Origin of the sequence: Aeromonas sp. 600276, assembly GCF_049175815.1 — a bacterium.
Classification (GTDB): domain Bacteria; phylum Pseudomonadota; class Gammaproteobacteria; order Enterobacterales; family Aeromonadaceae; genus Aeromonas; species Aeromonas dhakensis.
The window spans coordinates 54,777-170,119 of sequence record NZ_JAAKVU010000006.1 but is presented as its reverse complement, the minus strand read 5'-3'; the positions used below and the strand labels follow the sequence as shown (position 1 = coordinate 170,119).

Annotated in this window: 97 protein-coding genes and 1 other RNA gene (2 of these 98 cut by a window edge); 54 read left to right on the top strand and 44 right to left on the bottom strand. The window is 60.5% G+C overall.

The window, feature by feature from the left end:
* The 10 genes from G5134_RS08245 to G5134_RS08200 all read right to left on the bottom strand — a co-directional run.
* A protein-coding gene (locus G5134_RS08245; protein WP_421231957.1) for a DUF6270 domain-containing protein crosses the window boundary here: on the bottom strand, positions 1 to 254 show its 5' portion. The gene continues 541 nt to the left of window position 1, outside the view; 254 of the gene's 795 nt are visible here — the first part of the coding sequence; it begins with the start codon at positions 252 to 254; the stop codon falls past the left edge of the window.
* Positions 211 to 1,266, bottom strand: a complete 1,056-nt coding sequence (locus G5134_RS08240; protein ID WP_335819781.1) for a hypothetical protein — start codon at positions 1,264 to 1,266, stop codon at positions 211 to 213. Before G5134_RS08240 ends, G5134_RS08245 begins: the two co-directional genes overlap by 44 nt.
* The gene (locus tag G5134_RS08235; protein ID WP_421231956.1) at positions 1,266 to 3,884 is read right to left on the bottom strand and encodes a CgeB family protein; all 2,619 of its coding nucleotides are present in this window, start codon (positions 3,882 to 3,884) and stop codon (positions 1,266 to 1,268) included. The genes G5134_RS08240 and G5134_RS08235 overlap by 1 nt, the downstream gene beginning before the upstream one ends.
* An 83-nt stretch (positions 3,885 to 3,967) precedes the next feature.
* Positions 3,968 to 5,224: a UDP-N-acetyl-D-mannosamine dehydrogenase gene (gene wecC / locus G5134_RS08230; protein WP_421231955.1), complete on the bottom strand. Its 1,257-nt coding sequence runs from the start codon at positions 5,222 to 5,224 to the stop codon at positions 3,968 to 3,970.
* Between the two features lie 67 nt (positions 5,225 to 5,291).
* Positions 5,292 to 6,467, bottom strand: coding sequence for a non-hydrolyzing UDP-N-acetylglucosamine 2-epimerase (gene wecB / locus G5134_RS08225; RefSeq protein WP_017765956.1), 1,176 nt, complete (start codon positions 6,465 to 6,467; stop codon positions 5,292 to 5,294).
* 45 nt (positions 6,468 to 6,512) lie between these two features.
* Positions 6,513 to 7,505 carry a CgeB family protein gene (locus G5134_RS08220; protein WP_421231954.1) on the bottom strand — a complete coding sequence of 331 codons (993 nt, stop codon included), beginning with the start codon at positions 7,503 to 7,505 and terminating at the stop codon, positions 6,513 to 6,515.
* A gap of 55 nt (positions 7,506 to 7,560) precedes the next feature.
* Positions 7,561 to 9,189, bottom strand: coding sequence for a polysaccharide biosynthesis/export family protein (locus G5134_RS08215; RefSeq protein ID WP_042008107.1), 1,629 nt, complete (start codon positions 9,187 to 9,189; stop codon positions 7,561 to 7,563).
* A gap of 32 nt (positions 9,190 to 9,221) precedes the next feature.
* Positions 9,222 to 10,415, bottom strand: coding sequence for a capsule transporter KpsE (locus G5134_RS08210; protein ID WP_010634347.1), 1,194 nt, complete (start codon positions 10,413 to 10,415; stop codon positions 9,222 to 9,224).
* A 32-nt stretch (positions 10,416 to 10,447) separates the two neighbouring features.
* Positions 10,448 to 11,098: an ABC transporter ATP-binding protein gene (locus G5134_RS08205; RefSeq protein WP_010634346.1), complete on the bottom strand. Its 651-nt coding sequence runs from the start codon at positions 11,096 to 11,098 to the stop codon at positions 10,448 to 10,450.
* Positions 11,099 to 11,102: 4 nt separating this feature from the next.
* Positions 11,103 to 11,903: an ABC transporter permease gene (locus G5134_RS08200; RefSeq protein ID WP_010634345.1), complete on the bottom strand. Its 801-nt coding sequence runs from the start codon at positions 11,901 to 11,903 to the stop codon at positions 11,103 to 11,105.
* An 825-nt stretch (positions 11,904 to 12,728) separates the two neighbouring features.
* Between G5134_RS08200 and G5134_RS08195 the strand changes: the two genes are divergently transcribed.
* Positions 12,729 to 13,253, top strand: coding sequence for an acyloxyacyl hydrolase (locus G5134_RS08195; RefSeq protein ID WP_042008261.1), 525 nt, complete (start codon positions 12,729 to 12,731; stop codon positions 13,251 to 13,253).
* Positions 13,254 to 13,333: 80 nt separating this feature from the next.
* Here the strand turns inward: G5134_RS08195 and G5134_RS08190 are convergent, their stop codons facing one another.
* From G5134_RS08190 to G5134_RS08180, 3 genes are all read right to left on the bottom strand, one after another.
* Positions 13,334 to 13,975 carry an energy-coupling factor ABC transporter permease gene (locus G5134_RS08190; protein ID WP_117404108.1) on the bottom strand — a complete coding sequence of 214 codons (642 nt, stop codon included), beginning with the start codon at positions 13,973 to 13,975 and terminating at the stop codon, positions 13,334 to 13,336.
* 86 nt (positions 13,976 to 14,061) lie between these two features.
* Positions 14,062 to 14,880, bottom strand: coding sequence for a pyruvate formate lyase 1-activating protein (gene pflA / locus G5134_RS08185; RefSeq protein ID WP_017765948.1), 819 nt, complete (start codon positions 14,878 to 14,880; stop codon positions 14,062 to 14,064).
* Between the two features lie 65 nt (positions 14,881 to 14,945).
* Entirely contained in the window at positions 14,946 to 17,885 is a 2,940-nt protein-coding gene (locus G5134_RS08180; protein ID WP_421231953.1) for an EAL domain-containing protein, read from the bottom strand.
* Positions 17,886 to 18,019: 134 nt separating this feature from the next.
* On the opposite strand from G5134_RS08180, the gene G5134_RS08175 reads away from it, so the two are divergent.
* From G5134_RS08175 to pbpC, 3 genes are all read left to right on the top strand, one after another.
* Positions 18,020 to 19,708 carry an FAD-dependent oxidoreductase gene (locus G5134_RS08175; RefSeq protein ID WP_421231952.1) on the top strand — a complete coding sequence of 563 codons (1,689 nt, stop codon included), beginning with the start codon at positions 18,020 to 18,022 and terminating at the stop codon, positions 19,706 to 19,708.
* Positions 19,709 to 19,872: 164 nt separating this feature from the next.
* Positions 19,873 to 24,762, top strand: coding sequence for an alpha-2-macroglobulin family protein (locus G5134_RS08170; protein WP_421231951.1), 4,890 nt, complete (start codon positions 19,873 to 19,875; stop codon positions 24,760 to 24,762).
* A gap of 1 nt (position 24,763) precedes the next feature.
* The gene (pbpC, locus tag G5134_RS08165; RefSeq protein WP_421231967.1) at positions 24,764 to 27,136 is read left to right on the top strand and encodes a penicillin-binding protein 1C; all 2,373 of its coding nucleotides are present in this window, start codon (positions 24,764 to 24,766) and stop codon (positions 27,134 to 27,136) included.
* Between the two features lie 103 nt (positions 27,137 to 27,239).
* On the opposite strand, the gene G5134_RS08160 is transcribed toward pbpC, so the two are convergent.
* The gene (locus G5134_RS08160) at positions 27,240 to 28,199 is read right to left on the bottom strand and encodes a hypothetical protein (RefSeq protein WP_025201852.1); all 960 of its coding nucleotides are present in this window, start codon (positions 28,197 to 28,199) and stop codon (positions 27,240 to 27,242) included.
* Between the two features lie 178 nt (positions 28,200 to 28,377).
* Here G5134_RS08160 and thiI point away from each other — a divergent pair, with 178 nt between their 5' ends.
* Complete coding sequence (gene thiI / locus G5134_RS08155; protein ID WP_025201851.1) at positions 28,378 to 29,826, top strand: tRNA uracil 4-sulfurtransferase ThiI; 1,449 nt, start codon at positions 28,378 to 28,380, stop codon at positions 29,824 to 29,826.
* A gap of 76 nt (positions 29,827 to 29,902) precedes the next feature.
* Here thiI and G5134_RS08150 read toward each other — a convergent pair whose 3' ends face one another.
* Both G5134_RS08150 and G5134_RS08145 read right to left on the bottom strand, forming a co-directional pair.
* Positions 29,903 to 30,259 carry a hypothetical protein gene (locus G5134_RS08150; RefSeq protein ID WP_010634335.1) on the bottom strand — a complete coding sequence of 119 codons (357 nt, stop codon included), beginning with the start codon at positions 30,257 to 30,259 and terminating at the stop codon, positions 29,903 to 29,905.
* 136 nt (positions 30,260 to 30,395) lie between these two features.
* Positions 30,396 to 31,028 (bottom strand): trimeric intracellular cation channel family protein, encoded by a 633-nt coding sequence (locus tag G5134_RS08145; RefSeq protein ID WP_065018583.1) that lies wholly within the window; start codon positions 31,026 to 31,028, stop codon positions 30,396 to 30,398.
* A 415-nt stretch (positions 31,029 to 31,443) separates the two neighbouring features.
* Here G5134_RS08145 and flaA point away from each other — a divergent pair, with 415 nt between their 5' ends.
* The 7 genes from flaA (at position 31,444) to G5134_RS08110 (ending at position 38,598) form a co-directional block, all read left to right on the top strand.
* Positions 31,444 to 32,355: a flagellin A gene (gene flaA / locus G5134_RS08140; RefSeq protein ID WP_010634334.1), complete on the top strand. Its 912-nt coding sequence runs from the start codon at positions 31,444 to 31,446 to the stop codon at positions 32,353 to 32,355.
* Between the two features lie 579 nt (positions 32,356 to 32,934).
* A complete protein-coding gene (flaB, locus tag G5134_RS08135; protein ID WP_005299664.1) occupies positions 32,935 to 33,840 on the top strand; it encodes a flagellin B in 906 nt (301 codons plus the stop codon).
* 38 nt (positions 33,841 to 33,878) lie between these two features.
* Entirely contained in the window at positions 33,879 to 34,322 is a 444-nt protein-coding gene (locus tag G5134_RS08130; RefSeq protein ID WP_017786670.1) for a flagellar protein FlaG, read from the top strand.
* A gap of 27 nt (positions 34,323 to 34,349) precedes the next feature.
* A complete protein-coding gene (fliD, locus tag G5134_RS08125) occupies positions 34,350 to 35,759 on the top strand; it encodes a flagellar filament capping protein FliD (protein WP_017765940.1) in 1,410 nt (469 codons plus the stop codon).
* Positions 35,760 to 35,784: 25 nt separating this feature from the next.
* Positions 35,785 to 36,207 carry a flagellar export chaperone FliS gene (fliS, locus tag G5134_RS08120; RefSeq protein ID WP_010634331.1) on the top strand — a complete coding sequence of 141 codons (423 nt, stop codon included), beginning with the start codon at positions 35,785 to 35,787 and terminating at the stop codon, positions 36,205 to 36,207.
* Positions 36,204 to 36,503 carry a hypothetical protein gene (locus G5134_RS08115; protein WP_010634330.1) on the top strand — a complete coding sequence of 100 codons (300 nt, stop codon included), beginning with the start codon at positions 36,204 to 36,206 and terminating at the stop codon, positions 36,501 to 36,503. Before fliS ends, G5134_RS08115 begins: the two co-directional genes overlap by 4 nt.
* Before the next feature lie 7 nt (positions 36,504 to 36,510).
* The gene (locus G5134_RS08110; protein ID WP_337076226.1) at positions 36,511 to 38,598 is read left to right on the top strand and encodes a 6-hydroxymethylpterin diphosphokinase MptE-like protein; all 2,088 of its coding nucleotides are present in this window, start codon (positions 36,511 to 36,513) and stop codon (positions 38,596 to 38,598) included.
* Positions 38,599 to 38,697: 99 nt separating this feature from the next.
* On the opposite strand, the gene G5134_RS08105 is transcribed toward G5134_RS08110, so the two are convergent.
* The 5 genes from G5134_RS08105 to G5134_RS08085 all read right to left on the bottom strand — a co-directional run bounded on the left by G5134_RS08105 (position 38,698) and on the right by G5134_RS08085 (position 43,032).
* Positions 38,698 to 39,507 carry a cobalamin-binding protein gene (locus G5134_RS08105; RefSeq protein WP_099358407.1) on the bottom strand — a complete coding sequence of 270 codons (810 nt, stop codon included), beginning with the start codon at positions 39,505 to 39,507 and terminating at the stop codon, positions 38,698 to 38,700.
* Positions 39,500 to 40,450, bottom strand: coding sequence for a cobalamin biosynthesis protein (locus tag G5134_RS08100; RefSeq protein ID WP_214453933.1), 951 nt, complete (start codon positions 40,448 to 40,450; stop codon positions 39,500 to 39,502). The genes G5134_RS08105 and G5134_RS08100 overlap by 8 nt, the downstream gene beginning before the upstream one ends.
* Positions 40,447 to 41,139 carry a 5'-methylthioadenosine/S-adenosylhomocysteine nucleosidase gene (gene mtnN, locus G5134_RS08095; protein ID WP_421231950.1) on the bottom strand — a complete coding sequence of 231 codons (693 nt, stop codon included), beginning with the start codon at positions 41,137 to 41,139 and terminating at the stop codon, positions 40,447 to 40,449. Before mtnN ends, G5134_RS08100 begins: the two co-directional genes overlap by 4 nt.
* A 107-nt stretch (positions 41,140 to 41,246) precedes the next feature.
* Positions 41,247 to 42,005, bottom strand: coding sequence for a substrate-binding periplasmic protein (locus tag G5134_RS08090; protein WP_421231949.1), 759 nt, complete (start codon positions 42,003 to 42,005; stop codon positions 41,247 to 41,249).
* Positions 42,006 to 42,099: 94 nt separating this feature from the next.
* Positions 42,100 to 43,032 (bottom strand): ZIP family metal transporter, encoded by a 933-nt coding sequence (locus G5134_RS08085; protein WP_421231948.1) that lies wholly within the window; start codon positions 43,030 to 43,032, stop codon positions 42,100 to 42,102.
* Between the two features lie 377 nt (positions 43,033 to 43,409).
* On the opposite strand from G5134_RS08085, the gene G5134_RS08080 reads away from it, so the two are divergent.
* The gene (locus G5134_RS08080) at positions 43,410 to 45,041 is read left to right on the top strand and encodes a methyl-accepting chemotaxis protein (protein WP_421231947.1); all 1,632 of its coding nucleotides are present in this window, start codon (positions 43,410 to 43,412) and stop codon (positions 45,039 to 45,041) included.
* A gap of 355 nt (positions 45,042 to 45,396) precedes the next feature.
* Here G5134_RS08080 and suhB read toward each other — a convergent pair whose 3' ends face one another.
* Complete coding sequence (gene suhB, locus G5134_RS08075; RefSeq protein ID WP_042008117.1) at positions 45,397 to 46,200, bottom strand: inositol-1-monophosphatase; 804 nt, start codon at positions 46,198 to 46,200, stop codon at positions 45,397 to 45,399.
* A 202-nt stretch (positions 46,201 to 46,402) separates the two neighbouring features.
* Between suhB and G5134_RS08070 the strand changes: the two genes are divergently transcribed.
* From G5134_RS08070 to emrD, 3 genes are all read left to right on the top strand, one after another.
* A complete protein-coding gene (locus G5134_RS08070; protein WP_017765933.1) occupies positions 46,403 to 46,858 on the top strand; it encodes a hypothetical protein in 456 nt (151 codons plus the stop codon).
* Between the two features lie 186 nt (positions 46,859 to 47,044).
* Positions 47,045 to 47,707 (top strand): glutathione S-transferase family protein, encoded by a 663-nt coding sequence (locus G5134_RS08065; protein WP_274182730.1) that lies wholly within the window; start codon positions 47,045 to 47,047, stop codon positions 47,705 to 47,707.
* A 249-nt stretch (positions 47,708 to 47,956) separates the two neighbouring features.
* Positions 47,957 to 49,156 (top strand): multidrug efflux MFS transporter EmrD, encoded by a 1,200-nt coding sequence (gene emrD / locus G5134_RS08060; protein ID WP_005299692.1) that lies wholly within the window; start codon positions 47,957 to 47,959, stop codon positions 49,154 to 49,156.
* 149 nt (positions 49,157 to 49,305) lie between these two features.
* Here the strand turns inward: emrD and ssrS are convergent.
* Together ssrS and zapA are read right to left on the bottom strand one after the other, a co-directional pair.
* Positions 49,306 to 49,488, bottom strand: a non-coding RNA gene (gene ssrS, locus G5134_RS08055) — 6S RNA.
* 16 nt (positions 49,489 to 49,504) lie between these two features.
* Positions 49,505 to 49,837, bottom strand: coding sequence for a cell division protein ZapA (gene zapA / locus G5134_RS08050; RefSeq protein WP_005299694.1), 333 nt, complete (start codon positions 49,835 to 49,837; stop codon positions 49,505 to 49,507).
* A gap of 173 nt (positions 49,838 to 50,010) precedes the next feature.
* Here zapA and G5134_RS08045 point away from each other — a divergent pair, with 173 nt between their 5' ends.
* From G5134_RS08045 to gcvP, 6 genes are all read left to right on the top strand, one after another.
* Complete coding sequence (locus G5134_RS08045; RefSeq protein ID WP_421231946.1) at positions 50,011 to 50,580, top strand: UPF0149 family protein; 570 nt, start codon at positions 50,011 to 50,013, stop codon at positions 50,578 to 50,580.
* A 183-nt stretch (positions 50,581 to 50,763) separates the two neighbouring features.
* Positions 50,764 to 51,981, top strand: a complete 1,218-nt coding sequence (gene ubiH / locus G5134_RS08040) for a 2-octaprenyl-6-methoxyphenyl hydroxylase (protein WP_421231945.1) — start codon at positions 50,764 to 50,766, stop codon at positions 51,979 to 51,981.
* An 89-nt stretch (positions 51,982 to 52,070) separates the two neighbouring features.
* Complete coding sequence (locus G5134_RS08035; RefSeq protein WP_065018576.1) at positions 52,071 to 53,303, top strand: FAD-dependent 2-octaprenylphenol hydroxylase; 1,233 nt, start codon at positions 52,071 to 52,073, stop codon at positions 53,301 to 53,303.
* A 409-nt stretch (positions 53,304 to 53,712) separates the two neighbouring features.
* Positions 53,713 to 54,810, top strand: coding sequence for a glycine cleavage system aminomethyltransferase GcvT (gcvT, locus tag G5134_RS08030; protein WP_017780058.1), 1,098 nt, complete (start codon positions 53,713 to 53,715; stop codon positions 54,808 to 54,810).
* Positions 54,811 to 54,917: 107 nt separating this feature from the next.
* Positions 54,918 to 55,307, top strand: coding sequence for a glycine cleavage system protein GcvH (gcvH, locus tag G5134_RS08025; protein WP_019840407.1), 390 nt, complete (start codon positions 54,918 to 54,920; stop codon positions 55,305 to 55,307).
* Between the two features lie 253 nt (positions 55,308 to 55,560).
* The gene (gcvP, locus tag G5134_RS08020; protein WP_206219853.1) at positions 55,561 to 58,437 is read left to right on the top strand and encodes an aminomethyl-transferring glycine dehydrogenase; all 2,877 of its coding nucleotides are present in this window, start codon (positions 55,561 to 55,563) and stop codon (positions 58,435 to 58,437) included.
* Between the two features lie 269 nt (positions 58,438 to 58,706).
* Here gcvP and G5134_RS08015 read toward each other — a convergent pair whose 3' ends face one another.
* Complete coding sequence (locus G5134_RS08015; protein ID WP_421231944.1) at positions 58,707 to 60,005, bottom strand: anaerobic sulfatase maturase; 1,299 nt, start codon at positions 60,003 to 60,005, stop codon at positions 58,707 to 58,709.
* Positions 60,006 to 60,117: 112 nt separating this feature from the next.
* A complete protein-coding gene (locus G5134_RS08010; protein ID WP_082970192.1) occupies positions 60,118 to 61,659 on the bottom strand; it encodes an arylsulfatase in 1,542 nt (513 codons plus the stop codon).
* A gap of 459 nt (positions 61,660 to 62,118) precedes the next feature.
* Here G5134_RS08010 and G5134_RS08005 point away from each other — a divergent pair, with 459 nt between their 5' ends.
* Positions 62,119 to 62,868 carry a class I SAM-dependent methyltransferase gene (locus G5134_RS08005; RefSeq protein WP_065018572.1) on the top strand — a complete coding sequence of 250 codons (750 nt, stop codon included), beginning with the start codon at positions 62,119 to 62,121 and terminating at the stop codon, positions 62,866 to 62,868.
* Between the two features lie 91 nt (positions 62,869 to 62,959).
* Here the strand turns inward: G5134_RS08005 and G5134_RS08000 are convergent, their stop codons facing one another.
* Together G5134_RS08000 and G5134_RS07995 are read right to left on the bottom strand one after the other, a co-directional pair.
* Entirely contained in the window at positions 62,960 to 63,205 is a 246-nt protein-coding gene (locus tag G5134_RS08000; protein ID WP_005299713.1) for a hypothetical protein, read from the bottom strand.
* Between the two features lie 109 nt (positions 63,206 to 63,314).
* On the bottom strand, positions 63,315 to 64,646 hold the full coding sequence (locus G5134_RS07995; protein ID WP_054545107.1) for a GAF domain-containing sensor histidine kinase: 1,332 nt from the start codon (positions 64,644 to 64,646) through the stop codon (positions 63,315 to 63,317).
* Between the two features lie 171 nt (positions 64,647 to 64,817).
* On the opposite strand from G5134_RS07995, the gene G5134_RS07990 reads away from it, so the two are divergent.
* The gene (locus G5134_RS07990) at positions 64,818 to 66,110 is read left to right on the top strand and encodes an MFS transporter (protein WP_017786690.1); all 1,293 of its coding nucleotides are present in this window, start codon (positions 64,818 to 64,820) and stop codon (positions 66,108 to 66,110) included.
* A gap of 62 nt (positions 66,111 to 66,172) precedes the next feature.
* Here the strand turns inward: G5134_RS07990 and ahpF are convergent, their stop codons facing one another.
* From ahpF to G5134_RS07975, 3 genes are all read right to left on the bottom strand, one after another.
* Positions 66,173 to 67,759 (bottom strand): alkyl hydroperoxide reductase subunit F, encoded by a 1,587-nt coding sequence (ahpF, locus tag G5134_RS07985; protein WP_421231943.1) that lies wholly within the window; start codon positions 67,757 to 67,759, stop codon positions 66,173 to 66,175.
* A gap of 94 nt (positions 67,760 to 67,853) precedes the next feature.
* Positions 67,854 to 68,420 carry an alkyl hydroperoxide reductase subunit C gene (ahpC, locus tag G5134_RS07980; protein WP_421231942.1) on the bottom strand — a complete coding sequence of 189 codons (567 nt, stop codon included), beginning with the start codon at positions 68,418 to 68,420 and terminating at the stop codon, positions 67,854 to 67,856.
* Positions 68,421 to 69,081: 661 nt separating this feature from the next.
* The gene (locus G5134_RS07975) at positions 69,082 to 69,528 is read right to left on the bottom strand and encodes a CBS domain-containing protein (protein ID WP_017765922.1); all 447 of its coding nucleotides are present in this window, start codon (positions 69,526 to 69,528) and stop codon (positions 69,082 to 69,084) included.
* A 211-nt stretch (positions 69,529 to 69,739) separates the two neighbouring features.
* On the opposite strand from G5134_RS07975, the gene queA reads away from it, so the two are divergent.
* From queA to nlpI, 7 genes are all read left to right on the top strand, one after another.
* Positions 69,740 to 70,807 carry a tRNA preQ1(34) S-adenosylmethionine ribosyltransferase-isomerase QueA gene (queA, locus tag G5134_RS07970; protein WP_010634307.1) on the top strand — a complete coding sequence of 356 codons (1,068 nt, stop codon included), beginning with the start codon at positions 69,740 to 69,742 and terminating at the stop codon, positions 70,805 to 70,807.
* A 121-nt stretch (positions 70,808 to 70,928) separates the two neighbouring features.
* Entirely contained in the window at positions 70,929 to 72,065 is a 1,137-nt protein-coding gene (gene tgt / locus G5134_RS07965; RefSeq protein ID WP_065018569.1) for a tRNA guanosine(34) transglycosylase Tgt, read from the top strand.
* A 50-nt stretch (positions 72,066 to 72,115) separates the two neighbouring features.
* Entirely contained in the window at positions 72,116 to 72,451 is a 336-nt protein-coding gene (gene yajC / locus G5134_RS07960; protein WP_005299732.1) for a preprotein translocase subunit YajC, read from the top strand.
* 18 nt (positions 72,452 to 72,469) lie between these two features.
* Entirely contained in the window at positions 72,470 to 74,323 is a 1,854-nt protein-coding gene (gene secD / locus G5134_RS07955; protein WP_005299734.1) for a protein translocase subunit SecD, read from the top strand.
* Positions 74,324 to 74,332: 9 nt separating this feature from the next.
* On the top strand, positions 74,333 to 75,280 hold the full coding sequence (secF, locus tag G5134_RS07950) for a protein translocase subunit SecF (RefSeq protein ID WP_005299746.1): 948 nt from the start codon (positions 74,333 to 74,335) through the stop codon (positions 75,278 to 75,280).
* A gap of 99 nt (positions 75,281 to 75,379) precedes the next feature.
* Positions 75,380 to 75,748: a rhodanese-like domain-containing protein gene (locus G5134_RS07945; RefSeq protein WP_010634304.1), complete on the top strand. Its 369-nt coding sequence runs from the start codon at positions 75,380 to 75,382 to the stop codon at positions 75,746 to 75,748.
* A gap of 90 nt (positions 75,749 to 75,838) precedes the next feature.
* Positions 75,839 to 76,786 (top strand): lipoprotein NlpI, encoded by a 948-nt coding sequence (gene nlpI / locus G5134_RS07940; protein ID WP_005299750.1) that lies wholly within the window; start codon positions 75,839 to 75,841, stop codon positions 76,784 to 76,786.
* Positions 76,787 to 76,924: 138 nt separating this feature from the next.
* Here nlpI and G5134_RS07935 read toward each other — a convergent pair whose 3' ends face one another.
* Both G5134_RS07935 and ubiU read right to left on the bottom strand, forming a co-directional pair.
* Positions 76,925 to 77,797, bottom strand: a complete 873-nt coding sequence (locus G5134_RS07935) for a U32 family peptidase (protein ID WP_065018568.1) — start codon at positions 77,795 to 77,797, stop codon at positions 76,925 to 76,927.
* 12 nt (positions 77,798 to 77,809) lie between these two features.
* Complete coding sequence (ubiU, locus tag G5134_RS07930) at positions 77,810 to 78,805, bottom strand: ubiquinone anaerobic biosynthesis protein UbiU (protein ID WP_005299752.1); 996 nt, start codon at positions 78,803 to 78,805, stop codon at positions 77,810 to 77,812.
* 190 nt (positions 78,806 to 78,995) lie between these two features.
* Between ubiU and ubiT the strand changes: the two genes are divergently transcribed.
* On the top strand, positions 78,996 to 79,535 hold the full coding sequence (gene ubiT, locus G5134_RS07925) for a ubiquinone anaerobic biosynthesis accessory factor UbiT (RefSeq protein ID WP_025201837.1): 540 nt from the start codon (positions 78,996 to 78,998) through the stop codon (positions 79,533 to 79,535).
* Here the strand turns inward: ubiT and G5134_RS07920 are convergent.
* Complete coding sequence (locus tag G5134_RS07920; RefSeq protein ID WP_010634300.1) at positions 79,482 to 79,898, bottom strand: hypothetical protein; 417 nt, start codon at positions 79,896 to 79,898, stop codon at positions 79,482 to 79,484. The genes ubiT and G5134_RS07920 overlap by 54 nt on opposite strands.
* 180 nt (positions 79,899 to 80,078) lie before the next feature.
* Between G5134_RS07920 and trmJ the strand changes: the two genes are divergently transcribed.
* The 21 genes from trmJ (at position 80,079) to G5134_RS07815 (ending at position 99,329) form a co-directional block, all read left to right on the top strand.
* Positions 80,079 to 80,807, top strand: coding sequence for a tRNA (cytosine(32)/uridine(32)-2'-O)-methyltransferase TrmJ (gene trmJ, locus G5134_RS07915; RefSeq protein ID WP_065018567.1), 729 nt, complete (start codon positions 80,079 to 80,081; stop codon positions 80,805 to 80,807).
* 93 nt (positions 80,808 to 80,900) lie between these two features.
* Positions 80,901 to 81,404, top strand: a complete 504-nt coding sequence (gene iscR / locus G5134_RS07910; protein WP_011705634.1) for a Fe-S cluster assembly transcriptional regulator IscR — start codon at positions 80,901 to 80,903, stop codon at positions 81,402 to 81,404.
* Positions 81,405 to 81,461: 57 nt separating this feature from the next.
* Complete coding sequence (locus G5134_RS07905) at positions 81,462 to 82,676, top strand: IscS subfamily cysteine desulfurase (protein WP_017781684.1); 1,215 nt, start codon at positions 81,462 to 81,464, stop codon at positions 82,674 to 82,676.
* 54 nt (positions 82,677 to 82,730) lie between these two features.
* Positions 82,731 to 83,114 carry a Fe-S cluster assembly scaffold IscU gene (gene iscU / locus G5134_RS07900; RefSeq protein ID WP_005299770.1) on the top strand — a complete coding sequence of 128 codons (384 nt, stop codon included), beginning with the start codon at positions 82,731 to 82,733 and terminating at the stop codon, positions 83,112 to 83,114.
* A gap of 15 nt (positions 83,115 to 83,129) precedes the next feature.
* Entirely contained in the window at positions 83,130 to 83,453 is a 324-nt protein-coding gene (iscA, locus tag G5134_RS07895) for an iron-sulfur cluster assembly protein IscA (RefSeq protein ID WP_005299772.1), read from the top strand.
* 121 nt (positions 83,454 to 83,574) lie between these two features.
* Positions 83,575 to 84,093 (top strand): co-chaperone HscB, encoded by a 519-nt coding sequence (gene hscB / locus G5134_RS07890; RefSeq protein ID WP_042050888.1) that lies wholly within the window; start codon positions 83,575 to 83,577, stop codon positions 84,091 to 84,093.
* A gap of 28 nt (positions 84,094 to 84,121) precedes the next feature.
* Entirely contained in the window at positions 84,122 to 85,969 is a 1,848-nt protein-coding gene (gene hscA, locus G5134_RS07885; RefSeq protein WP_065018565.1) for a Fe-S protein assembly chaperone HscA, read from the top strand.
* 1 nt (position 85,970) lies between these two features.
* Positions 85,971 to 86,309 carry an ISC system 2Fe-2S type ferredoxin gene (gene fdx, locus G5134_RS07880; protein ID WP_005299781.1) on the top strand — a complete coding sequence of 113 codons (339 nt, stop codon included), beginning with the start codon at positions 85,971 to 85,973 and terminating at the stop codon, positions 86,307 to 86,309.
* Between the two features lie 157 nt (positions 86,310 to 86,466).
* A complete protein-coding gene (pepB, locus tag G5134_RS07875; protein ID WP_065018564.1) occupies positions 86,467 to 87,771 on the top strand; it encodes an aminopeptidase PepB in 1,305 nt (434 codons plus the stop codon).
* The gene (gene pepB / locus G5134_RS07870) at positions 87,768 to 89,051 is read left to right on the top strand and encodes an aminopeptidase PepB (protein ID WP_421231941.1); all 1,284 of its coding nucleotides are present in this window, start codon (positions 87,768 to 87,770) and stop codon (positions 89,049 to 89,051) included. Before pepB (G5134_RS07875) ends, pepB (G5134_RS07870) begins: the two co-directional genes overlap by 4 nt.
* 272 nt (positions 89,052 to 89,323) lie before the next feature.
* Positions 89,324 to 89,752, top strand: a complete 429-nt coding sequence (ndk, locus tag G5134_RS07865) for a nucleoside-diphosphate kinase (RefSeq protein ID WP_005299787.1) — start codon at positions 89,324 to 89,326, stop codon at positions 89,750 to 89,752.
* Positions 89,753 to 89,920: 168 nt separating this feature from the next.
* Complete coding sequence (locus G5134_RS07860; protein ID WP_005299790.1) at positions 89,921 to 91,024, top strand: bifunctional tRNA (adenosine(37)-C2)-methyltransferase TrmG/ribosomal RNA large subunit methyltransferase RlmN; 1,104 nt, start codon at positions 89,921 to 89,923, stop codon at positions 91,022 to 91,024.
* 12 nt (positions 91,025 to 91,036) lie between these two features.
* A complete protein-coding gene (tapF, locus tag G5134_RS07855; RefSeq protein WP_017765910.1) occupies positions 91,037 to 91,828 on the top strand; it encodes a PilW family type IVa pilus biogenesis/stability lipoprotein TapF in 792 nt (263 codons plus the stop codon).
* The gene (gene rodZ / locus G5134_RS07850) at positions 91,818 to 92,762 is read left to right on the top strand and encodes a cytoskeleton protein RodZ (RefSeq protein WP_065018562.1); all 945 of its coding nucleotides are present in this window, start codon (positions 91,818 to 91,820) and stop codon (positions 92,760 to 92,762) included. The genes tapF and rodZ overlap by 11 nt, the downstream gene beginning before the upstream one ends.
* Before the next feature lie 10 nt (positions 92,763 to 92,772).
* The gene (gene ispG, locus G5134_RS07845; protein WP_010634291.1) at positions 92,773 to 93,888 is read left to right on the top strand and encodes a flavodoxin-dependent (E)-4-hydroxy-3-methylbut-2-enyl-diphosphate synthase; all 1,116 of its coding nucleotides are present in this window, start codon (positions 92,773 to 92,775) and stop codon (positions 93,886 to 93,888) included.
* Positions 93,889 to 94,026: 138 nt separating this feature from the next.
* Complete coding sequence (gene hisS / locus G5134_RS07840) at positions 94,027 to 95,304, top strand: histidine--tRNA ligase (RefSeq protein WP_017765907.1); 1,278 nt, start codon at positions 94,027 to 94,029, stop codon at positions 95,302 to 95,304.
* A gap of 3 nt (positions 95,305 to 95,307) precedes the next feature.
* Entirely contained in the window at positions 95,308 to 95,958 is a 651-nt protein-coding gene (locus G5134_RS07835; RefSeq protein WP_010634289.1) for a YfgM family protein, read from the top strand.
* Complete coding sequence (gene bamB / locus G5134_RS07830; protein ID WP_010634288.1) at positions 95,951 to 97,135, top strand: outer membrane protein assembly factor BamB; 1,185 nt, start codon at positions 95,951 to 95,953, stop codon at positions 97,133 to 97,135. The genes G5134_RS07835 and bamB overlap by 8 nt, the downstream gene beginning before the upstream one ends.
* 74 nt (positions 97,136 to 97,209) lie before the next feature.
* Positions 97,210 to 98,709: a ribosome biogenesis GTPase Der gene (gene der, locus G5134_RS07825; protein ID WP_005299803.1), complete on the top strand. Its 1,500-nt coding sequence runs from the start codon at positions 97,210 to 97,212 to the stop codon at positions 98,707 to 98,709.
* A 107-nt stretch (positions 98,710 to 98,816) separates the two neighbouring features.
* Entirely contained in the window at positions 98,817 to 99,050 is a 234-nt protein-coding gene (locus tag G5134_RS07820) for a zinc ribbon domain-containing protein (protein WP_010634287.1), read from the top strand.
* Between the two features lie 90 nt (positions 99,051 to 99,140).
* Complete coding sequence (locus tag G5134_RS07815; RefSeq protein WP_017780036.1) at positions 99,141 to 99,329, top strand: hypothetical protein; 189 nt, start codon at positions 99,141 to 99,143, stop codon at positions 99,327 to 99,329.
* A 77-nt stretch (positions 99,330 to 99,406) separates the two neighbouring features.
* Here G5134_RS07815 and mltF read toward each other — a convergent pair whose 3' ends face one another.
* The gene (gene mltF, locus G5134_RS07810; protein ID WP_065018560.1) at positions 99,407 to 100,897 is read right to left on the bottom strand and encodes a membrane-bound lytic murein transglycosylase MltF; all 1,491 of its coding nucleotides are present in this window, start codon (positions 100,895 to 100,897) and stop codon (positions 99,407 to 99,409) included.
* Positions 100,898 to 101,046: 149 nt separating this feature from the next.
* Here mltF and purL point away from each other — a divergent pair, with 149 nt between their 5' ends.
* Positions 101,047 to 104,952 carry a phosphoribosylformylglycinamidine synthase gene (gene purL, locus G5134_RS07805; protein WP_065018559.1) on the top strand — a complete coding sequence of 1,302 codons (3,906 nt, stop codon included), beginning with the start codon at positions 101,047 to 101,049 and terminating at the stop codon, positions 104,950 to 104,952.
* A 60-nt stretch (positions 104,953 to 105,012) separates the two neighbouring features.
* Here purL and G5134_RS07800 read toward each other — a convergent pair whose 3' ends face one another.
* The 9 genes from G5134_RS07800 to nuoI form a co-directional block, all read right to left on the bottom strand.
* Positions 105,013 to 106,539, bottom strand: a complete 1,527-nt coding sequence (locus tag G5134_RS07800; protein ID WP_421231940.1) for an HD domain-containing phosphohydrolase — start codon at positions 106,537 to 106,539, stop codon at positions 105,013 to 105,015.
* A gap of 16 nt (positions 106,540 to 106,555) precedes the next feature.
* Positions 106,556 to 107,989 carry an HD domain-containing phosphohydrolase gene (locus G5134_RS07795; protein WP_065018557.1) on the bottom strand — a complete coding sequence of 478 codons (1,434 nt, stop codon included), beginning with the start codon at positions 107,987 to 107,989 and terminating at the stop codon, positions 106,556 to 106,558.
* Positions 107,986 to 109,116 (bottom strand): FIST signal transduction protein, encoded by a 1,131-nt coding sequence (locus G5134_RS07790; protein WP_024941382.1) that lies wholly within the window; start codon positions 109,114 to 109,116, stop codon positions 107,986 to 107,988. The genes G5134_RS07795 and G5134_RS07790 overlap by 4 nt, the downstream gene beginning before the upstream one ends.
* 187 nt (positions 109,117 to 109,303) lie before the next feature.
* Positions 109,304 to 110,767, bottom strand: a complete 1,464-nt coding sequence (gene nuoN / locus G5134_RS07785; RefSeq protein ID WP_010634280.1) for an NADH-quinone oxidoreductase subunit NuoN — start codon at positions 110,765 to 110,767, stop codon at positions 109,304 to 109,306.
* Between the two features lie 61 nt (positions 110,768 to 110,828).
* The gene (nuoM, locus tag G5134_RS07780; RefSeq protein ID WP_065018556.1) at positions 110,829 to 112,349 is read right to left on the bottom strand and encodes an NADH-quinone oxidoreductase subunit M; all 1,521 of its coding nucleotides are present in this window, start codon (positions 112,347 to 112,349) and stop codon (positions 110,829 to 110,831) included.
* A gap of 78 nt (positions 112,350 to 112,427) precedes the next feature.
* Positions 112,428 to 114,275: an NADH-quinone oxidoreductase subunit L gene (nuoL, locus tag G5134_RS07775; RefSeq protein WP_065018555.1), complete on the bottom strand. Its 1,848-nt coding sequence runs from the start codon at positions 114,273 to 114,275 to the stop codon at positions 112,428 to 112,430.
* Positions 114,272 to 114,580, bottom strand: coding sequence for an NADH-quinone oxidoreductase subunit NuoK (nuoK, locus tag G5134_RS07770; RefSeq protein ID WP_005299823.1), 309 nt, complete (start codon positions 114,578 to 114,580; stop codon positions 114,272 to 114,274). Before nuoK ends, nuoL begins: the two co-directional genes overlap by 4 nt.
* Entirely contained in the window at positions 114,577 to 115,128 is a 552-nt protein-coding gene (gene nuoJ / locus G5134_RS07765; protein WP_010634277.1) for an NADH-quinone oxidoreductase subunit J, read from the bottom strand. Before nuoJ ends, nuoK begins: the two co-directional genes overlap by 4 nt.
* 10 nt (positions 115,129 to 115,138) lie before the next feature.
* On the bottom strand, positions 115,139 to 115,343 hold the 3' end of the coding sequence (gene nuoI / locus G5134_RS07760) for an NADH-quinone oxidoreductase subunit NuoI (protein ID WP_005299827.1). 338 nt of this gene lie beyond the right edge of the window; 205 of the gene's 543 nt are visible here — the last part of the coding sequence; its start codon lies off the right edge, out of view; its stop codon occupies positions 115,139 to 115,141.

The window sequence follows — 115,343 nt, the reverse complement described above, 5'->3', positions numbered from 1 at the left end:
CTAAAGTCATTAATAATTATTTGATTAAGCCATTCTGATTGTGCTGATAGTAATTTCTCATCAATTTCTAGTGGAGAACTAACTAAGCTTATAATAGATGCCCTTGGATAATAGGCATGCTTTACATCTAAAGAACCATCATTATACTTGAATGCATCTTTGGTAACGCAAGAACCTAAAATAGCTATTTTTTTCATAATTAAATATTCATTAGTATTTTGTAAAAGCGGTTGCCCTTGAATAAGGGCTTTCATTCAAAATTATATTCGGTCTCTTCATGATATCTAATAAAAATAGTGCTCTTGATTTTGCGGAGTAATCTTTTTTAAATCTAGCCGTTATAGCCCTTGATGCTTCCATGGCAAAATCAAAATCATTGACTAAGTTGTTGATGTAAGGTTTTAAGTCGTCTATTTTTTTCTTTATTTCTATCTCAGGGAAGACTTCTTTCATATCGTCTTCACCCAATGCAACTATTGGTAACCCCGAAGCTGCATATTGAATGACTCGACTTGGAAATTGGAAATAACCTAAGTTCTCTAATCCATCAAAATAGTATTCATCAAGGCCTATATAACTTTCAAAGTATTGAGGGATACTTATTCCGAATTTAGCAAGCTGCAACTGCTCACTGATTTTATTTATATTGATATAGCCATCTCTGATGTTTCCACCATGCATTCCATTAAAATCACTGTCAAGTAATCCGAAAATTTTAATATTGCAATCTAAGCCAGCGATTTCTTTATAGCGTTTGTGCCTTACGGCACCGTGCATATTTCCAAGAAATATACCATCAGTTGTAGAGTATTCAGGAGCATAGACATTTGGTAATGCGACATTATCTGTCCAGAAAGGAAAGTTAACACCAGCCTTATGCCCCTTATCTTTATAAAAACTTAGAACTCGTTCGCTACCACAGTGTAAAATGATATCGTATTCATCAACGACTTCACCATAGCATGTTTTGTAGAGAACAGGATCATCTGAAAGCCATATTGCAATTGCTGCATGTTTTTTAATTTTGGCAAGCAATGCTTTGTTAAGATTCATCGGCCTGAATGAGATGACAAGATCTACGGAGCTATCAATGTATTTTTCAATAGCTGCTTCCATCACTTCAATATGTTTTGGGTCAGAAATCATGGAGTGACCATGTAGAATCAGGTCTGTATATATCACCTCGTGGCCCAATTCTGTAAAGGCTCTTTGCAAGCTTTCACATAAATGTCTTTCTAGAATTGTGTCAAACAATACGATTTTCATTATATCCCCACAACACTGTTTGTTTTATAAAGAAATGCCTGATGTGATACTTGCTTCTGTGGGTACACCAATATGCTAAACGGATCACAGGAATATATCGATGGTTCTTTATTTTCTTTTGCTGACATAGACAAGGCTGACTGCCAAATGTCATAAGTTTCTACATATGAATGAATACTGCTCTTGTTAAAGACTGAAAGCTTGTCATCTTTCATCTTGAAGAAGCTAGCTTTTGTAATAATATCAGCATTTGTAAATTTGAACGGCAATAGTAAATCAAATACATAATTATCGAAATAATGGTACTTATCACTCATAAATACAGCGTATGACTCACTATCAGAAATAGATAATGCTTCGTCAAGGGATCCTACAACTGAAAGGCTGTCATCAGAGATAGAGCAAGACTCGCTATTAATTACAATTATTTTATTTATATTGTACTGGTTGTATAGTTTTTGTCTCTTGATAGATGTTAGCATCCTTTTAATGCTAACGTCATCGCTTGCAGATACAATGACATTGAAAGATTCGGTAGCTCTCTGTACCGTGAGACCGAGTTCTTTTGCAATAGATTCTGCTCTGTCTAAGTAAGTGCAATATGCATGTATATATCGATATCCTAAGTGACTCTTTTTGTACCAGAATATTTCATCGCTTAAGAGTTTCTCTGCAGCCAGATTAGCTTCTTCTTTATTTTTTACAGTAAGAACAAGACCCGGTAATTGCTCAAAAATTGCCTTAGATGTCGTTGAGATTATTGGTGTACCAGACGCCAAAATTTCATAAACACGTCTCGACATCATGCTTGGCGAATTTGTAATGGTATTGACATTTAAGAAAATATTAAATTTCTTATAAGTATCCATCATTTCATTAAATGGTATACTTGGTTTTAGATAATCATTATATTTTTCTGGGAACTTGTACCGATCACTATCGGAGCCTGAGGCCCTGTCATATATAACGCCATTCCGGCCTTCAAGTGTAGACAAGACAACATCCATTTGGTCTCTTCTATCACCGTGATCATGTGCGTAGTATGTTCCTGCAAAGCATATATCGCCCAAGCACATGCTGTTTCTACCAACAGGATTACAAGAGCTTGTTTCAGCTGCGAATGGTAACCCATAAACATTGCTGTTGTAGGTGTCTCTCTTATAACTATCTACTTTATTTGTGTCAGTTGTGAAGATGAAGTCACTTTCCTTTGCAATATTAATGAAGGTGTCATAATGCATAGGGTCTTCTTTATTCCAAAAAACAATTGGAATATTCTTCTTCTTTAAACGGGATAGCGCATCTAAAAAACGCTGAGCATTTATATGTGAAAAATTTGGGGATGTTTGAGCATACAGCCAAGTGCCTTGGTTTGCATTCCAACAGCTTTCCATGAAGAAAAAATCAAAATCACCATTTTCTATTTGATCAATATAATCGTCATAGGAGAGAGGTGTGGTGTTAAATACTGCTGACCAGCACGCATGAGAAATTGGGTCAAGCAGGCTTAGCACTTTTATGTTCTTTGTACTATCAAATGAACGAGTTCTGACTTGTATTGAGGTCGCTGCAGGAGATTTAGATCTTAGTTTTCTACGCTTAACCTCCTCTCTTAACTTATATAGTTCAATTGGCAACTTAATTATGCCGGATATTGATTTCTTACTATTAATAAGGGTTGAGCCAAGACGATAACTGATTGAGTTTTTGGCATTGAAGTGAGCTTTATTTGACTTGGAAAGCTCTTGCTCCAATTTATTAACTTTATTCAGAAGGGCAGGTACAGTTTTTTCAGAACCAATTACACCAGATAATGGTGACATGTCTTGAAGCGACTCGAAAATTGTACTCTTAAAATATACTCGAGAATTTGGATTCCAGGACCGAATGCCCACCTTAAAGGTCTTTATGACTGGTGGTAATGTGACATTGCAGCTGAAAATATCAAATCCATTAATGTCATTGACATACAAATAATAACCTGCGACAGGTGACAAACCAAATCCGTTTCCGTTCTTGTATTTTTCATCAAGAGTATGCTCACCAAAATCGAAGCATATTAGAGCAGACTGGTTGCTATCGCCATCAATATAGCATGGGATATGTATGGATAGTTTTTTACCAGGGTTTACATATTCTTTTAACCAAGTCGTATTTATATAACATGCTTGGTTGAGATCCCGTTTATGATTAGTTATTAAAGAGCTTGTTTTTAACTCGGTTGCTGAAATGAAATCTTTAGACTCGTTATTATGTTTCCATTTCTTTAAAATAACTTTTACTTTCTCTACATTGGAAGGTATTTTTAGTGTATCACTATAGGTATTATGCCCTTTTTTGATATGAATATATTTGTAGTTGCCTAGTACAGATGAGTTACTAATATTGTTAGCTTTTAGTGCCTCAAGTGAAGGCTTTGAATCGAGAAAATCAAAGCACATGCACATCCCATCTTTTTCATGACCAAGTGATGAATCAACGGAGAAGCTAAATGATGTGATGCCTTCGCTATTTTCAAAAATGCCAATTACATGTCCATCGTTTAATAAATTTAAATTCTTCACATCACTACTTTTAGTACTATTTCGTTGGCTCTTCTTATTTATTCTCTTCCGCATACCTGGTTCCATAATATATCAGATAAGTGTGCTATTGTGGTGCAGTATAACGTGCTGGAGGATGTCCCCCAGCGCGTCATCACTTAATAAGTAGCATTTACGAAATCATATACTTTAGCTTCTTTAAAATCTCTTTTTGATAGAGAAGTGAACGAATTATGCTTAACAAGAATTACGACTATGTCAGCTTTTTGAATAGCATCAGACAGAGATGTCAATTTGACGTTATTACGATTTTCTAATGCTGCTGGCAAAACCTCAATGTTAGGCTCGACAGCCAGGATCTGATAGGCAGGGTTGTTGGCCAGGGTCTTGGTAATATCCAGTGCCGGGCTTTCACGCAGATCGTCGATATCCGGCTTGAAGGCCAGACCCAGGCAGGCGATTTTCGGGTTAACCAGATCGGCAGCCGCTTGCTCTACCTGCTCTACCACATAGTGCGGCTTGTAGTCATTCACCAGACGCGCCTGATGGATGATTTTGGCGGTATCGGGGTTCTGGTTGACGATAAACCAGGGATCGACCGCGATGCAGTGTCCGCCCACGCCGCAACCCGGCTGCAGGATATTGACCCGCGGGTGACGGTTGGCAAGGGAGATCAGCTCCCACACATTGATGCCCTGCTTATCGCAGATCAGCGACAGCTCGTTGGCAAAGGCGATATTGACGTCACGGAAGGCGTTCTCGGTCAGCTTGCTCATCTCGGCGGTGCGCGCTTCGGTGGCGATGCACTCACCCTTCTTGACGAACATCTTGTAGACCTGGGTGGCCGCAGCAGTGCTGGCCTTGTCCATACCACCTATGATGCGATCGTTTTCCACCAGCTCGCGGATCACCTGCCCCGGCAGTACGCGCTCAGGGCAGTGCGCCACAAAGATATCAGGGGTCTGGCCTTCTGCCACAGTGTGGGGGAAGGTCAGATCGCTGCGCTCTTCGGCCAGCCATTTGGCCATCTGTTCGGTGGCGCCGACCGGTGAAGTGGACTCCAGTACCACCAGATTGCCTTTCTCCAGCATGGGGGCCAGGGCGCGAGAGGCACTCTCGATATACTTGAGGTCCGGCTCGTGCTCTTCACCCTTGAACGGGGTCGGTACGGCAATCAGGAAAGCGTCCGCTTTCTGCGGGCTGGTATGGGCACTCAAGTGGCCATCCTGCACCGCCTGCTTGACCAGATCTTCCAGGCCCGGTTCAACGATATGGATCTTACCCTGGTTGATGGTATCTACCGCATGCTGGTTGACATCGACCCCGATAACGCGAATTCCGTTGCTAGCGATGACTGCTGCTGTTGGCAAACCGATATAACCCAGACCCACGACGGAGATGGTTTCAAATTTCATTATTGTGTGCTCTCGATAGTAAAACAGGGGGCAAGAAGCCCCCAAGGACAGGTATGTAATCTGTAGATCAGGCAACCTGCAGGCTGCTGTCGATCTGTTGACCCAGGGCGCCGCTCAGGCCGATCACCGCTTCGACGATACGCTGGCTGGTTCTGCCATCCCCGTAGGGGTTGTTGGCATGGCTCATCACCTGATAGGCCAGCTCGTCATCCAGCAGACGAACCGTTTCCGCGACGATAGTTTCATCACAAGTGCCCACCAGACGCACCGTGCCCGCCTTGACGGCGGCCGGGCGCTCTGTGGTATCGCGCATGCACAGTACCGGTTTGCCCAGGGTTGGCGCCTCTTCCTGAATACCGCCCGAGTCGGTCAGGATCAGGTAGCTCTGCTTCATCAGATAGACGAACGGCAGGTAGTCCTGCGGCTCGATCAAATGCACGTTGTCGAGCCCCTTGAGGTTGCGGTTGACCGGCTCTTGTACGTTGGGGTTGAGATGCACGGGATAGACGATTTGCACATCGTCCCGTTTGGCCAGTACGGCGAGGGCCTTGCAGATGCGCTCAAAGCCATCGCCATGGTTCTCGCGGCGATGGCCGGTGACCAGGATCAGCTTCTTGCTCTGGTCCAGGAAGGGGAAGCGAGCAGCCAGCTCAGCCTTCATGCCCAGGTTTTTATCAATGCGCTGGGAAACCTCAATCAGGGCATCGATCACCGAGTTGCCGGTGACGAAGATGGTCTCGGGAGCGATGTTCTCCATGATGAGGTTTTTCAGCGAGCTGATTGTCGGGGTGTAGTGTTGATCGGCGATGCCGCCGGTCAAACGACGCATACCCTCTTCCGGCCAGGGGGAGTAGATGTTGCCGGTGCGCAAACCCGCTTCCACATGACCCACCGCGATACGGTGATAATAGGCAGCCAGCGTGGCCGCGAACGAGGTGGCCGTGTCGCCGTGCACCAGAATGCGATCCGGCTTGAACTCGGCAAAGACGGGTTTGAGCCCCTGCAAGATGGCAGTGGTCACATCGGTCAGATCCTGACCCGGCTTCATGATGTTGAGATCGTATTCCGGGGTGATCTCGAACAGGTTCAGTACCTGATCCAGCATCTCCCTGTGTTGCCCGGTGACGCAAACCCTGACGTCGACCTGGCGGTTGGCCTGAAAGGCCTTGACGATAGGTGCCATCTTGATCGCTTCCGGTCTGGTGCCAAATACGATCAATACCCGCTGTGCTTTCATCGGCATATTATTCACTCCCGTGTGAGTTAATTGATTTTCGTTTTCCTGAACTTAATAAAGGCTGAGCTCGCGGTTGAGCTGATCCAGCCGGTGTTGCCAGGTGTGCTGGGCAAGCACTATTTCCTTGGCCTGCTCGCCCAATGCGCTTCTTTGTTGAGCATCTTTTTGTAATTGCACACACCATTCTCTTGCCTCCGTGCCACTTGACACGGAAATAACGCTTTCACCAAAAATATTCGCCATGGCTAGCGAGGGGGTACTGATAATGGGGCAGCCGGCCGCAGCCAGCTCAAATACCCGTCTCGAAAGCATGGTGCTCGATTGACTGATGGTATTGAAATTGAGATAGAGCTGATATTGCCGATATGCCTTGGCAACCAGCGCCGGCGAGATGGCCGGTTTGCAATATGGCAGCAATTTTTCTGGATAACTGCAGCCACTGTTGTGCTGCCAGAAGCGGTCAAAAATGAGCAGCCCCCGATCTCGCAGGGCATAGAGCACATCTTCCTGGGTCCGGCTTCGCTCTGCCAGCTCGTTGCCATAGTAGCCCCCCAGAAAGGCGATGCCTGGCCCGCGTTCGCCTGGCTCGGCAGGCAGGTACCAGCGCGGTTGGGCCGCAAACATCAAGACCCCCACATGTTGGAAAGCCTGATGGGGCAGGGCCCGATATCTCTCTACTGAGCCTATGTCGGTGGTATAGACGACGTCGAACAGCGCGGCGGCATCGGCAAAACGTTCGAAATGAAATGGGTCTTCCTTGTTCCAGAAGATGGTGGTTATCTTCCGTTTGCGGCAAAAATCGAGCAGCTTGCTGAGCTCGGGTTTATGTGGCGAACTGTGGGCATAACTGGCAATTTTTCCTTGCCAACTGTTTTTATAACCACGCCAGGTTGATTCAACGAACAGAAAGTCAGGTTTGAATAATCTGAGTTTCCAGCGCCAATCTATTGGGGTGATTTGCACAAGGTCTGCGTCAGGTGACAAGCTGAATGTGGTGAACTGATCCGCCACCAATGCGATGCGTGGTTTTTTATTATTATTCAAACGAATTGACTCACAATTTAAATGGAGTGGCCAGCAAGGCCACTCCATTCATTTATTAAAGGAGCACCAGCGCTCTGGCAGAAATGGCGATCTGATAAAGCACTTCGGTGAGATCCTTGGTGATCTGCAGTGACTTGGTATCAACCTGCGGCAGTACGAATATTTCGTCGCCCGGTTTGATGGCAATCTCTTTATTGTCGAGATCACCCTTCTCGATCTGGCTGAAAGTGCCGTCACGATGCAGCAGCAAGATGCGTGAGTTGCTCGCTTTCTGGGTAAAGCCACCGGCCAGATTGATGTAGTCGGCCACAGTCCGCTTGCTGTCCATCAGGATGGCGTTCGGGAACATCACGTCCCCATGCACCATGATGAGGTTGGTCTGACGCGGGATCCGGATCACATCCCCCGGTTCGAGCCGCACCTCTTCCATATTGGTACCGTTGGCCAGTACCACCTGGCCATTGGGCTGGATGTCTTTGGCACGTTCTACCCATTGCATCAGAAGCTGGGCTTCGCTGTTGCGCAGCTTGGCCTCACCCTCGGAGGATGAACGAGCAGTCAGGATGCTCGCTTCCAGCGCCTTGAGCGAGGATTGCAGCATCTCTTTTTGGCGTACCTTGACCGATTCCCGATAGAGCTGGATGGCACTGAGATCCGCATCCTGGGTCAGTTTCAGCCCGTTGAGGATATCGCCAAGGCGTGCTCCGTACTTGAGCACATACTCCTGGGCACTGTCGTGTTCCCCTTCCACCCGTACCGCGATGGAGGCATAGCGCTTGTCGGCGATCACTTCCACCGTGTCGCCTGAGCTGACCATCTTGCTGTTCAGTTGCTGATCATTGATGGGGTAGTAGTCCATGCGGATATCTTCCCCCTGATTGCGGCTCACCCGGATATGGGTGGCATCGGGGTCAGGTCTGGCCATCTGCATCAGTTCGGCCAGGGTGACATGGGGCTTGCTCAACTCGAACTTGTTGGCGTTGGCCACCTTGCCTCTGACCGTGGTCTGATAGCGCAGCGGCGCCACCACTATGATGTCACCATCGCGCAACTGGGTCGGCAGCAGGGTGCCATTGACCAGGAACTGATAGAGGTTGTAGTGACGCAGGGTCTGGCCATTGCGCTTGAGGGCGACATCCAGATAGCTGCCACGCTCGGGGGAGATGCCACCCGCCTTGTCGAGAAAATAGAGGATGGAATCCCCCGATTGACCGGCAAACAGACCCGGCTGTTTGACAAAGCCAGTGACAAAGATCTTGACCGGTTGGCTGACATCCAGGGTCGCATACACGCTGACGTTTTTCTGATAAACGGTGGTGATGGCGCCGAGCAGAGTGTCGTTGAGCTGTTCGTTGCGCACCCCGGCGACCTTGATGGGGCCCACCTTGGGCAGAAAAATATTGCCCTGATGATCGACCGTCAGCGGCTGATCAAATTCGACACCGCCCCAGAGTTGTACCTGCAGGCGATCGCCAATGGCGATGCGATAATCAGGGTTGAAGCCGTTGAAGGATTCGCGGGCGAACTCGCCGCGAAACAGCCAGTTGCCAAAGACAGGATCCTGGGTCTGGGTGTCGGTAATGACTTTGCGCACCGGCGCCGCTTCTTGCGAGATCTCGAGAGCCAACGCGGGCTGCAACAGCATGCCCAGGCCTAGCGCCAGCAGGCTGGGTTTCAGGTTCAAATGGGATAACATCTTCAAAAAATCACTCCTGATCAGTCCTGGTGTTCACGCAGGGTCGCCAGACCCATCACGACCAGACCGTAGAAAAGACAAAGCAGCACGCCGATGGTTGCCAGGTTGTAGAGACGGCGGGGATATTCAGCCTGTTCGGCCAAGCTGGGTTGGCTGACCACCAGCAGATGCTTGAGTTTGCGATAGGCTTCGACGCGGGCCTGCTCCATGCTGACCAGACCTGTCTTGTAGACATCGGCGGCCAGCTGGGTTTGTACCTGTACCGCCTGATAGTCGGCATTGACCTCGTTGAGGGCCTGTTTCTCGCTGCCGGTCAGCCGCTGTTTCTCTTGTGCCAGCTGGCGGGTGAGGGCATCGACCCTGTCTTTCACCGCTACCACATCCGGGGCATTGGGGTTCATGTAGATTTGCAGGCGCTTGAGCTCGGCGTCCTGGCGTACCAGCTCCGCTTCCAGTTCAGACACCACGCCCATCATGGCTGTACTGGTCGCCTCGGGGCTGATCAGCTGGTGCTGGTTCTGGAAGGCGAGCATCTTTTCCCGCTCACTCAACAGCCGTTCATGGGAGCGAGCCACCTGGGACTCGACAAACTTGAGCTGTTCGACGGCGACCTGGCGGCTCAGCCGGTTGATGAATCCTTCGCTCTCCTTGAGCATCAGCGCGACCACCTGTTTGGCATACTCGGGCTCAAAGGCTTGCAAACTGACGGTCAACACCCCGGAAAGCTCATCCAGGCTGACGGTCAGGTGATCACGATAGAAGCCCAGAAACTCTTCGCGACTGGCGTCTGCCGGCAGGCGGGAGAAGAGGTCAGCACTGTCGCTCTCGTAGTGCTTTTTCAGCTGCAGTTGTTTGTCCAGCGTTTCGAGCATGTCCCAGGATTTGAGGTAATCCTGGATCACCAGCACATCCTGATGATTGCTGCCCCCCAGCCCCAGCATGGAGAGGGCATCCGGCATCATCTTGAGTTGATCCGCTTGCTTGATGATAAGGCTGGCCTGACTGACATAACGATCGCTGGCAATGGTGCCGTAGTAGAGCGCCGCCAGGCTGAAACAGACGACAACCCACAGAAAACTGCCCAGTTTGATCGTCTTTTTCCAAGAGTGGTGGGCTACCTTGTAGCCCTTGGAGTCGATCAGAAACAGCTTGGGATCCCGCTTGAATTTGCGAAGCTTGCGCTCAAGCAGGGCGGTCAGATTGGCTTTGGTCATAGATGTCCGTGGAAATGCTTAATAAGAAGAATTCAGAGCTTTTGGTAGACGGCGATGGCATCTTCGATGTCATCGTGCAGGGTCAATTTCCCGTTTTGCAGCACAATGCCCATATCGCACTGTTGGCGCAGGGTGTTCATATCGTGAGAGACCATGATCAGGCTGGCGGTCTGCCGCTTCTGGGTAAAGACGTCGATGCACTTTTGTCTAAATCTGGCATCCCCCACCGAGGTGATCTCGTCGGTGAGGTAGATATCGAAATCAAAGGCCATGCTCACCGCAAAGGAGAATTTGGACTTCATACCGCTGGAGTAGCCCTTGATGGGCAGTTCAAAATGCTGGCCGATTTCCGAGAATTCTTTGACCCACTCCTCCACGGCAGCCGTGTCGTGCACACCGTGGATCCGGCAGACGAAGCGGGTATTTTCCCGTCCCGTCATGCTGCCCTGAAAGCCGCCGCTCAGGGCCAGCGGCCAGGAAACCCGGCTATGGCGAGTCACCTTGCCCTTGCTCGGCATATCCATCCCCCCGAGCAACCGCAGCAGCGTCGACTTGCCCGCGCCGTTGGCACCGAGAATGCCGATATTGCGATCCCCTGGCAGGGTGTAACTGACATCTTTTAGCACGTAATGGCGACCAAATTTGGTCGGGTAATATTTTGTGACGTTGTCCAGCGTGATCATAGGGTTAGCTTGCAATTAGACGGCGATGGCTGAGGCGATAGGCACTCATGGCAAACGTGAGCAATATCAGGGTAATGCCGGCCAGATAAGACCAGTTTCCACCTTGGGTCTGGTAACCGGCGATCCAGCCGGAGCGGATAAGCTCAAGGGCATGCACAACGGGATTCCACAACAGCAGATGCTGATAACTCTGTGGCACCGCCGCCAGTGGAAAGAAAACGGCGGAGATAAACATCATGGGGCGCATCAGAATGGGAAGCAGTTTTTTGGCTTCTTCGGAAAGAGATGCCGCAATACAAAACAGGGTGCCCAACGCAAAGGAGAAGATCATCAACAGACCATAGCCGGTCAGCACCGCCAGCGGGTCGGCAGGCATGGCATCAAAGCCAAACCAGATAAGTCCCAAAATAAGCACAAAGGCTACCAGCACGCCGATCAGGGTTTCCAGTACAAAGCGGGAAAACAGGGTGGCGAAGGGGGTCACCTGCCGATAGCAGAACAGCCCCTTGTTGGCACTGACTGCGGATTGCAACTGGCTGACCACGTTTTGAAACATCATAAAGGGTAGGTAACCGGCGGCGATAAAGACCGGTGCTTCCACCCCGCCGAAACCGGTGCGCTGGCGCATACCAAAGATGAAACAAAACAAGGCAATCGCAATTAGAGGATCGAGCACGGCCCAGGCGTAGCCCATCCGGTAACTGCCGAAACGGGTCTTCAGTTCACGCATCAGCAGGCCAAAGGTAACATCCTTCAGCACGGCCAGCGAGGTTCGGCGATGAGTTGATAAAATGGGGGTGTTCAATTTTTAATCTTTCATCAGCGTATGAAAATCAAGAGGGGCGACTCTAGCATAAAGGTTTGGCAAAGCAGCAATGTCTTGAAAGCGAATAATTCATTGCGCAATGCTAGGTAACTATATTGCGTTATCGGTATGTTAATTGTTTGTTTCTGTGTTAATTTGCTTAGGGTATAGCTACCGCACGGCAATGACATATTCCCGGCGTAAAGAGCAGATTGTGTTGAATAAAAATAAAATGGGGGTGATAGCGAGGCGTAGCTTGTTGATGGCAACAAACATAAGTGGACTTGCAAAGCAAGTAATCAACCCGTGCATATGACGTCGTTCTGTGACGCGCGTCATGCTTAATTTTATTTGCGCTGCATACTACCTACCAGCTGCAATTGAGTCAACACGCATTATCAATTGTTCGTAAACGCGACCAAATAATATAACCAATTGTTGTATATGTGTTTTTTTTGAAACTTAATGGTAATTGACACGAACATGGTGAGTATTGATGGCGAAAAAATGATTAATTAAGACTTTTCTCATACATCCCTCATCCTCAATAAAATTCTATTTTTGTGATCTGCATTTCTTGCTTTTATGTGTATTTCGATGTTGGTGCTTGATGTTATTTTGTTGTTCAAATAACGGACAGGTCTTTTTGTTTATTCTGACAAAGTGAGCCTTTTCCTTGATTTGGTAGACTATTTGACATGAAATGTTGATTTTTTTAGTTGTTAATACTCAATTGACAAACCTCCTTCTGACTGACTATGTCTGTTATGTACTCGCTTGCACTTGGATGTGGCGGCGCAAACAACAGGGATGGTGGAGGAGACGATGAACGCTAATTCGATCTTGCTTTCAGGATTGCTGGCGACCATGGCTGTCAGTACGGGAGTCTTCGCCGAGGATGACATAATGGCACTGCAGCTTGGCAAACCAGCCGAAGACGAAAAGCTCGATATCTATAGTGTCGATGTGAAATACCACCACATGTTTTGGCGTTGGGGTGACTCAGGCTGTCAGCTGGGTTTGGGTGTCCGGGGCGGCATGTTGAAGGTCGGAGATGACAGCACTGCCAGACTAGGAACCGGAGCCAGGGCTGAGTGCCTGTGGGGTAACTGGGTAGTCTGGATCCCGGTTGAAGTGCTCTGGCTGGCGGAGCATGAGTTTGGCCACCGCGGCAATGGTTTCAAGGACTATGGCGGGCCATTTCAGTTTTCAAGCGGTATTGGTCTTGGCTATGCGCTGACGCCGAACTGGCTGATTGGCTATCAATATGAGCACATGTCCAACGCCAACATGTATGAACAGAACCCGGGTCTGGATAGTCACTCCATCCACATTGAATATCGCTTCTAACCTCGCTTGCCGTTCACAAACAAAAGCCCCTGGAACAGGGGCTTTTGTTTGGCGGGTGATAATCAAGCCCTGCGTCGGGATCAGCGGCCCAGGTATTCCCGGTCGAAGAAGGTGTTGACCCAGTGGGGGCGGTAGATGGCGAGCAGGGTCATGGTCATGCCGTTGAGCAGGGCTTCGGGGAAGAGCAGCAGTGGCCAGATGGAGAGGTAGTCGGCGCTGATGGTGTACCAGGGATAGGTGTCGCTCAGACCCATCAGCAGGGCGCTGGCCACCACCTTGACCGAGATGGAGAGGGCGCCGCCAAGAAAGGCCACCACGAACAGATAGACGAACAGGTGGCGCGGCAGCCAGGCCCAGCTGGCCAGAAACAGCAGCCAGGTGGTGGCGACCGGCAGGGCCACGCCGATGAGGGCCTGCCAGCCGATGTCTGCAAGCTTGATGACATCAAAATAGCCGAGCACCAGCAGGGTGAGGCAGGGGGCAAGCAGGGCGAGGCGCCAGCCCAGCAGCAGGGTCAGGCTGGTGAGGCCGAGAAAGTGCACCTCCAGTCCGTCGTGCAGGCCGGCCCGCAGGGTCCAGAGCGGCACCAGCACGATGGCGCCGCCAAGGCAGAGGTGCTGGTAGAGCGGATTGTCGTGGAGGGTGCGCAGCAAGGTGCCACGCAGGCTGAATGTGAGCAGCAGTACCCAGAGCAGCAGGGCGGCGGCTTGTCCTTCACTCATGGCAGATCCTTGTCCGGTGACGGCATGCAGGTGGGCGAGGCCCGATGTGAAAGGGGCCGGCGTTTTCCCGGCCAGCCCCTGAGCTATCAATATTTGACGTTGTTGTGGTACTTGGCGAGGATGCCCTGGACGCGGTCCATGGTCTCCTTGCTGGGCGGCTTGATCCCGGTGAGATCATAGGTGTCGCCCAGTACGTCCCACTTGTGCTTGCCGAGTTCGTGATAGGGCAGCAGCTCCACCTTCTCGACGCACTCTCCCAGCTCGGCGATGAACTGGCCGAGCCCCTCGGCGCTCTCGTCATCGTCCGACCAGGTCGGCACCACCACGTAGCGGATCCACATGGTCTTGCCCTTAGCGGCCAGGTAGCGGGCAAACTCCAGGGTGTACTTGTTGCTGACGTGAGTCAGCGGAATGTGCTTGTCGTCGTTGATCTGCTTGATGTCGAGCAGCACCAGATCGGTATTGTCGAGCACCTTGTCGAGCTGTTCGTCGTAGTGACGGACGAAGCCGTTGGTGTCGAGGCAGGTATGGATGCCCTTCTCCTTGCAGGCGGCGAACAGTTCGGCGATGAAATTTTGCTGCAGCATGGCTTCGCCACCGGAGGCGGTGACGCCGCCACCCGAGGCATTCATGAAGTGGCGATAGCTGGTGATGTCGCTCATCAACTCCGGCACTGTCACCTCGCGGCCGCCCTGGGTATCCCAGGTGTCGCGGTTGTGGCAGTACTTGCAGCGCATCAGGCAACCCTGCATGAACACGATGAAGCGTATTCCGGGGCCATCGACGGTGCCGCAGGTTTCAACGGAATGGATCCGGCCAATGACCCCGGATGTATCGGTGGTCACACTGGTTTCAGCGGCGGTGCCGCTGACTTCGACAGCAGGGATCCGATTAATGACAGACATAGACGACTCCAATGATTCGAGCAGGCCGTTATTTTATTACATAAAGCCCTATAAATCCTACATGTTTAGCCCGGTACCGGGGCACCCAGCAGGCTCTCGAGGGCTTTGGCGGTGAGCGGTCTGCTGGTCAGGAAGCCTTGATAATGCTGGCATCCGAGGGCTTTGAGGATGGCGAGCTGCTCTTCGTCCTCCACCCCTTCGGCGGTGACGGTAAAACGAAAAACCTTGGCCAGTTCCAGGATCGCCTTGACGATGGCCTTGTCCTGCTCGCTGTGCACCAGGGTCTGAATGAAGCTTCTGTCGAGCTTCACCTCGTCCGCCGGCAGGTCGCGCAGGTAGGCGAGCGACGAGTAGCCGGTGCCGAAATCATCGATGGAGAGCAGGATGCCGAGCTCCTTGAGCTGGCGCATCCTGGCGATGCTCTCCAGCCGGTTCTCCAGCACCACGGATTCGGTCACCTCCAGCAGCAGGCGGGAGGGGGGCACCCCGGTATCGCGCAATATGTATTCCACCTGCTGCACGAAGCCTGCGGTGTGGAACTGGCGGGCGCTGACGTTGACCGACAGATGGGGAATGGCCAGCCCGCGGTTGAGCCAGAAGCTGTACTGGGCGCAGGCGGTCTTCATCACCCAGTAGCCGATGTCCTGGATGAGGCTGGTCTCCTCGGCGATGGGGATGAACTCCGCCGGCGGCACCATGCTGCCGTCGCTGCGTTGCCAGCGCAGCAGCGCCTCGATGCCGGAGAGCGCGCCGTTGTCGACCCGGTATTGCGGCTGATAGTGCAGTTGCAGCTCGTGGTGGCGCAGGGCGTCGCGCAGCTGGTTGTTGAGCGCCAGCTTGCTCTTCTCTTTCTCCGCCATCGCCTCGCTGAAGAACACATAGTTGCCCTGGCCGGATCGCTTGGCCATGTGGGTGGCGGTGTCGGCCTGCTGCATCAGCACCAGGTGATCCTTGTCCTCGCTCGAGAAGAGGCTGATCCCCACCGAGGCGCTGCAGTGCAGCTTGTGATCCTCGATGTCGAACGGGATGCGGAACAGCCCCATCAGCTCGCGGGCGAAGTGTTCTGCCAGGATCTTGGCGGTGACATAACCCTGGCCCAGGGCGCTGAACAGCAGGGCGAACTCGTCCCCCGAGATACGGGCCAGCACAAGATTGTCCTGGGGCAGGGTCTTGAGCCGCTCCACCACCGCCTGCAGCAGCAGATCGCCGCAGGCATGGCCGAGGGAGTCGTTGATCGACTTGAAGTTGTCCAGATCCACCAGCAGCAGGGCGCCCCACTGGCCGCTGGCCTCCTGCAGAGTGCGCTGCATGATGTCGTTGAGGCTGCGACGGTTGTAGAGGCCGCACAGATCGTCGTAGTAGGCGAGCTGCTCGATGTGGCGCGCCGCCTCCTTCTCCTTGCTGATGTCGTAGAAGCTGCAGACGTAGTGGCTGATCTCGGCGTGCTCATCCTGCACCCCGCTCACCATCAGCCGCACCGGAAAGAGGTGGCCATCCTTGTGCAGACAGCGCTCTTCGCCCATCCAGAACTCCTGGGCCGCCACCGCCTCGCGCACGTCCTGCGCCAGGTGATCGCCATAGTAGGTGGGCCTGAGCCGGACGATATGCTGGCCGATCATCTCATCGTCGGCAAAGCCGGTGATGCGGCCAAAGGAGCGGTTGACCTTGAGGATGATCCCCTTGTGATCCATCACCAGCAGACCGTCGTGAGTGTTGAAGGCCACCTCGGCCAGCCGCAGCGCATCGTCGGCGGCCAATCGTTGCAACTCGACGGCGGCCCGCTCGTGCTGGCTGCTGAGGGCGTCGAGCAGCGGCATGGGGTCGGCCAGTGGCGTGTCGAGCAGCAGAGTGAGCTGGCCGATGGGGGCGCCCTGCGAGCCGTGCAGCGGAATGCCGACATAGACGGGGGCATTGAGTGCCAGCAACTGGCTGGCCTGGGGATAGCGCAGGGGCAGGTCTTCCACATAGACAGCCTGGCCGTGCTGGAACAGCTCCTGGCCAGGCCCCGGGTCCATCTGGATGGGCTTGAGCACCGAGAAGGTCTCCCCCTCCAGAACGCAGCGCGGGATCATCCAGAGATCCTGGCCGCGGGGCTGGTACTCGCCAATCCAGCCGATGCGCGCGCCGCTGATGCCCATGGCCCAGCTCACCAGGGCGCGGCAGTAAGCGATGCCGGTCAGCAGGGTGAGCTCGGCAGGCAGCGTCAGCACGGCGGGCTGGACCGGTTCCGGCACCGGTTGCCAGTGGCCGAGCAGCTGGGCGCTGTGACGCACCAGTTGCAGCATCTCTTCGCTCAGCGGGGTGGCGTTGAGGTATTCGAGGCTCAGCACGCCGATGAGTTTTTCCTGCTCCAGCAAGGCACCGTCCAGACGCGAGCTCACCCCGGCATTGGCCAGATAGTAGTGCTGACTCAGCATGGGCTGGTGCGCAGCTTCCGAAAAGCTCAGGGACTTGCGGGTGCGCAGGGCGCGGATGTAGCGACTGTCGCCGCGAATGGCGGCTACCTCGTCGGCCCCCAGGGTAAAGACCGGGGTCAGCTGCTCGCTGCCGAGGGGGCCGTTGGCCTGATAGTGCCAGAGGATGAGGCGATCGGCCCCCAGGCTCTCCTTGAGGGCCTCCAGCATGGCGGCAAACTGCTGCTGGCTCGCCATCTGGCTCAGGCGCGGCAGTTGTAGCGCCAGGTCGGCCACCGGCTCCTGGCGCAGGGTCTGCAGGCAGATGAGCCAGAAGGCGTCTTGTTCGTGGGAGAGGGCAATGTGCCACTGCTGGCCAGCAAAGCGCAGCACCAGCTTGCCGCCTTGGCCGTTGCTGAGGGCCTGTTCGATGGGCAGGCGCAGCGCATCCGGCAGCTGGGCCGGCCAGGGGCCCCTTGGCTCATCGAGCCAGTAGAGCGGGGTTTGCATCACATCGGTCAACGCGACCAGCCGTTGGCTGCGCACGTCCAGACGAAAGAACAGCGGTGTCTGGCTGGCAGAAGAGAGATGACTGAGCGCGGTTGACGACATGAACTGATAACATCCTGTTGAACGACTGTCGGGTGGCAAGAATACTGCAAAATCGGTGCAAACAAAATTTCATTGAAATCTAAATTAGAAAATACTAATTTAATGTCAATTTGTCGTTGACTGGAGTCTTGCTGATGAAACGGATCCTGATTGTAGGCGGGGTAGCGGGGGGCGCGTCTGCCGCCGCCAGAGCCCGCCGTCTGAGCGAAGAGGCGGAAATTGTGATGTTCGAGCGGGGCGAGTTCGTCAGCTTCGCCAACTGCGGGCTGCCTTATCACATCGGTGGTGACATCCCCAACCGGGATGCCCTGCTGTTGCAGACCCCCCAAAGCTTCAAGCGCCGCTTCAACGTGGATGTGCGGGTCTTTCACGATGTCATCGAGATAGACAAGGCCGGCAAGAGCCTGCTGGTGCGCAACCTGCTGACCGGTGAAGAGCGGCGCGAAGCCTACGACGTGCTGCTGCTGAGCCCGGGCGCGGCCCCCATCCGGCCTCCCTTCCCCGGCATCGACAGCCCGGGTGTGCACACCCTGCGCAATATTCCCGACATGGATCGCATTCTGGCGGCGCTGGCGCACGATCAGCCGCGCCACGTCACCGTGGTGGGGGGCGGCTTCATCGGGCTGGAGATGATGGAGGCGCTGCACCAGCGCAAGCTGGACGTCACCCTGCTGGAGCTCTCCGACCAGGTGATGGCACCGGTGGATAAGGAGATGGCCAACATGCTCCATGCCCGCATCCGGGAGGAGGGGATCGACCTGCGCCTGCGCACCGGCCTCTCCGCCATCGAGAGTCTGGATGTGCTGGCGGAAAAAACCGCTGCCGTGGCCACTGAACAACGGGGCGGGCTGCGACTGACCCTGAGCGATGGCACCCGGCTCGACACCGGCCTGCTGATCCTGGCCATCGGCGTCAAGCCCGAGACCCTGCTCGCCGCCAAGGCGGGGCTGGAACTGGGGCCCCGCGGCGGCATCAAGGTGGACGCCGCCATGCGCACCTCGGATCCCTTCATCTATGCGGTGGGGGATGCGGTGGAGGAGACCGACTTCGTCACCGGCGAGTCTGTGCTGATCCCGCTGGCGGGGCCTGCCAACCGGCAGGGGCGTATCGCCGCCGACAACATGCTGGGCCGCGCCGAAACCTACAAGAAGACCCAGGGTACCGCCATCTGCAAGCTGTTCGATCTGGCGGTGGCGAGCACCGGCCTGAACGAGAAACGGCTGCTGCAGCTGGGGCTGCCGTTCGAGAAGGCCTATGTCCACCCGGGCAGCCACGCCGGTTACTACCCCGGCGCCCACCCGGTCAGCCTCAAGCTGCTGTTTGCCCCGGATGGCAAGATTTATGGCGCCCAGGCCATCGGCAAGGACGGGGTCGACAAGCGCATCGACGTGCTGGCGGTGGCCCAGCGCGCCGGTCTCACCGTATTCGATCTGCAGGATCTGGAACTCACCTATGCACCGCCCTTCGGCTCGGCCAAGGACGTGATCAACATGGCCGGCTTTGTGGCCAGCAACCACTTGAAGGGGGATACCCTGCTCTGTCATGCCGCCGAGGTTGAGGCCCGTCACCCCCATCAGCAGGTGCTGGATGTGCGCAACGGCCCCGAGCTCGACAAGCTGGGTCGCATTCCGGGGGCGATGCACATTCCGCTTGATGAGCTGCGCAGTCGCCTTCATGAACTGCCCAAGGACAAAGAGCTGCTCATCAGCTGCCAGGTGGGCTTGCGCGGCCACGTGGCCTGTCGCCTGCTGAGCCAGCACGGCTTCAAGGTGAAAAACCTTTCCGGCGGTTTCAAGACCTGGCAGATGACGGTGATGGAGTAATCCGCCCCAGCCGCAAGCGAGCGTCGACCCCAGGGTCGGCGCTGTTGCATCTGGCGGGGGCCGGCGGCGTTTTAATGCAATGAGTTTTGTGTCAAGCGAGCCTGATCCCTTATCCTGTTGGCTATTGCGCTGCACTGGCAGCGAGCCAATCAGGGATGACATTTATGCGCCGCGTCGACTCTCACCCTCGCTTCTCTCGTTCCTCACCGCAACAGACGGCCGTCCCCGGGCGCCGCTGGTCGGCCCTGCTGCTGGCGGGATTCACGGCGTTGCTGCTGAGCGGCTGCGGCCCCGACAAGCCTGCCAGCCAGGCTCCGACAACTGACCCGATGGCCCGGCAAGAGGCGGGGGCACCGGGTTCAGTTGTACAAGCCAATGCCCGCCAATATCGGGATGCCCCGGCGCTGGCGCTGGTCTTCTCCGGCCCCTTGGTGCCCAAGGCGAACTGGCAGAGCTGGCTTTCTGTGAGTGAGGGAGGCAAGCAGGTGCAGGGGGAGTGGATCCTGGCCGATGATGGCCGCACCCTCTATTTTCCGAACGTGCAGCCCGATAAAAGTTACGAGGTGAGCCTCAAGGCGGGGCTGGGTCCATCCCCCCAGCGCTGGACCCTCAAGACCCGGCCGCTGGAGGCGGGGGCCTCGTTTACCGCCAGCGGCATGGTATTGCCGCTGCGCGACGAGCTGCGCCTGCCCATCAGCGCGGTCAACGTGGACGAGGTCAATATCGATTTCTTTCGGGTCGATGCGGAGTATCTGCCCCGTTTCCTGGCCGAGTATCGCCCCAGTGCCGGCATGGGCAACTGGGAGCTTGAGCAGATCACCAAGCGGGCCAAGCGGGTGTTCAGCGGCCGCTATGCGCTGGAGCTCGATGCCAACCGGCGCGAGACCCGCCTTATCAATGTGAAGGAGCCGCAGCTGGCCGAGGCCGGTGTCTACTTTGCGGTGATGTCGCCCCTTGGCAACTACGACTGGCGCAAGGAGACCACCTATTTTGCGGTGAGCGACATGGGGCTCAGTGCCCGCCGCTACCGCGATCAGCTGGAGGTGTTCGTGAGCTCCCTGGCCAGCGCCGACCCGCTCAAGGATGTGCAGCTCTCTCTGCTCGACGAGAAGGGTAACCGGCTGCAGGTGCAAACCACCGATCCGCAGGGCCATCGCCGCTTCGACCAGGTGCAGGGTGCTCGCTTGCTGCTGGCCGAACAGGGCAATCATCTGGCGGTGCTGCGCCTCGATGGGGCTGCGCTCGATCTCTCCACCTTCGATCTCGGTACCCAGCCCTGGCAGGCCCAGCAGTTGTATCTCTTTAGCGGGCGCGACCTCTATCGCCCCGGCGAGCGGCTCGACAGCGAGATCCTGCTAAAAGGGCAGGATGGCCAGCTGCTGCCGGGCATGGCGGTGGAGCTGGAGGTGAAACAACCGGACGGCCAACTGCTCGAACAGAAACGGCTGCTGCCCTATAGCCTTGGCGCCGCTCACTACGGCCTGCGTTTGCCGGATGATGCGCCGTTGGGGCGCTGGACCATCAACCTCAAGACCGCCGCCGGCAGTCGCTTCGAGTGGCCTTTTCTGGTGGAGGAGTTCTTGCCGGAGCGGCTGAAACTGCAGCTTGGCAAGGGGCCGGATGGCGAAGTCACTGATTTGGACGCGGCCCTCACTCTGCCACTGCAAGGGGACTATCTCTACGGCGCGCCAGCGAGCGCCACCAAGGCCAAGGCGGAGGTGAAGATCAGCCGCGCCACCATGCCCTTTACCCAGTGGCAGGAGTTCACCCTGGGTGATGTGCTGCTCGCCGAGCAGGCCAAGGATCTTGAACCGCTGAATCTCACCCTCGATGCGCAGGGGCAGGGGACATTTTCGCTTGCTGATGAGCTCGACAATGTGCGCGCCCTCGGGCCGCTGGAGGTGGCCTATCGGGTGTCGCTCGCCGAGCCCGGTGGCCGCGCCGTCAATCGTAGCCGCACCCAGTATGGCTGGCCCGTGGACAGCCAGTGGCCGGCGCTCAAGGCCGATTTTGTGGCAGATCGGGTGGAGGGGGGCAAGCCGCTCCCCTTCCAGATCCTCAACCTCGATGACAAGGGCCAACCGGTGGCGGGGGCGGTGAAAGTGCGCCTCATCAACGAGTACCGCGACTACTACTGGCACTATGCCGATGGCGAGGGGTGGAAGTACGAGTTCAACAGCCAGCCCTATCTGGAGCAGGAGCAGACCCTGCAGCTGAATGGCAAGGGGCCGACCCCGCTCACGCTGCAACTGGCGGCGGGCTGGTATCGGGTGGAGGTGGAGAACAGTCAGGGCCACCAATCGAGCCTGCGGGTGGAGATCGGCAGTTACGCCTGGGGCGGCGGTGGCGAGCAGGCACGGCCCGACAAGATTGCCATCACCCTCGACAAGCGCGCCTATCAGGCGGGCGACAAGGCCAAAGTGACCCTGGTGGCGCCGCGCCCCGGCAAGGGGTTGTTGCTGGTGGAGGATGGTGACGGCCTGCGCTGGTGGCAGCGTATCGAGCTCAAGGGGGCCGATGGCGATGCCAAGGATGCCCGCGGCGAGTTCGAGATCCCGGTCAGCCCCGAGTGGCAGCGTCATGACCTGCATATCTCGGCCCAGATCGCCGCGCCAGACAGCGCGTCCAAACCGGCCGGCAAGCAACAGGGGCAGAGCCTGCGCTCGGTCGGTCTGGTGCCGCTCACCCTGGATCGGGAAGCTCGCCGTCTGCCGCTCACCCTGAGCGCACCGGACAAAGCGGTGCCGCTCACCCGACTGGAGGTGACAGCCACCTCCACCCCCAACAGTCAGGGGCGGGTGGTGCTGGCGGCGGTGGATCGGGGCGTGCTCAATATCAGCGACTACCAGCCGCTCGACCCGTTCGAGATCTTCTTTGGTCGCAAGCGCTTCGCTCAAGATTTGTTCGACAACTACGGTCAGGTGATCCCGCCGCAGGATGGCAAGCTGGCCCGCCTCAACTACGGGGGGGACCGGGCGCCGCTGAAAAAGGGCGGCGCGCTTGAGAGCCGGGTCGAGATAGCCGCGCTCTGGAGCGGCGAGGTGAGTTTTGATGAGAGCGGCAAGGCGGTGATCCCGCTCGAACTGCCCAACTTCAACGGCGAGTTGGCACTGATGGCGCTGGCATGGAACGAACAGCAAGTGGGTGAGGCCGAGCGTGCCGTCAAGGTGGTGGCGCCCTTGGTGGCCGAGATCGGCTGGCCGCGCTTTGGCGCCAGAGGGGATGAGACCCGGGCGCTGGTGCAGCTGCGCAACATGAGCGGCGAGGATCAGACCCTCTCCCTTGTCTGGACCCTCAATGGCGGGCTAAAGGCAAACGGCGAGCTGCTCGGCACCCTTGCCCTTAAAAATGGCGAGGAGCAGTGGCTGACCCTGCCGCTCACCGTGACCGGGGCGAGCGGTGTGGCGAGCTTGCAGTTGGCGGCCAGCGGCAAGGATTTTGCCATCAGCCGCGACTGGACTTTGCCGCTGCGCTCCCCCTGGCCGGCCCAGACTCGTCAACGCTACCAGATGCTGGCCCCCGGTCAGCAGATGAGCTTTGCGCCAGCTGAGCTGGCCGGGCTGGATCGCGCCAACCTGCAGGGGCTGCTCAGCCTCTCCGGCACTCCCCCCTGGGATCCGGCTGCCCAGTGGCAGGCGCTGGCTGACTACCCCTATGCCTGTCTGGAGCAGACCCTGTCTCGTGCCTGGCCTTACTTGCTGACCACGGCCGATGAGCGGGCCGCCTGGAGCAAACCCGCAGAGGGCAAGAAAGCGGCGAGCGAGGCGGATGTGCAGCGCGCCCTGCTGCAACGGCTGCAGCGGTTGCAACTGCCAAGCGGCGGCTTTGGCCTCTGGGATGGTCGCTCCGACGAGGAGCAGTGGCTCACCGCCTATGCCGCCGACTACCTGCTGGCGCGCAAGGAGGCAGGCGATACAGTCCCTGAGGCAATGCTCAATCAGGCGCTGAACCGGCTGCAAAGCTATCTCACCGACAGTCAGTATGGTGAGCGCTGGAGCAGTGCCCCCGAGCACAGCCGACTGGCCTATCAGGCTTACAGTGCCTATGTGCTGGCCAGGGTAGGCAAGGCGCCGCTCGCTACCCTGCGTCTTATCTGGGAGCAGCAGGCCGATCACGCCCGCTCAGGTTTGCCGCTTTTGCACCTCTCGCTGGCCCTCTCGGCCATGGGGGATGAGCAGAACGCCGCCAAGGCCCTCAGCCGGGCATTGGCGACCGAGCGTGGTGACGACTATCTCGGGGATTACGGCTCGCCGCTGCGCGATGAAGCCCTTGAGTTCTCCTTGCTGCGTCAGCACAAGCTGGCTGCGGAGAGCTGGTCAGCCCTCAGTGCCAAGGTGGCCGATACCCTGGCCCATCGTCAGTGGCTCAGCACTCAGGAGCGGCTCGCCCTGCTGCGACTCGCCCGTTTCGATCCGGCCGTCGACTGGCAGGCCAGGATGACCTCCTCTCTTGGCAGTGGATCCCTGAGCGGTTCGGCTCCGCTGCAGCAGGGCGCCCCCGAGGCGCTGGCGGCGAGCTCCGTCACCAACGAGGGCAAGGGATCCCTCTATGTGCAGCGCACTCTGGTAGGTTACCCCGAACAGGCTCCGGCACGGATCAGCAAGGGGATGAGCGTGACCCGCAGCTGGTTCAACAGCGACGGTCAGCCGTTTGATCCCGCCAAGGTGAAGGTCGGCGATCTGGTGGTGGTGCGGCTCAACGTCAGCAGTGAATCGGCGGTGCCCGATGCCCTGCTGGTGGAGATGGTGCCCGCTGGCTTCGAGCTGGAGAACCCGGCCCTTGGCAACAGCATCAAGCTGGAAGAGCTCTCCATCGAGGGGAAACCGGCGTGGCAGAGCGAGTGGAACGACTATCTCAAGCATCAGGAGTTTCGCGATGACCGCTACACGGCGGCGCTGGATCTGAGCGAGGGGAGCAACCAGCAGCTGGTCTACCTGATGCGTGCGGTGACGCCGGGCCGCTATCAGGTGCCGCCGACCCAGGTGGAGGATATGTACCGTCCCGAGCTGCGGGCTGTGGGTGAGGATATCCATGAGGTGATCATCTCTGAGTAACATTCCCTCCCTTGAGCGGGTTCGCCCGCTCACTTTCTGGCAGCGTGGCTGGCTGAGCCTGGGTCGCACTGGCCGCGCTGGCTGGCGCTGGCTTGGTCGCCTGCCACGCTGGCTGCGTTGCTCGGTGCTGGGCGTTGTAGCACTGCTCCTGTCATTGCTGGCGCTGGATCGACTCTTCCCGCCGCCACCGCTCGACCCTGCCTACGCACGGGTGGTGCTCGACATGAAGGGGCGACCGCTGCGCGCCTTTGCCGATACCAGCGGCGTGTGGCGTTACCCCGTGACCCTGGAGCAGGTCTCCCCCCGCTATATCGAGGCTCTGCTCGGCTACGAGGATCGCTACTTCTGGCGTCATCCCGGGGTTAATCCGGTGGCCATGGTGCGCGGGGTCTGGCAGTGGCTGCGCTATGGGCGGGCTGTATCGGGCGGCTCGACCCTTACCATGCAGGTGGCGCGTCTTATCGAGCCCTACCACCGGAGCGTGCCCGGCAAGCTGCGCCAGATGGCCCGCGCGCTGCAACTGGAGTGGCACTATGACAAGCGCACCCTGCTCACCGTCTACCTCAACCGGGCGCCGTTTGGCGGCAACCTGGAGGGGGTGCAGGCGGCAAGTTTTGCCTATCTCGGCAAGAGCGCCGCCAAGCTGACCTATGCCGAGGCTGCGCTGTTGGCGGTGCTGCCGCAGGCTCCCAGCCGCAACCGGCCGGACCGCCATCCCGAGCGGGCCCGCACCGCCCGTGACAAGGTGATGCAGCGACTGGTAGCGCAGGGTGTCTGGCCCGAACAGGCGTGGCTGGAGGGACGCATCGAGCCGGTGCTGGCCCGCGGTCACTTCACGCCGATGGAGGCGCCGCTGTTTGCCCGCCTTGCCGCCGATAATCAGGCCGGGGCGCTGGTGCACACCACCATAGACGGCGATCTGCAGCGCTGGCTGGAGGGGCGGGTAGCCAGCTATATCCGCCGTTTCCCCGAGCAGACCTCCGCGGCCCTGCTGCTGGTAGACAACAAAACCATGGCAGTGCGTGCTTATGTGGGCAGCGCCGAGTATGGCAATTTGCGCCGCCACGGTTATCTGGACATGGTGCAGGCGATCCGCTCCCCCGGCTCTACGCTGAAACCCTTTATCTACGGTCTGGCCATGGACGAGGGGCTGGTGCACTCGGCCTCCCTGCTCTCTGATGCTCCAAGGCTCGGGTCTGACTATCGTCCCGCCAATTTTTCCGGCGCCTTTCAGGGGCCGGTGACCCTCGCCCAGGCGCTGCAGCAATCCCTCAACGTGCCGGCGGTGCAGGTGTTGGAGGCGCTTGGACCGGACAAGCTGGTCAGCCGCCTCGACAACGCCGGGGTGCGGCTGGCGCTCTCCGACAAACCCAATCCAGCCATTGCGCTGGGGGCGGCGGGCATTCGACTCGAGCAGCTGGTGGCGCTCTACAGTGCGCTGACCCGTGAGGGACAGGTAGCTATGCCGGTCTGGCTGGCGGGGCAGCAGGCGGTGTCGCGCCCCTTGCTGAGCCCGGGGGCGGCCTGGATCATCTGGCAGATCCTGAGCGCGCAGGGGCGGGCGGATCAGCCCTTTGCCAGCGAGGCGACCGGCCGGGTCAACCGACTGGCCTGGAAGACCGGCACCAGCTATGGCTATCGCGACAGCTGGGCGATGGGGGTCTCCGGTCGCTGGACCATCGGCGTCTGGCTGGGGCGCCCCGATGGCACCCCCATGCCCGGTTTTTACGGCCAGAGCGCGGCGGTGCCGCTGCTGCTCTCGGTCTACTCGCGGTTGGCTGACAGCAGCCCCCTGCCGGCACAACCCAATACGGTGAGCGAGGCCGAAGTTTGCTGGCCGCTGGGGCGCAAGGCGAGCGCGACCCTGCCTGAGGCCTGTCTGCAGCGTCAGAGTGCCTGGCTGCTGGAAGGGCGCGATCCTCCCACCTTGCCGGATCCCATGGACTGGCCCTCGCCGCTGCGCCAGGTTGCGTTGACCGATCAGGGAAAACCCACTCTGAGCCGCTGTCAGGATGCGACGCAATCCGGTTTTCGGGCGCTCTGGCCATTGTCACTGGAGCCGTGGCGAACGCCCGGCGAGCGACGACAGGCGCTGCTCGCCAGCGGCTGTGCGGGGGAAGGGCAGAGCGCCGAGCTGCAGGCCCCCATTCGCATCGTGGCGCTGGGGGAGGGCAACCTTGTTCGCAGCCAGCGCTATCGGCTGCAGCCCAAGGTGCTGGGCGGTGTCGGCAAAGCGGCCTGGTTTCTCAACGGTCAGCGGCTGCGCTGGGACGGGGATCAGGTGCTGAGCGAGGCGGGTCGCTACCAGCTGGTGGTGGTGGACGAGGCGGGCAACAGCGATCGCATCGAGTTTCGGCTGGAGAATCCCTCCTGAGGGGGGAGGCGGTGCCTAATTGGCGTGTCAGAATATTGACGATATCGGGGGATAGCCAGATATCGTCAGCGGATTGTCGAATCCCTGGTAGGGCGTAGCGGGCTCAGGGCTTGACCTGACCCAGCCGGGTGAAGAAGTGCTGACTCTTGCGCTGGTGGAAGTGGCTCTTCTTGATGGAGTGAAACACCAGCTTGCTGTCCGGGTGGCTCGCCTTGAGGCGATGGATCATCGCCATGGCCGGTAAGCCAGTACTGACGAGCGTGGTGAGCGGCAGACTCTGGGTCTGCGGCCCCAGCAGCTGGTTGAGCCCCTGCTGGGCCTGCTCGAAGCGGGTCAGCACGGTGGGTTCTGCGTAGCCGCTGCCCAGCATGGCGAGCAGGGCATCGAGCGCCTGATTGAACTCGGCCAACTGCTGGCGAAAGCCGCTGCGACTGCGCAGGGCGATCAGTTCTGCAAACGGGATGTCGGCCAAGTGAGTGGGCACTTGCAGCGGGATTTCGAGGTGGAAGCAATCCTGACCCCCCCGGTTGTGGTAGCGGGATTCGAGCAGGTGGAGCAGCCGGTCCAGATAGTCGTGATCGGTGATGAGGGCCCCCTCATTGGCGAGCGCCCACTCGCGGGCGAGCCGCATGGAGAGCAGGTTGGCAAAGCGGCGAGCCATCCTGAACCCGCCCTCCTCCCGGCTGGCAAAACCGTGAGCCAGACAGAAACCGTGCAGCCGCTCCAGCCCCGCCTGGGCCGGGCAGAAGCAGTCGTGGTTGGCAGGCTGGCGCCAGCGCCCGATCAGCTCCTTGTTGCCAAACACCTTGTGACGGACGAAGTCGGGGGCGACAAGGCCGGCAATCTGACTCTCTATCTGGGGGGTGATGGCGGCAAAGAAGGCGGCATCCGGCCGCTCGGCCAGCAGATCCGTCTCCTGCTCGAGGGTTTGCAGCAGGGCGGTGAGGCCGCTTTTCTCACTGACGGTGAAGACGAAGGCGAGCCGCTCCAGATAGAGCAGGGCAAACTTGAGCCACAGCTCGTCGCGCACTTCCATGCCGGGGTAGTAGATGTAGGTCTTCATCGAATGGGTCTGTGGTCAGGAATGTTGCCGGGACGCAGGTTCGGGAATATACGCAAGATTGCCTCGCTGCGGCAAACATTGCGTGGGGGAATGTGAGCAAACGCTCATCCAGTAGGCGCTGGCCACAAAGTTCTGATATAATTCGCGCCCTTAAATCAAGGTCACCCGAGTCATTACCATGAAGTTCATTATCAAGCTGTTCCCGGAAATCACCATCAAGAGCAAGTCGGTTCGCCAGCGCTTTATCAAGATCCTGCAGGGCAATATCCGCAATGTCCTGCGCCGCTTCGACGACGATGCCCGGGTGCGGATGGATTGGGACAAGCTGATCGTGAGCTCCCGCAATGACCAGTTCCGTGAACAGGCCATCGAAGCCCTGGCCTGCATTCCCGGCATTCAGGCCTTCCTCGAGGTGCAAGCCAGCAAGTTTACCGACCTGCACGACATCTTCGAGCAGGTGAAGGCCGTCTGGGGTGATCAGCTCGAGGGCAAGACCTTCTGCGTGCGCGCCAAGCGCCACGGCAAGCACGAGTTCTCCTCGCTCGAGATCGAGCGCTACGTGGGCGGCGGTCTGAACCAGCACTGCGTGAGCAACGGCGTGCGTCTCAAGAACCCGGACGTGAAGATCAACCTCGAGATCGACGGCGAGGAGCTGTTCATTGTCAGCGCCATCCATCAGGGCTTGAGCGGCATGCCCATCGCCACCCAGGAAGACGTGCTGAGCCTTATCTCCGGCGGTTTTGACTCGGGTGTGGCCTCCTTCCAGTTCATCAAGCGCGGCTGCCGGGTGCACTACTGCTTCTTCAATCTGGGTGGTGCCGCTCACGAGATCGGCGTCAAGCAGGTGGCCTATCACCTGTGGAACCGTTTCGGCTCCTCCCACCGGGTGCGTTTCACCGCGGTGGACTTCGAGCCTGTGGTGGCCGAGATCCTCGAGAAGATCGACAACGGCCAGATGGGCGTGGTGCTCAAGCGGATGATGATGCGCGCCGCCGCCAAGGTGGCCGACGAGTTCCAGATCCCGGCGCTGGTGACCGGTGAGTGCGTGGGTCAGGTCTCCAGCCAGACCCTCACCAACCTGAACGTCATCGACCGGGTGACCGACAAGGTGATCCTGCGCCCGCTCATCACCTGGGACAAGCCGGACATCATCAGCGAAGCGCGCCGCATCGGTACCCTGGAGTTCGCTGAGACCATGCCGGAGTATTGCGGTGTCATCTCCAAGAAGCCGACCGTGAAGGCCGATCTGGCCCGTATTGAAGAGGAAGAGGGCAACTTCGACTTCGCCATTCTGGACAAGGTGGTGGCCGAGGCCCGTTACCTCGACATTCGTCGCATCGGTGAAGAGACTGCTGCCGAAGTGCAGGAAGTGGAGACCACCGCCGAGAGCGGTGACAACGAGGTGATCCTCGATATCCGCTCCATGGATGAGCACGACGAGAAGCCGTTGCTGGTGGAAGGGCGTGAGGTCATGCATATCCCCTTCTTCAAGCTGGCCACCGCCTTTGGCGACCTGCCGAAAGAGAAGACCTACCTGCTCTACTGCGATCGCGGCGTGATGAGCAAGCTGCAGGCGCTCTATCTGAAAGAGAAGGGCTTTGCCAACGTCAAGGTGTACCGTCCGTAATATGACGTTCACGCATGCATAAAAAATCCGGCCAATGAGCCGGATTTTTTATTTCACTCGGTAGAGAGGGCCTGCGTTAAGGGCAGGGTACCGGGGTAAAGGTGGATTGCCCCTGGCAGCGCCACCCCATCTCAGCCTGGCGCATCTGCCACAGGTTGTTGCTGCGAAACAGGGTCAGGATGTAGATCATGTCGCTCTTGGTGCCGTCAAGGGCAACGGAGAGCACCAGATCGTTGTCCAGCTGTTGTGCCTGGATGCGACTGGGGATGTCGCTGTGGCCGACAAAACGCAATGCCACTTCACGATAGTCATTGACCCAACTCTGCTGGGCAGTGCTTGCCTGACGGATCTGCTGGTTGAACTGCTGCACCGGGGTGGACGCGAGCCGACCAAACAGTACCTGGGCTTCAGCCTGCGCCGTTGCCACATTCATCAGTAACAGTGATGCGATGAGTCCAAGTTTTTGCATGAGGGATTCCGGCTTACAACACTGCATCCTATGACAACAGAAAAGCCTGCTTGGTTCAACGCAACCGGGCCGGGAGTGCGACTTGACACCGGTTGTGAGGTCAATTGCGCTGCAGCGAGAAGGTAGGCAGTGACAGATGCCAGTAGATGGCGGCCACCCGTAAACCAAACACCGCCGTCATGCAGATGAGCATGGCGGTCACCCGATCCACGTCTATCTCCAGCGCCAGGGTATAGAGGATCCCCCCCAGGATGCAGGCGGTGGCATAGATCTCCTTTTGCAGCACCATGGGCACCTCCCGGGCCAGCACGTCCCTGATCATGCCGCCGGCCACCCCTGTCATGGTGCCCATCAATACGGCGATCAGCCCCGATGTACCAAAGTTGAGGGCTTTCTGTGCCCCGATCACGGTAAAGAGCGCCAGCCCGAAGGCGTCGGCGACCGGCAACACGTACCAGGACATGCGACGGGGCAGCTTGACCATCCACATGCCGATCAGTGCCGTGGCGATCACCACCCAGATGTAGAGGGGGTCACGTACCCAGAAGACCGGGGTGGCCCCCAGGATCATGTCGCGGATGGTGCCGCCGCCGATGGCGGTGACCGCCGCCAACACCATGACACCAAAACCGTCCATCCTGAGACGGCCCGCCACCAGTACGCCCGAAAACGCGAATACCGCAGTACCAAACATGTCGCTGATGTAAACAATCTGCTCAACCAGTGTCTGCATGGAGAACAACTCACGTCCAATTGTTGATGGGGCCGCGATTTTAGGGGGGATTGCGGCATCTGACCAATGGCTGCCTGCAAGAAGTGGGAGCCAGACCCAGTTTTTCTCGGCTGCAATGGCACCAGCCAGCGCGATGCATCTGAGCGGCGTCATGTTGCAGGGGAGGTGGACATAGACCTGCGCCCGGCCCGTTGTCGCAAGCCTGATGAATTCAATGAGCAAAACAGGGCACTTTTTTCCTCAAGTTCAGCCGGAACATGCCGATATATAGGGTAAGCGGCGTTAATGCGATGAAGCGTTGAAAATAATGCTAAAGACATCGAAAAAGAGGCCGTTAAATAAGAAGCATCGAACAGAAAAGACAATAAAGTTCGAGCAAATTAAATAGTAAATTTAATAGCTTAGGAGAATAGTCATGGGTCTTTATATCAATACGAACGTTTCATCGCTCAACGCTCAGCGTAACCTGATGAACACCAACAAATCTCTGGATACATCCTACACCCGTCTGGCATCCGGTCTGCGCATCAACAGCGCCAAAGACGATGCCGCCGGTCTGCAGATTTCCAACCGTTTGACCTCCCAGATCAATGGTCTGGATCAGGGCAACCGCAACGCCAACGACGGTATCTCCGTCGCCCAGACCGCCGAAGGCGCCATGGATGAAATTACTTCCATGCTGCAACGGATGCGTACCCTGGCCCAGCAGTCTGCCAACGGCTCCAACAACACGGATGACCGTACCGCGTTGCAGCAAGAGTACACTCAGCTGATGACTGAAATCGACCGGGTAGCCAAAGACACCACCTTCGGTGGCCAGAATCTGCTCAAGGGCGGTTATGTGGGCTCCTTCCAGGTCGGTGCCGATGCCGGTCAGACCATCACGTTCCGGATGACCACTGCCTTCAGCATCTCTGGTATGGCGTCCGCGACCAGCGGCAGTGCGGCAGTGACGACCACTACTTCGGGCGAGCCTTATAAAATCACAAAAACTGCAGGTACGCCGGTGAGTTCTACCAGCATGTCGACCATTACGGCGGCAAGCTCTGCCCAGTCGGCCATGGCCAACCTGGATTACATGATTAAAGTGGTGGATAGCAAGCGTGCCGAACTGGGTGCGGTGCAGAACCGGTTCGATTCGACCATTCGCAACCAGGCGAACGTCTCTGAAAACGTCAGTGCCGCCCGTTCACGGATCCGCGACGCAGACTTCGCGACCGAGACCGCCAACCTGACCAAGCAGAACATTCTGCAACAGGCAGCCTCGACCATACTGTCTCAGGCAAACCAGCGTCCGCAGTCAGCACTCTCCCTGCTGCAGGGCTGATAAAAGAAAACAGGGCGGTTGTTCAGGCCGCCCTGGTCAAGAGATGGAACAAAGGGGTGTTCGGTTCGCACTCTGTTCTATCGGGAGAGAATCTATTCTCTACTAGTAAAGCCAAGTGTTGTACAGCTGTTCAGTTCTGTCACGCTTGGTCATATTCTCCTGAGCGTATGCTCGTTTTAGGCCGGATCTTCCGGCCTCTTTTTATTGTGCCGTCAAATTGACGCCACTCCCCCATATCAAAGCACAAACTGTGCCAACCCTCAGAGTTCATCTCTGTCACGCCGGCTTTAGGCCCTGCTCCCGATAACAGGAGACTGCTCGCCGTCATTTTGCCGCTTGCCGGATAAAACTTGCCGCCTTCGGCAATTATTTTCCTAAAGCTTGTCGCTGCGCTGCCGTTAAATAAAGTGAAGCAATCGAGGGGTGTTCGGAATCCAACGTTTGCACTACTGCGGGTGACCTGTCCGTTCAAACAGACACCCGCCAGAAGAATCAGGCTCGTTCAACCTGTTCTTCTAACGGTGGGACGCCGCTTTGGCGGTGCAACCCGCAGTCGCATGTTCTTCGGGAGAATATTTTATGGCCATGTACATCAACACGAATACTTCATCACTGAACGCCCAGCGTAACCTGATGAACACCAACAAGTCCCTGGATACGTCCTATACCAGACTGGCTTCCGGTCTGCGTATCAACACCGCCAAGGACGATGCTGCCGGTTTGCAGATCTCCAACCGTTTGACCTCTCAGATCAACGGCCTGGACCAAGGTAACCGCAACGCCAACGACGGTATTTCCGTCGCGCAAACGGCTGAAGGGGCCATGGATGAAGTGACCAGCATGCTGCAACGCATGCGCACGCTGGCACAGCAATCCGCCAACGGCTCCAACAACACCGATGACCGTACTGCACTGCAGCAAGAATTTGACCAGCTGACCACCGAGATCAACCGGATCTCCAACGACACCACCTTTGGTGGCCAAAAACTGCTGGATGGGAACTACAAGGGGTCATTCCAGGTAGGGGCTGACGCCGGTCAGACCATCACCTTCAAGATGACCTCCGCGTTCACCATCAGCGGGATTGCGGCGTCAACCAAGGGCAGCGCGACCGTTGCGACCAGCGCCACTGGCGAGCCTTACAAAGTGACCAAGGGTACGTCAGCGGTGACTTCTACCAGCGTCAGCAGCATCAAGGCAGCAAGTTCGGCTCAGCTGGCCATGGCCAACCTTGACTTCATGATCAAGGCGGTTGACAGCAAGCGGGCGGAGCTGGGTGCGGTACAGAACCGGTTTGACTCCACCATCCGCAACCAGTCCAACGTCTCTGAAAACCTGAGCGCCGCACGTTCTCGTATCCGTGACGCAGACTTTGCGACCGAGACGGCCAACCTGACCAAGCAGAACATTCTGCAACAGGCAGCGTCCAGCATCCTGGCGCAAGCCAACCAAAGACCGCAATCTGCTCTGTCCCTGCTGGGCTAACAGAACAGCAGTGATGAGATAGGAAAAGGAGCGACGATATGGCCAATGAAATTGGGATCCCGTCATCGGTCACTCCTTCTTCTCTTCAGTCAAGTAGCAAGAGCGGCCAATCGGCCGCTCAAGTGCTATCTGGCACGACGGAAGAGCAGCGGGTGACGGCACAACAGGATGTGAAAAAACAGCAGGATGCTCTGGCTGGTGATAAAACCGCCAAACAGGACGTATCCAATGCCGATATTGAAAATGAGGTGCAAAACTTGCAAGAGTTCAGCAAGTTGCAAGGCTGGACTGTCAATTTCAGTGTTGAGAAGGATCTGGATCAGGTGGTTATCAAGGTGGTGGACGCCGAGACCAAGTCAATGATCCGGCAGATCCCGAGCGAGGAGCTGCTGGCCATCAGCAAGCGGATCAAGGATCTGCGTGAGGGCGATGTATCTGGCGGCGGTTCGCGGGTCGGGTTGCTGCTCGATAACGAGATCTGATACGAAAAAATTAAGAGGAGAGAGAGTATGCCCACCATTACGTCTGCCGGTGCCGGCTCTGGACTCGATTTGGAGTCAGTGATTGCTGCCAGTGTCGATGCCAAAAAGGCACAACTGATGCAGCCCATCACCACCAAGAAGACCAACACTCAAATCACTCTCTCCGGTGTGGGGCAGCTGAAGTCTGCCATCGCCTCGTTCGTGACCACTCTGCAGGCCATGGCGAAGGATGATGCGTTCAACAAGCGCTCCATCAACATTACCCAGGACAAGGACAAACCCGTGCTCAAGGTGGAGAGCAAGGCGGGGGCCTCCAACGGTCAATATGACATCAGCGTCGAACAATTGGCGAAGTCCAGTAAATTTGACGGCACCTTCGACTCGTCGACGACCCCCCTCATCACTCAGGACGGGAAACTGACGTTCAAGGCTGGCGACAAGACCTTCGATGTGGATGTCAAGGCGGGTGACTCGCTGCAGTCCATTCGCAAACGGATCAACAATGACGCCGACAACTTCGGTCTGAGCGTCAACATCATGAATACCTCAGACGGCAAATCCAAGCTGATGATCGACTCAGGGGTCAGCGGCGACGGCAAGGATCTGCAGATCACCGGCAGCACCACTGAGTTGACCGACAACCTGGTGTCCAAGTTGACCAAGAGCCAGAGCGCTCAGGATGCCAAGATCAAGGTAGATGGCAACACCCTGACCAGTGCGACCAATACCTTCGATGGCACCATAGTCGGGCTCAAACTGACCGTGCTCAGAGAGTCGGATAGCACGACCACCACCGATACCAACGGCAATCCGGTCAAGACCTACAGCTCGAACAAGGTCGATGTGACCACCGACAAGGCCGGCATCAAGGACATGGTCAAGAGCTTTGTCGACGGTTACAACGCGCTGGTGAAGAAGAGCAATGATCTTGGCAAGCGCAACTCGATCGTGGCAGGGAAGAGCCAGAATGATGGCGGTGCATTGGCCGGTGATGCGACGACGCGTGCCGTGGTCAACATGATGAACGGCCTCATCACCGAACCCTCCAAAAAATCGTCTACCTATTCAACGATTTTCCAGATGGGTATCAAGATGGACAACAAGGGGGTATTGTCCATCGACGATACCAAGTTCAGCGAGGCCATCGACAAGAACTTTGATCAGGTGGTTGCGGTGTTTGGCGGCAAGGATGGGGTCGCAGGCAAGCTGGCCAGCCAGCTGGAAACCTACTCCAAGACCGGCGGCCTGCTGGCCAAGCGGGAAGATTCGCTCAATTCCGATCTGCGCGAAGTAAGCCGCAAGGAGTCGGATGTTACCGCCCAGCTGACCAAGTATCAGGAGACCTTGCGGGCCCGTTATGGCAGCCTGGACAGCATGCTGGCCAAGATGAACAAGTCGGCCTCTTATCTGAATCTGCTCAATACCAAAACGAATTAATACGTAGTCAGGAGCCGTGCCTCTTATGTATCGGAAAAATATCAAGGCTTACACCACCCAGAATCTGCAGTCCGAGCTGGCGGTGGCGGATCCCTACCGGGTGATCCAGCTGTTGATGCAAGGTTGCCTCGAGCGTCTTGCCCAAGCCCGTGGTGCCATCGAACGTCGTGATTTCGAAGCCAAGTCCCAGTCCATCTCCAAAACCATGGCCATTATCAACGGCTTGCAGGACTCGCTGGACCTCTCCTATGGCAAGGTGCCGGAAGATCTGTTTGCGCTCTACGACTACATGAAGGTGCGCATGATGGATGCCAGTCGTGATATGGACATGGCCGCCATCGACGAGGTGATGAACCTGATGCTGACAGTCAAGAGTGGCTGGGATGCGATTCCGGTCGAAGAGCGCGACAAGGCCATTGCCCAGCAAAAAGCAGGTCGTGCGGAATGAATGATGCCAAGCTGTCCGGCTTGATGAACCACGGCAGCCGCTTGCGGTTGCTGTTGGAGCAAAATGAGCTGGCGGCAGCGGAAGTGCAAATGGAGCACTATCTCGCTGCCCTGAACGAGGTTTTCGAGCATATCCCCGCTGACAGTCACCTTAATGCAGAGCAGCAGCAAGCCCTGTCTCAGTTTCACATGATCCATGCGCTGATAACGAATGCGAGACACCTGGCAGAGGATGAATTGCGCCAATTTTCCAAGGCCGGTCGTGTGGCGGGCCTTTACAAGATGAATGCGGGTTGAGTACCGAATGGATTTTAACAAGAACATCAAAGATGCCGAGCATGAGCTCTCCCGTCTAGCCAGGCAGAAAGAGCAGGAAGCCGCCATGCTGGAGGTGCTGCCCGTTCGCCATGAACTCAATATGGCTGCCTTTGAAAAATATATGCCCGGAATACATGCATTTTTCAAAGAGTATCAGCCAGTCAGACCCTTCCGATTTTTCTGCAACGAGAACGGCGTTCCAAATGTTCTTTGGCTGGACGATGACGTCTCCCTCTATGGCGATGATCCCTTTGCCGAAGCACAGGCCCAGATTGCCGAGGTGATCGAACATAGCGTATTGCAATGTATCGACTTCGTGCCTCAGTGGTATCTGGAAGGCCAGATCCATATCGCCTACAACAATGCCATCTCCGAGCTCAAGGAAAATGTGTCGCTGGAAGGTCTGCCGCTTCGCAAGGCGCTGGATGCCGACATTCCCTTGTCCTTCATGTACGGGATCGGACTGGGTTATCAGCTGGGCTACCTGTATGAGCGGTGCCGGGTTCGGAATCTGTTTGCCTTCGAGCCCGACCTCGATATGTTCTACGCCTCGCTCTATTGCTTCGATTGGCACAAGTTGCTCGAATACATGGATCAGGAGTCGCTGAGTCTGCACCTGTTCATCGGTGTCGATGAACAGGTGCTGGTCGCCGACATGATGGAGGCGCTGCATCGCAAAGGGGCATTCTGGTCGGCGAGCTATTTCTCGTTTTGTCATTACCACTCACCCAAACTGCATGCTCTGATCGACAAGGCAGAGGGCGAGTTGTATCTGCTCAAGACGGGTTGGGGCTTTTTCGATGACAATATTTATGCGCTGGCCCACAGTCACACCCATCTGCAGGATGGCACGCCTTTCCTGAAGCGAGAGCGGGATACCTCGCTGGTCGAGCAGGTGCCGGTATTCGTGGTCGGTAACGGACCGTCGCTGGATCAGAGCATCGAATTCATCCGGCAGCATCAACGGCAAGCCATCATCATTGCCTGCGGCACGGCCGTCAGTGCGCTGCACAAGGCGGGTATCAAACCGGACATCTACGTGGCGGTGGAGCGCACCAAGAGCTCGGCGGATTTCCTGCGCATCCTCAATGCGGATGATTTCCTCAAGGATGCGGTCTTCCTCAGCGTTGACGTGATCCACCCCGAGTGCAAGACCTTCTTCCGCAAGACGGGTCTGACCTTCAAGCCCAACGAGCCCATGTTTGCCATGCTGGTCAGCCGGTTTGGTCAGGCTTTCGAGTATGAGTCCATTGAATTCTCCAACCCCTTCGTTGGCAACACCGGCCTCAATTATGCGGCGTTGCTCGGGTTCAAACAGGTATACCTGTTCGGAATAGACAATGGCTACAAGTACGCAGACAAGCATCACTCCACTCTGAGTCTCTATTACAACGAGAAGAGAGAAGCCAAGTACAACGAGAATCTGAAAGGTACTTTCCCGGCACCGGGCAATTTGGGCGGGGAAGTGCGGATCAATCATCTGTTTGGCCTGGCAATCCATAACATGACGCGCGTGCTGACAAGCCATCCGGATATGCGCTGTCTGAATTGCAGTGATGGGGCCTACATTGAAGGCGCCATCCCTCAAGGGGTCGACGCCTTGCACATCAGCAGCCCGGAGCTGGACAAGATCGCCTTGCTTGATGAGCTGATGGCGCGCAGCTTCCAGCCGTTCGATATGGGCAGCGTTGACTTCAATGCCGCGCTCAATGTGACGCTGTTTGACGATCTGCTGGAGAAGTTGCGTACCGACTGGCGGACGGTCAAATACGAACACAATGACATACTGGCCATGATGCAGCGTCACCACGACTATCTGCTCTATTTGCTGATGAGCCGTGATTGCCATCTCTACCGTGTCTTGATCGGCTCGATGAACTATTTCTACGCCAACATCATTGGCTTGATGATGACCCTGATTGACGCAGCGCCTGACAAGTTCGAAGCCAAGGTGAAAGAGGCCGAGACGATACTCGAGCGGTTCTTCGACGATGCAAAGCCGATTTATGCCGATGCCTTCCAGCGACACGATTCCGTCTACTTCGTGGGACTGGATATCTTCAAGCAGAAGTGACGGCTACCTCTCATCACGTCTCTGCCAAATAAAAAACACCGGCCTACGCCGGTGTTTTTTTATTGTACGAGTGATGAGCTGCGGGCTTTACAGGCGCGGTTACTGTACGTCTGCGATGGCCCGGCATATCTGCTCTACCGCATTGAGTGCTCTCGGGGTGAAACGGTGCAGCTCATCCGAGTTGATGAGTTGCAGACGCTGGTGGCGAACGGCATCCACCATGGGCCACTGTTGCCAGTGGCGCAGGGCGTCAGCGTCTTGACTCCCTGCCAGGATCAACGCCGGATTGGCCTTGATCACCTGCTCCAGGCTGACCTGGGGATAAGGAGTGCGGGCATCCGCCATCAGGTTATCCCCGCCACACAACTCGATGGCCTGGGCGGGCCAGGCATTGCCGCTGACGCTGGTCAGCGGTGGATACCAGAGCTGGTAGAACACCTTGATATGCTTGGGTTTGCCGTAGCGCTGGCCAAGGGCGGTCAGGCGGGCGAGATAGGCGTCGGCCTCGGCATTGGCGGTTTTTTCCACCCCCAATGTTTTTCCCAAGGCCCGCATCTCGGTGGCGAGGGAGGCAAAGTCGGTCGGTTCTGAATAGAACACCGGGATCCCCAACTGCTCGATGGGGGCCAGCATGCGGGATTGGGCGGAGCGCCAGGCGACGATCAGGTCGGGTTTCTGGGCCAGCAGGGCTTCCAGATTGATGCTGCGATAGTTAGCCACCTGGGGCAGGAGCTTGACCTCGAGCGGATAATCGGAGGCATCGTCGGTGGCCACGATGCGATCCCCTGCGCCGATGGCAAACAGCAGTTCGGTCAGGTGGGGGGTGAGGCTGACGATGCGTGTCGGCGTCCCGGCCAGCAGGGCTGGCGACATGCACAACAGGCAGAGCAGGGTGAGCCATCTAGCCATGCAGGTGCTCCAGCACAGTGAGCAGCAATGCCAGCGCCAGCCAGCCCCAACCGGCTTGCTGCAGACGGTTGAGCAGGCGCAGGGCCGTGCTGGCATCCGGCTCGGCGGTGGCGTCAAACACGGGAAAACGGAACAAGCTGCCCTGATAGTAGCGGGGACCACCGAGCTTGCAGCCGAGCGAGCCGGACAGCAGCGCCAGCAGTATTCCCATCGCGGGGTAGGGCCAGCGTATCGCCGTGCGCAACCGGCTTGCCAGCTGGCGCAGCTGGGTCAGGCACAAGGGCAGTGCCAGCAACAAGATGGCAGGGGTACACAGGGCCTGATAGAGCACGGTGGCGGCCCGGCCAAAGTGGGCAAAGGCTGGCAGTTTCGGACTCCAGCCCTGGTTCATCAGCTGGGCGAGACGCCACAACAGGGCCCCCTGCACACCCGCTAGGGCGAACCCCAGCAGAGGGCCTGCCCACTGTCCTATCAGGCGCAGGGCGCAGCTTTCACTGACCGCCTTGGCAAGCCCCATCAGGGAGAGTTTACCGGTATCGCGTCTGAGCCAGGGGGCCGCCTGCAGCCGGGCCACCACCAAGGTATCCTGGTCTGTCAGTGCGCGAGTGGCGCGGGCCAGCTCCCGCAGCGGGCGCGATTCCAGCATCAGCAGCAGAAACAGCAGATCGAACAGCGGCTCCGAGAGCGAGAGATTGCGCACCGCCCAGAGTCCGGCGGCGCACGGCAGCCAGACAATCAGCATGGCCAGCAGACCGGCCTGCAATTGCTGACCGGGGGCGCCATCGGGGCGACACACCTTGTGACCCAGCCGGGTCAGCAGGGGCACGACGGCGGAGAGCCGATAGTGGGCCGGCCAGGGCACGATGGCCTCCAGCAGGGCGGCCCCGAGCAAAATGGCCGCCGGAGTGGCGGCCATCTGTTCCAGAGTGGTGAGTGTGATCACAGCTTGCCGAGCATCTTGATGATCACCTCGGCGGAGTGCTTGCCGGCCACCTCGATGAAGGCATCGAAGGATTCAACCTGTTCCTTGCCGGCGATGTCGGACATGGCACGCACCACCAGATAGGGCACCTTGAACATGTGACATACCTGACCGATGGCTGCCCCTTCCATCTCGACCGCCAGCATCTGCGGGAAGTCGGCACGGGCTTTGGCGATGGCGTCCGGCTTGCACATGAACTGATCGCCGGTGCAGATGAGGCCGACCTTGGTTTGATGCTTGCCTTGTTCGGCAATGCAGGCCTGGGCGACGGCGATGAGCTGCTCGTCGCAGGGGAAGGCGGCAGGCTGCTGCGCCATCTGGCCCATCTCGTAGCCAAAGGAGGTCACATCGACATCGTGGAAGCGCATCTCGCTGGCGATCACCACGTCACCTATGTGTAGGTCCTGGGCAAAGCCGCCCGCAGAGCCGGTGTTGATGACGCAGTCGGGGGCGAATTTTTCCAGCAGCAGGCTGGTGGCGACGCTGGCGGCGACTTTACCGATGCCGGAGCGGGTCAGGATCACCTCCTTGCCTGCCAGGGTACCCTGATAGAACTCGCAACCGCCCAGTTGCAGGGTGGTCGGGTTGCTCATCTGGCTGCGCAGCAGGGCCACTTCCTGTTCCATGGCGCCGATAATACCTACTTTCATCACTCACCTCGTCTTGATGGCCAGTTGGCCGAATAAGTTGTTGTGGATCATAACAAAAGTTGGCGATGGCGCCGAGCATTCCGATGCTGGCGGGTGGGAATGTCCACTCAAGGGTAGCGCTCGGCCAATCTGGCCAGCTCGCCGCGGTCCGCCAACCGTTGCAGGGTGCTGGTAAACAGGGCCAGGCGGGCAGGGGCGGTGCGCTGGTAAAACAGGATGTAGAAGGGGATAGTCTCCATGGCGACGGGGAGGATGCGGATCTGATCGCTCAGGTGATGGCGCTGCAGATCGGCTTCGATACCGGGTGAGCGGTAGTAGACGAAGCGTCCGCGCTTCATCAGCAGCTTGTCGTAGTTGGCGGCGCTGCTGCTCCCGCCGCTGTCGATGATGAGCCCCTGTATGGCCTGCAGCCGTTCGATGGCGCCACTGCCGTGATTGACGAGGATGATCCCCGCATTACCCAGAGCCCTGACGTCGTCCCAGTGACGGATCTCGACCGGGTCGTCGCTGCGCACCGCCAGGTGGTAGCGTACGGTGAAGATGGGGGGCTGCAGATAGAGGAAGTGGTTGCGGCGGACCGGGTTGTCGCCCACGCCGCAGAGGAAGTCGAGCTGGCCAAAGCGCACCCGTTTTTCCAGCCGCTTGAGGGGGATAAAGTGCTGATCCCCCTCGATGCGCAGGGCAGGCTCCTGTTGCTCCATCAATCGAAACAGTTCGACGCAGAGCCCCCCGATGCGGCCATCTGCCATCTGGGTGTATTTGGGGGCGGACTCGGGCTGCGCCGCCGTGCGATAAATCTCGGTGGCGCTGACGGCCCGGTGAGTGACTGCCAGCAGACAACCCAGCACCATCACCCGGAATATCATGTCATGCTGGCCCTCGATGTGTGGGAAAATGCGACGTTGCCTGCGGATGTCGCGGCGCTAGTGCTGAAACATTACGCTATATATCAGAACCTTATCAACCAAGTGCCGTATCCAGGGTCATCATCAGCGCAAACCCGGCCATCAGGCCCAGGGTGGCGTGAGTCTGGTGGCCGTTGCGGTGCGTTTCCGGGATCACCTCGTGGGAGACCACGAACAGCATGGCACCGGCGGCCAGCCCGAGTCCGATGGGATAGGCGATGGCCATCCCGCTGGAGAGACCGACGCCGAGCAGGGCGCCGAGCGGTTCGAGCAGGCCGCTGCCGATGGCAACCAGCACGGCCATGCCGGGGCGAAAACCGGCGGAGCACATGGCGAGCGCCACCGCCAGCCCTTCCGGAATGTCCTGCAACGCGATGGCGGTGGTGAGCGGCAGGCCCACCGACATGTCACCCTGCGAGAAGCTCACCCCGATGGCCATTCCCTCCGGCAGGTTGTGCAGGGCGATGGCAAAGACGAACAGCCAGACCCGGGAGCAGCTCTCGTGACCGGGGCCGCAGGGGCCGGTCTTGTCGTGTTCATGGGGGGTGAATTGATCGAGCCCCAGCATCAGGAGTACCCCGAGGGTCATGCCTGTCACCACCACGGCGGCGGCGAGAAAGCCGTTGCCAGTGATCCCCTCTGCCGCCTCGAGCCCCGGCAACAGCAGGGAGAAGGCGCTGGCTGCCAGCATCATGCCGGCGGCAAAGCCCAGCATGCTGTCTTCTACCCGTTGCGGAACCGAGCGCAGAAAAAGGGCGGGCAGGGCGCCAAGCGCGGTGGCGGCAAAGCCGGCCAGGCCACCGATCAGGCCATAGCGAACGCCGGGGCTGATGTCGCCGGCGGCCAGCATCACCAGGCTTTGCAGCAGCAACAGCACGACGGTCGCCAGAGCAACGAACAGGCCGATGGCGATCACCGGGCGTGCCCGCAGCTGCGCGCGCAGCTGGGCTGACCAAGAGGAAAGGGGCAGGGCTGACGCGTTATCCATGAAGATCACCTCTCTTGCTTGACGGCAGGAATGGCGCTGCGCCATCCGGGGACTCTTGCATTACAGCGAGCCGGGCCTCACTTGTCCATGCCGGGGCATCGATTGCATTCATCGGCTAACTATTTGAAATGATGTGGTCGTCTTGAATAGTTTGTGACGAAGATCCGGTTGTATGGAAAAACAGCTTGCTTTGTTGTGGCGAAAGCTGGTGAAGGAGTAGGCAGGTTTGTGGTAAAGTGCCGCCCTCGCGAAACCCACCCTTCCCTTGGTCTTTCGCAACGTCCCATCTCCCGTCAGGAAAGCCCGGGTTACCAGTTCATACGGATGTGATCGCCACTGTGCACCTGCTTGTCAGCAGTCGAGGATCACCAGCCACCATGTTTTACAAAAATCTGTCTATCGGCAAAAAGATTGCCGTGGTCTTTGCGGTCATTGCCGCCGTCAACGTGATATTCGGTATTTTTCTCTCCAGCGAACTGCGCGGCGTGCGCGATCGCGTGTTGAATTTTACCGATTCCACCCTGCCGAGTGTGCTCTCGGTCGAGAACCTGCTCTACGACGTATCCTACGTGCGCCGCGCCCAGTTTGCCCTGCTGATGGTGGATGACGCCACCGATCTGCAGGCGCGTCGCGGCCGCATCCAGGCCAACGTCCAGAAAGTCGAGCAGGCCTTCCGGGGCTATGAGGCCACGGTCGGTGCCGCCCATGAGCGTCAGGTGTTCAACGGCGCCAAGCAGGCGTGGCAACGCTACCTGAACTCGGTCAATCTGGTGGATCAACTGCTGGCACAGGGCCAGCTGGAGCAGGCCAAGGTGCAGCTGTTCCAGTCCAACCCCATTTATGGCGAGCTGGAGCAGGCGGTCAACGGCCTGGTGGAAGTGAACCTCGGCTTCGTCAAAGAGAACCGCGGCAGCCTGCTTGACAGTGTCAACATGGTGACCAGTTTTGCCATGGTGAGCATCGGCAGCCTGCTGATGTTCATGGTGGCCATGACCTGGTTCCTGACCCGCCAGATCTGCCTGCCGCTGCAGGCCGTGGTGGCCCAGGCCAACGCTATCGCTGCCGGTGATCTGACCCATCAGCTGGATCGCCAGCACATCGGTCGCGACGAGCTGGGCATGCTGGCCAAGGCCTCCCTCAAGATGCAGGACAACCTGCGTGGTCTGATTGAAGAGGTTGTGGCGGCCGTGACCCAGCTGGGCGCCGCCATCGAAGAGGTGAGCGCCGTCTCCGAGCAGTCGGCACAGGGGATCCAGAGCCAGCAGCAGGAGATATCGCTGGTTGCCACCGCCATGGCCCAGATGAAGGCCACCGTGGCCGATGTGGCAGGCAACACCGAGACGGCGTCTGAATCGGCCAGCTCCGCCAATGCCCTGGCACGCCGCGGCAATCAGGATGTGCAGAGCTCACTGATGGCCATCACCCGGGTTGCCGAGGAGATCGAGCAGGCCGGCACCCTGGTCACCGAGCTGGAGCGCGAATCCGCCCAGATCAACGTGGTGGTGGATGTGATCCGCGGCATCGCCGATCAGACCAACCTGCTGGCGCTCAACGCCGCCATCGAGGCGGCTCGCGCCGGCGAGCAGGGCCGTGGCTTTGCGGTGGTGGCCGATGAGGTGCGTACCCTAGCGGGTCGCACCCAGGCGTCCACCGGCGAGATCGTCGCCATCATCGAAACCCTGCAGGCCCGTGCCAACCAGGCCAAAGAGGTGACCGGCCAGAGCTGCGAGATGATCCGCCAGTGCGTGGAGCAGAGCGAGCAGACCAGCGACGGCATCCAGCAAATCGAGGAGGCGGTCGCCCAGATTGCCGACATGGCCATTCAGATCGCCAGTGCCTGCGGCGAGCAGGATGCGGTCTCCGATGAGCTGGGTCGCAACGTGGAGCGGATCAACGAATCCTCCAACGAGGTCGCTGTTGGGGCCGATCATACCGCCCGTGCCTGCCTGGAGCTGAGCCAGCTGGCTGCCGGTCTGCGTCAGACCATAGGCCGCTTCCGCTTGGCGTAATAGCTGTATCGGCACCAGACAGGGTGCCGTGTCATGGCCTGTTGCTGCAGGCAAACAGTCAACCCGGCTTCGGCCGGGTTGACTGTTTTTGTTGGTCCGTCATTTCAAGGCATGAGCACTGGGATGGTTCACGACTCTTGGCCTGCTGCTGGGATCGGGGATTGACGCCGCACAAGGCGACAGTGACGTTCACGAGCTCGCCAGTCGGGACAGCGCTGGCCATGAGGGGCAGAGGAGCGATGGCAATGCGCATTGGCAGAGATTTGCTTGTCAGCGTCGATGGGCTGATGGTCATGAAAAGGTCATAAAAAAACCCGGCCTGAGCCGGGTTTTGATGAGTGCGGGTAGTGCTGGCTTACTTGGCCAGGGATTCCGGCAGCTCTTCGCGGATCTTGCTCAGCATCTCTTTCAGGACACGCGGGTTGGCCACCACGATGTTGCCGGAGTTCTCGTAGTTGTGACCACCGACGAAGTCGGTGACGATGGCGCCAGCCTCTTTGGCCAGCAGCTCACCGGCAGCGGTGTCCCAGGGCTTGAGGCCGATTTCCCAGAAACCATCGACGCGACCGGCAGCCACATAGGCCAGATCCAGCGCGGCGGAGCCGGCACGACGGATGTCAGCACACTCGATGAACATGCTCTGGAACATCTTCAGGTACGGCTCGATGTGGTGCTTCTGCTTGAACGGGAAACCGGTGGCCAGGATGGTGCCGGCCAGCTCTTTGGCCTTGCCGACACGGATGCGGTAGCCATTCAGCTGGGCGCCGCTGCCACGGGTGGCAGTGAACAGCTCGTCACGGATCGGATCGTAGATCACGGCCTGTTCGGTCTTGCCCTTGACGCGCAGGGCGATAGAGACGGCAAAGTGCGGAATGCCTTTGACCAGGTTGGTCGTGCCATCCAGTGGGTCAATGATCCATTGGTAGTCCGGATTGGTACCGGCAATCTCACCAGACTCTTCAGCCACGATGCTGTGTTCCGGGTAAGATTTTTTGATGGTGTGAATGATGGCCGCTTCGGCTTCACGGTCAACGTTGGTCACGAAGTCATTGCTGCCCTTCTGGATAACCTCGATGTTCTCGGGTTGAGAAAAGGCTTTTACTACTACTTGACCGGCGTTGCGCGCAGCGCGCACGGCGATATTCAGCATCGGATGCATAGGTTCACCACTGGATGTTAAAGAACGGGGGAATAAAAGGACGCGGTATCATACCAGTCTTTTCGACAATGGCAACTGTTATACGTTATCGCTCCGGCCTTGGCGACTGCCAGATCTGACGGCTCCAATATAGGCTCTTTTTGGTCTAGTCTTATGAGCAGCAGCCGAATAACAGGCTGCCTTGAGCATAGGGACGTGGATCATGAATTTGTCATTAGTGAGTCAAAAACCGTCGGCAACCTCCACCCAGGGTTTGCTGGCCGCCTTGCGGAACTCGACCGGATACGGCGACTACTTCAACGAGCTAACCATTACCCAGCCATCCCACTGGCAACCTGGCAAGGAAGAGGCGGCCATCCTGCTGCTGGATGGGGATGCGGCCTGGCCCGAGTTTGCCTGGCAGCGCAACAGCGACACCTTCGGGTTGCCGGTGTTGCCGCTGCTGATGCGCAAGGGAGACGGTACTCTCACCATTCAGGGGCCGGATGTGCGGGACCCGCGCTTCTATTTCGTCTCCAACGGCATCGTGCTGGAAGAGTCTGAACTTGCCGATCCCGCCTGCAGCCGGGTGCTGCTGAACAAGCTGGAGTCCTACTTCCCGCTGCTTTCCCGCCTCATTCTGCTGCGCCAGCGTCAACCCATGGGGCTGTGCAACTAGGCCCTTCCTTCCCTGCGCCGGGCTGTTCAAGCGGCACAATATTTGTCATAACTGACCGGTATTGTGCCGCTTCGTCATGTTCAGGCCGGGGGATGTCCATGTTGTCCATCCCGCTGCGTTTCTCTGGCCGACATGGGCGAGGCCCTGTCCGTCCTGTGCCAATGTGTGAATCACAAGGAGTCCATGATGATCGATTTTTATACCGCCGCCACCCCCAACGGCTTCAAGGTGGCGATTGCCCTTGAAGAGCTGGGCTTGCCCTACCGTGTCATTGCGCTCGACCTGTCGGCGCTGGATCAGAAGAAACCCGAGTTTCTGGCCATCAACCCCAACGGCCGCATTCCGGCCATCGTCGATCGAGACAACGGGGACTTCGCGGTGTTCGAGTCGGGTGCCATTCTTCTCTATCTGGCCGAGAAGGCAGGTAAGCTGCTGCCGGAGGATCCCAAGCGCCGCTCCCAGGCCATTCAGTGGCTGATGTTCCAGATGGGTGGGGTCGGGCCCATGATGGGGCAGGCCAACGTCTTCTATCGCTACTTCCCGGAGAAGATCCCGGCCGCCATCGAACGCTATCAGAAGGAGGGACGCCGCCTGTTCGAGGTGCTCGACAGCCACCTGGCCCAGCACGAATATCTGGCCGACGAGTACAGCATCGCCGACATTGCCACCTGGCCCTGGGTGCGTATCTATGACTGGAGCGGTATCTCCATCGAGGGGCTACCCCATCTGCAAGCCTGGATGGACCGGATGGCTGACAAGCCGGCCTGCCAGAAGGGGATCACCATACCGCCGCGCAACGAGAAGCCGGAAGATCTGGTCAAGCAGGCCCAGCAGATGGTAACGCGTTGATTTTTATCGTTGACGGGGCCTAAAACCCCGTCGCATTAGAAAAACTAAGGAAAGCTGATTATAAAGATTCGTTCGTTTTTCGTGATCTGAATCACTAAGATGACGGCAAGCCATGGGAGTGTCCTGCTCCCGGCCGGTGCGGGTTCTCCGCCTTGAGTTTTCACCTTTGATTGACCCTGTTTGTTGGATCCCCTCTGCGGTTTTCTGCCAGAGGCGGGCAGCTTTTCGATGATTTTTCGGGACTGAGATATGTATCGGCACAGTTTTTATCCGCTGTTTTTTCTGACCATTCTGATGGTCGCTGTGGGCCAGATGACCCAGACCCTCTACGTGCCCTCCATTCCCATGATGGCGGGGGACTTCAACGTGGCCTCCGGCCAGCTGCAGGCGGTGATGGCTTGCTACCTGATCCCGTACGGCCTCTCCCAGTTTGTCTACGGCCCCTTGTCGGATCGCATCGGCCGTCGCCCCATCATCATCATCGGCATGATGGTGTTCCTGGTGGGTACCCTGACCATCCAGCTGATCCCGAGTTTCATGGCGCTGCTGGCGGGCAGCTTCATCCAGGGGCTGGGGACCGGGGCCGGCGGCGCCATGAGCCGCACCCTGATGCGCGACCGCTACACTGGCGCCGAGCTCAACCGCGCCAACAGCCTGGTCAGCATGGGGGTGATCTTCTCCCCGCTGCTGGCGCCTGTGCTGGGTGGCTGGCTGACCGAGTTGTTCAACTGGCGTGCGGGCTACTGGTTCCTGTTCGGCTTTGGCGCCGTGGCGACCCTGGCCATACTGGCCTGGTTCGTCGAAACCTTGCCGGAGGAGGCCCGTCAGCAGCCGCTGCGAGTCGGTGCCGCCTATCGCCATGTGCTCGGCAACCCGCGTTTTCAGGGCAACCTGCTCTGCCTGATGGCGACCTTCGCCGGTCTGGCGGTGTTTGAAGCGGCCGCCGGCGTGCTGCTGGGCGACGTGCTCAAGCTGAGTGCCCGCACCGTCAGCGTGCTGTTCGTACTGCCGCTGCCCGGCTATCTGTTCGGTGCCTGGCTCTCCGCCAAGCTGAGTTTTCGCCTGAGCCAGGGCAAGCTGATGCGCCTTGGCATCGCCTTCCTGGCGCTGGGGTCACTCATCATCCTGCTGCCCGGTCTGTTCGGGATAGTGAGTGCCGCTTCCCTGGTGGGTGGGGCTGCCGTCTACTTCATCGGCAGCGGCATCCTCTATCCGACCGCCACCTCCTGCGCCATTGAGCCCTTCCCGGGCCAGGCGGGCACCGCCGGTGCCATCCTCGGCGGCATGCAGAACCTGGGGGCCGGCATCGTGACCCTGCTGGCGGCCTGCTTCCCGATGGAGGGGCAGGTGACCCTGGGCGCCATCATGACACTGATGGTGCTGATCGTGGCGCTGAGCTTCCTCTGGTTGCGCCACCACGGTTCGCCCCACGAGCAGATGGCCGTGTGAGCCTAATGATGTGAAAAGACCCGCCCGAGTTGGCGGGTTTTTTATGGGCCGCCGCTGGGGGCTGATATGCCGGGTGACGGAAGCGGGGGAGGGGACTGCCGCGCAGGAAAAGAAAAAGCCCGTCACACTGGTGACGGGCTTTTTGCTGTTGGTACCCCGGAGATGCCGTTGCCGGTTTGGGCCCTTGAACCGTCGGTTCAAGGCGGGGATCGGATCTGACCGCAGGCTTCTCGGTCGTGCCGAGCATGCGCAATAGCCAGAAGGCAGATCCCCTGTTTGGTATGAATATCGGCTCGGGGACTTGAACCGGCTGACAAACACCCCAGGGAATTTCAAAAACGTTGCGAGTTAGGGTTGTACGCCTTCGTCGCTGGATTCGCCATATTGTCCGTGCTCGATCAAAGCCGCTTCGATGGTGCGTTGCAGCATCTTGATCCGCTTGTCCATGGTCTCAGAGTATTGGTGATTCTTGTCTTTTTCAAGACAGAGCTCATGGCAGAAATTGAGTGCTGCCATCACCGCCAGCTGTTCATTGCTGGAGACCTTGGAGCGTTGACGCAGCTCGATGAGTTTATCAGTCAGCTGGTCGGCGGCCTGGCGCAGGGCATCCTGCTGTCCCAGGGGACAGGATACCTTGTAGGGACGTCCCAAAATGACGATTTCTACGGCCTCTGTGCTCATGCCTTCCTCAATACGGCGGAGTGTCATTCCGCCTTTATCCACGTGGACAACTGGGCGGGACTATATAGCGCAGATGCAGAAGTTTCAAGGCCTTGCTGGCTCTGGAAGGGGGAGAATGCTAGGATCCTGACCATTAATTCTGCATATTTGCCTGAACTTTGAGCGGATCTTCGATGAGCAAAACGAACCCCCTGAAATACGCGGCCGTGGCCGACCTGATGGAACAGCACGAGCTGATGGCAACGGCTGTAGAGGCCCATGGCGTGATCTGCGGTCTGGTGTGCGGTGGTGTGGCCCTGGACGACAAGAGCTGGCTGCCCCATTTCAACGATCTGGTCAACGACGGTTTCGGTCTGCCGGCCCCGGTGCGCCAGGTGATGACCGATCTCTATCATGAGGTCATCGAGAGCCTGATGGCTCAGAAAGGGGTCGAGCTGCTGCTGCCAAGCGACGAAGCGCCCCTCGATGAGCGCATCGATTCGCTGGTGGACTGGTCCCAGGCCTTTCTGGCCGGTTTCGGCGTGGTGCAACAGGAGCTCTCCAAGGCCTCCGAAGAGCTGCAGGAGATGATCCAGGACATCGCCAGCATCACCCAGGTCTCCGCCGAGTTCGATCAGGAAGATGAAGAGAACGAAGCCTCCTTCCTGGTGCTCTACGAGCACGTGCGCCTCGGGGTCATGATGGCGTTCGAGGAGTTTGGCAAGCGGCTGGATGCCCCGAGCACCCCGCCGACCCTGCACTGAGTCGAGCAAGTTCGAAAAAGAGCGCCTGGTGGCGCTCTTTTTACATCTGGATGTTACCCGCGCCGGCCGGCCGTGATGAGGCAAGTAACGACAGGGACTGCGCTTTTTTGCCCGTGGCTTCGCATCCCGACCCCACGCTTTGTGTTAGCATGACCCCACGTTTTCAGCTTTTCCCCTGATCTCATGTCTCAATCTGATCTGAACCACGTCGATGTGGCCATCGTCGGTGGTGGAATGAGCGGCGCCGTGCTGGCGCTCTCCCTCGCGGCCCTGCCAGGGCCCAAGCCCCTGCAGATCCTGCTGCTGGAGGCGAGCGCCCCCGAGCTCAATGCACACCCCGGCTTCGATGCCCGCGCCATCGCGCTCTCCGCCGGCACCTGCGAGGCGCTGGCCCGGCACGGGCTCTGGCCCCGTTTTGCCCCCCATTGCAGCCCCATCACCCGCATTCATGTGTCGGATCGGGGCCACTTCGGCCAGGCCGGATTGACGGCCGCCGAGTATGGCCTGTCTGCTCTCGGCCAGGTGATCGAGCTGTCGGCGGCGGGCATCGAGTTGCAACAGGCGATTGCTGCCTGCCCGCAGATCCGCATGCTGTGTCCGGCCCAGCTGGAACACGTGGAGCCGCTGACGGAGGGGGTGAACTTGATCTTGGCCAGTGGCGAGCGTTATCAGACCCGTCTGCTGGTGGCGGCCGATGGCGGCAACTCCTTCGTGCGCCAGCAGTGCAAGCTGGCGGTGAGCCGCCACGACTACGGCCAGAGCGCCATCATCGCCACCGTCAAGACGGCCGAGGACCCGGCCGGCCAGGCATTCGAGCGTTTCACCCAAGGGGGGCCGCTGGCGTTGCTGCCGATGCAGGGGGGGCTCTCCTCCCTGGTCTGGAGCGTGGCGCGGGATGAGGTGCCGGCCTTGATGGCGCTCGATGACGCCACCTTTCTGGCCCGCCTGCAGCAGGCCTTCGGCTGGCGCCTCGGTCGCTTCCTGCAAACCGGCCAGCGCCACGTCTATCCGCTGGTGCTGACGGTGGCTGACTACCCGCTGGCCCAGCGCACAGTGCTGGTGGGCAACGCCGCCCATCTGCTGCACCCCATCGCCGGCCAGGGCTTCAACCTCGGCATGCGCGATCTGGACCTGCTCACCCGCGCCGTCGGTCAGGCCCTGGCGGCGGGGGAGGATATCGGCAGCTTCAAGGTGCTAAACGGTTACTGGCAGCAGCGCAAGGGGGATCAGGCGCAGACGGTCTGGCTTACCTCCTCGCTGGCCCAGCTCTTCTCCAATGATCACGACCCGCTGGTGGCGGGCCGCAACCTGGCGCTCTCCCTGATGGGGCGGCTGGACTGCCTCAAGGCGCCGCTGGCCTCCCGCACCCTGGGCTTTGTTGCCGACCTGTGCCGCCCCTGAGACGGGTCACAGCTTGCGTATTGAAGGGGGTCTGCCTGCGGGCGTGCCCTCGCTGATCCCGGCGATCAGCCCTGAAAGGACATAAAACGATGCAGATGCAAAACGTGGATGTGGTGATTGTGGGGGGCGGCATGGTGGGCCTGGGGCTCGCCGCTGCGCTCAAGGGGAGTGCGCTCAAGGTGGCCGTAGTCGAGGGCCAGTTGCCGGCCCCCGCGCTTGACGAAGCGCCGGACAACCGGGTCAGCGCCCTGAGTCTGGCCAGCCAGCGCATCCTGCAGCAGGTGGGCGCCTGGCGCGGTATTGAGGCCCGCCGCCTGCAGCCCTACGTGCAGATGGAGGTGTGGGAGCAGGACAGCTTTGGCCGGATCGCCTTCGATGCTGCCAGCCTGCGTCAGCCCGAGCTCGGCCACATCGTCGAGAACCGGGTCATCCAGCTGGCATTGCTGGAGGCGATTCTCGATGACAGTAAAGGGGCCAACAACATCCAGCTGCTGAGCCCGGCCCGGGCGAGCAGCCTGCAAAGCGGCGAGGCGGGCTCCCTGCTGCTGCTGGAAGATGGCCGCGCGCTGTCGGCCAAACTGGTAGTGGCGGCCGATGGCGCCCACTCCTGGGTCCGTCGGCAGGCCGACATTCCGCTCACCAGCTGGGATTACGGCCACCATGCCCTGGTGGCGACGGTGCGTTGTGCCGAGCCCCACGAGGCGGTGGCGCGTCAGATCTTCACCCCCGAGGGGCCGCTCGCCTTCCTGCCCCTGTGGCAACCGGATCTCTGCTCCATCGTCTGGTCGCTGCCGGCCGCTCGTGCCGAGGCGCTCTGTCAGTGCGACGACGAGCAGTTCAACCGCCAGCTCACCACCGCGTTCGACGGCCGCCTCGGCCTGTGCCAGGTGGAAGGGGCGCGTAGCGCCATCCCGCTCACCGCCCGCTATGCCCGTGACTTTGCCCGCGAACGGCTGGTGCTGGTGGGGGATGCCGCTCACACCATACACCCGCTGGCGGGGCAGGGGGTCAACCTGGGGCTGCTGGACGCCGCCGCCCTGGCCGAGCAGATCCTGCGCAATCAGGCGGCGGGCAAGGATATCGGTCTGCTCGCCAACCTGCGCGGCTACGAGCGCTGGCGCAAGAGCGAGGCGGCCAGCATGCTGGCGGCGATGGAGGGGCTCAAGCGGCTGTTTGCCGGTGCCAACCCGCTTAAGAAGCTGGTGCGCGGGGCGGGCCTGTGCGCCTTCGACCTGTTGACGCCGCTCAAGCAAAGTGTGATCAGGGCCGCCATGGGGCTGGAAGGAGAGCTGCCCGCGCTGGCCAAGGGTGAAAAAATCTAATAATACTCGGGTGTTTTCACAACAAAACTAATGTGAGGAGGCTGATGACCCGGTTTGGGCATCAGCCTTTAATCTGGGCTGGCAGCGAAACGTTTTTCTCCAAATTGTGACGAAACGGTAAAAATCGAAATTTAATATCGTCATTACCGAGTTTGGTCTGTTTTTATCACTGTTTTTACCTTAGTGTCTGGAGTCTGTTGACTGGCGGTGGATTAGTTTTTTTTGAGCGGCATGCGCGTCCGCTTGGCATATAATCCGCTGCGTTCAAGGAATCACTCCGGCCTTGCGGGCCGGAACGAGCACAGACTCAGGCACTCTCTGCTCTTGCTGCGACCCCGGTGAACCGCCGGAGGGCGGCCGGGCGGGGCGGATCGTGAGTGTTGTCGCGAACGCTTAAGGAAACACAGCGATGATCCAGACTACAGTACTGCATCCCAAGCACCTGGAAGCCGGCGCCAAGATGGTGGACTTTCACGGTTGGGAAATGCCCATCAACTACGGCTCACAGCTGGAAGAGCACCATCAGGTGCGCACCGATGCCGGCATGTTCGACGTCTCCCACATGACCATCGTCGATTTGACCGGCGAGCGGGTCAAAGCCTTCCTGCAACACCTGCTGGCCAACGACGTGGCCAAGCTCACCCTCTTCGGCAAGGCCCTCTACAGCGGCATGCTGACCCCGGAAGGCGGCGTCATCGACGACCTCATCACCTATTACCTTGGCGAGACCTTCTACCGCCTGGTGGTCAACTCCGCCACCCGCGAGAAGGATCTGGCCTGGATCCGCCACCATGCCCAGGACTTTGGGGTGACCGTGACCGAGCGCCCAGAGCTCGCCATGATCGCGGTGCAGGGGCCCAACGCCAAGGCCAAGGCGGCCAAGGTGTTCAGCGCCGAGCAAAATGCCGCAGTGGAAGGCATGAAGCCCTTCTTCGGTGTGCAGGCCGGCGAGCTCTTCATCGCCACCACCGGCTACACAGGTGAAGACGGCTACGAGATCGTGGTGCCGCAAGAGCAGGCGTGCGATCTGTGGCAGGCGCTGCTGGACAACGGCGTGGCCCCTTGCGGCCTGGGTGCCCGTGACACCCTGCGCCTCGAGGCCGGCATGAACCTCTACGGCCAGGACATGGACGAAACCATCTCTCCGCTGGCCGCCAACATGGCCTGGACCATCGCCTGGGAACCGAGCGATCGCCAGTTCATCGGCCGCGCCGCGCTGGAAGCCCAGAAAGCCGCCGGCAGCCAGCCCAAACTGGTGGGCCTGGTGATGGAAGAGAAGGGCGTGCTGCGCAGCGGCATGCCGGTCACCTTCACCACCGCCGCTGGAGAAGAGCGGGAAGGTGTGATCACCTCCGGCTCTTTCTCGCCCACTCTGGGCTACAGTATTGCCCTGGCGCGGGTGCCCCGTGATATCGGCGAGCAGGCCTCGGTGGAGATCCGCAAGAAGCTGGTCACCGTGAAAGTGACCAAGCCGGCTTTCGTGCGCAACGGCCAGAAGCTGGTGTAACGACCCCATTGCGGCGAAGGGGCTGCCCTTTGCCAGACCCCCTTGCCCCGGCAATGTCTGTCGAACGCGCCGGGGACAAGTGATCCAAGTGAATAAAGGAAGCACAAATGAGCCATATCCCGAGCGAACTGAAATATGCCACCTCCCACGAGTGGATCCGTGTCGAAGCCAACGGCGAGGCCGTGGTCGGTATCACCGAGCACGCCCAGGAGCTGCTGGGTGACATGGTGTTCGTCGATCTGCCGGAAGTGGGCAAGCAGGTTAGTGCCGGTGATGACTGCGCCGTGGCCGAGTCGGTCAAAGCCGCCTCTGACATCTACAGCCCGGTGAGCGGCGAGATCCTGGCCGTCAACGAAGAGCTGGAAGGCAGCCCCGAGCTGGTCAACTCCGACCCCTACGGTGCCGGCTGGCTGTTCCGCATCAAGCTGGATGACGCGGGCGAGCTCGCCAACCTGCTGGATGCCGAAGGCTACCAGAACGTGGTGGACGAAGAGTAATGCCCCCGGGCCCTGCCAATCGCGCAGGGCCCGTTTGTATGCATGCCCGTCGGCCAGGAGGCCGGCCGGCGAGGGTGAAGTCGTCCGTCCCGGTTTGCCCACGGCAAACCGGACAGCCGCAAGACGACCCCCTGTCGCTATGAGCGACATCCGGTGCCGGCAGGGGCCACCCTGCCAGCCGAACATGAGTGAAGCCGGCCGAGGCCGGCTGTCAGGCACTTAGTTATCAGGACTTTTTATCAGGAATAGGGAAATGACCCAGTCACTGTTTGAACTCGAGCAAAAAACCGATTTCATCCGCCGTCACATCGGGCCGGGTGAGGAAGATCTGCGCGCCCTGCTGGCCGTGGTGGGCGCCGAGAGCCTGGACGATCTGATTGAGCAGACGGTCCCCGCCGCCATTCGCCGGCCGGGCCCGCTCGGCATCGGTGCCTCCATGACTGAAGTGGAAGCGCTGGCCAAGCTCAAGGGCTATGCCGCCCAGAACAAGGTGGCCAAGAGCTACATCGGCATGGGCTATCACGACACCCACGTGCCCCACGTCATCCTGCGCAATGTGCTGGAAAATCCGGGCTGGTACACCGCCTACACCCCGTACCAGCCGGAGCTGGCACAGGGCCGTCTCGAAGCCCTGCTCAACTTCCAGCAGCTGACCCTGGATCTCACCGGCATGGATCTGGCCAGCGCCTCCCTGCTGGATGAGGCGACCGCCGCCGCCGAGGCGATGGCGCTGGCCAAGCGGATGGCCAAGTCCAAGTCCCACCTCTTCTTCGTGGCCGACGACGTGCACCCCCAGGTGATCGACGTGGTCAAGGAGCGGGCGGTCCACTTCGGCTTTGACGTGGCAGTCGGCCCGGCCGAGCAGGCCTGCGCCGAAGAGGTGTTCGGTGCCCTGTTCCAGTACCCCACCACCACGGGGGAAGTGAAAGATCTGCGGGCGCTTATCGCCGCGGTGCAGGCCCAGAAAGGGCTGGCATGCGTCAGCGCCGACATCTTGTCGCTCCTGCTGCTCAAGTCCCCGGGTGAGCTGGGTGCCGACGTGGTGCTGGGTTCGGCCCAGCGCTTTGGCGTGCCCATGGGCTACGGTGGCCCCCACGCCGCCTTCTTCGCCACCCGTGATGCCTACAAACGCTCCATGCCGGGCCGCATCATCGGCGTCTCCAAGGATGCCCGCGGCAAGGCCGCCCTGCGCATGGCGATGCAGACCCGCGAGCAGCATATCCGCCGCGAGAAGGCCAACTCCAACATCTGTACTGCCCAGGTGCTGCTGGCCAACATGGCGAGCTTCTACGCCGTCTACCACGGCCCGGTGGGGCTGAAGACCATCGCCTCCCGCGTGCACCGTCTGACCACCATTCTGGCGCTCGGTCTGAAGGCCAAGGGCGTGGCCCTCAAGCACGCCAGCTGGTTTGATACCCTGACCGTACAGACCGCCGAGAAGGCTGCGCTGATCGCCAAGGCCGAGGGGCTCGGCATCAACCTGCGCGCCGATCTGGATGGCGCCGTGGGTGTCTCCCTCTCCGAGACCACCACCCGTGGCGATGTGGCCGAGCTGTTTGAACTGTTCCTGGGCACAGGGCACGGTCTGGACATCGAGGCCCTCGACAAGGCGGCCCAGGCCCATCACGCCATCCCGCAGGATCTGCTGCGCACCGACGCCGTGCTGACCCACGAGGTGTTCAACAAGTACCACTCCGAGACCGAGATGCTGCGCTACATCCACCGTCTCGAAGCCAAAGATCTGGCCCTCAACTACGCCATGATTTCGCTCGGCTCCTGCACCATGAAGCTCAATGCCACCGCCGAGATGATCCCGGTGACCTGGCCCGAGTTTGGCAAGCTGCACCCGTTCGCCCCGCTGGCCCAGGCCAAGGGTTATCAGTTGCTGCTGGCCGACCTCGAAAACTGGCTGGTGAAGGTGACCGGTTACGATGCGGTCTGCATGCAGCCCAACTCCGGCGCCCAGGGCGAATACGCCGGCCTGCTCGCCATCAAGAAGTACCACGAGTCCCGCGGCGAGGGGCATCGCGACATCTGCCTGATCCCGGCGTCTGCGCACGGCACCAACCCGGCTTCCGCCCAGATGGCGGGCCTGCGGGTCATCGTCACCGCCTGTGACAAGTCGGGTAACGTGGATCTGGACGATCTGCGCGCCAAGGCCGCCGAGGCGGGTGATCAGCTCTCCTGTCTGATGGTGACCTATCCCTCCACCCACGGGGTGTACGAGGAGACCATCAAGGAGGTGTGCGACATCGTTCACCAGCACGGTGGTCAGGTCTATCTGGACGGCGCCAACATGAACGCGCAAGTCGGGCTGACGGCGCCGGGCTTTATCGGGGCGGACGTTTCCCACCTCAACCTGCACAAGACCTTCGCCATTCCTCATGGCGGTGGCGGCCCGGGCATGGGCCCCATCGGCGTGAAGAAACACCTGGCCCCCTTCGTGGCCGGTCACGCCGTGGTCAAGACCGACAAGGAGAGCCGCAACAACGGCGCCGTGTCGGCGGCACCGTTCGGCTCGGCCAGCATCCTGCCCATCAGCTGGATGTACATCGCCATGTTGGGAGACGAGGGGCTGAAGAAATCCACCCAGGTGGCCATCCTCAACGCCAACTACCTGGCCAAGAAGCTGGGTGAATCCTTCCCCGTGCTCTACTCCGGGCGCAACGGTCGGGTGGCTCACGAGTGCATCCTGGATATCCGCCCGCTCAAAGAGGCCTCCGGCATCAGCGAGATGGACGTGGCCAAGCGCCTGATGGACTACGGCTTCCACGCGCCGACCATGAGCTTCCCGGTAGCGGGCACCCTGATGGTCGAGCCGACCGAGTCGGAATCCAAGCGCGAACTGGACCGCTTCGTCGAGGCGATGACCGCCATCCGTGCCGAGATCGCCAAGGTGCAGGACGGCCACTGGAGCCTCACCGACAACCCGCTGGTGCATGCCCCCCATACCCAGGATGACGTGATGGACGGTGAGTGGAATCGTGGCTACAGCCGCGCCGAGGCGGTGTTCCCGTCAGACGCTGTGCGTGCCGCCAAGCTGTGGCCGTCGGTCAACCGCATCGACGACGTCTACGGTGATCGCAACCTGTTCTGCTCCTGCATCCCGACCGAGGACTACGCCAAGTAAGCGCAGGTGCTCAGCGTGACCTGGTAAACAATGACTTGGTAAAAAAGGCCTTGCATCGGCAGGGCCTGGTCGGGCAATCAGGGCTGAGCAGAGCTATCAAGGTGTCAAAATCCGAAACCCGTTGGCGGGTTTCGGATTTTTTTATGGGCATTTGGCAGACCCGGAACCAGGGCCGGCTGGCTGTGCCGGGCGGGCAGTTCGGCTAGCTGGCCAAGGGGGCCGGGCCACCCTCGCTGTCGCCGAGGCCGCTCTGGTTGGGGCCTGCCGGCTTATCTGCCCTGCTGCTGCGTTGTCAACACCTGGGCTATGCCTGCCAGTATGGGGGCGGCGTAGTCGAAGAAGTGCTTGATCCCGGGGCAGAGGTAGTTCAGGCCAAGCTCGCCATCCGGTGCCCTGATCAGGCGATTCTTGGGGCATTCGCCCCAGCAGAGCGTCAGGTAGGGGCATTGGCGGCAATATTCGGGCAGGCTGTCCCGCTTGGACATGCCAAAGGCCTCCTGGCGGGTGGAGAAGGCCATGTGGCTCAAGGGGCGCTGTTTGATATCCCCCAGCCGGTACTCCGGATAGACGAAGTGATCGCAGGAGAAGACGCTGCCATCGTGCTCGATGGCCAGCGCCTTGCCGCAAAACTCGGCGGTGACGCAGAGCTGGGAGGGGTATCCCATGGTCTGGGCCACGGCGGTTTCGAACAGATTGACCAGCACGCGCCCTAGGTCGTTGTTGACCCACTCCTCGAACACGGTTGCCAGAAAGGTGCCCCAGTCATCGGGATCCACCGACCAGTCCGTGACGATCGACATGGGGTGGCCGTGTTTGCTCAGCTCACTGCCGACCAGGGGCAGCATGCTGTCGTTCCAGAATTGCGGGGCCGTGCGTTTGAAGTCGCTGGCCTCGACGCAGGGGGTGAACTGGATGTAGCTGGCCCCCAGCTCCCGGGTCAGAAAGCGATACACCTCGAGGGGATATTTTGCATTGTGCCGGTTGATGACGGTCAGGGCATTGAAGGGAACCTGATGCTGGCGCAGCAGCGCGGCCGCCGCCATCACCAGATCGAAGGTGGGTTTGCCGCTGCGGGTCACCCGGTATTTGTCGTGCAGTGCGCGGGGCCCGTCGATGGAGAGGCCGACCAGAAAGCCGTGCTCCTTGAGAAACCGGCACCACTCGTCATTGAGCAGGATGCCGTTGGTCTGCAGGTCGTTGCGGATGCTGACCCCGGGCGGGCAATGCTGTTGCTGCAGCGCCACTATCCGGCGAAAGTAGTCGATGCCGAGCAGGGTCGGTTCACCGCCCTGCCAAGAGAAGACGATCTCGTCGCCATCCTGTCCCTCTATGTAGCTGCGGATGAAGGTCTCCAGCGTCTCTTCATCCATCCTGGGTTGTCTCGGTTGATGGAGCAGGTCTTCCTTGTGCAGGTAGAAGCAATATTGGCAATCGATGTTGCACTTGGAGCCCCCCGGTTTGGCCATGACGTGGAAGCGGCGGGCATAGGCGCCGCTGCTGTCACGGCTGGCGGTTTTGAGCGGGGTGACGTCCAGGTGCGTGGTGTCACGGGTCCGGATCTTGTTCATCGTTACTCTGCTGGTGGCGGCGGGCGAGGTCGGTCCGGGGTGGGTGCCTGACGAGGTGCCCAGCTCTGCCGCATGAAGAAGGTGGCGGAGGGATAACCCTCCGCCGTGTCGCTTACTGCTGGGTTTTCTGCATGGCTTCCTGGATCATCTTGGCCATGTCGAAGGTGGTGCCCCCCTGAACCGGCGGATACTGGACCAGGGTGTTGACATGCTGGTTCACCATCTCGCTGACCGGTGCCAGCAACCAGGACATCTTCTGCAGCAGGTGGCCGTTGGCATCGACGGAGTCGTAACTCTCGAACGGATCGGCTCTCAGGTTGTAGAGCTTGGGTTTGGTGAGCGGGGTAAGGTTGTCATAGTAGTTTTCGGCCACCGCGAAGTGGAACTTCCAGGGGCCTACCCGCACCGCCGAGAGCTTGTCCTCGAAGTAGTAGAAGATGGAGTCGCGAGCCGACTCCTTGCTCTTGCCTTCCCAGTAGGCGAGGTTGTTGACGCCATCTATGTACTGCTTCTTCTCGTCCATCATCTTCTTGTTGACGTCGGGGACACCCGCTGCCGCCGCCAGGGTGGTGAAGAGATCCTGGTGACCCTGGATGCCGTTGAGCACGCCACCCGCCGGGATCTGGGCCGGCCAGCGCGCCATCATGGGCACCCGGACGCCCCCTTCATAGGTGGTCATCTTCTCGCCGCGAAACGGCGTGGTGGCGCCATAAGGCCAGGAGGAGTGTTCCGGACCGTTGTCGGTGGTATAGATGACGATGGTATTCTCTTTCAGCCCCCGTTTTTCCAGCTCGTCGAGCAGATAGCCGATGTCGCTGTCGTGCTGCATCATGCCGCTGCCATGGTAGTCGTATTCGCTGGTGTACTGCTCGGCTGCGTAGCGCCACTTGTCGTTGAGACGGGTATAGAGGTGCATGCGGCTGGTATTGACCCAGGTGAAGAAGGGCTTGTCTTCCTTGATCGAGCCGTCGATGAACTTGAGGGCGGCCGGGATCATCTCGGCGCGGTCGAACTCCTTCATCCGCTCCTGACCCAGCGGGCCGGTATCGGTGCACTTCTGTTTGCCGACTTCGCCGAAACGCGGGTCAACCGTCTTGTCTTCGGTCTCGGTGGCATAGCAGTGCAGGACGCCGCGGGTACCGAACTTCTTGCTGTACGCCTCGAGCGAGCCTGAATACTGCTTGGCAAAATTCTGGTAATCCCGTTGCTCGTGTTCTTCCTGGGTATTGAGGTGATAGAGGTTGCCGAAGAATTCGTCGAAGCCGTGGACGGTCGGCAGGGCAAAGTTGTGATCCCCCAGGTGGTTCTTGCCGAACTGGCCGGTCTTGTAGCCGACGGCTTTGAGCACTTCGGCCAGAGACGGGGACTCTTTCTTCAGGCCCAGGACGCCACCTGGCATGGCCACCGTCGTCATGCCGGAACGAATGGGGTACTGGCCGGTCAGGAAGGCGGCGCGGCCCGCCGTCGAACTCGGCTGGGCGTAGTGATCGGTGAACTTGATCCCCTCCTTGGCGATCCGGTCGATGTTGGGGGTGGTGTAACCCATGGTGCCCATGCCATAGGCGCTGACGTTCTGCCAGCCGATGTCGTCACCGAAGATGACCACTATGTTCGGTTTATCCGTTTTTGCCATGACGCCGGCAGAGAGGATCATGCTCACCGCCGCCGATATTTTCCCTAGTTGCATCTTTTCGCTCCGTGTAGGCTCAGAAAAAAACCTCGTTGGCCGAACGACTTGAGCATTCATGACACGGCGGCCCGTTGAGCCCGGGGGCCTCATGCGAAGAATGACGCGGCAAGCCCCCAGCTTATTACTTAACCGTCAACTAATAACCTGAATGTCAGTTGTGCCGTGTGCAGAGTGTGATGGCGATCTCATGTCGCCGAGCAGACCTGCGCGATCGAACAGTGCGTGACAGGGAAAGGGTGAGAGGCCTCTTTATTCCGGTGCAATGACAGGTCAATCTGGTCAGGTCGATGATGTGCCACCCGCTCAGAAGGAGGGGGGGCGCGTGGGTCTGTGCCCGCGCGGCGACCGGATGACCACGAGGTGCATCGGTATGGAGGCGCTGGCGAGCAGCGCCATCAGGTGGCGACATGGCAGGAGAGAGGAATGGACAATACCGAACGATTTTCAGCTCGCGTTGAGGCTTATGTGAAATACCGCCCCGGCTACCCGCCGGCCATGCTGGACTTTCTGGCCGATGAGCTGGCCATGGGACCCGCTAGCCAGGTGGCCGACATAGGAGCGGGCACCGGCATCCTGACGGCGCTGCTGGCCCCTCGGGTGGCGCGGGTCTGGGCAGTGGAGCCGAATCAGGAGATGCGCGAGGCGGCGCAGCAGTTGCTGGCCGGGGTTGCCAATGTCGGCTGGTCTGACGGCCGGGCCGAGGTCACCGGTCTGCCGGATGGCTGTGTGGATCTCATCACGGTGGCCCAGGCGTTTCACTGGTTCGATCGTCCTGCCTTCAAGCAGGAGTGTCGGCGGCTGCTAAAGCCAGGTGGCAAAGTGGCCCTTATCTGGAACGACAGGCTGACTGACACCCCGTTTCTCAAGGCCTACGAGGCGGGGCTGCGCACCTATTCGGGGGACTATGAGGAGGTCAATCATCGCAACCTGGGGGAGGTGGATTTTGCCGCCTTCTTCGAGGGAGATTACCGGCTCGAGCGCTTCGCCAACCGTCAGCTGTTCGATCTCGACGGGGTGCTGGGGCGGCTAAACTCCTCCTCCTATGCCCCGGTGGCCGGTTCGCAGGCCCATACCGAGTTGACGGCGCTGATTGCCCGGGAATTTGAGCGCCACGCCGTCAACGGTGTGATTGCCTTCAACTACAACACCCTGCTCTACAGCGGTCGTGTGTAGCCGGGTCAGATAAAAGCGGCCCCTCGCATCGGGGACGAGGGGCCGCAAGGGGGCAGTGCAATCGGCTCGCTGCCAGTGGGTTGCCGCCGGGCTAACCCTTGTTCAGGCCCAGCATGGCCATCGCCTTGGCCAGGGTATCGACGGATTCCTGATGCTTGCCCGCATTGTGCAGTGCTTCGCCTTCGGCACGCAGTTTCTTCACCTGTGCCAGTTGCTCGGTGCTCAGCGGCGGGGACTTGGCCAGGGCATCGTCAATCTTCTTCATGTCGGCGGGACAGTGAAAGGCGAGCACGCTGCCGGTAAAGAGCAGGGTTAACAGAAACAGGGCTGGTTTCATCTTGATTACCTCACTGGTGGACATCTGCAAGGATAGACCTCACCGCCGCCCTTGTGTTGGCCGGCATCGCAACTCGATTCACTCGGCGAGAGGGGCTGAGTTCTGCCTCTCAGACGCGGCCAGGGGCGATGCGGGGAAAGGAGAGGGTAAAGCAGCTGCCTTTGCCCGGCGCCGAGCGAGCCGTCAGGCCGCCACCCAGCACCGAGGTGGCGATGCGGCGGCAGATGGAGAGCCCCAGTCCGGAGCCCCCCTTGCCCAAGGTGGTGGTAAAGAAGGGATCGAAGATGTGGGCCAGTACGTTGGGCGCCATGCCGCGACCGTTGTCCAGCACCTCCAGGTGGATGGATTGTTGGTCCTGATGGGCCCGGATCTCGATGCGTCCATCCTGGCGATCCCCGATGCCATGGAGGAGGGCGTTGTGGATCAGGTTGAGCAGCACCTGGCTGAGGGGGCCCGGGTAGCTGTCGCAGAGCAGCTCCTCGTCGATGAGATTGTGCAGCACGACCTGCTCAAACCCGGGGCCGGCCTTGAGGTTGGTCAGGTTGTCGTCGATGAGGCGCCTGAGATCGAAGCTGCGCCGGCTCTCCGAGGTCTGCTCGATGGCCACCTGCTTGAAGCTGCTGATCAGCTTGGCCGACTGGGTGATGGCCTGCAGGGCCAGCTCGCTCATCTCCTGGCTGGCGTGCACAAACTCCTCCAGCGTGGTGCGACGGATAGTCTGAGCCCCCAGCTGGGCGGCCAGCTGCCGGGTTTGCTCCTGCAGGGCCGTGGTGGCGATCAGGGCGTTGCCGATGGGGGTGTTCAGCTCATGGGAGATGCCGGCCACCATGGCCCCCAGCGCCGCCAGGGTTTCGGTGTGGATGAGCTCCTCCTGGGTTTTTTTCAGACTGTCGAGGGTGTGGGTCAACTGCGACTTGTGCTGCTCGAGCTCTTCTTGCGTCTCCTGCAGACGAATATTGTCGTAGAGGGTGTGCATGCCCTGCTGCACCGAATCACGAAACTGCAGGAGCAGTTGCCGGTAGAGGCCGCCGTAGTCGTTCTCCTCCCGGCTCAGCACGCAGATGGTGCCGAAGAGTCTGCCATCGGGCCAGCAGAGCGGCAGACCGCAATAGGAGATCATGCCGACTTTGATGTCCGGATTGTGCTGCCATTCGGGATCCTTGAGGGCATTGGGCACCAGGAGCTCCTGGCGGGTATCCATGACCCGTTCGCAATAGAGGCCGGAGTCGAGGTGCTCACGGGCCCCGGCCGGATAGCAGTTGTCCGGCGTCTGGCTGGTGATGAACACTTCTATCTCGCGAGGGTGTACCCGCATGATGAGCCCGGCCGGCACGTGAAACAGCTCAGCCATCAGGTTGACGGTCTTCTGCCAGGAGAGACGCAGGGAGTCCGGGATCTCGAACTCGGGGGCGATCGGGTATTTGGATAGGCTCGCGGACATGAAGGCGTTCCTGTTTGCTGGGGCTGGGGTGAATGGACTGTATTCCCATTCTAGTTGTCCGGCGCGTGCCCTGCGTGTCATGCGTTGACTGATCCCGCGGGGTTGAAGCGAGCGGGAAGCAAACGGTACCATGACTGTTTTGCTCACAATTGCGCCAATCAGGGAGACCCCATGACACTCGCAAGGTTCCTCTCACCCCTGACCAGTCTGGTGATCTTCATTCTGGGTCACGGCATGTTCAACACCCTGCTGACGGTGCGCCTCTCTGCCGAGCAGGTATCGGCCCAGGCCATCGGCCTGGTCTCGGCCGCCTATTTCGGCGGTCTGGTGCTGGGGGCCTTCGTCAACGCCCGCCTCATCATCCGGGTGGGCCACATCCGGGCCTATGCGGCCTATGCCTCCCTGCTCTGCTTTCTGTTTCTGCTGCACGGCATGGTGGTGGAGCCGCTCAGCTGGGCGGCGCTGCGGCTGGTGGGTGGCTTTGCCACCGGCGGCCTGTTCGTGGTGCTGGAGTCCTGGATGCTGGTCTCCAGCACCCCGGCCAACCGGGGCCGGCTGATGTCCCTCTACATGATCCTGCTCTACGGCTCCCTGGCGTTGGGACAGCTGCTGCTCAAGTGGGTGGATCCCATGGTGCTGACCCCGTTCGCCCTGTGCGCCATGGCGGCGACCCTGTCGGTGATCCCGCTGGCTATCTCCCGGGTGGCGACCCCGGCCATGGTGGCGCCCCAGCCGGTCGGCGTCTTGGAGCTGGTGCGGCTCACTCCGGCGGGGATGGGCAGCAGCTTTACCTCCGGTCTGGTGCTGGGGGCCATCTATGGCCTGTTGCCGCTCTATTTCACCGACAGCGGCTCGTCCCTCTCCCAGGTGGCGGACATGATGGCGCTGGTGATCCTGGGGGGCATGTGCCTGCAGTACCCCATCGGTCGCCTCTCCGATCGCTACGACAGGCGGGGAGTGATCCTGCTGCTCGGCGCCGTTTTGGCGCTGCTGGCCCTGTTGATGGTGCTGCTGCCGGATGCCTGGCGCGGCCCCGCCGAGGGGGGCCTGGTGTTTCTGCTGGGGGGGATGGCGTTCTCCATCTATCCCCTGAGCCTCAGCCACGCATGCGACGAGCTGCGCCCGGATCAGGTGCTGGGGGCCAATCAGGGGCTGCTGCTCGCCTACAGCCTGGGGGCCATGACCGGGCCGCTGCTGGCGCCGTTTGTCATGGCGCAGTTCGGGCCAGAGGGGCTGTTCGTCTATTTTGCCCTCTGCGGTCTGCTGCTGGCAGGCTATCTCGGCTGGCGCAAGCGGCAACGGGCCCCCATTCCGCTGGCCGATCACCAGGTCTTCATCCCGGTGCCGCCCAATACCCCCATGACGGCGGAGCTGGAGCCGAGAACGGATCTGGACGGGGAGGCGGTGCCCGCCAGCTATGCCACGCCCGAGCCGGATGAGGTCCAACCGTCGAAAGCCGGCTGAGCCTTTTCGCACCAATAAAAAAGCCGACTCTGTGAGTCGGCTTTTTGTCCATCTGGTCGCTATCAGGCGGTGACGGCGTCGGCCTTGGTCGCAGCAGCTTCTGGCGCCGGGTTGCGAATGAGGTAATCAAACGCCCCCAGCGCGGCGGTCGCCCCGGCGCCCATGGAGATGATGATCTGCTTGAACGGCACTGTGGTGGCATCCCCTGCGGCGTAGACGCCGGGCAGGGAGGTGGCGCCCTTGGTGTCGATCTCTATTTCGCCGAAGCGGGTCAGGGCCACTTCGCTCCCTTTCAGGAACTCGGTGTTTGGCACCAGACCGATCTGGACGAAGATGCCGGCCACCGCCAGGTGCTTGATCTCGCCTGTGGTGCGATCTTCGTAATCCATGCCCACCACCTTGCTGCCATCACCGATCACCTCGGTGGTGCGGGCACTCATGATGATGTCGATGTTGCCCATGGAGCGGGCCTTCTTCTGCAGCACCTCGTCGGCACGCAGGGTATCGGCGAACTCCACTACGGTGACGTGCTCGACGATGCCGGCCAAGTCGATGGCCGCCTCGATGCCGGAGTTGCCGCCACCGATCACCGCCACTCGCTTGCCCTTGAAGAAGGGGCCGTCACAGTGCGGGCAGTAAGCCACGCCCTTGGTGCGGTACTCGAGCTCGCCCGGCACGTTCAGATCGCGCCAGCGGGCACCGGTCGCCAGGATCACGGCGCGGCTCTTCAAGATGGCGCCAGAGGCGAGATCCACGTTGACGTAGCCATCACGGCTGATGGCGGCGGCGCGCTGCTCGGTGATCACTTCCACGCCGTACTGCTTGACGTGCTGCTCCAGGCTCGCGGCCAGCTTGGGGCCTTCGGTATAGGGCACGGAGATGAAGTTCTCGATGCCGACGGTGTCCATCACCTGGCCACCGAAACGCTCGGCAACGATGGCGGTGCGAATGCCTTTGCGGGCGGCATAGATGGCGGCGGCAGCGCCAGCCGGGCCACCACCGACGACTAGTACGTCGTAGGGGGCCTTTTCGCTCAGCTCTTGCGCCTTGCGTTCGGCGGCGCCGGTGTCGAGCTTGGCGACGATCTCTTCCAGCGAAATGCGGCCCTGGCTGAACGGCTGACCGTTCAGGTAGACGTTCGGTACTGCCATGATCTGACGCTCGTTGACCTCGTCCTGGAACAGGGCGCCGTCGATCATGGTGTGGGTGATGCCGGGGTTCAGGGTCGCCATCAGGTTGAGCGCCTGCACCACGTCCGGGCAGTTGTGGCAAGAGAGCGAAATATAAGTCTCGAAGTGGAACTCGCCCTTGAGGTTGCGGATCTGCTCCTGCACGGCCGCATCGGCCTTGGAGGGGTGACCGCCGCTTTGCAGCAGGGCAAGCACCAGCGAGGTAAATTCATGACCCATGGGGATGCCGGCAAAATGAACGCGCGGGGCTTGGCCCTTCGGCGCGACGCTCATGGAAGGCTTGCGGGCATTGGTGCCAGAGGTCTGGGTAATTTTGGGGGACATCTCGGCGATCTCGCTGGCCAATGCCAGCAGTTCGGCGGATTTGTCGCTGTCGTTGCCGGACACGCTGATCTCGATGGGATTGACGATGTACTGCAAGTAACCGTTGAGTTGTTGTTTGAGGTTGGTATCTAACATGGTCGAATTCCTTCTTGTTGAATGCGGGTCGGCGTTTTGTCAGGCCAGAAAGCAGACCGGCCCTTGAGTGGGCCGGTCTTCAGAGCGGGGAGGCTTAGATTTTGCCTACCAGATCCAGGGACGGGGCCAGGGTGGCGTCGCCTTCTTTCCACTTGGCCGGGCACACTTCACCCGGGTGAGCGGCAACGTACTGGGCAGCCTTGACCTTGCGCAGCAGCTCCAGAGCGTCACGGCCGATGCCGCCAGCGTTGATTTCAACGATCTGGATGATGCCCTGCGGGTCGATGACGAAGGTACCGCGGTCAGCCAGACCGGCTTCTTCGATCATCACGCCGAAGCTGCGGGTGATGGTGCCGGTGGGGTCGCCGATCATCGGGTACTGGATCTTCTGGATGGTGTCAGAAGTGTCGTGCCAGGCCTTGTGGGTGAAGTGGGTGTCGGTGGAGACGGCGTAGATCTCGACGCCCAGCTTCTGGAATTCGGCGTAGTTGTCAGCCAGGTCGCCCAGCTCGGTCGGGCAGACGAAGGTGAAATCAGCCGGGTAGAAGAACACCACGGACCACTTGCCTTTCAGGTCAGCGTCAGACACCTGAACGAATTTGCCATTGTGGTAGGCGGTGGCGTTGAACGGCTTGATTTCAGTGTTGATGTAGGTAGACATGTATTTGCTCCTTGGTGATGTACATGTGCCCGTCCGGTAGTGAAGAGTCGTGCCAGACGAGGCGTTTAACTTTCGATGGAGTCATCATAGGGGCTTTTCCTAATCGGTCAAAGCCGCAATTTTGAATCACTTAAATCGACTTATTAGATAAACCACCTCTGCTGTACCTAACATGAATATCGCCAGCATGCAGAGATAACTCCTTGTCGAGATTCAACATCTGTGCGCGACCTCGGCTTTTCAAGGGGAGAGGGGAGAGGGCCGTCAAGTCATGGCGCAGAGGGGCGTCGGGGGGGAGCGAACGGGCAGCGCGAGCGTGCCAGGTGAAGGGGAGGGGTAAAACGCGGATAAAAAAATCCCGGCGTCGTCGCAAGGACAAGGCCGGGTCATCAAACAAGGAATGGCTATATAAACAAAAGCTTTACAGCAAAGACTAACTACGGGGTGTGCAAACTTGCAGACAAATGAGAGGAAGAGGATGGGTGCACAATCCCTCGTCTCCCCCTCGGCAACTATTGCATGGCGGTCATGATAGTGTGATGCAGATCACAAAGCAAGCTGGTGGTGTAATTTTTCAGTCAAAATGAAAGTGTTTCACCATTTATGCCGATAATTAAGGCTGAAAACGCTTTTATTGTAATTTAATTACAGGTTTCGCAGATCAAAAGTCATCAGATGGCTCCTGCTCTTCCATCAGCTCCAGCAGATTGATGGCCACGGCAATGAAGTCCGACTCGGTGACTATGCCTACCAGCTTGTGCCCTTTGAGTACCGGCAGGCAGCCATATTTGTGGCGCTGCAGATAGAGGGCCGCCTCCTTGATGCCGGCATGGGGATCCACGCTCGCCACCTGGCGGGTCATGATCTCGTCGAGCTGCACGCTGTCGGTGAACTCCGCCTCCCGCTCCGGATTGATCAGCAGCAGCTTGGATTCGCGGGTGGCCAGGATATCGGAGAGGGTGACCAAGCCCAGCAGATGATGGTGGTCGTCAACGATGGGAATATGGCGGATCCGCTCCTGCTGCATCAGGTCCATCGCCTGTTTGACGCTGTTTTCCGGACCCAGGGTGAAGGGGTGTTCAGTCATGATCTCGGATAGGGTCATCATGGTGGGCCTCCTTGTGTATCTGCTTTCACCCTAGCCCAGCCCCCTTCGGCAAAACATGATCAGGGTCAATACAAAACCTTAAAGGTTTCTTAACTGGCCCTGCTTCACATAATTGCTCGCTATCCCTTGTCTCTCTTGGGTTTTTGGTCTTTTGGGTTGCCTTGCAAGAGGGGGATAACTAGACTAGCCGCCGATTCCCCCGAGGTGAAAGATGCAAGTATCCGATTTTCATTTTGATCTCCCAGACGAGCTGATTGCCCGCTATCCGATGGCGGAGCGTACCGCCAGTCGTCTGCTGCAGCTCGACGGTCAAACCGGCGCCCTGCGCCACGGTCAATTTGTCGATGTGCTGGACCAGCTCAACCCCGGTGATCTGCTGGTGTTCAACAATACCCGGGTCATCCCTGCGCGCATGTTTGGCCAGAAGGCCAGCGGCGGCAAGCTGGAGGTGCTGGTGGAGCGCATCCTGGACGAGCACAGCGTGCTGGCTCACGTGCGCTCATCCAAGTCCCCCAAGCCAGGTACCCGCCTGATCCTGGATGCCGGAGCCGACGGCGTGCCCGTCGAGGCCGAGATGCGCGCCCGCCACGACGCCCTGTTCGAGATCCACTTCCTGGACCCGCGCCCGGTGCTGGAGATCCTGGAAGCCATCGGCCACATGCCGCTGCCTCCCTATATCGATCGTCCCGACGAGGATGCCGACAAGGAGCGCTACCAGACCGTCTACAACCAGAAGCCGGGTGCCGTGGCGGCGCCGACCGCCGGCCTGCACTTCGACGAGCCGCTGCTGGAGAAAATTCGTGCCAAGGGCGTGGAAACGGCCTTCGTCACCCTGCACGTGGGGGCGGGCACCTTCCAGCCGGTGCGGGTGGACAAGATTGAAGATCACCACATGCACTCGGAATACGCCGAAGTGCCGCAGGAGGTGGTGGACGCCATCGCGGCGACCCGTGCCCGCGGCGGCCGGGTGATTGCGGTGGGGACCACCTCGGTACGTTCGCTCGAGAGTGCGGCCAAGGTGACCCTGGCCCAGGGCAAGCCGCTGGCGCCGTTTTTCAGCGACACCGACATCTTCATCTTCCCGGGTTACCAGTTCCAGGTGGTCGATGCCATGGTCACCAACTTCCATCTGCCCGAGTCGACCCTGATCATGCTGGTCAGCGCCTTTGCCGGCTATGACAACGTCATGGCCGCCTATCAGGCCGCCGTGGCCGAGCAGTATCGTTTCTTCAGCTACGGGGACGCCATGTTCGTCACCCGTCGCCGGGCAGCGGCTTAAGCGGCTGCCCTTCAGAAGCCGTTCAGGACCTGATCGTCAGGATCTCGGCCGGCTTCTTGTACCGGGCCGGTGCGGCCCTACTATTTGTCAGACTGTTTCTCTGACTGAAACCGAGGTAGCAATGAAATTTGAACTGAAAACCACCGACGGCCGTGCCCGTCGCGGTCAGCTGGTATTCGAGCGCGGTACCGTGCAGACCCCGGCCTTCATGCCGGTCGGCACCTACGGCACCGTCAAGGGGATGACCCCGGAAGAGGTACGCGAGACCGGTGCCCAGATCCTGCTTGGCAACACCTTCCACCTCTGGCTGCGCCCGGGGCAGGAAGTGATGCGCGCCCACGGCGATCTGCATGACTTCATGAACTGGCAGGGCCCGATCCTGACCGACTCCGGCGGTTTCCAGGTGTTCAGCCTGGGGCACATCCGCAAGATCACCGAGGCGGGGGTGCACTTCCGTCACCCCATCAACGGCGAGAAGATCTTCCTCGACCCCGAGAAATCCATGGAGATCCAGTACGATCTGGGCTCCGACATCGTGATGATCTTCGACGAGTGCACGCCGTACCCGGCCACTTACGAAGAGGCGCGCAAGTCCATGGAGATGTCCCTGCGCTGGGGCAAGCGCTCGCGCGACAAGTTCGATGCACTGGGCAACAAGAACGCCCTATTCGGCATCATCCAGGGCTCCGTGTACGAAGATCTGCGGGATGTGTCGCTGGACGGTCTCTTGGAGATCGGCTTCGACGGCTACGCGGTCGGCGGTCTGGCGGTGGGTGAGCCCAAAGAGGACATGCATCGCATCCTCGAGCACGTCTGCCCGAAAATTCCGGCCGACAAGCCACGCTACCTGATGGGGGTGGGCAAGCCGGAAGATCTGGTAGAAGGGGTGCGCCGCGGTATCGACATGTTCGACTGCGTGATGCCGACCCGCAACGCCCGCAACGGTCACCTGTTCACCACCGACGGGGTGGTCAAGATCCGCAACGCCAAGTATCGCGAGGACACCAGCACCCTGGATGCCGATTGCGATTGCTACACCTGCAAGAACTACACCCGCAGTTATCTGTACCATCTGGACAAGTGCAACGAGATCCTCGGTGCCCGTCTGAACACCATTCACAACCTGCGTTATTACCAGCGCGTGATGCAGGGTTTGCGGGACGCGATCGAGCAGGGTAAATTAGACAACTTTGTAACTGAGTTTTACCGTCGGCAAGGGAAGCCCGTGCCTCCGTTAGCTGAAAATGACGTTAAATAACAACGATTTATAAGCTAGTTATCAAATTTACATCAATAAGAGGTTGTTAAATGAGCATTATCTCCAAGGCATATGCAGAAGGCGCGGCTCCGGCGGCACAGGGTGGTGGCATGGAAATGATCATCATGCTGGCCGTGTTCGGTCTCATCTTCTACTTCATGATCTATCGTCCCCAGGCCAAGCGTGCCAAGGATCACCGCAACCTGATGAGTTCCCTCTCCAAGGGTGACGAAGTGCTCACTTCCGGCGGCCTGGTCGGCAAGATCGCCAAGGTTTCCGCCGACAGCGAATACATTGTGCTGTCCCTGAACGATCAGACCCAGGTCACCATCAAGCGTGATTTCGTCTCTGCCGTTCTGCCCAAGGGTTCTATCCAGTCCCTCTAATCTCCCGAGGAGCACAGCGTGTTAAATCGCTATCCGCTGTGGAAATACCTGATGGTGATCGTGGTGATCGCCATCGGTTTTCTATATGCAGCCCCCAATCTTTACGGCGAAGACCCGGCCTTGCAGATCTCTGCCAGCCGGGGTGCCGAAGTCAAGCTTGATACCCTTGACCTGGTGAAAGCGACCCTCGACGAGGCGAAGATCCCGGTCAAGCATGCGGCGTTCGAGCACGGCTTCATTCTGATCCGTTTCAAGAACACCGAAGAGCAGCTCAAGGCGCGCGATCTGGTCGCCAACAAGCTGGGTGACAACTTCATTACCGCACTCAACCTGGCGCCTTCCACCCCTGCCTGGCTCGAAGCCATCGGTGCCAACCCGCTCAAGCTGGGTCTGGACCTGCGTGGCGGCGTACACTTCCTGATGGAAGTGGACATGGCCGAAGCGCTGGCCAAGCAGCAGGAGCAGATGGTGCAGGATTTCCGCTCCGAGCTGCGTACCCAGAAGATCCGTTACTCCGGCGTGCGCCGGGTCGGTGATCAGGTGCAGGTGGTCTTCCGCGACGAAGCCGATCAGAGCAAGGCGGTCTCCTTCCTGCGTCGTCAGAACCCGGATCTCACCTTTACCACCGAGCAGAAGGGGGACGAGTTCGTCCTGCTGGCCTCCTTAAGTGAAGCCAAGGTCAAGGAGGTGAAGAAGTACGCCCTCGAGCAGAACATCACCATCATCCGCAACCGGGTGAACGAACTGGGTGTCGCCGAGCCGCTGGTACAACAGCAGGGTGCCGAGCGCATCGTGGTGGAACTGCCTGGTATTCAGGACACCGCCCGTGCCAAGGAGATCCTGGGCGCGACCGCGACCCTGGAATTCCACATGGTCGATGAGACCGCCGACATCCAGGCTGCGGCCGACGGTCGCGTACCGCCGAGCTCCAAGGTCTACAACGATCGCAACGGTCGTCCGGTGGTGCTGCAAAAGCGCATCATCCTGACCGGTGACCACATCGTGGGTGCCCAGTCCGGTTTCGACGAATACAGCCGTCCCCAGGTCAACATCAAGCTCGATGGCCAGGGTGGCAACAAGATGGCCAACTTTACCAAGGACAACGTCGGTAAGGGCATGGCCACCGTATTCATCGAATACAAGCCGGTCGGTCAGCCGGGTCCGGACGGCAAGCGCAAGTTCCGCAAGCAGGAGGAGGTGATCAACGTCGCCACCATCCAGTCGCGCCTTGGCAGCCAGTTCCGCATCACCGGCATCGACAACGCCAACGAAGCCCACAACCTGGCGCTGCTGCTGCGTGCCGGTGCGCTGATCGCCCCGATCCAGATCGTGGAAGAGCGCACCATTGGCCCGAGCCTGGGTCAGCAGAACATCGACAGCGGTATGGAAGCCATCGGCTGGGCCATGCTGGTGATCGTGCTGTTCATGGGGATCTACTACCGTGCCTTCGGTTGGGTGGCCAACATTGCTCTCTCCATGAACCTGGTGCTGATCGTCGGCATCATGTCGATGATCCCGGGGGCCACCATGACCCTGCCGGGCATCGCCGGTATCGTGCTGACGCTGGGCATGGCGGTGGACGCCAACGTGCTGATCTACGAGCGCATTCGTGAAGAGATCCGCAACGGCCGCGGCGTGCAGCAGGCGATCCACCTGGGCTTTGATCGGGCATTCTCGACCATCGCCGACTCCAACATCACCTCGCTCATCACCTGTGTGATCCTGTTCGGTATCGGTACCGGCGCCATCAAGGGCTTCGCCCTGACGCTGGGGATTGGTCTGAGTGCGTCCATGTTTACCGCCATCACGGTATCCCGCGCCATCATCAACCTGGCCTGGGGTGGTCGGCGCCTCGACAAGCTGCCGATCTAAGGAAGAGACATGTTTCAGATTCTACATTTTGAAAAGCCCATCCCCTTCATGCGCTTTGCCAAGCCGGGTGTGGTCTTCTCTACCCTGCTGATGGTGATTTCCCTGTTCTTCCTGTTCGATCGGGGTCTGAACTGGGGTCTGGACTTCACCGGCGGCACCACCATCGAGGTGGGCTTCCAGCAGTCGGTGAGCCTGGAGAAGATGCATGAGGTGCTGGACGAGCAGAAGATTGAAGGGGCGACCCTGCAACACTTCGGCTCCAGCCGTGACGTGCTGGTGCGCCTGACCCCGAAAGAGGGGGTCAAGGTGGAGCAGCAGGGCAACGAGGTGCTGGCGGCCGCCAAGGTGATCGATCAGGGCGCCGTGCTCAAGCGCGTGGAGTTCGTCGGCCCCTCCGTGGGTGACGAGCTGGCGACGGACGGTGCGCTGGCCATGCTGGCCTCCATCATCTGCATCATGATCTACGTGGCGGTACGCTTCGAGTGGCGTCTGGCCATGGGCGGCATCCTCTCCCTGGTGCACGACGTGGTGATCACCCTGGGCGTCTTCGCCTACTTCCAGTACGAATTCGACCTGACCGTGCTGGCGGCCTTGATGACCCTCGTGGGTTACTCCCTGAACGACACCATCGTAGTGTTCGACCGCCTGCGGGAGAACTTTCGCAAGGTGCGCAAGGGGGATACCGAGTACATCCTGGATCTCTCCATGACCGAGACCCTGAGCCGGACCATCATCACCTCCGGCCTGACCTTCGTGGTGGTGCTGGCGCTGCTGCTCAAGGGCGGTCCGCTGATCCACGGTTTCTCGGTGGCCATGGTGATCGGTGTGGCGTTTGGTACCTACTCCTCCATCTATGTGGCGAGCTCGTTCGCCATGTTCTTCGGGGTCAAGCGGGAGCACATGCTGCCGACCCAGGTGGAGAAAGAGGGCGCGGATCAGCAAGAGATCCTGCCGTAAATGACAAGGGCGCCACGAGGCGCCCTTTCTCTTATCATCCGGGTGAGCCATTATGACGGTTTCACCCACGGCCATTGGCCAAGAGGCAAGGAGCAAGCCATGCAACACAATCCCCGTTTTCTGGCGCTGGTAGAGGCCATTCGCCCCCATGTGAAGGAGACCGACGTGCACCAGATCAAGCGCTGGCAGGAGGAGGGGCGTACCTTTCACCTGGTCGACGTGCGGGAAGAGAGCGAGTGGGCCAGGGGCCATCTGCCGGGCGCGACCTACCTCGGGCGCGGGGTGATCGAACGGGATATCGAGACTCGTTATCCGGATCCCGACACCGAGCTCTACCTCTATTGTGGTGGCGGTTTTCGCTCTATTCTGGTGGCGGAGAACCTGCAGAAGATGGGCTACGGCCGGGTGGTCAGCGTGGATGGTGGCTTTCGGGGCTGGTGTGATGCCGGATACCCTGTCGAATCCTGATTTATTTGAGGGAGAGAGGCTCAGCCACATGACAAAGTGTCGGCTGACCTTTACCATATGCCGGGTCAAGCGTAAGCGTCGGAGTGTTCATTGAACGTCAGGAAAGGGATTGGATACCTCCTTGGTATCCTGTTGCTGCTCCCCATGTGGGGTTGCAGCAGTAGCAGTCAGGTTCAAACGCCTCAAGTTCCCAAGCCGCAACCCGCTTCACTGGTATTGGCGACCCCCCTGCAGGTCTCTTACCAGAGCGAGTTGGCGTTGGCGCGACTCGGGCAGATGCTCAGTGAGATGGAATTGACCACCGAGCAACGGGCCGAACTGTTTTATGAGCGTGCTGTCGTGTTTGACCGGGTAGGCTTGCGCTCTCTGGCGCGGCTGGATTTCAACCGTGCCCTGCGGGAGAAGCCGGATTTCGCCGAAGCCTACAACTTCATCGGCGTCTATCTGGTGCAGCAGCAGAATTATGACGAAGCCTACGAGGCATTTGATTCCGCCCTCGAGCTGGCTCCCGATTATGACTATGCCTATCTGAACCGTGGTATTGCGCTCTATTACGGCAATCGCCCCGAGCTGGCCGCAGCCGATATGAAGCGCTTCTACGAGGCGCAGCCGGAAGATCCCTACCGGGTGATCTGGCTCTATCTGGCCGAGCAGAAGCTCAATGCGCCGGCCGCCATGAGCCGGATGCGCGAGCGGCTCAACAAGTATGACGACGACGCCTGGAACTGGGATCTGGTGCGCCTCTATACCGGCGAACTCAACGCTACCCAGTTGATGGGCAACGTGGTGAAAGGGGTGAAGGACAACCGGGAGCTCGCCGAGCGCCTGTGCGAAACCTACTTCTACCTCGGCAAGTTCGAGCTGGCCAGGGGCAATCGCAAGGAGGCCATCAGCTACTTCAAGCTGGCGCTGGCCAACAACGTGTATGACTTCATCGAGCACAGATATGCCCTGCTCGAGCTGGAGCTGATGGCGCGCAAACCCCTGCCGCCCGGCGCCCAGAGTGCCCAGGGCAAGAGCAGCAAGCAGGCATCCTGAGCTTGCTGACTGTCACTGCTTTGAACGATATGGAAAAGGCCTCATAGCGAGGCCTTTTTGCTGTTTGAGTGTCAGGTTTTACGGCGCCATTGCATCGGCATCGGCCAGTGACCACCGTGCCCGCCAGTAAGGGCGCAATTACTGCGCCAGCATCATGCCGGGGATCTGGCGCCAGTAGCCGTTGCAGTCCCGCTCCTGTTGCAGGGGCAGAGGGGCCTGACCCCGTTCGTTGGCCTTGAAGTGCGCCAGCATCGTCAGGGTATCCAACCCCTCGGGGGAGAGCCGCACCACATCCACCAGTCCTTCCATGCCGGCCAGATCGTTGCCCAGGTTGTAGCAGTAACCGGACTGGGTCTGGATGCCGTTGAGGTTGAACACCTTCTGCCCCTCGCGGCTGCTGGCGAGCCGGCCGGTGGGGTAGTCGATGCAGGCCAGTTCACAGTTGTCCTTGGGCCGATCGAGGGAGCGGGCTGTGAAGCAGCGCGCCGAATAGGCGAGCGGCAGGTGGCCGTAGGCGAACACCTCCACCTCGAACTGCTGGCGGACGTTGCCGAGATCCTGATTGAGCTGCACCAGCCAGTCGCGCGACAGCTCCACCGGCATCACCCAGCGCTGCATCCCCTGTTTGAGCAGCATGCGCAGCACATCGGCGTTGTAGGCGTTGATGGCGGGGCCGCAGACGAACGGCAGCCCGGCCTCGCTGGCGAGCTGGACCGCGCCCAGATCGTTGGCCTCGATCATCAGCTCGCCGTTGTCGACCAGCCGCTTCACCTCCTTGAGTTCGGAGGGGGCGGAGATGAGCGCTAGCGTGGAGAGCACCGCCTGCTTGCCGGAGCCGGCCACCTGACGGGCGAGGGCAATCCAGTCATCCACTTTCAGTTCGCGGCGCTTGCTGCAGACGGTTTCCCCCAGATAGACGATGTCGGCCTGGCTGGTGGCGGCCGCCTGATAGAAGCCCTGGGTGTCGGCCTTGGGCCAGTAGAAGAGCAGGGGGCCGAGAGAGAATTTCATGAACAGGGCTCCTTATTGCCACTGGCGATGATAGGCGCCGAGGGTGGTCTGGCTTCCCTCGGAGACGCGGGCGAGCTGGGCATCCCACTCGGCCTTGACCCGATAGGCCTCGGGGTTGGCCTGATAGGCGTCGATGGCGGCGCGCCAGACCCGGGTCACCTGCTCCACGTAGGCGGGGCTGCGTTGGCGCCCCTCGATCTTGACCGACTGGATGCCGGTCTGGAACAGCTCGGGCAACAGGCCCAGGGTGTTGAGGCTGGTGGGCTCCTCCAGCGCGTGGTAGGTCTGACCGTCCACCTCGAAGCGCCCCTTGCACAGGGTCGGGTAACCGGCGTTCTCCCCCGGGCCGTAACGGTCGATCAGCACCTCGTTGAGGCGAGACTCGAGGCCGCTTGGGGTCTCCTCCCAGCGCACGAACTTGGCCGGTGAACAGGCACCGACGGTGTTGGGACTCTCGCCGGTCATGTAGGAGGAGAGGTAGCAGCGCCCCTCCGCCATGATGCAGAGGCTGCCGAAGGCGAACACCTCAAGGCCGACGTCGGTCTCGCGGGCCAGCTGTTTCACCTGGTGCATGGAGAGCACGCGCGGCAATACCACTCGTCCGACATTGAAGTGCTGCTGGTAGAAGCGGATGGCGGCGGCATTGGTGGCGCTGGCCTGCACCGAGACGTGCAGCTCCAGATCCGGGTAGCGGCGGCTGGCATAATCGAGCACGGCGAGATCGGCGATGATCAGGGCATCGGCTCCCAGTGCGGCGCCCTTGTCCACCGCCTGCTGCCAGCGGGCATCGGAGCCCGGGTGGGCGAAGGTGTTGATGGCGATGTGCAGCTTGCGGCCATGTTGATGCACGTAGTCGACCGCTTTCTCCAGCTTGCTGTCGGTAAAGTTGAGCCCGGCGAAATGGCGGGCGTTGGTGTCATCCTTGAAGCCGATATAGACGGCATCGGCCCCGTTATCCACGGCTGTTTTCAGTGCCGGCAGACTGCCTGCCGGACAGAGTAATTCCATCGGTACGCTCCGAGAGGGCAAAAATGCAAAAAAGTGGCCCGATTGTATTCACCGGCGTCCTTCCACTTTTTGACCTGAGGCAGCTTTGTGTGGCTTTATCCTTCTTGAGGTAAGTGGGCACAAGTTTGATTTCCAACAGGATCATGGCGCCGACCCTGTGTTTGAATGCGCAAAAAACAGGGAGTTCATCGTGTTCAAACAACTGCAGCATCGCCTGGTCGAACAGGCCCCTCGCTTCTTGCGCCACCCTCTCAAGCTGGTGCCCTTTGCCCTGCAACAGCATCTGATGGAGCGCCTGCTGGCCAGCGTCTTCAAGGAGGCCATCGCCGATGGCGACTTTGCATTTCTGGCGGGCAAGTGGCTCAAGGTCGAGGTATCGGATCTCGAGCTCTGCTGGTTCATCAGCGAGCAGGAGGGCAAGCTGGTGGTGGCCCGTCACTGTGAACAGGCCGATGTCTGCTTTAGCGGCAGCAGCAACGATCTCATCCTGATCGCCGGTCGCAAGGAAGACCCCGATTCCCTCTTCTTCCAGCGCAAGCTGAAAATAGAAGGCAATACCGAGCTGGGACTGGAGGTAAAAAACCTGATGGACAGCCTGGATCTGGACGGGTTGCCGAGCCTGGTGCGCTATCCGCTGATGGATCTCGCCACCTTTATCGAGCAGGCCAGAGCCAGCTCAGCGCAAGAGGCGCATTCTGCGCCGGCGGGTGGGGTGGCGTCTCAGCTGTGAGGCAAGCCCCTCGGCATGATGGCGATAGTGGTTGCGGGCCCACAGGCAACGCAGGGCCCAGAGGCAGGGCAGCAACGCCAGCAGGGCTCCGGCGCCTTGTTGGCGTGACAACAGCAGACCCAGCACCAGCCAGAGGAAAGGTTGGGCCTCATAGAGCCACTCCGGCTGCAGCCAGACCTTGTTTGGGAAGATGACCAGATCGGTGCGCCGATAGCTGGAGCGCATCATCCAGCTGGCGGCCCCGGCGACAAACAGCAGGCCCCCCGCCAGCCAGAGCAGCGGGGAGTGGCTGAGCGCGATGATGCCGATGGCTGCCAGCAGATAGCAGGCCGGCAGCTTCTCATAAAGCCAGCGCGGGCACATGTGGTCTCCTCTCTTTCACCTTCCCATCCTCCAAGTTTAGCCTGCCCTTGTGCCCGCCTCATGCCGCTTTGTTCTACAAACCGGCGCGATAGTTGTGAAATGGAGCGCCATTTACGGTGCCAAAATAGCGATTGGCTATGTTACAATTGCGCGCCATTTTTGACTGAAGATTGACTGGGCATGTTGGATCAGATTCGTATCGTGTTGGTAAACACCTCTCACACCGGCAACATGGGGTCTGCGGCACGCGCCATGAAGACCATGGGCTTGAGTCAGATGGTGCTGGTTGATCCGCAAGCCCTGCCCGATGGCAATGCCAATGCATTGGCTGCCGGTGCCAGCGACATCCTGGCCAATGCCCGTGTCGTGGCGACGCTGGATGAAGCCATCGCCGATTGCGGTCTGGTGATCGGTACCAGTGCCCGTTCCCGCACCCTGAGCTGGCCCATGCTGGATCCCCGCGAAGCGGGCGAGAAGTTGGTGGCCGAGGGTATGCAGCATCCGGTGGCGCTGGTGTTTGGCCGTGAACGTACCGGCCTCACCAACGACGAGCTGCAAAAGTGCCACTACCATGTGGCCATCCCGGCCAATCCCGAGTACAGCTCCCTCAATCTGGCCATGGCGGTGCAGACCCTCTGCTATGAGGTGCGCATGCACTGGCTGCAGCGGCAAGAGCAAGCCGTCGACAGCGGGATGGCAGTGGAGTACCCCAGTGCCGAACAGCTGGAAGGTTTTTATCAGCATCTGGAACAGACGCTGCTCAAGACCGGCTTCATCACCGATGACCACCCGGGTCAGGTGATGAACAAGCTGCGCCGCCTGTTCAACCGGGCGCGTCCGGAGGCGGTGGAGCTCAACATTCTGCGCGGCATTCTGACCTCGGTGCAAAAACCCAGGCCGCAGGATTAAACCCGACTGAATTACTCAACCATATACTTGACTGATTTAGTCGGGTATGTGACCATATGCCCATATTGATTGGTTCGCAAGACGGTAAGGCATATGAGACTGACCTCAAAAGGACGTTACGCTGTGACTGCCATGCTCGACGTGGCGTTGCATGCAGAGCAGGGGCCCGTGCCCCTGGCTGATATTTCAGAGCGCCAGGGCATCTCCTTGTCCTATCTGGAGCAACTGTTTGCCCGCCTGCGCAAGCATGGCCTGGTAAGCAGCGTGCGTGGCCCCGGTGGCGGCTATCGCCTCGGTCTGGCCCCGAATGCCATCTCGGTCGGTCAGGTGATCACTGCGGTGGATGAATCGGTGGATGCCACCAAGTGCCTCGGCAAGGGCGGCTGCCACGGCGGCACTCAGTGTCTTACTCACTCCTTGTGGCGTGACCTGAGCGAGCGGATCTCCAGCTTCCTGGGGGATATCACCCTGGCCGAGCTGGTTGATCAGGCGGATGTGCGCCGCATTGCCGGCAAGCAAGACGAACAGATGAAAACCGTGTTGTCCCTGGTTGATCGGGCAGAACGCGGCGATGTGAGCTTGAAAGTCCAACTATAAACAAACGTGCTTTCCACAGCCGGTCGATGTATGACCCAGGCTGTAACGGAGAAAAACATGAAACTGCCTATTTACCTTGATTATTCGGCAACCTGTCCGGTGGACCCGCGTGTCGCAGAAAAAATGATGCAGTGTCTCACCATGGATGGCCTGTTCGGCAATCCAGCTTCCCGTTCCCACCGTTTCGGCTGGCAAGCCGAAGAGGCGGTTGACCTGGCCCGTAATCAAGTGGCAGAGCTGATCGGTGCCGACCCGCGCGAGATCGTCTTCACCTCCGGCGCCACCGAGTCCAACAACCTGGCCATCAAGGGCGTCGCCCACTTCTACGCCGGCAAGGGCAAGCACATCGTTACCTCCAAGACCGAACACAAGGCGGTACTGGATACCTGCCGCCAGCTGGAGCGCGAAGGCTATGAGGTGACCTACCTCGAGCCGATGCCCAACGGCCTGTTCACTCTGGAGCAGATCGAAGGCGCCCTGCGCGATGACACCATCCTGGTCAGCATCATGCACGTCAACAACGAGATCGGCGTGGTGCAGAACATTGCTGCCATCGGCGAGCTGTGCCGCTCCCGCAAGATCCTGCTGCACGTGGATGCAGTACAGAGCGTGGGTAAAATTCCGGTGGACGTGGAAGCGCTCAAGGTTGACCTGCTCTCCATGTCTGCTCACAAGGTATATGGCCCGAAAGGCATTGGTGCCCTCTACGTGCGCCGCAAGCCGCGTGTGCGCCTGGAAGCCCAGATGCACGGTGGTGGCCACGAACGCGGCATGCGTTCCGGCACCCTGCCGACCCACCAGATCGTCGGTATGGGCGAAGCCTTCCGCATCGCCAAGGAAGAGATGGCGAGCGAGGGTGAGCGCATCATGGCCCTGCGTCAGCGTCTGTGGGACGGCATCAAGGATATCGAAGAGGTCTACATCAACGGTGACCTGGAACAGCGTGTACCGGGCAACCTCAACGTCAGCTTTGCCTATGTGGAAGGGGAATCCCTGATCATGGCGCTCAAGGATCTGGCGGTCTCTTCCGGTTCTGCCTGTACCTCGGCCAGCCTGGAGCCCTCCTACGTGCTGCGCGCCCTGGGCCTGAACGACGAGCTGGCGCACAGCTCCATCCGTTTCAGCATGGGTCGCTTCACCACCGAAGAAGAGATTGATTACGCAATCAAGCTTATCCGTGACTCCATCGGTCGTCTGCGCGAGATGTCTCCCCTGTGGGAGATGTACAAGGACGGCGTCGATCTGAACACGGTCGAATGGGCTCATCACTGATCCTTGCCAAGAGAGCAAGTGTTTGGTGAACAACGGAATTAGCAGGAGTTAGATATGGCTTACAGTGAAAAAGTAATCGACCACTACGAGAACCCCCGTAACGTAGGTGGCTTCGACAAGAACGATCCCAGCATCGCTACCGGCATGGTCGGTGCGCCGGCCTGTGGTGACGTGATGAAGCTGCAGCTGAAGATCAGCGACGACGGCATCATCGAAGATGCCAAGTTCAAGACCTATGGTTGTGGCTCCGCCATCGCCTCCAGCTCCCTGGTGACCGAGTGGGTCAAGGGCAAGACCCTGGACGAAGCAGCCGGCATCAAGAACACCGACATCGCCGAAGAGCTGGCGCTGCCGCCGGTGAAGATCCACTGCTCCATTCTGGCCGAGGATGCCATCAAGGCCGCCATTGCCGATTACAAGCAGAAGAAAGGTCTCTAAGGTCAGGAGCGCAGTATGGCCATTACCATGACAGATGCCGCAGCGGCACGGGTTTCCTCTTTTCTGGCCAACCGGGGCAAGGGCATCGGCCTGCGCCTCGGCGTCAAGACCACCGGCTGTTCCGGTCTTGCCTACGTGCTCGAATTTGTCGATGAGCTGGCGGATGAAGATCAGGTATTCGAGCAGGACGGCGTCAAGATCATCGTCGATGCCAAGAGTCTGATCCACCTGGATGGTACCCAGCTGGACTTCGTCAAGGAGGGCCTCAACGAGGGCTTCCAGTTCAACAACCCCAACGCCAAGGGCGAGTGTGGTTGCGGCGAAAGCTTCAGTGTCTGAGATGTTTGCTACACCTGATTGCGCATGTGTTGAACTGGCCGGCCACGGCCAGTTCAACCACGCCGTCCCGTTTGCCGAGGGCGAGCAGGACGGCGGTCGCGTCAGGGTCTAAGAGGTCTGCATGAATCATTTCGAGCTGTTTGGGCTGGTGGAAGGCTTCGAGCTCGATACCCGTCAGTTGGCGGATACCTACCGTCAGTTGCAAACCCAGTTCCATCCCGATCGTTTTGCCACGGCTCCCGAGCGGGAACAGCTGGCCGCGGTGCAACGTGCCGCCCAGATCAACGATGCCTTCACTACCCTCAAGGCGCCCCTGCGCCGAGCCGAGTACCTGCTCTCCCTGCGTGGTACCGATATCCGCGGCGAGCAGCAGACGCTGCAAGATCCCGCTTTCCTGATGCAGCAACTGGAGTGGCGCGAGCGGCTGGCCGATCTGAAAGGCGAAGCCGACCCTGAGCGGGCCATCAAGGATTTTCGCCAGGAGATCAGGCATGATCACCAGCAGTTGATGCAGCAGCTGACCCTGAACCTCGCCACCGGCGATGATCAGAAGGCCGCTGACTGCGTTCGCAAGCTCAAGTTTGTCGACAAGCTCCTCGAGGAGCTGGAACGATTCGAAGACTCCCTGTTCGAGTCTTGATCCTTTAACGCTGGAAGTTTGATAACCCATGGCATTACTGCAAATCGCCGAGCCCGGCCAGAGCGCCGCACCTCATCAGCACAAGCGTGCCGTCGGCATCGACCTTGGCACCACCAACTCGCTGGTCGCCGCCGTGCGCAGCGGTCAGGCCGACACCCTCTGTGACGAGCAGGGGCGTGATCTGCTGCCCTCCGTCGTGCATTACCAGGCCGATACCATCCGGGTCGGCTTCGATGCCAAGCGCGAGGCCGCCCTCGATCCCCACAACACCATCGTCTCCGCCAAGCGGATGATGGGCAAGGCGCTGGCCGACATCGATACCCGCCAGCAGCCCTACGAGTTCGTGGCGGCCGACAACGGCATGCCGCAGCTGCAGACCCGTCAGGGGGTGGTCAACCCGGTGCAGGTCTCGGCCGAGATCCTGAAAAAACTGGCCGAGCGGGGCGCCGCCGCCCTGGGTGGCGATCTTGACGGCGTGGTCATCACAGTGCCCGCCTATTTCGATGACGCCCAGCGCCAGGGCACCAAGGATGCGGCCAGACTGGCCGGTCTGCACGTGCTGCGTCTGCTCAATGAACCGACCGCCGCCGCCATCGCCTATGGCCTCGACTCCGGTCAGGAAGGGGTGATCGCCGTCTATGACCTGGGTGGCGGTACCTTCGACATCTCCATTCTGCGTCTGCATCGCGGGGTGTTTGAGGTGATGGCCACTGGCGGTGACTCGGCCCTCGGTGGCGATGATTTCGACCACCTGCTGGCGGACTGGCTCAAAGAGCAAGCCGGCTTGTCCGGTCAGCTCGATGCCCGTACCCAGCGCGAGCTGTTGGACGCCGCCGCCGCCGTCAAACACGGTCTCACCGATGCCGATGCCGTTGCCTGCGCCTTTGCCGGCTGGCAGGGCTCTGTCACCCGCAGCCAGTTTGACGAGCTGATCCAGCCGCTGGTCAAACGCACCCTGTTGGCCTGTCGCCGCGCCCTGCGCGATGCGGGTCTCGAACAGGAAGAGGTGCTGGAAGTGGTGATGGTCGGCGGTTCGACCCGGGTACCGCTGGTGCGCGAGCTGGTGGGGGAGTTCTTCCAGCGCACGCCACTGACCAGCATCGACCCCGACAAGGTGGTGGCCATCGGTGCCGCCATCCAGGCCGACATCCTGGTGGGCAACAAGCCCGATGCCGAGATGCTGCTGCTGGACGTCATTCCGCTTTCTCTGGGTCTTGAGACCATGGGCGGCCTCGCCGAGAAGGTGATCCCGCGCAACACCACCATTCCGGTGGCCCGCGCCCAGGAGTTCACCACCTTCAAGGATGGCCAGACCGCGATGGCGATCCACGTGGTGCAGGGCGAACGCGAGCTGGTGGCGGATTGCCGATCTTTGGCCCGCTTCACCCTGACCGGCATTCCGCCCATGGCGGCGGGGGCGGCCCACATTCGCGTCACCTTCCAGGTGGATGCGGACGGTCTGCTGTCGGTCAGCGCCATGGAGAAATCCTCCGGCGTGCAGGCCGAGATCCAGGTCAAGCCCTCCTACGGGCTGGGGGAGGATGACATCCTCAACATGCTGAGCGCCTCCATCGCCAATGCCCAGCAGGACATGGACGCCCGCATGCTGGCGGAACAGCAGGTCGAGGCCGACCGGGTGGTCGAAAGCCTCAACGCCGCCCTGGCCGCCGATGGCGAAGCGCTGTTGAGCGCCGCCGAGCGGGCAGAGCTGGATGCTGCCATCGCCTATCTGCTGACCATGCGCAGCACGGGTACCACCAACCAGATCAAAGAGGCCATCGAGGCGGCGGACGCTGCCAGTGGCGAATTTGCAGCCCGTCGGATGGATGCCTCCATCCGCAAGGTGCTGACCGGACAAAACGTCAACAAGGTGTAATATGCCAAAACTGATTATTCTGCCCCATCCTGAGCTCTGTCCGGACGGCGCGGCCCTCGAAGGCGCGACCGGTGAAACCATTCTGGACATCGCGCTGCGCAACGGCATCGAGATCGAACACGCTTGCGAGAAGTCCTGCGCCTGCACCACCTGCCACTGTGTGGTGCGGGAAGGGTTCGACTCCCTCGAGCCGAGCGACGAGCTGGAAGACGACATGCTGGACAAGGCGTGGGGACTGGAGCCGGAATCCCGTCTCAGCTGCCAGGCCAGACTGGCGGACGAGGATCTGGTGGTGGAACTGCCCAAGTACACCCTGAATCTGGCGTCTGAGCGCCACTGATGACCCCTTAATTACACATGAGTGAATTGCGCGTGCAGCATCTCGTGGTGCAGTAATGATATGGTGAAGGCCGTGACCCTTGAGGGCGCGGCCTTTTTTGTGCCCGCGATCTCCCTATTCGTTGATGAAAGTGCCAATAAAAAGGAAGCAAGAGAACATGGCTGACATGATGAACGTACGGTTGTCTTCCCAGGCTGCCGCCGCCCACTGGGGCGAGGGTGCCCTGCTCAGTTTCAACGGCGACGAAGCCCATCTCCATCTGGGCAGCGGCGGCCAAGAGAAGGAGGCGCTGCGCGCCATCCAGCGCGGGGCCAGACGCCTCGAGTCGAGCGGCATCAAGCGCGTCAAGCTGGTGGGTGAGGACTGGGATCGGGAGCGTCGCTACGCCTTCGCCCAGGGCTTCTATGCCGCCAAGGGTGTGCGCGAGCTCGACTTTGGTGAGCAGTCAGCACAGGAGGCCCGTGAGCTGGAAGCCCTGCTCAAGGCGGCTCGCTGGGTGCGCGAGGTGACCAACGGCTGCCCGCAGGAGATCTATCCCATGAGCCTGGCGGAGTCCGCCCTGTTGCTTATTCGCAGCCTCGCCGGTGACAAGGTGACTGCCCGCATTACCGCCGGGGAGGCGCTGCAGGAGGCCGGTCACATCGGGATCTGGTCGGTGGGCCGTGGCAGCGAGCGCGAGCCGGTGCTGCTCGAGCTCGACTACAACCCGACCGGGGATGCCAACGCTCCCGTGCTGGCGGCCCTGGTGGGCAAGGGGATCACCTTCGATTCCGGCGGCTACTCCATGAAGTCCTCCGACAACATGCTGCCGATGAAATCTGACATGGGTGGCGCCGCCATGGTGACCGGAGCGCTGGCGCTGGCCATCAGCCGCGGCCTCGACCAACGGGTCAAGCTGATCCTCTGCTGCGCCGAGAACCTGGTCTCCGGCCACGCCTTCAAGCTTGGCGACATCCTCACCTATCGCAACGGCATCTCGGTCGAGATCCAGAACACCGACGCGGAAGGCCGTCTGGTGCTGGCTGACGGCCTGCTGGCCGCCAGCGAAAGCGGGGCTGCCTATATCCTCGACGCCGCTACCCTGACCGGCGCCGCCAAGACTGCGCTGGGTCGTGACTACAACGCCGTGTTCGCCCTTGATGAGGTCGAGCAGGTGCGTGCGCTGGCGGCCGCCAAAGCCGAAAACGAGCAGGCCTGGGCGCTGCCGCTGGAGCCCTGGCACGCGGGCCAGCTCACCTCTGCCTTTGCCGAGCTGGGCAACGTGGCATCCGCCGAAGGCACCGCCGGTGCCACCACGGCAGCCGCCTTCTTGTCGCGCTTCGTGCGTGACGAAGGCAAGGGCTGGGTACACCTGGACTTGGCCGCCTCCTATCAAAAATCGGGCAACGATCTGTGGGCGACCGGGGCCAAGGGCCACGGTCTGCGCACGATTGCCCGCTGGTTGCAGGAGGTGGGCGCATGAACGTCTGGTTGAGCCGAGAATTTGCGCCGGCCGAGTGGGGGGAGGGGGCACTGCTCTCTCACCGCGCCGATGGCATGGTGATCCATCTGGTGACCGCTACCCCCTTGCTGGACATCCAGCAGGCGGCGCGGCGCCTGTGCAGCCAGGGGATCCAGCAGGTGGTGCTGGCCGGTCACTGGGAGCGCGAGCAGCAGTGGGCCTTTGCCCAGGGGCTGCAGACACCCAAGGCGGAGGTGGCGCTGCAGTGGGCTACCTCGTCCGAAGAGGACAGGGAGGAGCTGGAAGCGCGCTGGCTGTGCGGGCGCTGGGTGCGAGAGATGACCAATGCTACCCCCGAGCAGCTGGGACCGCTGGAGCTGGCGGTCGAAGCCGCCGCCTTCCTCACTGAACTGGCCCCCGACAAGATCAGCCATCGCATCCTCAAAGGGGAGGCGCTGCAACAGGCGGGCTGGGTCGGTCTCTACCAGGTCGGTCGTGGCAGCGAGCGCGAGCCCGTGCTGCTGGAGCTGGACTTCAATCCAGGCCGGGATCCCAAGGCACCGGTGGCCGCGGCCCTGGTGGGCAAGGGGATCACCTTCGACTCCGGCGGCTACTCCATGAAGACCTCCCTGGGCATGCTGACCATGAAGCACGACATGGGGGGCGCAGCCATCGTCACCGGCGCGCTGGCGCTGGCCATCCTGCGCGGCCTCGACAAGCGGGTGAAGCTCATCCTCTGCTGCGCCGAGAACCTGGTTTCGGGTCACGCCTACAAGCTGGGTGACATCCTCACCTACAAGAACGGCACCACGGTGGAGATAGTCAACACCGACGCCGAGGGGCGTCTGGTGCTGGCCGACGGTCTGCAACTGGCCGGCGAATCCGGCGCGCCGCTGGTCATCGACGCCGCCACCCTGACCGGCGCGGCTGTGATGGCGCTGGGTGGACGCTACAACGCGCTGTTTGGCCTCGACAAGGGGCTGGTGAGCCGCGCCATGGCCTATGCGGATGCGGAGCAGGAGCCTGCCTGGCCGTTGCCGCTGGAGCCCTGGCACAGCCAGCAGTGTCCGTCCCACTATGCCGACACCGCCAACAGCCGCCCCGTGCCGGGCGGTGGCCCGGGCGGCGCCTCCAATGCGGCCGGCTTCCTCTCCCGCTTCGTGGGCAACGAAGGGCGAGGCTGGTTGCACGTGGATCTCGCTGCCTGCTTCAGCGACAACGGCGACAATCTGTGGGCACCGGGGGCCAATACCCTGGGGATGCGCACCATCGCCCACACCCTGCTGGCGGAGACCCGCTGAGAGGACCACATCAAGGGCACCTGAGGGTGCCCTTTCCCATGCTGCAGAAGATGGGCAATAGCCAATGTTTCAGGGGGTTAGCATGGTGATCGTGCGCAAGCGCACATTTTTTCCTGCAGACCTGGGCCAAGATGAGTGGTGATGTTGTTTTAGGGATGGAATTGTTTAATAAAAAGTTGCTTTTCTGTGTGTTATTTCGGTTTTTGTTTACGTATAATCGCCGCCGAACATGGATTCTAACAATAAATCTCTGTAGTTAAGGAAAGATCTCAATGGCCATCGAACGTACCTTCTCCATCATCAAGCCAGACGCCGTCAGCAAGAACCTGATCGGTGCCATCTACAACCGTTTCGAGAGCGCTGGCCTGAAAGTCATCGCCGCCAAGATGCTGCACATGAGCAGCGAACAAGCCGCCGGTTTCTACGCCGAGCACCAGGGCAAGCCTTTCTATGACGGTCTGGTCAGCTTCATGACCTCCGGCCCCGTCATGATCCAGGTGCTGGAAGGCGAAGAAGCCATCCGTCGTCACCGTGAAATCATGGGCGCCACCAACCCGAAAGAAGCCCTGGCCGGCACCCTGCGCGCCTGCTACGCCGAGAGCATCGATCGCAACGCCGTGCACGGCTCCGATGCGCCGGCCTCTGCCGCTCGTGAAATCGCCTACTTCTTCTCTGACGCCGAGATCTGCCCGCGCGGTTGATTTTCGTCAGCAGAATCTCAAGGGAGCCTCGGCTCCCTTTTGTTTTTTGGTCATTCGGTCAATATCCCCTTATTCTCCAGGTGGAAAGCCGGACCCATAATTTGTACAATGCCGCCCCCTGACGTAGGTCAGCCGATAATTTATGAAGTGTGTGAGCTGAGGCCCTTGATGAGCGAAACAAAAACCAACCTGCTGGATCTCGATCGGGATGCCATGCGTGCCTTCTTCGTCGAACTGGGCGAGAAGCCGTTCCGGGCAGATCAGGTAATGAAGTGGATTTATCACTTTGGTTGTGATGATTTCGATCAGATGAACAACGTCAACAAGGTGCTGCGCGAGCGTCTCAAGGAGATCGCCGAGATCCGGGCGCCGGAAGTGAGCCGCGAACAGCGCTCCTCCGACGGTACCATCAAGTGGGCGCTGCAGGTCGGCGGCCAGGAGGTGGAGACCGTTTACATCCCCGAGGACGATCGGGCGACCCTGTGTGTCTCTTCCCAGGTGGGCTGCGCCCTGGAGTGCAAGTTCTGCTCCACCGCCCAGCAGGGCTTCAACCGCAACCTGAAAGTCTCCGAGATCATCGGTCAGGTGTGGCGCGCTGCCAAGATCGTCGGCGGCAAGCGTCCCATCACCAACGTGGTGATGATGGGCATGGGCGAGCCGCTGCTCAACCTCGCCAACGTGGTGCCGGCCATGCGCCTGATGATGGATGACTACGGCTACGGCATCTCCAAGCGCCGGGTCACCATCTCCACCTCCGGCGTGGTGCCGGCGCTGGACATGCTGGGCGACCAGATCGACGTGGCGCTGGCCATCTCCCTGCACGCCCCCAACGACAAGCTGCGCTCCGAGATCATGCCGATCAACGACAAGTACAACATCGAAGCCTTCCTGGCCGGTGTGCGTCGCTACCTCGGCAAGTCCAACGCCAATGGCGGCCGGGTCACGGTGGAGTATGTGCTGCTCGATCACATCAATGACGACATGCAGCATGCCCACGAACTGGCCAAGGTGCTCAAGGATACCCCGAGCAAGATCAACCTGATCCCGTTCAACCCCTTCCCGGGCAACCCCTACGGCAAGCCGAGCAACAGCCGCATCGACCGTTTCTCCAAGGTACTGATGGAGTACGGCTTCACCGTCATCGTCCGCAAGACCCGTGGTGACGACATCGATGCGGCCTGCGGCCAGCTGGTGGGGGAGGTGATCGATCGCACCAAGCGCACCATGAAAAATCGGATGCAACAGGATGGGATTTCCGTCAAAATGGTTTAACTTGCTAAGCCATTGTATAGTCAGGGAATGGATACACGTACATTGATCGTAGTGGCAGCGCTCTGTGCGCTGCCAGGCTGTGTTACCGAGACCACTTACGCTGGCCAGAATTCCACCCAGCGTGAGGTCGGTCCCGACCTCAAGGCGGCAGCCCAGACCCGTCTGGATTTGGGCATCCAGTATCTGCAGCAGGGCAACGCCGAGCAGGCCAAGTTCAACCTTGATCGCGCCCTCCAGTACGACGCCGCCAATCCTCAGGTTTACATCGGTTTTGCCTACTTCTACCAGCAGGTGCAGGATTACAAGGCTGCCGAGGCCAGTTACCAGAAAGCCCTTGCCGTGGATCCGTCCAATGCTGACGCGATGAACAACTATGGCGCCTTCCTTTGCAATCGCGGTCGTTTCGACGAGGCGGAGAAAGCCTTCCTGCAGGCCGTCAGCCAGCCCAACTACATCAAGATCGCCGATACCTATGAAAACGCGGCACTTTGCGCCGCGCAAAATCGCAGAAATGATAAAGCAAGCGAGTACTATCGCTTGGCCTTGGGGTATAATCCCCGCAATCCAAGGTTATTGCTGGACATGGCGGAGCTTTCCATGAAAGATGGCAAGCTGCCTGATGTGCAGGCCTATCTCGCCCGTTTTGCCGATGTATCGGACGAGAACGAGAACAGTCTCTGGTTGAGATTGCGGCTGGCGCAGGCCATGGACAAACCGGCACTACTTCACCAATTCGGGACTGAGCTGGTAAGGCAATATCCCACTTCGCAACAAGCCAAGCGTTACTTAGCCAATGACTACTGAACAGCCACACGATTTCCAAGACGACTCCCAGGCAGTTGGCCCAGGCCAGCTGCTGCGCAACGCCCGTGAACAGCTCGGCTGGACGCGAGAACAGGTTGCGTCCCGCATTCACCTTCGTCTGACCCTGATTGCCGCGATCGAATCGGATACGTATGACAAACATACCTCCCATACCTTCATCCGCGGCTATCTGCGTACCTATGCCAAGCTGGTCGGTATTCCGGAAGAGACCATCCTCGCCGCTTATGACAAGCTGGGCCTGACGCCGCCCGACAACATCGACATGCAGAGCTTCTCCCGCCGCTCCCGCCAGCAGGCCAATGACAGTCGCCTCAAGGTGGTGACTTGGCTGGTGATCCTGGTGCTGATCGCCCTCTCCGTCGTCTGGTGGTGGCAGAGCACGGCGCGTCGCTCCGCCGGTGACGAGGCCCTGGCCGCGACCGAAATGGGCGCAGCCCGCAACACCAATACGCCAAACGCCACTCCGGCCGTCGATGTTGCCGAGCCGGTACTGGCTCCTGCCGCTTCCGCCGCCGCAGATGCTGCCGTAACCCCCGTGGTGAGCGATGCCGCTGCGACCACCACTCTGCCGGCGGATGCCAGCAGCGCCGTAGCGACCACCACTGCCGAGACGTCTGCCGCTGCCGCCACGCAACCGGCTGACGACACCGCCGCGAGCGAGCCTGCCAAGGTGCCCCAGCTCAAGATGAGCTTCACCGCCGACTGCTGGCTGGACGTCAAGGATGCCAATGGCAAGACCCTGTTCAGCGGCCTCAAGAAGGCCAATGACGAACTGGTACTGGAAGGACCCGAGCCGCTCAAATTCATCATTGGTGCGCCCATGGCCATCAATATCGAATACAAGGGCAAGTCCATCGACATGAGCCGTTACAACAACGGCCGGACTGCTCGCCTCTCACTGCCGCAGGAGTAATCTGTCCGCCATGTCCGCTCACGAATCTCCCATCATTCGTCGTAAATCCAGGCAGATCATGGTCGGCAACGTACCGGTCGGGGGCGATGCCCCCATCACGGTACAGACCATGACCAACACCAAGACCACGGACGTGGCCGCCACCGTCGAGCAGATCCAGCGGATCGAGCGGGTCGGTGCCGACATCGTCCGGGTCTCCGTCCCCACCATGGAGGCGGCGGAAGCGTTCAAGCTTATCAAGCAGCAGACCCGCATCCCCATCGTGGCCGACATCCACTTCGACTACCGCATCGCCCTCAAAGTGGCCGAATACGGCGCCGATTGCCTGCGCATCAACCCGGGCAACATCGGCAACGAGGAGCGGGTGCGCGCCGTGGTGGACTGTGCCCGCCACTACAACATCCCGATCCGCATCGGCGTCAACGGCGGCTCGCTGGAGCGGGACATCCAGGAAAAATATGGCGAACCCACCCCCGAGGCGCTGCTCGAGTCGGCCATGCGCCACGTGGATTATCTGGATCGCCTGAACTTCGACAACTTCAAGGTGAGCGTCAAGGCTTCCGACGTCTTCCTGGCGGTCGGTGCCTATCGCCTGCTGGCCAAGCAGATCGAGCAGCCGCTGCATCTGGGCATCACAGAAGCGGGCGGTTTTCGCGCCGGCGCGGTGAAGTCTGCCATCGGTCTTGGCATGCTGCTGAGCGAAGGCATCGGCGACACCCTGCGCATCTCGCTGGCGGCCGATCCGGTGGAAGAGATCAAGGTGGGCTTTGACATCCTCAAGTCCCTGCGCATCCGTTCCCGCGGCATCAACTTTATCGCCTGTCCCTCCTGCTCCCGCCAGGAGTTCGACGTCATCGGCACCGTCAATGCGCTGGAAGAGCGGCTCGAAGACATCATCACTCCGATGGATGTCTCCATCATCGGCTGCGTGGTGAACGGTCCGGGGGAGGCGCTGGTTTCCGATCTTGGCCTCGCCGGCGCGGCCAACAAGAGCGCCTTCTACGAGGGTGGTCAGCGGGTCGACCGGCTCGACAACAAGGATCTCATTCCGACCCTGGAGCGCCGCATTCGCGCCCGGGCCGCCATGCTGGATCCGGCCAACCAGATCCAGGTGGACGAGGGTTGAGCAACCAAGGGCCACTCAGGGTGGCCCTGTCTTTAGGTTGCTGATTTTACATCCCGCATTGGAATACCCTGATTTTACCTCGGGGTCGAAAATCCCTATAATGCGGCCAAATTTTACCTCTTTTTCTCGAGTATCAACGTGGCAAAACAGATCCAAGCTATTCGCGGTATGAATGATTGCCTGCCGGAGCAGAGCCCGGTATGGCAGAAAGTAGAACAGATCCTGCGCCAGGTCGTGGCCAGCTATGGCTACAGCGAAGTGCGCATGCCGATTGTCGAGCAGACCCATCTGTTCAAGCGCGCCATCGGTGAAGTGACCGACGTGGTCGAAAAAGAGATGTACACCTTTGAAGACCGCAACGGCGACAGCCTGAGCCTGCGTCCGGAAGGGACCGCCAGCTGCGTGCGTGCCGGTATCGAGCACGGTCTGCTTTACAACCAGGAACGCCGGATGTGGTACATGGGCCCCATGTTCCGTCACGAGCGTCCCCAGAAGGGCCGTTATCGCCAGTTCCACCAGTTCGGGGTCGAGCTGTTTGGCATCAACGGGCCGGACATCGATGCCGAGCTCATCATGCTGACTCACCGCCTGTGGCGTCTGTTCGGCATCAGCGAACACGTGACCCTGCAGCTCAACACCCTCGGTCAGAGTGCCGAGCGTGCCGCCTACCGCGATGCGCTGGTCGCCTACCTGGAGCAGTACAAGAGCGAGCTGGACGAAGAGAGCCAGCGTCGCATGTACAGCAACCCGCTGCGGGTGCTCGACTCCAAGGACGAGAAGGTACAAGCCATTCTGGTGGGTGCCCCGCGTCTGTTCGATCACCTGGGCGAAGAGAGCCTGGCCCACTTCGAGGGGCTCAAGCGCCTGCTCGAGTCTGCCGGCATCAAGTACGAGGTGAACGAGCGTCTGGTGCGCGGCCTCGACTACTACAACCTCACCGTGTTCGAGTGGGTCACCAACAGCCTGGGTGCCCAGGGCACCGTCTGTGCCGGTGGCCGCTACGACGGCCTGGTGGAGCAGCTGGGCGGTCAGCCGACCCCTGCGGTAGGCTTTGCCATGGGCATGGAGCGTCTGGTGCTGATGCTGGAAACCCTCGAACTCAATGCCGATATCCGTCCGGCGGTGGATGTCTATCTCTGCATGGTGGGTGAGGGCACTGAACAGGCCGGTTTCCAGCTGGCCGAGCGGCTGCGCGATGCCCTGCCTGACTTGCGCCTGATGAGCCACTGCGGCGGCGGCAACTTCAAGAAACAACTCAAGCGTGCCGACAAGAGCGGCGCGGCCATTGCCCTGATCCTTGGCGAGACCGAGGTACAAAACGGGGAGATCACCATCAAATATCTGCGTGGCCAGGCCGAGCAACAGACCGTCACGGTCGACGCCGCCATTGCCCTGCTGGCAGCGAAAGGAGAGTAAGCTGTGGAAGTTTATACCACCGAAGAACAACAGGTTGAGGTCATCAAGAACTGGTGGAAAGAGAACGGAACCTCGGTGATCGCAGGAACTGTTATCGGTCTGGTTGGACTCTTTGGCTGGCGCTACTACAACGAGCATCAGCAGACCACCCAGGAAGCCGCCTCCCAGGCTTACAACGAGATGAGCGCCCAGCTGGCCAAGGGGGACGCGGCCGGCTTCGAGCAGGCACAAAGCTTCATCAGCGCCCACAAGGGCGACTCCTACGCCGAGCTGGCGGCGCTGCAACTGGCGGCGGCCGCGGTCAAGGCGGACAAGCTGGATCTGGCGGCCGAGCAGCTGACCCAGGTGGCTACCAGCGGTGACGAGAGCATTCGTCCCATCGCTGCCCTGCGTCTGGCCCGGGTGCTGAACGATCAGGGCAAGGCCGACGAAGCGCTGGCCCAGCTTGGCAAGATCAACAACGACGCCTTCAAGGCTCAGGTGGCCGAAGTGCGCGGCGACATCCTGCAAAAGCAGGGCAAGAGCGAAGAGGCTCGCGATGCCTATCAGGCGGCGGCCGATGCCGGCGGTCTGCAGAGCAGCGCCGAGCTCAAGCTGAAGATGGACGATCTGGCGTTGCCAGCGGTGACCACGGGTGAGGCTCCGGATGCGTAATCTGTTCAAGATGGTGGCGTTGGGGGCTGCGGTCTCCTTCGCCCTGCAGGGTTGCTCCCTGTTCAGTTCGGAAGAGGATCTCAACCCCATGGCTCCGCTGCCCAAGGTCGAGTCCGCGTTCACCGCCGATACTGCCTGGTCCTCCTCGGTGGGTGACGGCATCGGTGACTTCTACTCCCAGCTCAAGCCGGTGGTGGAAGAGGAGCGCATCTATGCGGCGGCCCGCGACGGTGATGTCACCGCCTTTGACCGCGAAAGCGGCAAGGAGCTGTGGAGCGTCGATCTGGCGGATCTGCCGATCAACGCCGACAAGCGCAGCGCCCGCCTCTCCGGTGGTCTGGTTTCCCGCTACGGCAAGCTGTTCCTGGGTTCCGAGAACGGGGTGGTCTACGCCCTGAACGAAGAGAACGGGGAAGTGCTGTGGCAGACCACGGTACCGGGTGAAGTGGTGGCGAGCCCCGCCGTCGAGGATGGCCGGGTGGTGGTACTGACCACCTCGGGTCGCCTGGTGGCGCTTGATACCGACGAGGGCAAGCTGCAGTGGACCTTGGCGGAAGAGCAGCCGCCGCTGACCCTGCGCAGCGCCGGAGCCCCCATCATCACCAACGGCGCCGTGCTGTACGGCCGCGCCGATGGCAAGGTGGGCATCGCCCTGCTGAGCAACGGCCAGCCGGTGCGCCAGTCCAAGGTGGCCGACCCGCGCGGCGCCACCGAGCTCGACCGCATGGTGGACGTGGATGCCACGCCGCTCATCGCCGGCGATGAGCTCTATGCCATCGCGTATAATGGCCAGTTGATGGCGCGCAAGCTGATGAGCGGCGACGAAGTGTGGAAGCGCAAGTATTCCGGCTACCGCGACATGGCGGTGACCGGCAATGCCATCGTGCTGACCGACAGCCGCAGCCATCTGTTTGCGGTCGACCGTCGCAACGGTCTCGAGCTGTGGTCCAACACCCAGCTGGAAAACCGCACCGTGACTGCCCCCGTCATCATGGGTGACTATGTGGTGGTCGGCGATGTGGAAGGTTACCTGTATTGGCTGGATCGGACCGACGGGTCCATCAAGGCCATGCAGCAGCTCGATAGCAGTGGTCTGTACGCCGCCCCTCTGGTGGACGGTGACACCCTGTATGTGCAGAGCCGTGGCGGCAAGCTGTACGCTGTCAAGCGTCCCTGATCGCCCGATAATGTGAATATCCGGCTCCTGGTCTTCGGACCCGGAGCCTTTGTCGTCTTGAGAATGAGGCTTTTATGACTCCTGTAGTAGCCCTGGTGGGCCGCCCCAATGTGGGGAAATCCACCCTGTTTAACCGCCTGACCCGTACCCGGGACGCCCTGGTGGCCGACTTCCCCGGTCTGACCCGGGACCGCAAATATGGCCAGGCGAAGCTGGGCGAGCTGGAATTTATCGTGGTGGATACCGGTGGTATCGACGGCACCGAAGAGGGGATCGAGCTGAAGATGGCCGAGCAGTCCCTGCTGGCCATCGAAGAGGCCGATGTGGTGCTGTTCATGGTGGATGCCCGCGCCGGTCTGACCGCGGCGGATCAGGCCATCGCCGAGCACCTGCGCAAGACCCACAAGAAGGTGTTTCTGGTGGCCAACAAGACCGACGGCATCGACGGTGACTCCGCCGTCTCCGAGTTCTACGGTCTGGCCCTGGGCGAGGTCTACCAGATGGCGGCCGCCCACGGTCGCGGCGTATTGAGCCTGCTGGAGCTGGCGCTGGCCCCCCATCTGGAGACCCTGGTCGAAGCCGCCGGCGAAGAAGCCGAGCTGGATGAAGAAGAGGAAGACTTCGACGAAGAGGCCCTGCTGCGCATGGTGGCTGCCGGTGAACTCGACACCAAGGAAGACACCAAGGAGACCCCGTTCGCCGACCTGCCCATCAAGTTCGCCATCGTCGGTCGTCCCAACGTCGGCAAGTCGACCCTGACCAACCGCATGCTGGGTGAAGATCGGGTCATCGTCTATGACATGCCGGGCACCACCCGCGACTCCGTCTACATCCCGATGGAGCGCGACGAGCAGAAGTACGTCATCATCGACACCGCCGGCGTGCGTCGTCGCGGCAAGGTGCACGAGACGGTGGAGAAGTTCTCCGTCATCAAGACCCTCAAGGCGATTGAAGATGCCAACGTCTGCCTGCTGGTGATCGACGCCCAGGAGACCATCACCGATCAGGACTTGAGCATCCTCGGTTTCGTGCTCAACACCGGCCGCTCCGTGGTGCTGGTGGTGAACAAGTGGGACGGTCTGGATCAGAAGGTGAAAGAGGACGTCAAGAACGAGCTCGATCGTCGTCTGGGCTTCATCGACTTCGCCCGCGTGCACTTCATCTCCGCCCTGCACGGCAGCGGCGTCGGCCACCTGTTCGAATCCATCCAGGAGGCCTACCAGTCCGCCACCCGCCGTACCAGCACCGCCATGCTGACCCGCATCATGCAGATGGCCCAGGAAGACCACCAGCCGCCCATGGTGAACGGCCGCCGGGTCAAGCTGAAGTACGCCCATGCCGGTGGCTACAACCCGCCGCGCATCGTGATCCACGGCAACCAGCTCAACGACCTGCCGGACTCCTACAAGCGCTACCTCATCAACTACTTCCGCAAGTCGTTGAAGATCATGGGGACGCCGGTTCGGGTCGAGTTCCAGGAGTCGGTCAACCCGTTCGAGGGCAAGAAGAACACCCTGACCCTGAGCCAGGAGCGCCAGCGCAAGCGCCTGCTCAAGGCCAAAGCCAAGAAATAAGGCCCTGCGGCTGCCCTCACCGGCAGCCGTTTTTCTAGTGGTCTTGAAGGGGAGGGGAATGTGCAGTGGGGCCGCCCAGTGCACATTCACTTTGCAAGGAGCCAACCATGAGTCAACTTGTCTGCCCTGCCTGCCAGGGCGAGCTGGACAGCCGCAGTCGCGAGACCACCTGTGGTCAGTGCCAGGCCCGTTACCAGATCCGGGCGCTCTGCCCGACCTGCCGGCAGGAGCTGGAGCGGCTCAAGGCCTGCGGCGCGGTGGATTACTTCTGCAACCACTGCAACAGCCTGGTGTCGAAGCGGGCAGTGCTCTTCGAGGTGAGCCCGCTGACGGAAAATTGAGGCAATAAAAAACCCGGCGAATGCCGGGTTTATGCTGTGTGCTCTGCTATCAGCAAGGTGAAGGAGCGGTTTCGGCGCCATATCTTGCGTTTGATCTCGTTGAGCTTGAGCTTGCGTCTGGGGCTCCAGCCGCACCTTGTCTTCTTGACCAGTGTCGTTCTTCTGCGAGCTCGCATCTTGGTCTCCTCCCATGGGGTGGCCATCCCGGCCTTGGGTGATGATGGGAGCCTATCTGAAAGTGCTGTCATCCGAGTGCAAGTGGATGAAATAGCGCGATAAAAACAGATTCGGATAGGCTCCGGTGTGGTCGGATGGTAACAGAGAAACCACCCGAAAAACAAACCTGTCAACAGGGATCAGCGCAGGGTGATCTGCTTGACCACCTCGGCGATGACGGTGGGACGTTCGGCACTGGTCGGCTCGCTGCTGTCATCCTCATCCAGCTCTTCGCGGCGATGGGCCTTCTGCTGCTCGTTGTCGAGCCAGAGCAGGCTCTGGTAGTACTGGCGCACGTTGTTGACGTAGTTGCGCGCCTCGCCGCCGCGGGCATAGCCGTAGCGCACCTTGCGATGCCAGCGCGACTGCTGCAGCAGCGGCAGCACCTCTTTTACGTCGCTCCAGGCGTCCGGATTCTTGCCGAGCTCCTTGGTCAGGCGGCGGGCATCCATCATGTGGCCGTAGCCGATGTTGTAGGCGGTGAGGGCAAACCACACCTTCTCGTCATCGGGCACCGAGGCGGGCACCTTCGCCATCATCTGCTCGAGATAACGGGCGCCCCCCTTGATGCTCTCCTCCGGGTGCAGCCGGTTGTTGACCCCCATCGCCTTGGCGGTGGGCTCGGTCAGCATCATCATGCCACGAACCCCTGTGTAGGAGCGGGCCTCCGGATCCCAGTGGGACTCCTGATAGCTGATGGCGGCCAGCAGGCGCCAGTCCACCAGCTTGGCGTGGGTCTTGAACAGATCCTGGTACTTGGGCAGCAGACTCTTGGCCCGCTGCAGGAAGGTGCGGGTGTCGACGAAGTCGAAATTCTGCACGTGGCCGAAGTACTTCTCGTCGAGCTTGGCGATGGCGCCATCCATGAAGCGCTGGCCGAAGAAGTCGATGATGCTGGCGTAGAGGCTGTCGTCCGGCAGCTTGGTCATGGCCCAGGCCACGGTCTGGTTCTTGGCCAAGGTCATCCCCTCGGTGAGTTCGGGGTAGTAGCGCTGGGTACGGGCCAGCACGGTATCCTGCACCACCGTGTAGTCAATCTTGCCGTCGGCCACCTGCTTGAGCAGCTCCTCCACGTCGGCGTCCCGGTTGGTGCTCCACTTGAGATTGGGGTGCTGCTTGGCCAGCTCCTTGAGCAGATCCTCCCCGGTGGAACCGGCAGGCACCACTATGTTGCCCTTGAGATCGCCGATGTCCCTGGGCTTGGGGGAGCCGTTGCGATAAACCAGCTTGGGCGAGACCTGATAGAAGCCGGGGCCGAAGCGAAACAGCTGGCGCCGCTCCGGGGTGATGACGATGGCGGCCGCGGCCAGATCGAGCTTGCCCTTCTTGAGCAGATCCACCAGCTCGGCGGTGGAATAGACCGGCACTATGGTCAGCTTGACCCCCAGCCAGTCGGCATAGCTTTTCGCCAGTTCGTAATCGAACCCCTGGGCGGTGTCGTCACGCTGGTAATAAGAGGTGGGGCCATAGATGGTGCCAACCCGGATCTCGCCCCGCTGGCGGATCTGCTCCAGCTGGCTGGAGGGGGTGTAGAAGTCGCAACCGACCAGGGTCAGCAGCAACATCAGCCCGATAAACAGTCGAAAAATGCAGCGCAAGTAGGTGAGTACCCTTGTTGAAAAAATCGGCATTTGTCAAAAAAGAGGCACCTTTATACCAGAGAGTGTGGACCGAGTCACACTTGGTAAATCAAGAAAAACGTTTGTCCGCCGTCGGCCTGATCCCTATAATACGCGCGTCTCAATTCCCCCCCACTTCAACACTTGGTGAGAAAGGTCATATGGATATCTTGCGTGGTGCCCCCGCACTGTCTGAGTTTCGTGTCCAAAAACTGCTGCAACGCTTCGCGCAGATGAAACAGGAGAGAGGAGTAGAGATAGAGGATGTCTATGCCGAATATGTGCACTTCGCCGAGCTCTCGAGCCCGCTGTCGCCCCCGGAGCGAGCGACCTTGGGCCAGCTCCTGCGCTACGGCCCGACCATCCCCGAACACACCCCCAGCGGTCAGCTGTTTCTCGTTACCCCCCGCCCCGGCACTATCTCCCCCTGGTCTTCCAAAGCAACCGACATCGCCCACAACTGCGGCCTGACCCAGGTCAAGCGGCTCGAGCGCGGCATTGCCTACTACGTGCAGGCCAAGGGTGAGCTGAGCGCTGCCCAGCGCGCCGACGTGGCCGCCGTGCTGCACGACCGCATGATGGAGACGGTGTTTGGCGAGATGAACGAGGCCGCCGCCCTGTTTGCCCATCAGGAGCCGCGCCCCTTCACCCAGGTGGACGTGCTGGCCGGTGGCCGCGCCGCCCTGGCCGAGGCCAACGTGACACTGGGTCTGGCGCTGGCCGACGACGAGATCGATTACCTGGTGGAGAACTTCACCCGGCTAGGTCGCAATCCCAACGACATCGAGCTCTACATGTTTGCCCAGGCAAACTCCGAGCACTGCCGCCACAAGATCTTCAACGCCGACTGGACCATCGACGGTGAGCAGCAGCCCAAGTCGCTGTTCAAGATGATCAAGAACACTTTCGAGCAGACGCCGGATCATGTCCTGTCTGCCTATAAAGACAACGCCGCCGTGATGGAAGGGAGCCAGGGTGGCCGCTTCTTCCCGAGCCCCGCCAACGGCGAATACCAGTACCACCAGGAGCAGGTCGACATCCTGATGAAGGTGGAGACCCACAACCACCCGACCGCCATCTCCCCCTTCCCGGGCGCCGCTACCGGCTCCGGCGGCGAAATCCGCGACGAGGGTGCGACAGGCCGTGGCGCCAAGCCCAAGGCGGGTCTGGTGGGCTTCTCCGTCTCCAACCTGCGCATCCCGGGTTTCGAACAGCCCTGGGAGCAGGATTTCGGCAAGCCGAGCCGCATCGTCAGCGCCTTTGACATCATGCAGGAGGGGCCGCTTGGCGGGGCGGCGTTTAACAACGAGTTCGGCCGTCCTGCCATTCTCGGTTACTTCCGTACCTTCGAAGAGGAGGTGCCGAGCCACAACGGCGTCGAGGTGCGTGGCTACCACAAACCCATCATGCTGGCGGGTGGCATCGGCAACATCCGCAGCGAGCACGTCCAGAAAGGGGAGATCCCGGTGGGGGCTGCCCTCATCGTGCTGGGTGGCCCGGCCATGAACATCGGTCTGGGCGGCGGCGCTGCATCCTCCATGGCCTCCGGTCAGTCGGCCGAGGACCTCGACTTTGCCTCGGTGCAGCGTGACAACCCCGAGATGGAGCGCCGCTGCCAAGAGGTGATCGATCGCTGCTGGCAGCTGGGGGACGACAACCCCATCGTCTTCATTCACGACGTGGGTGCGGGTGGTCTCTCCAACGCCATGCCGGAGCTGGTGAGCGACGGCGATCGCGGCGGTCGCTTCGATTTGCGAGCCATCCCGAACGACGAGCCGGGCATGAGCCCGCTGGAGATCTGGTGCAACGAATCCCAGGAGCGCTACGTACTGGCTGTGGCCAAAGAGAAGCTGCCGCTGTTCAAGGCGTTGTGCGAGCGTGAGCGTGCACCTTATGCCGTCATCGGCAGCGCCACCGAAGAGAAACACCTGACCCTCTCCGACCAGCACTTTGACAATCACCCCATCGATCTGCCGCTGGACGTGCTGCTGGGCAAGACCCCCAAGATGCACCGCGACGTAGCGAGCCTGCCCGCCCAGGGCAAGGCACTGCAACTGGATGGCATCACCCTCGGCGACGCCGCCGAGCGGGTATTGCGTCTGCCGACCGTGGCGGAGAAATCCTTCCTCATCACCATCGGCGATCGCAGCGTGACGGGTCTGGTCAACCGCGACCAGATGGTCGGCCCCTGGCAGATCCCGGTGGCCGACTGCGCCGTCACCGCCGCCACCTACGACAGCTACCACGGTGAAGCCATGTCCATGGGCGAACGCACCCCGGTGGCGCTGCTCTCTCATGCGGCTTCCGCCCGTATGGCGGTGGCCGAGGCCCTGACCAACCTGGCGCCGGCCCACATCGGGTCGCTCAAGCGGGTCAAGCTCTCCGCCAACTGGATGGCCGCAGCCGGTCACCCGGGGGAAGATGCCGGTCTCTACGAGGCGGTCAAGGCGGTGGGCGAGGAGCTATGCCCGGCCCTTGGCATCACCATCCCGGTGGGCAAGGACTCCATGTCCATGAAGACCCGCTGGCAGCAGGATGGCAAGGAGCAAAGCGTCACCTCGCCGCTCTCCCTGCTCATCTCTGCCTTTGCCCGGGTCGAGGACGTGCGCAACACAGTGACCCCGCAACTGCGCAGCGATCTCGGTGAAACCGACCTTATCCTCATCGACCTTGGCAACGGCAAGCAGCGCCTCGGTGCCTCCGCACTGGCCCAGGTCTATCGCCAGCTGGGTGACAAGGCGCCGGATCTGGACAACCCGGTCCAGCTCAAGGGCTTCTTCAACGCCATTCAGGCACTGGTGGCCGATCGCAAGCTGATCGCCTATCACGACCGCTCCGACGGTGGCCTCTTCGTCACCCTGGTGGAGATGGCCTTCGCCGGTCACTGTGGCCTCGACCTGCAACTGGATCGCATCGGCGGCGACCTGCTGCCGGCCCTGTTCAACGAAGAGCTGGGGGCCGTCATCCAGGTACGCCGTGAAGACAAGGAAGCGGTGATGACCCTGCTGGCCGGTCACGGTCTGGCGGCCTGCTCCCACGTGCTCGGCACGGTGCGCGAGGGGGATCTCATCACCCTGCAGCGGGCTGGTCAGGAGGTCTATCGCGCCAGCCGCACTGCCCTGCGTACCATCTGGGGCGAGACCAGCTGGCAGATGCAGCGCCTGCGCGACAACCCCGAGTGCGCGGATCAGGAGCATGCCGCCCGTCAGGACGCAGCCGATCCGGGTCTGCAGGCCAGGCTCAGCTACAACCCGGCCGAGGACGTGGCGGCGCCCTATATCGCCAAAGGTGTCTCCCCCCGTCTGGCGGTGCTGCGCGAGCAGGGGGTCAACTCCCACGTGGAGATGGCGGCAGCGTTTGACCGCGCCGGCTTCACCGCCGTCGACGTCCATATGAGCGACATCCTCAGTGGCCGCATCAAGCTGGAGCAGTTCCAGACCCTGGTGGCCTGTGGCGGCTTCTCCTACGGCGACGTGCTGGGGGCGGGCGAGGGCTGGGCCAAGTCCATCCTGTTCAACGAGGGCGCCCGCGAGCAGTTCCAGCGCTTCTTCGAGCGCGGCGATACCCTGTCGCTCGGTGTCTGCAACGGCTGCCAGATGATGTCCAACCTGCGCGAGCTGATCCCGGGCGCCGATCTGTGGCCGCGTTTCGTGCGCAACCGCTCCGAGCGCTTCGAGGCCCGCTTCAGCCTGGTGGAAGTACAGGAGTCCCCGTCCGCATTCTTCGCTGGCATGGCGGGCTCCATGATGCCCATCGCCGTCTCCCACGGGGAAGGGCGAGTGGAGGTGCGCGATGCCGCCCACCTGGCGGCGCTGCAAGCCAGCGGTCTGGTGGGGCTGCGTTTCGTGGACAACCGCGGTCAGGTGACCGAGCAGTATCCTGCCAACCCGAACGGCTCGCCGAACGGTATCACCGCCGTGACCACCACGGATGGCCGCGCCACCATCATGATGCCGCACCCGGAGCGGGTGTTCCGCACCGTGGCCAACTCCTGGCACCCGGACAACTGGGGAGAGGATGGCGCCTGGATGCGGATGTTCCGCAACGCCCGGGTTCGTCTGGGCTAAGCCTGCGACGCAAACAAAAACCGGCCCTTGTGGCCGGTTTTTTTTATGGCGACCTTCCCGCTAGGGGCGGCCGTGACCCAGTTCGTGGGGGATGAAGTCACCGCGATCGAGAATGCGCAGGCAGGCATCCACGACGGCTTCATCCAGTCGGGTGCCGCGCAGCTGGATGATATGGGCCCTGGCCTGGGGAATGCCGAGGGCGGCGCGGTAGGGGCGATCGGAGGACATGGACTCCACTATGTCGGCCACCGTGAGGATGCGGGCCTCCAGCAGGATCTGCTCGCCCTTGAGCCCGGCCGGGTAGCCGGAGCCATCGATGTACTCGTGGTGCTGGTGGATCATCTGGGCGATGGGCCAGGGCAGGGCGATATCCTTGAGCACCTGATAGCCGGCGCCCGGGTGCTCCTTGACCAGGTTGAACTCCTGGGGCGTGAGCCGCCCCGGCTTGGTGAGGATGTCGACCGGCACCTGGATCTTGCCGATGTCGTGCACCATGGCCCCCAGATAGAGTCCCCGCAACCGCTTCTCATCGAGCTGCAGCTCGCGACCTATGGCCAGCGCCAGGGTGGCGACGTGCTTCTGGTGGCCGGCGGTATAGGGATCGCGCTGCTCCAGCACGGCGGCAATGGCACCGAGGGCATCTTCCAGCGCCAGCTCCAGCTGACGGGCATGCAGCATCTTGTCGCGCTGGGCGGTGAGGTAGGCCTGCTGGGTGCTGCGGGCCTGCAGGCCATAGGCAAGGTAGTCCGCCAGCTGGCTGAAGAGGTGCACCTCCTCGTCGGTGAAGGGGCGGGCCTGCTCGCTGTGAATGAGCAGGCCGCCGTGCCCGCCGGTGTGCCACTGCAGCGGCAGCAGCAGGCGGGCGCGCAGGGTGGCCGAATGATGTACCAGCTCGCAGGGGAGCGCCTCGTTGCACGGCATCTCTGTGCTGATGGCCTGGTGCAGGGCGGGATCCCGGGTCAGCCACTCGTCGCTGGCAAACCAGGTTGCGTTGCCCGCCTGCGCCAGCACCTGCAGGGTGTGCTGGTCAGGTTTTTCCTGCAGCACGGTCACGAGGGGGAAACGGCCATCGAAGGTGATGGCGTCGCAGATCTCCTGCAGCAGCGTCTGCTCGTCGTCCGGCCTGAGCATGGCGTGATGGGCGCGGCCGATAGCCTCCAGGGTCCAGGTGTACTGTTGCAGCCGCTCCTGCTGCTGCTTCTTCTCGGTGATGTCATCGAAGAAGACCCCGACGCCGACCACCTGACCCAGCTCGTCGTGCAGGGGAAACTTGGTGGTGCTGAGCCAGCGGGCCTCGCCTCCCTTGAGATAAGGCTCCTCGTGGCGCTGGGTGGTGCCGCTGGCCATGACCCTGAGATCGTCGTCCCGATAGCGCTGGGCCAGCTCGGCCGGGAAGAAGTCGGCATCGCACTTGCCGACCAGTTCGGCCGGGTTGAGAGCGAGATCGTCTGCCAGCAGCCGGTTGCAGGCGATGAAGAGGGAGCGGGTATCCTTGAGCAGCACCCGGTAGGGCAGCTGATCCATCACCTGACCAAGCAGGGCGGCCGTGGACAGCGGGGTAAAGGGCGGTGCGGGTCTTGAACTCATCGTCATCCAGCCTCGGTCAAAGGGGGGCGAAGCGGTAGCCCGCCTGCCAGACGGCGAAGCAGGCGCTGACCACCTGTTCGTCGTAGTGGACACCGGCATAGCGGGTCAGCTCGGCGAAGGCATCGGTGAAGGAGAGGGCCCGCCGAAACGGACGGTGGGCGGTCATGGCCGCCAAGGAGTCGGCCACCCGGATGATGCGCGCCTCCAGGCAGATAGCATCCCCCTGCAATCCCTGCGGATAGCCACTGCCGTCCATGTTCTCATGGTGCTGCTGCACTATGGTGGCGATGGGCCAGGGGAAGTCTATCTGCTGCAAAATTTCACAGCCCGCCTGCGGGTGCAGCTTGATGAGCTCGAACTCCACCTCCCGCAATTCGCGGGGGCGGGTGAGGATCTCCGCCGGGATCTGCAGCAGGCCGATGTTGTGCACCATGGCGGCGAGGCCCAGTCCATCCAGCCGCTCTTGCGCGAGTTGCAGATGCTGGCCGATGGCCAGCGCCAGATCGTGCACGCGCCGTTCGTGGCCCGCGGTGCTGGGATCCTTGTGGGCGATGGCGGAGGAGAGCGCCGCTATGGTCTGGAACAGCAGGGTGCGCTGCTGCTGCTCACTCTCCTTGATATGGGTGATGTCGACCAGCGCACCTATGATGCCGGCCACCTCGCCCTGATGGTCGTAGAAGAGATCCTTGAAGTTGAGCACCTGATAGCGGCGGCCCTCCCGGTCAAACAGGGTGTGCTCGAAATATTGCGGCTGCCTGCTGCGCAGCACTTCCAGGTCGCGCTGGGTGTATTCGTCGGCCATCTCGGGGGGGAGGAGCTCGTCCACCCGCTTGCCCTGCAGCTCGACCTTGCTGATGCCGGTGATCTGGGTGAAGGTCGGGTTGCAGCTGATGAAACGCCCCTCGACATCCTTGTAAAACACCGGAATGGGAATTGCCTTGAGCAGGGATTCGTTGAAGCGCTGCATGTCGACCAGCTCCGCCTGCTGGCGCAGCGCCAGCTGCTCGCTGTCCCGGCACAGCTGGATGGCGCGGGCCAGGTTGCCGAGGATGGGGCTGAACAGGTGACAGAGCCGCTCCCCCTGCTGCTCCGCATTGGGGGAGAGCAGCAGCATCAGGTAACCCCCCTCGATCCGCAGCCGGTAGGCAAAGGGGTAGGGGCGTGCAGCGGGCAGCGGCAGCGGGGCGCGCAGGATGCACTGCTCGCCGGCGCCGACCCAGTGGGGCAGCGCGAGCGGCTCCCCCTGATGGCGGACCAGCTGCTCATCCCCGATCGCCTTGATGATCTTGTACTCCCCCTGCGGCAACTGCTGCAGCACCAGCCCGACCGGGCAGGCACAGTGAAACAGAAAACGCTGCAGCACCTTGGTCAACAGGGTGTCCAGAGTGACCTCGCGACCGATGCAGAGAGCAAGATCGCAGACGATGGCCATGGCGTGGTCGTTGTTCATCGTCGTCCCTCCCCGTTGCAGAGAATGGCGCCGTTGTGAAACAGCGGATACTCCCCCGGCCGCAGGCTGCCAATCTCGCCAAGGGAGAGGGCGCCCACCAGCTCGTGGGCACCGCTGTGGCTGAAGAGGGTTTTCAGCTCCAGCGTGCTCTGCTCGCCGAAGTGCTGCTGACGGCCGGCGCAGTAGTAGATCTCGAGGCGCTCGGGGGCGCCGTGCCGGCTCAGCTTTTCGGCCAGCTCGATGGCGTGGGCGGTCGGGCTCTGCGGCGCCTTGAGCAGGGTGAGGATGCTGTGATCCGGCACCTCCCCGACGCAGAGCAGGGCCCCCTCGTCGGTGACGGCGACCGGGATGCGCACGATGACGTCGCCGTTGGCCCGCAGCAGCCCGAGCGGCAGGTGGACGCCGTACTGGTAGAACTGATCCGGCGTCAAGCGCTGCTGGAACTGTTGCTGGACCAGGGACTGGTAGCGACTGAAGGCCGGCTCCCAGTCGATGAAGGCAATCTTGTTGCCCTCGCTGCTGGTGGCCAGCATGGGCTGGGCGGTGAGCTGATAGCCGTGCTCGAGCAGCGGGTAGCTGTGGTGGGGCAGCAGGGTGCAGCAGACTGCCTGCGCCAGCAATCTGTGGTTGTCGAACAGGCAGGGCATGGGGCGGAACTGGCCACTGCCGGCATTGACGCCGGCATAATTGACCCTGTCCGCGAGGTGCAGATAGATCCCCTCGAGGAGGGAGGCGATGTTGGGGATCATGGCATCAAAGGTCAGAAAGAGGGTCGGTACGCCCGCGGCCTCTGGCCACTGCGCAAGCTGGGGGAGCAGCGCATCGCAAAGGGTGCTGACTTGCAGGTCTGTGCAGGCGGCGGGATCGAGCGGGATGAGCAGGGGGGCGTGTGAGGCCGGGCGCGGCAGCAGCCAGGCACCGTGCTCATGAAAGCCGTGGCGGCTGATGAGGCGGGGAAAGAGTGCGCCGCTGAGCTGAATATCGAGCCGCCGGCACTGCTGCTGCAGCTCGGCCACGTGCCCGGCATCCTGCTCGGCCAGCAAGAGATCGAGCCGCTCCCCGCGATAGGGCTGCAGTGCATCGGCCAGTGGTTGCGCATCGAATGAAAGAAAAGCGGGCTGCATCATCCCTCGGAACTCCTTTCCTGCCAATGGCCAATATATCAGCAAGGCGGGCGAAGTGGATACCCGGTCGTGTCCGACAAGAGCTTATAAGCCGTTATAAAGGCAGATAAATTTGAGATGGCTGGTCAGGCATCCAGCTTTGGGCAGATAAAAAACCGGCCACCTGGGCCGGTTTTTTGGGGGAGTGAAATCAGCGCAGCACCACGTTCTGGAAGCCCTGTACCAGGCTGATGACCGGCTGGGGATAGAGACCCAGTGCCACCACCAGTGCGGCGGAGAGCAGCACCACCAGACCACCGGAGGTGATGGCCCAGTCCCCCTTGGCGTCGCGCAGCTGCATGCCGGGCTCGCGCAGGTAGAGGGTGACCATGACCCGCAGGTAGTAATAGAGACCCAGGGCACTGCCGAGCACGATGGCGCCGGAGAGCCACCACAGCTTGGCATCGACGGTCACCCCGATCAGGTAGAACTTGCCGATGAAGCCGAGCGTCATGGGGATACCGGCCAGCGAGAGCATCATCACGGTCAGCACGGCGGTCAGGTAGGGACGACGCCAGAACAGGCCGCGGTAGCTGTGCAGGGAGTCCGCATCCTTGCCGCGATAGGGGCTGGACATCATGCTGATGACGCCGAAGGCCCCCAGGCTGGTGAACAGATACATCAGCAGATAGACGCCGGCCGCTTCCACCGGCATCTGGCCGAGACGGCTCGCCACGATCACCGCCAGCAGGTAGCCGAAGTGGGAGATGGAGGAGTAACCCATCATCCGCTTGATGTTGGTCTGCAGCAGGGCCAGCAGGTTGCCGATGACGATGGAGACCACCGCCATGGCGGCCAGCAGCCAGTGGATCATGGGATCCGCGGCAGCGGGCACCGCCAGGTAGAAGCGCAGCAGCACGCAGAACACTGCGATCTTGCTGACGGTGGCGAGGAAGGTGGCCACCGGGGCCGGCGCCCCTTCGTACACGTCCGGAGTCCAGAGGTGGAACGGCGCCAGGGATAGCTTGAAGGCAAAGCCGACCAGCATCAGACCCAGACCGCCCATCAGCAGCGGGTGGTGGGCCGGGGTGGTGGCCAGGGTCAGCCCCAGATCGCTGAAGCTCAGGCTCCCTGCCTGGGCATAGAGCAGTGCCATGCCGAACAGCAGGAAGGCGGTGGCGGCGGCGGAGAGCACCATGTACTTGATGCTGGCCTCCAGCGAGTGGCGCTCACGATAGGCGTAGCCCACCAGACCGAACATCGGCAGGGTCAGCATCTCGATCCCGATGAACAGGGAGGCGAGGTGACGGGAGCCGGCCAGCACCAGGCCACCGGCGGTGGCGATCAGCAGCAGCAGGTAGAACTCTTCCCGGTTGTCCGGATAGCCCTTGAGCCAGGAGCGGCCAAAGGTACAGGTCGCCAGGGCGCCGATGAGCACCAGCCCCATGTAAAAGACGGCGTAGCCATCGATCTGCAGCAGCGGGGTGACCCCCTGATCTCCTTGCGCCATCACGATGGGCAGGGAGAAGAGCGCCAGGTTGAGACCGGCGATGGTGACCACGAAGGCGGTGTCATCGCACCGTTTCCAGGCGATGGCCAGCATCAGGGCCACCATGGCCCCGGTTGTCAGCAACAGGGGCAGCAGGGCCAGCAGTTGCGAAGCGGTGAAGGTCATTGCAGTGCTCCTGTAAGGGACAAGGAAGGCAACAGGGCCAGCGGTTTAACAGCGGTCACTCTCATTGCAATGCTCCTGCGAAGGGCAGGGCATACCAGTGCAGCACGCTCAGCAGGCTGTTGCCTGCGGTGTCGAGCACAGGTTGGGGATAGACACCGAGCAGCACCAAAAGACCAGCGATGGTCATCATCATCACCAGCTCGCGACTGTCGAGCCCCTTGAGGACGCTATCGTCCTTGGGGGTACCGAAGCAGGCGCGCTGCAGCATGATGAGGGAGTAGACCGAGGCCAGTACCAGCCCGAAGGTGGCGATGATGGTGAGCACGGGGGCAACCTGGAAGCTGCCGATGAGGATCAGGAATTCGCCGACGAAGTTGCCGGTGCCCGGCATCCCCAGAGAGGCGACCGAGAAGAACAACATCACGCCGGGCAGGTAGCGCAGACGACCCCACAGCCCGCCCATCAGGCGCAGGTCCCGGGTGTGCAGACGCTCGTAGAGCTGACCGCACAGGATGAAGAGGCCGGCGGCGGAGAGACCGTGGGCGATCATCTGTACCACGGCGCCCTGCAGGGCCAGCTCGCTGCCCGAATAGATGGCGATCATCACGAAGCCCATGTGGGAGATGCTGGTGTAGGCCACCAGCCGCTTGATGTCGGTCTGGGCGAACGCCACGATGGCGCCGTAGACGATGCCGATGAGGCCCAGCACCATGGCGTAGGGGGCAAATTCGGCGGACGCCTCGGGGAAGAGCGGCAGGGCGAAGCGTAGCAGGCCGTAGGCGGCGGTTTTGAGCAGGATCCCCGCCAGGTCCACGGAACCCGCGGTCGGCGCCTGGCTGTGGGCATCCGGCAGCCAGCCGTGCAGCGGCACCAGCGGCATCTTGACCGCGAAGGCGATGAAGAAGCCCAGCATCAGCAGCCACTGCACACCCTCGCTCATGGGGGTGTTCAACAAGTCCTGATAGTTGAAGGTGAACACGCCGGTGGCGGCGTGGTGAGTCAGCACCAGGCCCAGGATGGCGACCAGCATGATGAGGCCGCTGACCTGGGTGTAGATGAAGAACTTGGTGGCGGCGTTGATCCTGGATTTGCCGTCGGTGACCGAGTGGCCCCACAGCGCAATCAGGAAGTACATGGGCACCAGCATCATCTCCCAGAAGAAGAAGAAGAGGAACAGGTCCAGCGCCATGAAGACGCCGAGTACGCCACCCAGGATCCACAACAGGTTGAGGTGGAAGAAGCCGATGCGCTGCACGATTTCCTTCCAGGAACAAAGGATGGCCAGCACGCCGATGAAGCAGGTGAGGATCACCATCAACAGCGACAAGCCATCCACCGCCAGGTGCAATGAGATGCCAAAGCGGGGGATCCAGGGCAGTTGCAGTTCGGCGGCCCAGACGGGGACGCCGCCCTGGGCTGACAGGGTGAAATCGCCGCTCCACCAGATGGCGCAGGCGAGCAGCAGGCAGGCGCTCATCGACAACAGGGCGACCCAGCGTACGAAGTACTCGCCGAATCGCTCGGTCTGCCAACAGAGCAGACCGCCGATGAAGGGTATTAACAAGATCCAGAGTAAGGTCACGATATCAGCTCTCGTCTATGTTCTAGTCACTGTGCAGGCCCGTGGGCTTGCTGCGAGTTCAGGGGCTGCATCACGGGATCAGCCGAGCAGCAGCAGGGCCAGGATCAGGGCGGCGCCCATCCCCATGGAGGCTGCATACCAGCGCAACTTGCCGGAAACGGTCCAGGCCAGCAGCTGGTGGCCGCTCTGGGCCAGCCAGGCCGGCAGGTTCATCATCCAGTCCAGCGGATCCTTGCCGAGCAACCGGGTCGCCAGCAGATACGGTTTGACCCACAGCTGATCGTAAAGCCAGTCAAAGCCCCAGGCGTTGAACCAGAGGGTGCTGAGCAACTTGCCCGGCGCACTGTTGGCTATGCTGCTGGCCAGGCGGCGCTCGCCCAGGAACAGGAAGGCGGCCAGGGCGATACCGGCGATGGCGATGACGGCGGAGGTGATCTCCAGCGCGTGGCGCCCCTCTTCGATGTGATCCCCCGGACCCGCCGGCAGTACCCCCGCCAGCGGCGGCACGATGAGGGCGCCGATGCCGGTGGAGAGCACCATCAGCACCAACAGCGGCAGCTGGTGGGCCAGACCGTGACCGGCGTGAGCCTCGGTCTTCGCCTCGCCGTGGAAGGCGATGAAGATGAGGCGGAAGGTGTAGAGGGAGGTGAGGAAGGCACCGCCAAGGCCAGCCCACAGCAGGGCGCTCTGGCCGCTGGCCTGCACCTGCCACAGGATGGCGTCTTTACTGTAGAAACCGGCGGTCACCAGCGGCAGCGCGGCCAAGGCCGAGCCCCCTACCAGGAAGCAGGCATAGACCAGCGGCAGGCTCTTGCGCAGGCCTCCCATCTTGAAGATGTTCTGCTCGTGGTGGGTGGCGACGATCACGGCACCGGCGGAGAGGAACAACAGCGCCTTGAAGAAGGCGTGGGTCATCAGGTGGAAGATGGCCCCTTCCCAGGCACCAACGCCGAGGGCCAGGAACATGTAGCCGATCTGGCTCATGGTGGAGTAGGCCAGGATCCGCTTGATGTCGGTTTGCACCAGGGCCGCAAAGCCCGCCAGCACCAGGGTAATGGCCCCGACCAGCGCCACCAGATGCAGGATCTCGGGGGCCAGCAGGAACAGACCGTGGGTACGGGCGATGAGATAGACACCGGCGGTCACCATGGTGGCCGCGTGGATCAGCGCCGAGACCGGGGTCGGGCCCGCCATGGCATCCGCCAGCCAGGTCTGCAGCGGCAGCTGGGCCGATTTGCCGACGGCGCCGCCGAGCAGCATCAGGCAGGCCAGCGACAGGGCGGGGGAGCCTTCGGCAAACAGGGTGGGGGCACGCACCAGCAGCTCGTGGATGTTGAGGGTGCCGAGCTCGCGATAGAGGATGAACAGGCCGATGGCGAGGAAGACGTCGCCGACCCGGGTCACCACGAACGCCTTGAGGGCGGCGGCACCGTTATTGCGATCCTTGTAGTAGAAGCCGATCAGCAGGTAGCTGCACAGACCCACCCCTTCCCAGCCCAGATACACGAACAGCAGGTCATCGGCCAGCACCAGGAACAGCATGCTGGCGATGAAGAGGTTGGTGTAGGTGAAGAAGCGCGAATAACCCTCTTCCCCACGCATGTACCAGGAGGCGAACAGGTGGATGAAGAAGCCCACCCCGGTGACCACGCCGAGCATGGTCAGCGACAGGCCGTCCAGTGCCAGGCGGAAGCTGGGGCTGAAGCTGCCCACCGAGATCCACTGCCACAGGGTCTGGGTATAGACGCCGCCCACCGGCATGGTGTTGAGAAAATCGATGCCGACCCACAGGGTAGTGAGGGCCGACAACCCTATGCTGCCGACGCCGATGAGCGCCGAGGTGCGCTCGCCGAAACGACCGAGGGAGAAGGCCAGCACCAGCCATCCCAGCAGCGGAAACAGAAAAGTCAGGTATAGGAGGCTCATCCGCGCATCTCGCTCACAGTGTCCACGTTCAGGGTGTGGTAACGACGATAGAGCAGCAGTAACAGGGCGAGGCCGATACTGGCCTCCGCTGCCGCCAGAGAAATCACCAGTATGTACATGATCTGGCCGTCGGCCTGGGCCCAGCGGCTACCCGCCACCACGAACGCCAGGGCGGACGCGTTCATCATGATTTCGATACTCATGAGGATAAACAACAAGTTGCGGCGTATCAGCAGGCCGCACAGGCCGATGCAGAACAGCACGGCGGCGAGCAGCAGCCCGTGCTCCATGGGGATGCCATTCATTGCTGACCTCCTTCTTGTGATGGACGGGCCGGGGTGCGGGGCACCGAGAGTACCTCGCCGCTCTTGTCTTCGCGGCCAAGGTGATAGGCGGTGACCAGACCCGCCAGCAGCAGGATGGAGGCGAGCTCCACCGCCAGCACGTAAGGACCGAACAGGGCGATGCCGACCGCTTTGGCACTGACGTCGGTCAGACCGAGTTCACCGCCGGTGACCCCGAGAATGCCGTAGGCCAGAAAGCCGAGCAGAATGAGCGAAAGCAGGCCCGGGCCCACCCAGGTGGTGGGAGTGAGCCAGTGCTTCTCCTGATCCTGGGCCGAGCCCAGGTTCAGCATCATCACCACGAACACGAACAGCACCATGATGGCGCCCGCGTAGACGATCACCTGCAGGGCGCCCGCGAAGGCGGCGCCCAGGCAGAAGAAGATCATGGCCACGGCGATGAGGGAGATGATGAGATTGAGCAGCGCGTGCATCGGATTGCTGGTGCTGATCACCCGCAGCGTGCTGTAAATGGCGACCAGGGCCGCGGCATAGAATGCCAGTTCCATGATTGACTCCTCAGGGCAGCAGGCTCTTGACATCGATGGGCTTGGCTTCGTTCTCGGCATCCCCTTTCGGCTTGCCGTCGATGGCCATCCCGCTCATGCGATAGAAGTTGTAGTCCGGGTACTTGCCGGGGCCGCTGATCAGCAGATCTTCCTTCTCGTACACCAGGTCCTGGCGGCGGTACTCGCCCATCTCGAAATCCGGCGTCAGCTGGATG

Excerpts from the sequence above, each read along its gene's own strand:
- pepB (WP_421231941.1), top strand. The coding sequence starts at position 87,768 with ATGAACGTCTGGTTGAGCCGAGAATTTGCGCCGGCCGAGTGGGGGGAG.
- bamB (WP_010634288.1), top strand. The coding sequence starts at position 95,951 with ATGCGTAATCTGTTCAAGATGGTGGCGTTGGGGGCTGCGGTCTCCTTC.
- G5134_RS08065 (WP_274182730.1), top strand. The coding sequence starts at position 47,045 with ATGATCGATTTTTATACCGCCGCCACCCCCAACGGCTTCAAGGTGGCG.
- gcvH (WP_019840407.1), top strand. The coding sequence starts at position 54,918 with ATGAGCCATATCCCGAGCGAACTGAAATATGCCACCTCCCACGAGTGG.
- flaA (WP_010634334.1), top strand. The coding sequence starts at position 31,444 with ATGGGTCTTTATATCAATACGAACGTTTCATCGCTCAACGCTCAGCGT.
- G5134_RS08160 (WP_025201852.1), bottom strand. The coding sequence starts at position 28,199 with ATGAAGACCTACATCTACTACCCCGGCATGGAAGTGCGCGACGAGCTG.
- G5134_RS07795 (WP_065018557.1), bottom strand. The coding sequence starts at position 107,989 with ATGAACAACGACCACGCCATGGCCATCGTCTGCGATCTTGCTCTCTGC.
- der (WP_005299803.1), top strand. The coding sequence starts at position 97,210 with ATGACTCCTGTAGTAGCCCTGGTGGGCCGCCCCAATGTGGGGAAATCC.
- rodZ (WP_065018562.1), top strand. The coding sequence starts at position 91,818 with ATGACTACTGAACAGCCACACGATTTCCAAGACGACTCCCAGGCAGTT.
- fdx (WP_005299781.1), top strand. The coding sequence starts at position 85,971 with ATGCCAAAACTGATTATTCTGCCCCATCCTGAGCTCTGTCCGGACGGC.
- queA (WP_010634307.1), top strand. The coding sequence starts at position 69,740 with ATGCAAGTATCCGATTTTCATTTTGATCTCCCAGACGAGCTGATTGCC.
- pflA (WP_017765948.1), bottom strand. The coding sequence starts at position 14,880 with ATGTCTGTCATTAATCGGATCCCTGCTGTCGAAGTCAGCGGCACCGCC.
- G5134_RS08150 (WP_010634335.1), bottom strand. The coding sequence starts at position 30,259 with ATGAATGTGGCAACGGCGCAGGCTGAAGCCCAGGTACTGTTTGGTCGG.
- G5134_RS08235 (WP_421231956.1), bottom strand. The coding sequence starts at position 3,884 with ATGCGGAAGAGAATAAATAAGAAGAGCCAACGAAATAGTACTAAAAGT.
- nuoL (WP_065018555.1), bottom strand. The coding sequence starts at position 114,275 with ATGAGCCTCCTATACCTGACTTTTCTGTTTCCGCTGCTGGGATGGCTG.
- nuoN (WP_010634280.1), bottom strand. The coding sequence starts at position 110,767 with ATGACCTTCACCGCTTCGCAACTGCTGGCCCTGCTGCCCCTGTTGCTG.
- iscA (WP_005299772.1), top strand. The coding sequence starts at position 83,130 with ATGGCCATTACCATGACAGATGCCGCAGCGGCACGGGTTTCCTCTTTT.
- G5134_RS08195 (WP_042008261.1), top strand. The coding sequence starts at position 12,729 with ATGAACGCTAATTCGATCTTGCTTTCAGGATTGCTGGCGACCATGGCT.
- gcvT (WP_017780058.1), top strand. The coding sequence starts at position 53,713 with ATGATCCAGACTACAGTACTGCATCCCAAGCACCTGGAAGCCGGCGCC.
- suhB (WP_042008117.1), bottom strand. The coding sequence starts at position 46,200 with ATGCATCCGATGCTGAATATCGCCGTGCGCGCTGCGCGCAACGCCGGT.
- G5134_RS07790 (WP_024941382.1), bottom strand. The coding sequence starts at position 109,116 with ATGATGCAGCCCGCTTTTCTTTCATTCGATGCGCAACCACTGGCCGAT.
- G5134_RS08080 (WP_421231947.1), top strand. The coding sequence starts at position 43,410 with ATGTTTTACAAAAATCTGTCTATCGGCAAAAAGATTGCCGTGGTCTTT.
- G5134_RS08175 (WP_421231952.1), top strand. The coding sequence starts at position 18,020 with ATGAAACGGATCCTGATTGTAGGCGGGGTAGCGGGGGGCGCGTCTGCC.
- G5134_RS07820 (WP_010634287.1), top strand. The coding sequence starts at position 98,817 with ATGAGTCAACTTGTCTGCCCTGCCTGCCAGGGCGAGCTGGACAGCCGC.
- G5134_RS08045 (WP_421231946.1), top strand. The coding sequence starts at position 50,011 with ATGAGCAAAACGAACCCCCTGAAATACGCGGCCGTGGCCGACCTGATG.
- mtnN (WP_421231950.1), bottom strand. The coding sequence starts at position 41,139 with ATGAAAGTAGGTATTATCGGCGCCATGGAACAGGAAGTGGCCCTGCTG.
- purL (WP_065018559.1), top strand. The coding sequence starts at position 101,047 with ATGGATATCTTGCGTGGTGCCCCCGCACTGTCTGAGTTTCGTGTCCAA.
- G5134_RS07990 (WP_017786690.1), top strand. The coding sequence starts at position 64,818 with ATGACACTCGCAAGGTTCCTCTCACCCCTGACCAGTCTGGTGATCTTC.
- G5134_RS07905 (WP_017781684.1), top strand. The coding sequence starts at position 81,462 with ATGAAACTGCCTATTTACCTTGATTATTCGGCAACCTGTCCGGTGGAC.
- G5134_RS08010 (WP_082970192.1), bottom strand. The coding sequence starts at position 61,659 with ATGATCCTCTCTGCCGGCGTCATGGCAAAAACGGATAAACCGAACATA.
- ubiH (WP_421231945.1), top strand. The coding sequence starts at position 50,764 with ATGTCTCAATCTGATCTGAACCACGTCGATGTGGCCATCGTCGGTGGT.
- G5134_RS07800 (WP_421231940.1), bottom strand. The coding sequence starts at position 106,539 with ATGAGTTCAAGACCCGCACCGCCCTTTACCCCGCTGTCCACGGCCGCC.
- G5134_RS07995 (WP_054545107.1), bottom strand. The coding sequence starts at position 64,646 with ATGTCCGCGAGCCTATCCAAATACCCGATCGCCCCCGAGTTCGAGATC.
- G5134_RS08180 (WP_421231953.1), bottom strand. The coding sequence starts at position 17,885 with ATGTCGTCAACCGCGCTCAGTCATCTCTCTTCTGCCAGCCAGACACCG.
- zapA (WP_005299694.1), bottom strand. The coding sequence starts at position 49,837 with ATGAGCACAGAGGCCGTAGAAATCGTCATTTTGGGACGTCCCTACAAG.
- pepB (WP_065018564.1), top strand. The coding sequence starts at position 86,467 with ATGGCTGACATGATGAACGTACGGTTGTCTTCCCAGGCTGCCGCCGCC.
- gcvP (WP_206219853.1), top strand. The coding sequence starts at position 55,561 with ATGACCCAGTCACTGTTTGAACTCGAGCAAAAAACCGATTTCATCCGC.
- nuoJ (WP_010634277.1), bottom strand. The coding sequence starts at position 115,128 with ATGGAACTGGCATTCTATGCCGCGGCCCTGGTCGCCATTTACAGCACG.
- G5134_RS08000 (WP_005299713.1), bottom strand. The coding sequence starts at position 63,205 with ATGAAACCAGCCCTGTTTCTGTTAACCCTGCTCTTTACCGGCAGCGTG.
- G5134_RS08210 (WP_010634347.1), bottom strand. The coding sequence starts at position 10,415 with ATGACCAAAGCCAATCTGACCGCCCTGCTTGAGCGCAAGCTTCGCAAA.
- wecC (WP_421231955.1), bottom strand. The coding sequence starts at position 5,224 with ATGAAATTTGAAACCATCTCCGTCGTGGGTCTGGGTTATATCGGTTTG.
- G5134_RS08170 (WP_421231951.1), top strand. The coding sequence starts at position 19,873 with ATGCGCCGCGTCGACTCTCACCCTCGCTTCTCTCGTTCCTCACCGCAA.
- secF (WP_005299746.1), top strand. The coding sequence starts at position 74,333 with ATGTTTCAGATTCTACATTTTGAAAAGCCCATCCCCTTCATGCGCTTT.
- trmJ (WP_065018567.1), top strand. The coding sequence starts at position 80,079 with ATGTTGGATCAGATTCGTATCGTGTTGGTAAACACCTCTCACACCGGC.
- iscU (WP_005299770.1), top strand. The coding sequence starts at position 82,731 with ATGGCTTACAGTGAAAAAGTAATCGACCACTACGAGAACCCCCGTAAC.
- wecB (WP_017765956.1), bottom strand. The coding sequence starts at position 6,467 with ATGCCGATGAAAGCACAGCGGGTATTGATCGTATTTGGCACCAGACCG.
- G5134_RS08085 (WP_421231948.1), bottom strand. The coding sequence starts at position 43,032 with ATGGATAACGCGTCAGCCCTGCCCCTTTCCTCTTGGTCAGCCCAGCTG.
- fliD (WP_017765940.1), top strand. The coding sequence starts at position 34,350 with ATGCCCACCATTACGTCTGCCGGTGCCGGCTCTGGACTCGATTTGGAG.
- G5134_RS07920 (WP_010634300.1), bottom strand. The coding sequence starts at position 79,898 with ATGTGCCCGCGCTGGCTTTATGAGAAGCTGCCGGCCTGCTATCTGCTG.
- G5134_RS08070 (WP_017765933.1), top strand. The coding sequence starts at position 46,403 with ATGAATTTGTCATTAGTGAGTCAAAAACCGTCGGCAACCTCCACCCAG.
- G5134_RS08110 (WP_337076226.1), top strand. The coding sequence starts at position 36,511 with ATGGATTTTAACAAGAACATCAAAGATGCCGAGCATGAGCTCTCCCGT.
- flaB (WP_005299664.1), top strand. The coding sequence starts at position 32,935 with ATGGCCATGTACATCAACACGAATACTTCATCACTGAACGCCCAGCGT.
- G5134_RS08090 (WP_421231949.1), bottom strand. The coding sequence starts at position 42,005 with ATGATATTCCGGGTGATGGTGCTGGGTTGTCTGCTGGCAGTCACTCAC.
- G5134_RS08190 (WP_117404108.1), bottom strand. The coding sequence starts at position 13,975 with ATGAGTGAAGGACAAGCCGCCGCCCTGCTGCTCTGGGTACTGCTGCTC.
- G5134_RS08205 (WP_010634346.1), bottom strand. The coding sequence starts at position 11,098 with ATGATCACGCTGGACAACGTCACAAAATATTACCCGACCAAATTTGGT.
- ahpC (WP_421231942.1), bottom strand. The coding sequence starts at position 68,420 with ATGTCTACCTACATCAACACTGAAATCAAGCCGTTCAACGCCACCGCC.
- hscB (WP_042050888.1), top strand. The coding sequence starts at position 83,575 with ATGAATCATTTCGAGCTGTTTGGGCTGGTGGAAGGCTTCGAGCTCGAT.
- G5134_RS07935 (WP_065018568.1), bottom strand. The coding sequence starts at position 77,797 with ATGAAATTCTCTCTCGGCCCCCTGCTCTTCTACTGGCCCAAGGCCGAC.
- G5134_RS08130 (WP_017786670.1), top strand. The coding sequence starts at position 33,879 with ATGGCCAATGAAATTGGGATCCCGTCATCGGTCACTCCTTCTTCTCTT.
- G5134_RS07860 (WP_005299790.1), top strand. The coding sequence starts at position 89,921 with ATGAGCGAAACAAAAACCAACCTGCTGGATCTCGATCGGGATGCCATG.
- emrD (WP_005299692.1), top strand. The coding sequence starts at position 47,957 with ATGTATCGGCACAGTTTTTATCCGCTGTTTTTTCTGACCATTCTGATG.
- G5134_RS08035 (WP_065018576.1), top strand. The coding sequence starts at position 52,071 with ATGCAGATGCAAAACGTGGATGTGGTGATTGTGGGGGGCGGCATGGTG.
- G5134_RS08005 (WP_065018572.1), top strand. The coding sequence starts at position 62,119 with ATGGACAATACCGAACGATTTTCAGCTCGCGTTGAGGCTTATGTGAAA.
- mltF (WP_065018560.1), bottom strand. The coding sequence starts at position 100,897 with ATGCCGATTTTTTCAACAAGGGTACTCACCTACTTGCGCTGCATTTTT.
- ubiU (WP_005299752.1), bottom strand. The coding sequence starts at position 78,805 with ATGGAATTACTCTGTCCGGCAGGCAGTCTGCCGGCACTGAAAACAGCC.
- thiI (WP_025201851.1), top strand. The coding sequence starts at position 28,378 with ATGAAGTTCATTATCAAGCTGTTCCCGGAAATCACCATCAAGAGCAAG.
- iscR (WP_011705634.1), top strand. The coding sequence starts at position 80,901 with ATGAGACTGACCTCAAAAGGACGTTACGCTGTGACTGCCATGCTCGAC.
- G5134_RS08105 (WP_099358407.1), bottom strand. The coding sequence starts at position 39,507 with ATGGCTAGATGGCTCACCCTGCTCTGCCTGTTGTGCATGTCGCCAGCC.
- G5134_RS07975 (WP_017765922.1), bottom strand. The coding sequence starts at position 69,528 with ATGATGACCCTATCCGAGATCATGACTGAACACCCCTTCACCCTGGGT.
- yajC (WP_005299732.1), top strand. The coding sequence starts at position 72,116 with ATGAGCATTATCTCCAAGGCATATGCAGAAGGCGCGGCTCCGGCGGCA.
- ahpF (WP_421231943.1), bottom strand. The coding sequence starts at position 67,759 with ATGTTAGATACCAACCTCAAACAACAACTCAACGGTTACTTGCAGTAC.
- tgt (WP_065018569.1), top strand. The coding sequence starts at position 70,929 with ATGAAATTTGAACTGAAAACCACCGACGGCCGTGCCCGTCGCGGTCAG.
- ispG (WP_010634291.1), top strand. The coding sequence starts at position 92,773 with ATGTCCGCTCACGAATCTCCCATCATTCGTCGTAAATCCAGGCAGATC.
- G5134_RS08240 (WP_335819781.1), bottom strand. The coding sequence starts at position 1,266 with ATGAAAATCGTATTGTTTGACACAATTCTAGAAAGACATTTATGTGAA.
- G5134_RS08115 (WP_010634330.1), top strand. The coding sequence starts at position 36,204 with ATGAATGATGCCAAGCTGTCCGGCTTGATGAACCACGGCAGCCGCTTG.
- fliS (WP_010634331.1), top strand. The coding sequence starts at position 35,785 with ATGTATCGGAAAAATATCAAGGCTTACACCACCCAGAATCTGCAGTCC.
- hscA (WP_065018565.1), top strand. The coding sequence starts at position 84,122 with ATGGCATTACTGCAAATCGCCGAGCCCGGCCAGAGCGCCGCACCTCAT.
- nuoK (WP_005299823.1), bottom strand. The coding sequence starts at position 114,580 with ATGAATGGCATCCCCATGGAGCACGGGCTGCTGCTCGCCGCCGTGCTG.
- ndk (WP_005299787.1), top strand. The coding sequence starts at position 89,324 with ATGGCCATCGAACGTACCTTCTCCATCATCAAGCCAGACGCCGTCAGC.
- G5134_RS07945 (WP_010634304.1), top strand. The coding sequence starts at position 75,380 with ATGCAACACAATCCCCGTTTTCTGGCGCTGGTAGAGGCCATTCGCCCC.
- G5134_RS08015 (WP_421231944.1), bottom strand. The coding sequence starts at position 60,005 with ATGAACAAGATCCGGACCCGTGACACCACGCACCTGGACGTCACCCCG.
- G5134_RS08145 (WP_065018583.1), bottom strand. The coding sequence starts at position 31,028 with ATGCAGACACTGGTTGAGCAGATTGTTTACATCAGCGACATGTTTGGT.